Consider the following 115,343-nt stretch of genomic DNA (forward strand, 5'->3'; position numbering starts at 1 on the left):
TCACCAAACACCTGATGCGGGCCGTGGACGAGATCACCGGCGGGCGTACGTCACAGGCCAACATGGCGGTGCTCATCAGCACCGCCGAGGTAGGTGGGGTGCTCGCGGCGGCCCACGCCCGCCACCGCCTATCCCCCTGAGAGCAACCCCTCCTACGGCCCTTCACTCCACCCGAGAGAAACAGACCAACCGCCCCCACAGGCGATCAAACGTGCACACAGTCACCCACGCCTCCCAGCCCCTCGCCTTGAAAGCCCCCTCCCCCAAACCTCACCCCATCATCAAGCAAACTCATCAACCACTGGCCTGCAGACATCAACGCCTGATCCAGACACCCCAGCACTCCAGCACCTCAACGCCCCAGCAGCCCGATACCCCAGCGCACCACAACTACGCCCTCGACACCCTGGCGCTTTCGATCCGCCCACCCGCTCCGCGATCGCCCAACTATCGCCCCCGTGAGACCACGGCCAATCCCTCATCCCGCTCTACCACCGCAAGGTCCCCCGACTGGTCGGTCCGGTAAACGGTGGCACCGAGGCGACGTAGCAGGCCGAGAGTGCTCGGGGCTGGATGACCGTAGTCGTTGTCGGCGCCTGCACTGATCAGCGCAGCGCGTAAACCAAGGGACGACAGGAACTCCGGAGACTGCCTGTTCGACCCGTGATGTGGGGTCTTGAGGATGTCGGCCCTGATGTCCATCCGATGCAGGAGCTGCTCCTGTGCCTCGGTTTCCAGGTCTCCGCCGAGCAACGCCGACCCGGACCGCCAGCGTACGTGGAGGACGACGCTGGAGTTGTTGATGGCACTGCCTTCGCCATAGCCATACGTCTCGCCCAGCGCGGGATCGGGAGCGAGGATGGTGAGCTCTGAGGGCCCGAACCGCCACCGAGTGCCCGGAACGGCGATCCATTCCGGAATCCGATGATGCGCCAGCGTCGCCGAGACGCGTTCACCGGCTCGGGCGCCGGTTCCCCGCGGGCTGAGCGGCCCGAGTGATCCAACCGAGCCAACCGAATTGGCAGAGCCAGAAGCGCTGGCCGAGCCAAGCGGCCCAACCGAACCAAGCGGGCTGACGACTGCGGCTCCGACGCGCCGGTTCCTGAGGACTCCTGGCAGGCCGTCCACGTGATCGGCATGCGGGTGAGTGAGGACGAGCAAAGGCACCTCTCTGACCCCCACCCGACGCAGGCACCGATCCATGGTGACCGGATCCGGCCCGGCATCCACCACGACGCCTCTCCCCGGTCCCGACGCGATGATGAGGCCATCCCCCTGCCCTACGTCGCACATCACCATCAGCCATCCCTTGGGCGGCCACGGGCCTGCGATGGGCCGGATCACGAGCACCGCGACCAAGGCGGCACCGGCCGCCGTCAACGCCATCGCCCGCCAGGCACGGCGCCGCAGGATCGGGATCGCGATGGCCACCGCCAGCGCCAGCAGCCCCACCCCCGGAAGCCCACCAGGCCACGGCAACGTGGCAAAGGGCACGTTCACCGCCCACCGGGCGACCGTGATGATCCACCCGACCGCGTAGCCCGCCGGGACAACCAGCAACCGAGCGCCATCCGGCCAGACGGGCGCCACGAGGGCGGCCCCGAACCCGAGCAGGGTCGCGGGCGCCACCGCTGGAGCCACGAGCAGGTTGGCGAGCACCGCGACCGGCGTCAACTGCCCCGCCATCAACACGAGCACAGGCGTCACGGCCACCTGCGCCGCCGCCGGCACAGCCACCGCCTCAGCCGCCCATCGCGGCAACCGCCACCACACCTTGAGGGCACCGCCACGGGGCGCTTCTCCACTCGAACCGCTGGACCTCGAGCAGCCCTCTCCTCCCCAAGACTCCCCTGAGGCTTCGCCGGCTCCATCGCCCAAGGCGACCTGGGTGTACCGGGCAGGCTGGATGCTCCGGGTACCGTTCGTTTGCTGGGGGTCGTGGTGGCTCCGAGCATCATCGGCGTTTCCGGAGCCGTCGGCGTCCTGGGCGGTCTGGGTGTTCTGATCTTTCTCGGCATTCTGGGTTGACAGGTGGTCGCGCCAGCGTGGGGCCAGGATGAGGATTCCGGCGGTGGCGGCGACCGAGAGGGCGAAGCCGTAGGAGCGGGCCAGTTCGGGGGCGAACAGCACCAGGAACAGGACCGTGGTCGACAACGCCGCGAGCCCGTCGCGTGCTCGGCCGGTGCCCAGTGCAATGGCGGCAGCCAGGCCCATGAGGAGGGCACGGAGGACGCTTGGGGAGGGGCGGGCGACTACGGCGAAGGCCAGCATTGCCAGGGCTGCGAAGATCGCCCTGACGGGGAGCGAAAGGCCGATCAGGCGGGACAGCGCGAGGGCCGCACCTGCGACGATCGCCAGATTCGCCCCGCTTACCGCATGCAGGTGGTTGAGGCCGGACTCCTTGAGGTCGGAGGCTACCTGAGGGTCCATGCGCGAGATGTCGCCGACCACCAGGCCGGGAAGCAGGCCACGTTGATCCGGAGGGAGAGTGTCGGCGGCGGCTCGGAGGCCGGACCTGAGGGCACCCGCCGCCGTCTGAAGCCCGGACGGTTGGCTCAGGACTCTAGGTGGGCCACGCACCAGGAGTATGGCCGCGACAAGGTCGCCAGGGGTCGGCTCTACAAGGCGGCCGGTGACTTCGAGACGCTGGCTGGGCAGAAAGTCCTTCCAGGCGTTTCCGGCGGCGAAGACGGTGACGGGGACGTCGACGGTCTGCCTCGTCACGGCGGTCCGGATGCTCTTGAGGGTGGCCGCTATGACGTAGCTGTCCTGGTTGAAGTGCCCACCTCTGTTGGCTCTCCGTTTGGGGTCGTCTGTCAGGGCTATCTGGGCGGTGATGACGGTGTTGTGGGCGGCCAGTTCGGGCACGGGACCCGTCGTGAGTGCGTGCACTCGGAAGGCCACTGATGCCGACGATGCCGCGGCGCAGATGAGTGTGGCGACGGCGATGTTGCGCCAGGCCGGCGATTCAGGGCGCAAGCCAACGCGCCAGGACGAAGACCTGGGCCAGAGGCGGAACCACCAGGCCGGCGGCGCGGGTCGTGAGAGGGCGGGAGAGCCTGTAGGCCCGGGGCGCAGGCCCACATATTGGGTCGGGGACCTGAGCCGCGAGGTGGAGGGCCAGGCCGGCGGCTCAGGTCGCGAGCGGGCGCACCACGCCACGGTTGAGGCGCCAAGGGCGGCGCAGATCGCGACTGCCATGCCCGTGAGCGCAGAACAACCCAGCAGCGCCAGTGCACTGGCCCAGGCGGCAACCGCAGGGAGGATCAGGGGCCAAGCGTGATCGCGCTTGTCGGCGTCGGGGTTGAGTCCGCCGGCAGGGCCAGGATCCGGCCCGTCGCGGTCAGAGCCCACCCTGTTCGCACCGCTGCCTCCGCCGTCACGAGCAACGTCCAGCCCGCCCGGGACAGACCCAGACCCAGCACCGCCACTGCCCCGCGGCTCCAGGGCGACATCCAGCTCGCCACGGACAGGGCCCATCCCGTCCGCACCACCGCCCCGCCCAACGCGAGCACCGTCCAGGCTCTCGGGGACGGACCTGGGCCTGCCCGTGCTGCGCTTCAACGCTTCAGAGGCAATGTCCAGACCGTCCGTGCCAGGGAGCATGCGGGTGTGGTCGGCCTTGGTAGCTCGCGTGCGGTCCGAGTCGGTAGTCCGGGGGCGGCCCGCTTTTTCAGCATGCGGATGGCGCATGTCAGACCCGGACCTTCGGCTTGATCTCGTCGTACTTTCGTGGGCCTATGCCGTTAACTTCACGTAGCTGTTCCACTGTGGTGAAGCCGCCGTGGCTGGTCCGGAACTCGGCTATTCGGGCCGCCAGGACCTCTCCGACGCCTGGGAGTTGTTCGAGCTGGTCGGTGGTGGCGGCGTTCAGGTCAAGGATGGCGGTGGCGGGGTCCAGGGCGGGGGTGCCTGGGGCGGCGGCTTGGCCCGTGGTGGCTCCTACGACGATCTGTTCGCCGTCGATCAGGCGTCTGGCGAGGTTGAGCGGGCCGATGGAGGCGCCTCGGGACACTCCTCCGGCAGCCGTCACCGCGTCCGTAACTCGGGAGCCTGAAGGGAGCAGGTAGACGCCGGGGTCACGGATCTTGCCGGCGACGTGGACGGTCACCTTGGTGGCAGTGGCGGAGGAGGAGGGAGACGGGAGCGCGGACGAGATCGGTGTTGGGGGTAGCAAGGGATCTGGGGAAGGTTGGGCTTGCCAGGCGAGGAAGGCCGCGACGGCAACCGCGAGGGCGGCGATGGCGAGCAGCACGCGAAGTCCCGGCTTGCCCGGGTCGAGCGTGGAGCCCAGCCTCGGCGCCTGGGAGGCGAGCGCTTTGCGGAATGCCTGGAAGGAGGACGGGAGAGGGACAGGGCTGATCGTTCGTGGACGAGGGGGTGGCAGTGCGTCGGGGCTATCGAGGGTGGCATCCCAGGGGTTGCCCAGGTCTGGGGCATTCCAGATGCCCGTGGGGTCCTTCGAGTCCGGGGCATTCGGGAGGTCCCTGGGGCTGCCCGGGTTCAGGACATTCCAGATGCCGCTCGGGTCCGCCGAGTCCGGGAGGTTTCGAAGGTCCCTGAGGTCGCTCTGGTCCCGGACATTCCGGAGGGCCGTGAGGTCGCCCGGGTCTGGGATGTGCCAATCGTCGGCTTCGCGAAGCTGGGGGCGATCACGGGAATGGCGGGCGCTGGACGTGGACGGCTCGTCTCGGCGGGTGCTCGGCCTGGCATGCCGGGCGAAGGGTCGGCGGGCAGGCGCGGTGATCGACCGTAGCCGGGACTCGGCTATCGTCCGCTCTGCCGTTGGATCGGGGCTTCGCACGCCCGCGAATGTAGGCGTTCTGCGGTAACGCCAGGAGACCGAGCCGTGTTCTGGGGATAAGGCCAGTTCTGGGGTGACGCGACTGTGGATAACGGCGCCTGGAGCGGAGTTGGCGTCTGGAGCGGAACACCCCGTCCGGGCGGGCCAGGAAAGGGCGAGCGGGCTGGGGAAGGGCCAGGTGATGTCCCGCACAGCGGCGTGATTCCTCACCCGCGCAGCTCTGTTCGCCCAGTTGGGCAACGCACAACGAGATCGTTGATCCACCACTCGGAGGGACCCCCCATGAGCGCTGCATGGACGTGTGTCGAAGTCCGGGGCGACGGTTTTGTGAGTGGTTCCGGGGACCCGTGGCCTGTCCTTCGGTGGCCGGCCTGGATGATCGCCGATCGGCGGCCGCCCAAGGCTCCGGATCTGCCTGATCAACAGGCCCGGTGACTCCCGTCAGCGGGCGAGTTGGTGGAGCCAGTCGCGGAGTAGGGCGGTTTCGGTCGGGCGGAGTGGGAGGGTGGCGCCGTCCAAGGTGGTGAGGGCGGCATCGAGGGCGAGGGCCCGGGAGGCAAGGCTGGGGTCCGTGGCCGGGGGCGGGTCGGTGGTCAGGGAGTCGATGAGGGCATCGCGCATTCTCGTGAAGGTCTCCGGGTCGCGGTCCTCGGTGGGGGCGCCGATCAGCGACAGGGTGACGCCGGTGACGGCGGCCAGCAGGAGGCGGGCGGCCAGGGCGGGCGGGACCCGGAGGCGGCCGGCGGCGGCGGCACGTCCGAGGAACTTCAGCAGGAGGTCATTGGCCTCGTCGGCGGCGGGTGGGCGGCGGCCGGGACGGTCGGTGCCGTACATCAGCAGGTAGAAGGCGGGGTGGCGCAGGCCGAAGTCGACGTGGATGTCCCAGCCGCGGCGCATGTCATCGACGGGGTCGTCGGTACGCGCCAACGTGTGCTTCTCGGCCAGGTAGGTGTCGAAGGCGTGGACGGCCAGGGCCGCGAGGAGGCCGTCCTTGTCGCCGAAGAACTGGTAGAGGGAGGCGGCGCGGATGCCGGCCGCCGCGGCGACCGAGCGGGTGGAGACCGCCTGGGCGCCCTCCCGTTCCAGGAGGTCGGCCGCCACCTCGATGATCTGCCGCCGGATACGGGTCTTCGCGTCATCCACGGTTGCGATGCTACGGCATTTGGCGTATCACTGACACAGGCAGTGCTACGCAGTTTAGCGTGGCAGTGATACATCGAGGGAGAAGCCAGTGAATCGGCTCGGATATGGAGCCATGCAACTCGCCGGGCCGAACGTGTGGGGGCCGCCGGGCGACCCTGAGTCGGCGCGGCGGGTGCTGCGCCTGGCGGTCGGGCTGGGAGTCACGTTCTTCGACACCGCGAACGCGTACGGGCCGCGTACGGTCAACCAGCTGATCGGGGAGGCGCTGCGGCCGTTCCCCGAGGGAGTGATCGTCGGCAACAAGGTCGGCGCCGGGCGCGGCCCGGACGGGTCGTGGATCATCACCGACCACCCGGACACCGTCCGCCGCCAGGTCCACGAATCGCTGACCGACCTGGGTACGGAAGTGAGCGAGCTGACCTACCTGAGACTCGGTGGCGACAGTCCGGTACCGCGAAGCGACGTGCCGCTGGAGGACTCGCTGGGCGTGCTCGTCGAGCTGCGCGACCAGGGGCTCATCCGCCACATCGGCCTGTCCGGCGCGTCGCCGGAGATGCTGGCCCGCGCGCGGAGGATGACGCCGATCGCCGCCGTACAAAACCGCTTCAACCTGCTCGACCGCAGCGGCGTGCAGGTCCTCGCCGACTGCGAGGAGCAAGGCATCATGTTCGTCCCCTACTACCCGCTGGCCTCCGGGCGGCTGACCAGCTACGACGAGCTGACAGGCCCCGCAAGGCGCCTCGGCGCGACGCCCGCCCAGGTTGCGCTGGCCTGGCTGCTGCGCCGTTCGCCCGCGATGGTCGTCATCCCCGGCACGACGAACCCCGATCACCTGCGCGCCAACATCGCCGCGGCCGAGGTCGCCGAGAGCCTGACCGACGCCGAGATGGCCCGCCTGACCGGCCTCGCGGACGAGTCGAAGGCCGTCATCGACCAGCCGCACCAGTCCACGCTCGACGCGCTCAGGTCCGCGGCGGACAGCCACCGTTGAAGCTGCTTGGTCGCGGCGGAGGCCACCGTTGAAACCGCTTGAACGCCGCAGAAAGCCACCGCTGGGCAACCGCTTGGCCCCGTCGGCCATCTCGCCCTGCGGTGGCCGGCACCTGCCGTCTGGCGCCCCCACCGGCGGCTGCGCCCCGATGCCGGGCCGATGGCAAGGGGCGGAACTGGTCCGAGAGTTGCCGGTGATCGGCGCGGGAGGCTAAAGGTCGGGTGAGGTGACCGTCAGGCCGAGCATTCCGGGGCCCACGTGTACGCCGATCACCGCCCCGACCTCCACCACCCGTACCTCCGCCGGCCCGGGAATCCGTTTCGGCAGCCGTTCCGCCAGGGCTTCGGCCCGTTCCCGTGCCCCCAGGTGCTGTACCGCCACCGCCACCGCGCGCTCACCCGCTGTTTCCACCGCCACGTCTTCCAGCCGGGCGATGGCCCGCGACGCTGTACGGACCTTCTCCAAAAGCAGGATGCGGCCGTCCGCGATGTGGAGCAGGGGTTTGATCATCAGGGCGGAGCCGACGAGGGAGGCGGCGGTGCCGATGCGACCGCTACGGCGCAGGAAGTCCAGGGTGTCGACGTAGAAGTACGTGCGCGTGGTCTCTATGCGGCGGCGGGCCGCCGAGGCGACGGTCTCCGGGGAGGCTCCCTCGGCGGCGGCTCGGGCGGCGGCCAGGACCGGGTAGCCGAGGCCCATCGCGATCGAACGGCTGTCGATCACCTCCACCGGCACCGGCGCGTCACGGGCCGCCGCCATGGCGGACTCCACGGTGCCCGACATTTCACGCGACAGGTGGATCGAGACGATTCCGGTGGCCCCAGCGGCGGCCAAGGACGCGTAGCAGGCGGCGAAACGGGCCGGGGCGGGCCGGGAAGTGGTGGCGCCGACCAACTCGCCGGAGAACCAATCCTCGCCACCCGGCCTCCCAACGCCCCCGGCCAACGACTCGCCGCCACTCGGTGCGGCGAGGTCGGCCGGCCGGTCGTCACCCGAGCCAGGGACCGCCGGGCCGGCCACATCCATGTGCCGGGCGTCGCCGGCCACCACCTGCGCCGGCACCACCGTGATCCCAACCCCCGCAGGCAGGCAGGCGGTGGAGTCCGTGACGACCGCGACCCGGTGCCGCATCACCCGAGATCAACTACTGGACGGGGGTCCCGCCCCGCCACACCCGCCGCGGCTTGAGGCCGAAGGACCAGGCGAAGGCGCCCTCATGGTCGGCGTCCCACTGCACGATGTCCGCCAGCCGCCCAGGGGCTAACACGCCGCGGTCCGGGGCGCCGAGGACGGTGGCGCCCCCCAGGGTGGCCGCGCGGAGTGCGTCGTTGACGCTCATCCCGAACGCGGACACCGCCATGGCGATCACCAGGGACATCGAGGTGATGCCGCAGTAGCCGGGGTTGTGGTCGCTGCCGAGCGCGATCTGCACGCCGTGCTTGATCATCTGGCGGACCGGCGGGAGGTGACCTCGCTGGAGCGCCGTGGCGGGGCAGACGACGGCGGGCACGCCGTAGCGGGACATGATGGCGATGTCCTCGTCCGACATGTGGTGCAGCCCGTCGGCGGAGGCGCAGCCGAGCTCGGCGGCCAGTTGCACGGCGCCGCGGCGGCTGTACTGGCCGGCGTGGATGCGCGGCAGCAGGCCGACGTTGCGGCCCGAGGCGAGCACCCAGCGGGACTCCTCGGTGGTGAAGTGGCCCTCGTCGCAGTAGACGTCGACGCTGTCGGCGCCCGCCGCGGCCGCGTCGGCGCACCAGGCGCCCACCGCCTCGACGTATTCGCGCTGCCGCCCGAAGTATTCCGGCGGCACCACGTGCGCCGCGAGGAACGTCACGTGCACCCGCGGCATCATCGGCTCCTTCTCCAGCTCGCGCAGGAGCCGCACGTCGGCGAGCTCGCCGTCGCGGGTGAGGTGGTAGCCGGTCTTGGCCTCGACCGTGGTGGTGCCGCTGAGCAGCCAGCCGCGCAGCCGCTCGCGCACGCCGTTGCAGAGGGTCCACGGGTCGGTGCCGCGGGTCACGGTGACGGTCGAGCCCACGCCGCCGCCCGCCGCGGTGATCGAGGCGGAGGTGGAGCCGCCGGTGCGGATGGCCAGCTCGGCGTAGCGGTTGCCGGCGTAGACGGGGTGCGTGTGGGCGTCGATGAGGCCGGGCGTGACCAGCGCGCCGCCGAGGTTTTCGACATGGTCGACGTCGACGATGTCGTCGACGACTCCGGGCACGCTCTGCGGCAGGTCGGGCGCCCGCCCGACCCACGCGATGCGGTCGTTGTGCACGAGGATGGCGGCGTTGCTGAGGACCTCGTTGCCGGTCCAGAGGCGGCCGATGTTGGTCAGCAGTCGAACGGTCACCGCATCACCGCCCCGCACGGCCCCGCCGACAGGCCCCGAGGCAGGCATAGCGCACAGCGCACGGCCTGGGCCGCGCCCATTGAGTCCGCTCCGGGTCCGGACGACATGGGGGGTCTCCTGCTCTCATCCGCATCAAGCTGTGCGGTGACCGTATCGCCGGGAGGCATGATCCGGCGATTTCAGTTCAGTTACGTTATTTCACAGCTGGGCTTGCTGTACAGGGTTATTCGGAAGAAAGACCACTGTTCCCACCGGTCACCCAGCTTTACCTCGTCCCCATGGCCCCCGCTGACGACTTCGGCACATGCAGTCATCATCCGAAACCCAGAACCCAAACCCAAAAGCAGGCCAACGATTGGTCTGGACAATCCTAGCAACCCCTGGGTTCGGCGACCACTGCCGCTTTTGGGCAGCTCTGCGCTATTTGCGGCGAGAGCTGCCCAAGCACCTGCGGGCGATCCGCTAGGAGACGCGCTCGACCGGCTTGCCCACCCTCTCCAGCTCCTGGAACAGGCTGGGCAGCACGCGGGCGTGCAGGATCGTGCCGTCCTCGACGTGGTCCACGGAGAGCACCTCGCCCTCCTTGTGGGCACGCGAGATCAGGTCCCCCCGACCGTACGGCACCAGCAACTGGACCTCGTGGTCCAGCCGCGGCAGCTCCCGCTCGATGAGCGCCATGAGCTCGGGGATGCCCTTGCCGGTCCGCGCCGAGACCACCACGCTGTGCCGCTCACGCCGGATGATCCGGTCGATCACCTCCTGGTCGGCGGTGTCGGCCTTGTTGATCACGACGATCTCGCGGATGTCGGAGGCGCCCTCGATGTCGGCCAGCACCTCGCGTACCGCCGCGAGCTGCCCCTCGGGGTCGGGGTGCGAGCCGTCGACCACGTGCAGGATCAGGTCCGCCTCGGCGACCTCCTCCAGCGTGGAGCGGAACGCCTCGACGAGCTGGTGCGGCAGGTGCCGGACGAACCCGACGGTGTCGGCGATCGTGAACAGCCGGCCCTCCGGTGTCCGCGCCCGGCGTACGGTCGGGTCGAGGGTGGCGAACAGCGCGTCCTCCACCAGCACGCCCGCGCCGGTGACGCGGTTGAGCAGCGAGGACTTGCCGGCGTTGGTGTAGCCGGCGATGGCCACGGCCGGGACTTCGCGGCGCTGGCGCTGGTAGCGCATGGTCTCGCGCGAGGTGGACATGCCGCCGATCTGGCGGCGCAGCTTGGACATGCGCTCGCGGATCCGCCGCCGGTCCAGCTCGATCTTGGTCTCACCGGGGCCGCGACCGCCGATGCCGACGCCGCCGGCGGCGCGACCGCCGACCTGCCTGGACAGGTTGCCACCCCAGCCGCGCAGGCGGGGCAGCAGGTAGGAGAGCTGGGCCAGCTCGACCTGCGCCTTACCCTCGCGGCTCTTGGCGTGCTGGGCGAAGATGTCGAGGATCAGCGCGGTGCGGTCGATGACCTTGACCTTGACCGTCTCTTCCAGCTGGCGGAGCTGACCGGGAGTCAGCTCGCCGTCGCAGATCACGGTGTCGGCGCCGCTGGACTCGACCACGTCGCGCAGCTCCAGCGCCTTGCCGGAGCCGATGTAGGTCGCCGGGTCAGGTTTCTGGCGGCGCTGGATGAGGCCGTCGAGCACCTGCGATCCGGCCGTCTCGGCCAGGAGCTTGAGCTCCAGAAGGGAGTTTTCCGCGTCACCGGCGGTGCCGGAGGTCCAGACGCCGACGAGAACGACCCGCTCGAGCCGCAGCTGCCGGTATTCGACCTCGGAGACGTCTTGGAGTTCGGTGGACAGGCCCGCCACGCGGCGCAGCGCCTGCCGGTCCTCGAGGTCCATGTCGCCGGTCTCGAACTCGTCGGGCGCGGTGTATTCGTGCATTCGTGTCATCTCTATGAGGGAACGTCCGGACACCCCGGTGTCTTCCCATGATGGTGGCACGACATCCCTGGCGTAATCACGTGGTTATCCGGCCGACACGGTGACGTCGCCGGAACCGGTGCTCATCGAGATCTTGTGCGGCGAGGAGGCGTCGGTCTTGACGGAGACGTTCGCGTCGCCGGCGCCGGTTTCGCTCTTCACGTCATAGGCCCCGTCGGGAACGCTGAGCGTCAGGTCCCCGGAGCCGGCCTTCAGCTCGGCGCTGTCGGGCGCGGCGGCGTAGCTCAGCTCGATGTCCCCCGACCCCGTCTCGGCGACCACCTTCTTGTTCGCCATCCCAGAGGCGTCGAGGTCTCCGGAGCCGAGGCGGGCGGAGAGCTCCCCGGTCAGGCCCCTCAACGTGAGGTCGCCGGACCCGGCGTCGAGGTCGACGCGCAGCCCCTTGGGGATCTCGATCTTGTAGTCGACGCTGCAGTTCCCCCAGTTCGCCGGGCAGTCGTAGGTGAGCATCAGTCTGCCTCCCTCGACCTTGTGCTCGGTCTCGGGCTTCGCGTCGCCGCGCCAGCGCAGGGTCTCGACCACCTGTACGGCCGATCCCCCCGTCTCGGTGACCACGGCGTTGCCGGAGCCGTTCTTGAGCTGCAGCGTGGTGACCTTGTCGGTCACCTCGTACGAAACGGTGTCCTGGTCCGACGGGCCGCCGACGGCCGCGAGCCCGCATCCGGACAAAAGCAGTGCGGAGGCCAGCAGTCCGCCCGCGATGGCGATCGATTTCATGCCCACATCCTTTCTCGGCATGGCCGCCGCCACATCGGGGATGCCCCGGAACGTGGGCCGGGGTCAACCCCAGCTTTGACCCGGGAAGCGCCCAGAGAGTACGTTCACTTCCACAATCCAGAAATTGTTTTCCATAAGATGGAAAATGATATGAGGGAGAGGTCCCATGGAGATCACCGGCCCGATGCTCGACCGGTTCGACGAGATCCTCACGCCGGAGGCGCTCGCGTTCGTGGCGGCTCTCCAGCGGGAGTTCGGCGCCCGGCGGCTGGAGCTGCTGGAGGCCCGCCAGGCTCGGCAGGCGGAGCTGTCGGCGGGCGGCATGCTCGACTTCCTCCCGGAGACCCAGAAGATCAGGGAGTCCGACTGGCAGGTCGCTCCCCCGGCGCCCGGTCTGGAGGACCGCCGCGTCGAGATCACCGGCCCCGTCGACAAGAAGATGACCATCAACGCGCTCAACTCGGGCGCCAAGGTGTGGCTGGCCGACTTCGAGGACGCCAACTCGCCGCTCTGGGAAAACTGCGTGAGCGGCCACCTCAACCTGCGTGACGCCCTCGACCGGACGATCGACTTCGAGACCGGCGGCAAGACCTACGCCCTTCGGCCCGATGCCGAGCTGGCCACGGTCGTGGTGCGGCCGCGCGGCTGGCACCTGGACGAGAAGCACGCCACGGTGGACGGGCGGCCGGTGTCGGGCTCGCTGTTCGACTTCGGCCTCTACTTCTTCCACTGCGCCCAGCGGCAGCTCGACAAGGGCAAGGGCCCCTACTTCTACCTGCCCAAGATCGAGTCGCACCAGGAGGCGCGGCTCTGGAACGACGTGTTCACCAAGGCGCAGGAGCTGCTCGGCCTCCCGCACGGCACCATCAGGGCGACGGTGCTCATCGAGACGTACCCGGCGGCGTTCGAGATGGAGGAGATCCTCTACGAGCTGCGCGACCACTCGGCGGGGCTCAACGCGGGCCGCTGGGACTACCTGTTCAGCGTCATCAAGAAGTTCCGCACCAGGGGCCGCGAGTTCCTGCTGCCCGAGCGGAACACGGTCACGATGACGGCCCCGTTCATGCGCGCGTATACTGAGTTGCTGGTGCGCACGTGTCACAAGCGCGGCGCGCACGCCATCGGTGGGATGGCGGCGTTCATTCCCTCGCGGCGCGACCCCGAGGTGAACGCCGTGGCGCTGGAGAAGGTGCGGGCGGACAAGACGCGCGAGTCGGGCGACGGATTCGACGGGTCGTGGGTGGCGCACCCCGATCTGGTGCCGATCTGCCGCGAGGTGTTCGACGGCGTGCTGGGCTCGCGGCCCAACCAGCTCGACCGGCTGCGCGAGGACGTCGTCGTGACCGCGGCCGAGCTGCTGGCGGTGTCCGAGACGCCCGGCGAGATCACCGAGGCGGGGCTGCGCGGCAACGTGGACGTGGGGCTGCGCTACCTGGCCTCCTGGATGGGCGGGCAGGGAGCGGCGGCGATCCACAACCTCATGGAGGACGCCGCCACCGCCGAGATCTCGCGCTCACAGGTCTGGCAGTGGATCCACAACGACATCACCCTCGCCGACACCGGCGCGCAGGTGACGAAGGAGCTGGTGGAACAGATCATCATGGAAGAGCTGGACAAGATCGCCGCCGAGCCGGGCTACGACGAGAGCCTGTACGCCCAGGCGACGGCCCTGTTCAAGGAGGTCGCCCTGGACGACGACTTCGCGGAGTTCCTGACTCTTCCGGCCTATGCTCGAATGCCGTAGGACAAGTACGTAAAGGGGGATCGGTGCTGGAAACGCTGACGGCCGCGCTGCGCTCGCTGCTGCCCCAAGGCTCGGTGATCACCGATCCGGTACGCCTGCGCACGTACGAGTGCGACGGCCTCACCTACCACCGGGCGACCCCCGGCGTGGTCGTGCTGCCGGACACGGCCGAGCAGGTCGCCCGCGTGGTGCGCGTGTGCAACGACTTCGGCGTGCCCTTCGTCGCCCGGGGGTCGGGCACGGGCCTGTCGGGCGGGGCGCTGCCCCGCGAGGACGGCGTGCTCATCGTGACCTCCAGGATGCGCCGGATCCTGGAGATCGACCTGGACAACCGCAGGGCCGTCGTCGAGCCCGGTGTGACGAACCTGGCGATCACCGAGGCCGTGCGCGACCGCGGCTACTACTACGCTCCCGACCCCTCCAGCCAGCAGGTCTGCTCGATCGGCGGCAACGTCGCGGAAAACTCCGGCGGCGCCCACTGCCTCAAATACGGCTTCACCGTCAACCACGTCGAAGCCTGCGAGATCGTCACCCCCGACGGTGACCTGGTCACGCTCGACCGCATGGATCCCGGCTACGACCTGCTGGGCGCGTTCATCGGCTCGGAGGGCACGCTGGGCATCGCCACCAAGATCACGGTGCGGCTCAGCCGCGCGCCCGAGTCCGTGACCACCGTGCTGGCCGCGTTCGGGAACATCGAGCAGGGCGGCGAGGCCGTCTCGGCGATCATCGGGGCGGGCATCGTGCCGGCCGCGATCGAGATGATGGACGCGCTGGCCATCGAGGCGGCCGAGGCCGCGGTGGCCTGCTCCTACCCCGCGGGCGCAGGCGCGGTGCTCATCGTGGAGCTGGACGGGCCCGACGCGGAGGTGCGGCGGCAGTTCGAGCGGCTCCAGGAGATCTGCTCGGCGGCCTTCGAGCTGCGAGTGGCGGCCGACGCGGCCGAACGGGCGGCGATCTGGAAGGGGCGCAAGTCGGCGTTCGCGGCCGTCGGGCGCATCAGCCCGGCCTACATCGTGCAGGACGGCGTGGTGCCGCGCACGGCGCTGCCCGGTGTGCTGGCCGCCATCGACCGGCTCTCCCACGAGCACCAGATCAAGGTCGCCAACGTTTTCCACGCCGGTGACGGCAACCTGCATCCGCTCGTGCTGTTCGACGACGGGGAGCCGGGGGCGGGCGAGCGGGCCGAGGTGGTGTCCGGGGCGATCCTGGACCTGTGCATCGAGCACGGCGGCTCGATCACGGGTGAGCACGGGGTCGGGGTGGACAAGTCTCGATACATGCCGAGGATGTTCAGCGAGGACGATCTGGAGACCATGCAGCTCGTCCGGTGCGCGTTCGACCCACGGGGGCTGTCCAACCCGGGCAAGGTGTTCCCCACGCCGCGGCTGTGCGGCGAGGTGCCGGGCGTGCGCAAGGGCGTGCATCCGCTGGTGGAGTCGGGGAAGGCGGAGCAGTTCTGATGGGCGGTGCTGATGCTTGACGACAGCGACGTGCTTGGCGACATCGGCGTGACGGTCAGGCAGGCGGGCGCGGAGGACGCCGTCAGCGGCGTGCGCCCGCGCTGGGTCGCCCTGCCCGAGTCCGTCGAGGAGGTCGCGGCGCTGCTGCGGGCCTGCGCCGAGCGGGACCTGGCCGTGGTGCCCGCGGGCGGCGGCACGAAGCTGCACTGGGGCCGCCCGCCCGAGCGCTGCGACGTGCTGCTCGACATGTGCTGCATGAACGAGATCCTGGAGCACGCGGCGGGCGACCTCGTGGTGCGCACGCAGGCCGGGGTGACCATGGAGGCGCTGGCCGCCGCCCTCGCCGAACAGGGCCAGGAGCTGGCACTGGACCCGCCGTTCGCGGAGCACACGACGGTCGGCGGCACGCTCGCCACCGCGACGGCGGGGCCGCGCGCCTTCCGGTACGGCACCGCGCGCGACCTGCTCATCGGCATCACCGTGGTGCTGCCGGACGGCACGATCGCGAAGTCGGGCGGCAAGGTCGTCAAAAACGTGGCGGGCTACGACCTCGGCAAGCTCTTCACCGGCTCGCAGGGCACGCTGGGCGTGATCGCGGAGGCGACGTTCCGGCTGCATCCGCTGCCCGCCGACCGGCGCTGGGTCACGGCGGAGCTCGACCGCGCCGAGGTGGCGCCGGTCGCCGCGGCGTTGGCCGCCTCGCAGGCCGAGCCGAGCGCGGTCGAGGTGGACTGGCCGGATCCGGCCGGGCCGATCAGCCTGGCCGTGCTGGTGGAGGGCACGGAGGCCGAGGCGCGCGCGCTGGCCGTACGCGAGCTGGTCGGGAAGGGCTCGGTGACCGGCGAGCGGCCGTCGTGGTGGGGGCTGATCCAGCGGGACGAGGTGCTGGTCGAGGTGCGGTTCCCGACCACGGCCACGCGGGCTGTGCTGGACGCGGCGGCCGAGACCGGCTTCGCGCTGCGCGGCTCGCCGGTGACCGGGCGGGTGCTGCTGGAGCCCTGGCGGCCGGTCGGGGAGAGCGAGCTGGCCGCGGCGGTGTCCGGGTTGCGGGCGACCGTGGAGTCGGCCGGGGGGCGGGTGAACGTGCTCGCCGCCCCGTACGCGGGGGTCGAACGGTGGGGGCAGGTGAGCGGGCTGCCGTTGATGCGGCGGGTCAAGGAACGCTTCGACCCCGGGCGCGTGATGTCCCCCGGACGGTTCTTGGGAGGCATCTGACGTGGATCCGAAGATCGACCCGAAGCTGATCAACGACTGTGTGCACTGCGGGTTCTGCCTGCCGACATGCCCGACTTATGCGTTGTGGGGCGAGGAAATGGACTCGCCGCGCGGGCGGATCCACCTGATGAAGCAGCACGTCGAGGGCACTCCCATCACACCGGAGATGGCCGGACATTTCGATGCCTGCCTGGGTTGCATGGCGTGTGTCACGGCTTGTCCGTCCGGGGTGCAGTACAACCTGCTGATCGAGCAGACCAGGGCGGCCGTGGAGCGCGAGCACGAACGCGAGCCGCGCGAGCGGGCCGTACGCGAGGTCGTGTTCAGCCTGTTCCCCTACCCGCGCCGGCTGCGGCTGCTGCGGCCGGCGATGTGGCTGGCCGGGCGGATGGCGCCGTTCCTCGGCCGGGTGCACCCGAGCCTGGGCGCCATGGCCGCGCTCGCGCCCCGGGTGGAGCAGCGCCAGCGCCTGCCTCGCCTGGTCCGGGCCAGGGGCGAGCGCCGGGCCGTGGTCGGGATGCTCACGGGGTGCGTGCAGGGGGAGTTCTTCCCGCAGGTCAACGCGGCCACCGCGCGGGTGCTGGCGATGGAGGGGTGCGACGTCGTGATCCCGCCCGGCCAGGGGTGCTGCGGGGCGCTCAGCGTGCACTCCGGGCGCCAGGACCAGGCCAGGCGGCTGGCGAGCCGGACGATCAGGGTCTTCGAGCGGGCCGGGGTGGACACCGTCGTGGTGAACGCGGCCGGCTGCGGCTCGTCCATGAAGGAATACGGCGAGCTGCTCGGCAGCCGGCCGTCCTTCAGGGTCATGGACCTGTCCGAATACCTGGCCGAGCTGGGTCCCGTGGCCAAGCGGCATCCGCTGCCGCTCACCGTCGCCTACCACGACGCCTGCCACCTGGCGCACGCCCAGGGGATCCGGGCCCAGCCGCGCGAGCTGCTGAACGGCATCCCGGAGCTGGAGCTGCGCGAGATCCCCGAGTCGGCGATCTGCTGCGGCTCGGCGGGCACGTACAACCTGCTGCAGCCCCAGGCCGCCGGCGACCTCGGCGACCGCAAGGCCGAGGCGGTCGCCACGACCGGCGCCGAGCTGCTCGTCTCCGCCAACCCCGGGTGCACCATGCAGATCGCCTCCGCCATGCGCCGCGCCGGGGCGGAGATCAGGGTGGCGCACACGGCCGAGGTGCTCGACGCCTCCCTGCGCGGGGTGACCCTTTGAGGCAGGGCCGGTGAGCGTCCAGTCGGTCGAACGGGCGCTCGACGTGCTGGAGGCGCTGGCCGAGCACGGGGGGTCGGCGAGCCTGTCGGAGATCGCCGCGCGCACCGGGCTGCCGTACGGGACCATCCACCGGCTGCTGCAGACCCTGCTCTCGCGCGGCTACGTGCGCCAGGAGTCCGACCGCCGCTACGCCCTGGGCGGCGGGCTCGTCCGCCTGGGCGGCATCGCCGAGGGCATGGTCGGCGTGTGGGCGCAGCCGTATCTGGCCAAGATGGTGGAGCTGTCGGGCGAGACCGCCAACCTGGCCGTGCTCGAAGGCGACTTCGTCGTCTACGTGGCGCAGGTGCCCTCGCCGCGCAGGCTGCGGATGTTCGCCGAGGTCGGGCGGCGGGTGCTGCCGCACAGCACGGCCGTGGGCAAGGTGCTGCTGGCCGGGCGGCCGGGCCGGGAGGCGGTCGCGACGTTCGAGCGTACGGGCATGCCGCGGCGCACCCCGAACACGATCACCGACGTGACCGCCATGCTCGCCGAGCTCGACCTGACCAGGGCCCGGGGTTACGCCATGGACCTGGGCGAGGAGGAGCTCGGCGTGCACTGCCTGGCCGTGCCCGTGTGGGACGGAGATCGGGCGGTGGCCGCCATGTCGATCTCGGGACCCGCCGAGCGCATCGAGGCGCTGAACCGCGAGGACCTGGCGGAGGGCATGCGGAAGATCGCCTTCGACTTCGGCAACGAGCTCAGCCCCGCGACCGGCGGAGGGTGAAGCGGCCGCAGGCGACTCGGAAGGCGGCACCGGCAAGTATCGTGTTGCGCTATGAGCAACACGACGTCGGTCCAGTCGGTCGATAGGGCGATCACGATCCTGGAGATCCTCGCCCGCGACGGCGCCACCCGCGTGACCGATCTCGCGGTGGAGCTCGACGTGCACAAGTCCACGGCGTTCCGGCTGCTGGCGGCGCTGGAGCAGGGCGGGCTGGTGGAGCAGAGCAGCGAGCGGGGGCGCTATCGGCTCGGGTTCGGTGTCGTACGGCTGGCGGGCGCCGCCACGGCCCAGCTCGACCTGTCACGGGAGAGCCGGCCGGTGTGCCTGCGCCTGGCGGAGACGGTCGGCGAGACCGTCAACATCGCGGTGCCGCAGGACGGCGACGCGGTCAACGTCAGCCAGGTACGCGGCCCCGCGGCCATCAGCGGGCACAACTGGGTCGGCCAGCGCACCCCCTCGCACGCCACGTCCAGCGGCAAGGTGCTGCTGGCCTTCGGCGCCCTGCGGCTGCCCGCCGAGCTGGAGCGTTACACGCCGCACACGGTCACCTCGGTGGCCGGGCTGGCCCTGGAGGAGATCAGGGAGCGCGGCTGGGCCACCACCGTGGAGGAGCTGGAGGTGGGCCTGAACGCGGTGGCGGCGCCGATCAGGGGCAGCGACGGCGCGGTGGTGGCCGCGGTGAGCGCCTCGGGGCCGTCTTACCGGCTGACGCCGCGGCGGCTGCCGGAGGTGGCGGAGCTGCTGGTGGCGGCCGGCCGGGAGATAAGCCAGCGGATCGGATATTACGGTTAGGGGCATGTGCCGAAGCATCAAGACACTGCGTCCCCCGTACACCGAGAGCGTGACCGAGGAGGACGTGCGGGCCGCCGCGTTGCAGTTCGTACGGAAGATCTCCGGGTTCCGCGCGCCCGCCGCGCACAACGCGGAGGCGTTCGACCGGGCCGTCGAGGCGATCACGCGTGCCTCGGAGGATTTGCTGGGGGCATTGGAAGTTCGCGGATCTCGTTGACAGGGCCGCCCGCCGGGAGAAGTGTCCCTGGTAGACAACTCGGTGACCCCCCAGGGAGCTCTCATGATCAGCGGGCTGTACCAGGGACAGGACGGCGACTCGCGGCTGTCGCTCCGGATCGACGTCGACGGGACCAGACCCACTCAACGGGTCAGTGGCGACGTGTTCACCGTGGCGGGCGCGACGACCTCCTACGTCGGCTCGTTCGTGGTGAACGCCCCTGTAAGGGTGCCGGCCGAGGGTGACGGCGTGCGAATCCAGGGGCGGGGAGCGTTCACGTTCGGCACGACAGAGCCGAACGTGGCCATCGTGATCGCCGACCGGTCTGGGACGGCCGTGGTCGCGGGGCGTACCTATCAGGTGTCCTTCGCCTCTCCCCACTTCCGCAGCGTGCTGCTGGAGCAGGACTCCGTGGTGGGAACCGTGCCGTTCGTGTCGTACCAGACCGGTACGCTGCCGGGGCCGAGCGGCTCGCCGGTGCGGGAGCTGAGCGTGAGCGCGGCCTACGCGGAGGCCGGCATCGAGCTGACCCTCGCGGAGCCGGGGGTGATCCCGGTGCAGGGCTCCGGCGCGGACCTGGCGTGGGACGACGCCGAGCTGCACCACGCGATGACGCAGCACTTCAACGCGTTCGGCGACGCACCGGCCTGGCGGGTGTGGCTGCTGGTGGCCAGCAAGCACGTGGGCGCCTTCCGGGGCATCATGTTCGACTACAACGACCGGCACCAGCGGCAGGGGGCCGCGGTCTTCTACGACGCGATCAGGGGCACCACGCCGCAGGCCCAGCGGGCGCAGTTGCGGACCTACGTGCACGAGCTCGGCCATGCCTTCAACCTGCTGCACTCCTGGCAGAAGAACCTCGGCACGCCGCCCCAGCCCCTCGGCCCCGCCGGCGGCTTCGGCGACCTGTCCTGGATGAACTACGTGCAGAACTACGTGCCCGGCGGCGAACCCGGCTACTGGGCGGCCTTCCCCTTCCAGTTCACCGACGCGGAGCTGGCGCACCTGCGCCACGGCTTCTACCGCGACGTGGCCATGGGCGCGAACGCGTTCGGCACCGGGGCCGCCGAGATCGACCCGTTCGAGCGGCCGGTCGAGGACAACTCGGGGCTGCGGCTGGAGGTGCGCGCCAAGGACTCGTTCGAGCTGGGCGAGCCGGTGGTGGTCGAGTTCAAGCTGTCCTACGAGGGCGAGCCCCGCAGCACGCACGGGCACCTGCACCCCGACACGGAGTTCACGCAGGTGTCGATCACGCAGCCGGGCGGCAGGACCGTGCTCTACCGGCCGATGATGCGGCACTGCGTGGACACCTCACCGGAGATCCGGCTGGACCAGGGCAACCCGGCGATGTACCGCAGCGCGTACATCGGGCACGGCCGCGACGGCCACTACTTCCAGCAGCCAGGCGAATACCACGTACGCGCCCAGTACATCGCCGCCGACGGCTCCCGCATCGTCTCCCCCGCCTGCCTGGTCCGGGTGCGCCTCCCGGTCAGCCGCGACGACCACCGGGTGGCCGAGCTGATGCTGGGCGAGGAACAGGGCAAGCTGTTCTCTCTGCTGGGCTCCGACTCGCCGACACTGCGCTCGGGCAACGTGGCACTGGACGAGGTCATCGACCGGTACGGCGACCACCCGCTGTCCGTCTACGCCCGGCTGGTCAAGGGGTTGAACGCCGAGCGGGAGTTCAAGGCGGTGACGGCCGGCAAGCGGCTGCAGGTCCGGCAGCCCGATCCCAAGCAGGGCATCGAGCATCTCACGCGGGTCACCCAGCAGCCCGGCGTCGACAACATCACCCTGAACCTGGTGATGCGCCGCCTGGCCAGGGCCGAGGCGCGGCAGGGGGATCTGGAGCGGGCGAACGCGGTCATGGACCAGATGGTCGCCACGTTCCAGGCCAAGGGCGTGAACCCGATCGTCCTTGGCCAGATCCGGCGCCAGGCCGACCTGACGAAGGCGGCACTCAGCGCCGAGGCCTGACGGGCTGCGAGGGTAGGCCGGATCTGCAGTGATCTTCACCTGCTGAGGGGCGTTCCGGGGAAAGGCCCAGACAGCCTGCCGTACTGACGGCTGTCACAGTGGTCTCATCCAGAGCGACCTCGGCAAACGGATTGGACCCGCTGGAGATCACCACCCATTCCAGAGTGCCTTCGTCATCGTCTCGCGTCAGGGCGACCCAGCCAATGCCGCCGTGGGCGCATGACTCTCCTGCCAAAGCGCGGCCTCCGGCGTAGGTGCGCGAGGCGAGCACACAATCGACATCCACCCAGTCGACGGCCGTCCATGCGGTGGCTCGTAGGCGCTCGACCCACTCCCACCGCTCAGCTCCCAGATCGTTGCGCCGACCCGGCGAGGAGAGGCACCTGAGGTCCATCACTGACAGAGACCCATCGGCGAATAGGGTGAAGTCTCCGGCAGGCGCCTCCCAGGCACGCCAGCGGCGATGTACCTCGTACGCGGCGGCTGTCATGTCGGACGTGTCCACGCCAGCATCGTGACATAGGGCAGCAACCACACAAGGCCGGACGGAACAACCGAACATTCGGAAAACTCGCCTAGCAGTTCGGCGCCGGCCTTGTCGTCACAGAAACCCCGCAGCAGAGGCCCGACCGTGGTGTTCAGATAGTCCACCCCGGCCGACCGGGCCGCCCGGGTGCCGTAGAGGTAGTCGACCTGCCTGAGTCCCCGAACAGGTTGCCTTCGCCACCAAGCCTCAACTCCTGCGGGTGCCCAAGAGCGGATGGCAGCGCCTGACGTGCGAAGCGCGCGCCAAGGGCGCTACATCACCCTGGCCATGCTCGCCCTGGCCTTCCTCGCCGTCACCTGCGCCGCCCTGGCCCCTGAACCCGCGAGCCGGCCACCACCGACCAGCTCATCATGGCCTCCGCCAACAAGATCCGCCGCCTTTTGCCCTGCTGACCCGACCACTCATCAAAGAAGACCACATCCTGCTCTGTCACGCTGGCGACGACGCCGCCAAACCTGCGCCCGACAAAGCCACTACCAGCGACAACGCCTCAAAGATCGATAAGTGCGGTTGGAGTATTGGTCCCACCGCGAAGGGATCGCGAGAGCCACGGGTTCCGCGTGAGCCGGTCACCGCGGCGGGGAACATGGTCACTCCCTCCAGATCGCACCAATGAACAAATACTTCCATGTAGTTAACAAATGATGCATTAACACGGAAGTTGATGCATGGTCAAAATGTTGTGGACTGAGCGTTAATGACTTTGTCCAAGCAGTTCTGGCAATCTGAATCCACAACGGCCAAGGGCATATTTTTGACAGAGTAGCACGTTAGAGGCCGTTGAGAGACACGCACGTCATGAACGCTCAAGAAAGGAATCTCCCTCATGGGTCGTATCATGCGCAGGGCCGGGCTCGTCGTCCTCACCGTCGCCACCGCCACTACAGCCTTCTCCACCGCCGCTCAAGCAACGCCTAAGAATGGCGTCTGCGAGACGGGCGAATTCTGCGTATACGAGAACTACAACCGCACCGGGGGAATCGTCGACTGGACGGGCCCCGATACCAACTACAACGATAACTCCTGGATCGGCACCACCGATGGGATCGACAACGAGACAAGCTCTGCCTGGAATAGAGAGCCCTGCCAGGTCCAGCTTTGGCAGAACGTCGGTGGCTCCGGAGCTGTCGCCCGCATCTCGGCCGGCCGCATCGTTGACAATGTGAGGGACGACACCGATCTGGGTGACAATATGGCGAGCGCGCACACGATGAGCTGCTGAACCATCCCTCTGGCCCGGGACCTCCCTAGGTCCCGGGCACCGTCTCTTTCAGCCCGGCATCGCGGGGCATCCCGGACCCCTTCATCCGCATTCTTCTGGTGAACGGTGATGAGAAACCAAACCAAAGCTGTGATGCTGGTTATTGCGTCGATCATCGCGCTGAGCGGCATCGGATACTACGCAATTCTGGACCGCCACGAGCCGAGTGTTGGCGAGCGTGCCGCTGCCGTTGATTTGAGCCTGCCTTTCGACGCCTACGAACTCACCGGCGAGGCTGATTCTCGCTACAACCGGGCGTTTGATCTACTCGCCCGCGCGTGCATGAAGAACGCCGGATTCGATTGGTACGTGCCGCCGCAGCCAAATTCTGGATTCGATCCCAAGCGGCGCCGCTACGGAGTAATCGATCCAGACATCGCAGAACACATCGGTTACCATCTCCCGGTCAGCGCTCAATCACAGCTAACTCTACGCAAGCGAAACGAGATTCTCAGGAATCCACGTGCGGCTGATAGATATTTCGGATCCAATAAGGCCGGGAACCCGGGAGGTTCCGACAAGTCCGCAGATGATGGTTGTGCTGCATCGGCTTACGATCGCCTCGAACGCTCGGTCGGCAAGGTCGACGAGGCATTACTTATCCGTCTCAATAGAGCGTCCCTTAACGCCGCAAAAAATCAACCCAGCGCGCAAGCCGTGAACAAGTCATGGCAGACATGCATGCGCTCTCGCGGACTTTCCTATGCTTCTCCCGATGACGCCATCGCCGACAAGGAGTGGAAGCTGAACACCCCGACGGCATCGGTGAAGGAGCGCGAGGTGGCCACCGCGGACGTCATATGCAAGTACCAAGTCGAGATGGTGGACGTGTTACGGCGCGCCGAGGTGATGATTCAACAGAAAAACATCGCCGAGAACAGCAAAGAGCTGGAGCTTTTGAGGCAGGCCGCACAGGCCCGCGAGAAGAACGTAGCAGCGGTTCTGGAGGCGCTGGAACGCTAGAGCTCTTGCCCCGACCATGACTCATACTATGAGCAGATCCAGGTTCGTCATCGCAAGCGTTATCGCCGCCCGCTTCGTCGAGGCAGCAGAACTGCATAGCGGCACCATAGCGCTAAGGCCGCCCCAGAGGGACGGCCTTAGAATGTGATGTTCGGAGCCAAGCCCCTAGGCACCTGGAGAAAATTTCTGCCCACAGTTAAACACAGCTATCGAGTGGCGGCAAAGGTGATGAGGCTTTGCTTACTTTGGCGCACTTAATACGACTCCCACACCCTATGCGCCGCCTGCTCAGATTCGCCCTTGCTCAGATAGGCCTTGGCGGCAGGATGGTCAAGCTGCGCGGTCCGGCGGCGGGAGGCCCTGGCGGCGTCACGAGCCGCCTGGATGCCGTCAGCAGGCGTCCAGGATGGTCTCCATGGCGTCTTTTTCCGCCGAGGTGACCCAGACCTCGTACTTCGCCTTCACGTCGATCTGGCGGGCGATGTAGGAGCAGCGGTACACCTTGCTGGGCGGGAGCCAGGTGGCGGCGTCGCTGTCGCTCTTCTGGCCGTTCAGCGGCCCGTCCACGGCCAGCAGGTTGAGCGGGTCGTTGGCGAACTCCTTGCGCTTGGCGTCCGACCACCGCTGCGCGCCCTTCTGCCAGGCGTCCGACAGCGGGACCAGGTGGTCGATCTGGACGTCCGAGCTGGTGTCCTGGCCGCGCTCGAAGTCGATCGTCTTGCCGCTGTACGGGTCGTGGAGGGTGCCGCTCAGGACGATGCAGTCGTGGGTGCCCGGCTTGAACTTCTCGTCCTCCATGTCCCGCTTGAGGATGTCGTTGCGGGTGTCACAGCCGTTGTGGTCCACGTCGGACCAAGCGGGGCCGAACTCGTCGCGGTCGTAGCCGGTCTTCGGGGCGCGGCCCTTGACGACCAGGTCGGCCAGTTTCTTCCGGGCGTCGGAGATGGAGGCCGAGTCGGGCTTCTGAGGCCCCTGCCGTGCTTCCAGGCCGGTGGTACCGCAGCCGGTCAGTAGCACCGACGTGGCGGCCAGACCGGCCATCATCGTTCGAACTCGCACCCGTCCCCCAGACCCGCTTCAAAACTTTGCCAAGTCTAGGTAATCAAATGCCCAAATTGCGCCCTACAACCCCACCAGGGCGTCGATCAGCCACTCTGCCAGGTATTTCGTGAAAGATGATCTTACGTAGATGCGGTAGGTGGCGGGTGCTCTGCGCTCCAGCAGCACCGAGGTCTGGGCCAGCAGCGTTTGGGCGTGGCCGGGGAACGCGTCCGGGTGCAGGTCCAGCGGGCAGCCGGTGATCAGGACGTCATCAGCGCGCAGGCCCGAGAGCTCCAGGATCGTACGCTGGTCGGACACGTCCACCCAGCCGGGGCCTGGTGGGAAATTTCCGGATATGAACCACCAGGACGGGCTGAGCCGGAGACCGACACCCGGGTCCGTCCCATGGACCTCCCACATCGGCTCGAACGGCACTTCCCGCAGCCGGACGGCCTCGGTGCTCGCGGCCTCGAAGCGGGCGGCGAAGGCGGCGGCGGGACTCTCCGCGCGGCGTTCCCCCCGGTTGGGGGTGCGGGATGCGGCGGCGGTGACCAGCATGTATCGCTCACTGGGGGCGCCCGCCGGCGCGTCGCCGGCGCGTCGCTCGGTGGGGGCGCCCGCCGGCGGGTCGCCGTCGCGGCGGGCGTTGTCGGGGTCGTAGAAGACGGGCTCGACGACGGTGACCCTGTGCGCCGCTCCCCCGGACACCGCCACGAGACGGTCGCCGACGTTGGCGTTCCTGGCCAGGGCCAGGCTGAACGCGCGGCCCAGCGCGGCGCTGTGATAGCTGGAGGTCACGTGGCCGAGCATCGGCACCGCCCCGTCCACGGGCAGGAGGGCGGCCCCCGCCTCGCCGCTATGGGGACCGGGTGGCGCGATGAGCTGGGCGCCCTCCTCCACGAGGGTCGCCGGGGCGTCGGGGAGCAGGCCGATCAGGCGTTTGCGGTCCGTCCTGGCCGTGTCCGGACGGGAATGGGAGCGTTTGCCGACGAAATCGGGCTTACGCCGGGAGACGATCCAGGACATCCCGAGGTCCTGCGGGGTGACGGTCCCGTCGGTCTCCTGACCGACGATCGCGAAGCCCTTCTCGGCCCGCAGCACGTGCATGGTCTCCGTCCCGTACGGCACCGCGCCGAGCTCCAGGACCGTCTCCCACAACCCCCTGCCGTACCGCCACGGGACGTTGACCTCGTAGGCGAGCTCGCCCGAGAAGCTGATCCTGAAAACCCGCCCCGCCACCCCGAGCACAGGTGTGCTCGCGTAGCGCATGAACGCCAGCTCCAGCGCGTCCGGGGCGATCACCGCGATGATCTCCCTGGCGCGCGGGCCGACCACGGCGACCGTCGCCCAGTGGTCGGTGACCGACGTGCAGGACACGTCCAGGTCCGGCCATTCCGTCTGGTGCCACTCCTCCAGCCAGTCGAGCACGGCGGCGGCGTTGCCGGTGGTCGTGGTCATCAGGAAGTGGTCCTCGGCGAGCCTGGTGGTCGTGCCGTCGTCGAACACCATCCCGTCCGCCCCGCACATCAGCCCGTAGCGGCAGGCCCCGACGGGCAGGGTGGAGTACATGTTCGTGTAGATCCGGTCCAGGAACGCGCCCGCGCCGGCGCCCCGGAGGTCGATCTTGCCGAGGGTCGAGGCGTCCATGGCGGCGACGGCGGTACGGGCCGCGCGGCACTCGCGCAGCACCGCGGCCCGCATCGACTCCCCGTCCTGCGGAAAATACCACGGGCGTTTCCACTGGCCGACGTCCTCGAACACCGCTCCCCTGGCGATGTGGGCGTCGTGCATGGCGGTGGTCCTGACGGGGTCGGACAGCTCACCACGGTCCCGGCCCGCCAGGGTCGCGAACGACACCGGTACGTACGGCGGCCGGAACGTCGTGGTGCCGACCTGTCCGGGCCCGGCCCCGAGGAGGGCCGACATGACGCCGGCCACCGCCGCCCCCGAGATCTTGCCCTGGTCGGCGCCGGTGCCCGCGGTCGTGTACCGCTTGATGTGCTCGACCGACCGCATGCCGGTCCCGGCGGCCCGGACCAGGTCGGCCACGGTCACATCCCGCTGCAGATCCACGAACGCCGGCTCCGCTTCCGCCCCGGCACCGGCCGGCTCCGCCGGAACGTCCGCCCCGGCACCGGCCGGCGGGCCGGGGGTGAGGTCGCCGGCGACCCACAGGGCGGCCGGGGGCCGCGGGGGCCGCTCGTCGCACTCCGGCACCCGCAGGGACGCGGCCGCCCGCCCCACGTCCAAGACCGCCCGCCCCGCGTCCAAGACCGCCCGCCCCGTGTCAGGGGCTGCCTGCCCTGTGTCCGCGGTGCCGCCCGCCCTCCCCGACCGGCCGTCGAGGGCCGCCTTGGCTGCGGCGGTTCCGGCGGTGTGGCCGTCCGCGATGGCCTCGCGGGTGCCGTACAGCCCCCTGCACGCCCCGGCCGAGCGCTCGGCCTGGGCCGACGTGCCCGGCACGAACGCCTGCCGCCCCACGTCGAACCGCACCCGCCCCTGCGACTGGCTGAACAGGTGCACGGCCGGGTTCCAGCCGCCCGCCACCGCCAGCAGGTCGGCCTCGAAACGGCGGTCCCCGACCCGGACGCCGGTCAGCACGCCCGCCGCGTCACCCGTCGTGCCCGTCACCACCGCCCCGGCCAGCACCTCGACGGGAGCCGCGAGCCCCGCCGGGCGCGGGTCCACGACGGCGGCCACCTCCACCCCGGCGGCCAGGAGGTCGAGCGCCGCCGTGTACCCGGAGTCCGCGCACGCGAACACCACCGCCCGCCGCCCCGGCCGCACCCCGTACCGGTTCACGTAGGTACGGGCGGCCGAGGCCAGCATCACGCCGGGCCGGTCGTTGCCCGGGAAGGCGAGCGAGCGCTCGTGTGCCCCCGTCGCCAGGACCACCCGCCGCGCCCTGATGTGCCACAGCCGCTCGCCCCGGGCCCGCCGCTCCACGGCCACCACGTAGTTGTGGTCGTAGTAGCCGACGGCCGTGGTCCTGGTGAGGACCCGGGCGGGGAGCGCCAGCCCGGCCACCCATTCCAGGGCGGGAACGCCGTCCAGGAGGACGCGGCTGTTCAGCAGATCTCCCCCGAGCGACGGCTGGTCGTCCACGAGGATCACCCGCGCCCCCGACCGCCCGGCCGCCACGGTGGCGGCCAGGCCCGCCGGACCGCCGCCGACCACCAGCACGTCACAATGCAGGTAGCCCTTGTCGCAGCGCCGATCGTCCACGGCCTCCGGGTCCACCCGTCCCTTCCCGCGCAGGCTCCACGCCTCCAGCCCGTCGTACAGCTCCACGACGGTGGCCGCCACCATCGGATCCGCGCCCACCCGGACCAGCGCGTTCGGCTCCTCCGGCCCGGCGGTGAAGACGCCGCGCGGGCGGCCGAGCTCAACGCTGCGGCCGACCACGCGTACCCCGTTGCGCAGCAGCGCGGCGGCCAGCGTGTCGCCCGGCTCGCCCCGCATCGGGCGGCCGTCGAAGGTGAACCTCATGTGGTGTTCCTGATCTCGTGGGTGACCGTGTGCCGCTCGACGTCGAACCAGCTCCGGCAGCCGTGCACGTGGAACCAGCGCTCGCGGAACCAGCCCTTGGGGTTGTCGCGCAGGAACACGTACTCGGCCCATTGCGCGTCGGACGTCCGCCCGGCGGGATAGGCGACCCCGGCCTGGCCGCCGTAGTGGAACTCGGTCTCGTCCCTGGGGCCGCAGTGCGGGCAGTCGATCAGCAGCATCAGTGCGCCACCGCCGCCGCGCCGTGCTCGTCGATGAGCGCCCCGGTGGTGAACCTCTCCAGCCCGAACGGCTCCGCCAGCGGATGCGGCCGCTCGTGGGCGAGAGTATGGGCGTACACCCAGCCGGAGCCGGGGGTGGCCTTGAAGCCGCCGGTGCCCCAGCCCGCGTTCAGGTACAGGCCCTCCACGGGGGTGGGGCCGATGACGGGCGAGGCGTCCGGGGACACGTCCACGACGCCCGCCCAGGTGCGCAGCACCCGCACCCGGCTGAAGATCGGGAACAGCTCCAGCGCCGCCGCCATCTGCGCCTCGATCACGTGCACCCCGCCGCGCTGCCCGTAGGAGTTGTACGCGTCGATCCCCGCCCCCATGACCAGCTCCCCCTTGTGGGCCTGGCTGACGTACACGTGAACGGCGTTCGACATGACCACGCAGTCGAGCACCGGCTCCAGCAGCTCCGACACCAGCGCCTGGAGCGGATGCGACTGCAGCGGCAGCCGCAGCCCGGCCTGGGCCGCCAGCACCGACGTGTGCCCGGCCGCCGCGAGCGCGACCTTCCCGGCCGCGATCCGCCCGCGCGAGGTCTGTACGGCCACCACCCGATTTTTCGTGATCTCGAACCCGGTGACCTCACACCCCTGGACCAGGTCCACCCCGTACGCGTCCGCCTTGCGCGCCAGCGCCCACGCCACGTGATCGTGCTTGGCGATCCCGCCCCGCCGCTGCAGGGTCGCCCCCATGACCGGATACCGCGCGCGCCCGGACACGTTGATGACCGGGCAGAACTTCTTCACCTCGTCCGCGTCCAGCCACTCGGCGTCCACCCCGTTGAGCCGGTTGGCGTTCACCCGGCGCCGCCCCTCGCGCACGTCACCCAGGTTGTGCGCCAGGTTGAGCACCCCGCGCTGGCTGAACTTCAGGTCGTAGTCCAGCTCCGCGCTCAGCCCCTCCCACAGCTTCAGCGAGTGCTCGTAGATCGCGGCGCTCTCGTCCCACAGGTAGTTGGAGCGGATGATGGTGGTGTTGCGGGCCATGTTCCCGCCGGCCAGCCAGCCGCGCTCCAGCACGGCGACATTGGTCAGGCCGTGGTTCCTGGCCAGGTAGTAGGCGGTGGCCAGGCCGTGGCCGCCGCCGCCCACGATCACGACGTCGTATGACGGTTTCGGGTCGGGGTTGCGCCAGAGGAAGTCGGGGTGGGTCAACGTCGGATCTTCTCCATCCCGGGGTCGAACAGCGGCTCGGCGGCCACTTCCGCGGGGACGCGGCGGCCGAAGTAGGAAATGTCAACATGCGTCCCTGGGGTGGCGAGCTCGATCGGCAACCAGGCGTACGCGATGGGCCGCTGGACGGTGTGCCCGTAGGCCGCGCTGGTGACGTACCCGACCGTGCGCCCGCCGTGCCGTACCGGCTCCTTGCCCATGACCACCTCGGTGCTGAGCAGCGGCACCAGCTTGCGGGTGATCTCCGTGGACAGGGCGTCGCGGCCGATGAAGTCCTTGTCCTGCCGGACGGCGAAGCCCAGCCCGGCCTCGTACGGGTTGTGCTCGGCCGTCATGTCCACCCCCCACAGCCGGTATCCCTTCTCCAGCCGCAGGCTGTTGAACGCCGCCCGCCCGCCCGCGACCGCCAGCCCGGGGGCCCAGAGCGTGTCCCACAGCTTGAGCCCCATGTCGGCACTGGTGTAGAGCTCCCAGCCCAGCTCGCCCACGTACGAGACCCGCAGCGCGAGCACCGGTACGTGCCCGACATATCCGGTACGGCAGTTGAAGTAGCGGAAGTTCTCGTCCGACAGGTCCATGTCCGTGAGGCCCTGCACCAACTCCCGGGCCAGCGGCCCCCACACGCCCACGCAGCAGGTGCCCGGCGTGAGGTCGCGCACCCGCACGCCGACCGGCGCCTGCCGGGCCAGCCAGTCGAGGTCGAGGTTGCCGTTCGCGCCGACCTGGAAGGTGTCCTCCGTGACCCGCGCCACCGTCAGGTCGGAGCGGATGCCACCCCCGAGGTCCAGCAGCAGCGTGTACGTGACCGAGCCGGGCTTCTTGTCCACGTTGTTCGTGGTCATGCGCTCCAGGAACCCCGCCGCGCCCGGCCCGCTGACCTCGATGCGCTTGAGCGGGGTCATGTCGTAGAGCGCGACCCGCTCCCTGGTGGCGTGGGACTCGGCGGCGGCGATCGGCGACCAGTAGCGCGCGGCCCATTCGTCGCGCTGCGCCGCCCCCAGGAAGGGCTCGACGGCCATGCCCTGCGCCTCTTCCGGAAGGTCCGCGTATTCCGCCCGGCGGCGCCGTACGAGGTCCTCCAGCAGCGCCGTGTTCGCCTCGAACCAGTGCGGCCGCTCCCACCCCGCCGCCTCCAGGAAGAACCCGCCCAGCTCCCGCTGCCGCACGTGGAACGGGCTCGTCCGCAGCGGCCGCGGCGCCTCCATCGGCTGCAGCGGATGGATCACGTCGTAGACCTCGACGAAGTTCTGCCTGCCGCGCTCCTCGACGAACGCCGGCGACAACTGCGCCTGCTCGAACCGGTTGAGCTCGCACTCATGCAGGTCGGACCCGGAGCGCCCGTCCACCAGCACCTCCGCCAGCGCCCGCGCCACCCCGGCCGAGTGCGTCACCCAGACGGCCTCGGCCACCCAGAACCCGTCGAGGTGCGGCGCCTCGCCGATCAGCGGGAACCCGTCAGAAGTGAAGGAGAAGATCCCGTTGATGCCGTCCTCGTACTTGGACTCGGCCAGCGCGGGCAGCAACTCGACCGCGTCCCGCCAGGCGGGGTCGAAGTCCTCCTCGGTGAACGCCTGCACCGACGGCATCGTGGTGCCCTTGGGGGCGATCTCGTCCTGGGCCACCGGCATCGGGCGGTGGGCGTACGAGCCGACGCCGATGCGGTCGCCGTGCTGGCGGAAGTACAGGTCGCGCTCCTGGTGCCGGAGGATCGGGCCCACCGGCTGGGCGGGCACGGGGCCCGATCTGGCGTACTGGTGGGCCAGCGGCAGCAGCGGCACGGTCAGCCCGGCCATCTTCCCGATCGACGGCCCCCAGAAGCCCGCCGCGCACACCACCACGTCCGCCGGGATCGTCCGGTATTCGCCCGCGGTCACGACCGAGACCCCGGTGACCCGCCCGCCCTTCTGCTCGATGCCCACGACCGTGTGACCGGGCAGGAACCTGGCCCCGCGCCCGGTGGCCCGCGCCGCCTGCGCCTCGCCGCACGCGACGGCCGCCGCCAGCCCGTCACCGGGCACGTGGTAGCCACCGAGCAGCTTGTCCCGGTCGAGCAGCGGCCACAGCTCGGCGCACCTGCCGGGGTCGATCAGGTGCCCCTCCACCCCCCACGACTCGGCCCAGCCGCACCGGCGGTGCAGGTCGGTCCAGCGCTCCGGGGTGGTGGCCACCTCCAGCCCGCCGACCTGGCGGAAGCATCCCTCACCGAGGGCGGCGTACTTGCGCACGGTGTAGGCGGCGAACTCGGTCATCGTCTTGGACGGGTTCGTCTGGAAGACCAGGCCGGGCGCGTGCGAGCTCGATCCTCCGGTGGTGAACAGGGGCCCCTGGTCGACGACCGTGACATCGGTCCACCCCCGCTCGGTCAGCTCGTCGGCGAGAGCGCATCCCACGATGCCCGCTCCCACGACCACCAGACGGGGCCGGCTCATGACGCCTCCGATTGTTCCGTAATACGCAACACGTGGCTGACTACGCAACGAACATAGAACCCAGCGATCCCCCGAACAAGAGCCCCGCGCTGGCCGCGGTGGACCTCCGGACGCGGTCCGCCCTACGCTGATTCGGGATCATCGCATGTCAGAGAGAGGCGAGATGGCGCAGCGGCGCTTACTTGAGGGGCTCGGCGTCACCATTGCCGAGGAGAGCGCCTACCGGGCACTGCTCCGGCACGGCCCGGCCACGCTGAGCAGTCTCGCCGCCGAGACCGGCGCGTCCGTCACGGCCATCCGCCGCATGCTGCCCCGGCTGGAGGACCTCGGGCTGATCTCCCGGGTCGCGGGCCGGCCGCTGCGGCTGGTCGCCACTCCCCCGAACGTCGCCATCGACATCCTCGTCGCCCGCCGCCAGGAGGAGATCGCCCACAGCAGGGCGGCCGCCGCGCTGCTGGCCACCGAGGTCGCCGAGCGCAACGGGCCGCACCCGGAGGAGGTGCTGGAGGTGGTGACCGGGCGCGACGCCGTGGCCCGCCGCTACCTCCAGCTCGAACGCAACGCCACCGAGGAGATGCTGGTGCTGGTCCATCCGCCGTACGCGGTGGACATCAGCGACGACCGGGAGAATCGGCAGCGCGCGGCCCGCCAGGGAGCGCCCACCCGGGGGATCTACAGCCCGCAGGCGTTCGAGCAGCCGGGCATGCTGGCCCACACCCGCCGCGCCATCGCCGACGGCGAGCGGGCCAGGCTCGGCCAGGTGCCGGTCAAGCTGGCCATCGCCGACGCGCGCACCGCCATCCTGCCCCTGGTCTCCGACACGGACCGGGCCGTGGAGAGCGCCCTCATGGTGCACCCATCGGCGCTGCTGGACGCCCTGGTGGGGTTGTTCGAGACGCTGTGGCGGGCCGCCGTGCCGTTCCGCCTGACCGCGGACGACAACCTGGAGCCCGAAGTGTGGCCGCAGACCCCGGACACGGAGGTGCTGGCCCTGCTGGCGGCCGGGATGAAGGACGACGCCATCGCCAGGCAGCTCGGGCTGAGCCCGCGTACGGTGCAGCGCCGCGTGCAGGTGCTGTCGGAGCGCCTGGGCGCCAGGACCCGCTTCCACGCCGGTTTCCTCGCCGCCCGCCACGACCTCCTGGTCCCGCCGGAGCAGCCGCAGTGACTCCGCCGTGGCGACCCCGCCGCTTACGTGATCAGCATCCCGCCGTCCACCGGCAGCGTCACCCCGGTGATGTACGAGGACGCGTCGCTCGCCAGGAACACCGCGGCCGCCACCAGCTCCGCCGGGTCACCCGCCCGCCCCATGACCACCCGTGACTCGATGGTCCGCTCAAGGTAGCCGGGTTTGTACTGCTCGGTCATCTCCGAGGCGAAGAACCCCGGCACGAGGCAGTTGACCCTGATGCCACGCCGCCCGGTCCACTGCTGCGCCAGATCCCGGGTGAGCCCGGCCACGGCCGCCTTGGACGCGCTGTAGGCGGCCTGCGGCAGCCCGGCGGTGGTGACGCCGAGCACGCTGCCGATGTTCACGATCGACGCGCCGGGCCCCATGACCCGCGCGCAGGCCTGCGCCATCCAGTAGGTGCCGTGCAGGTTGACGTCCACGACCTGCCGGAACTCCGCGGGGGTCTCGCGCACGGCGGGCACGGCGGTGCCGACCCCGGCGTTGTTGACCAGCACGTCGACCCGGCCCATGGCCTGCATGGCCGCGGCCACCAGCGCGTCGCAGTCCTCCGGCCGCGACACGTCGGTCCGCACGGCCAGGCACCGGCGGCCGGTCTCCTCGACCAGCCGTCGCGTCTCCCCCAGCCGCTCCTCCCGCCGGGCGCCGATCACGACATCGGCGCCCGCCTCGGCGAGCCCTCGGGCCAGGGCAACCCCCAGCCCCGAGGACGCCCCGGTGACGATGGCCACCTTCCCGCCGAGGCCGAAGCGAGAGAGCACGTCAGAGCCCGCCTTCCCGGCCGCGGCCGAAACGCGAAAGCACGTCAGAGGCCGTATTCCTTGACGATCCGCTCGTGCCGCTCGACCTCGACGTCGATCTCGCGGGCCAGGTCGAGCCAGGCCAGCGGGTGCACCCACCGCTCGGTGGCGTCGTCGAGCAGCGCGTCGACCTCGGAGGCCGACACGTCCGGCGGCACCGCGACCCACCCGAACACGCCCGGCAGCGACTCGCCGCTGGTCGGGTGGGTGACCGCGTAGTTTTCGTCGCTGTAGACCCACATCGGCCAGCCGCGCTCGGCCATGACCTCGGTGAACTCCGCCCAGTCCTCCTCACTCGGCGCGGCGCCGTCGAAGAAGTAGCTGGTGTAGCCGCCGGGCCGCAGGATGCGCACCGCGGCGAAGGGCGGCACGAAGTTCTGTTGCTCCTTGGGGTCGTCCGGCACCGGCTCCAGCAACTGCGGGTCGAACACGACCAGGTCACCGGCGTTGTAGTCCATGCCGCGTGGCTGCGGCAGGGCCAGCCGGGCGGTGGCGGGGCCGGTGCGGATGGACAGCACCTGGCGCTGGCCGCCGTCGGGCGCGGGCAGGATGACCCGGATGAGGCCCATCTCCTCCTCGATCGGCCCCTCCGTGGACTTGATCGGCATGCCGATCTTGGCAGTGCCCTTGCGCACGGTGTCCCAGTCCTCCGCCGAGGTGGCCATGACGACCATCCGCCAGACGTCCTCGTCCTCGAGCTCGTCGAGCACCTCCACCAGCACCTCGGCGGCCCTGGCATTCTGGTCGAGCTGCTGGGCGGCGGCGGCCAGCAGGCGACGGGCGTCGACCCCGGCACCGGCCGCGATGGCGTGCTCGGCCGTCTCGACGGTCTCCTGATAGCGCTCGCGCGCGCTGTGCAGCCTGGCCAGCGTGACGTACTGGGCGGCGTGCGGGAGCATCCCGGCCATCTGCTCCAGCCGCTCGTCCTGACGCGCCTCGATGAGCAGCGTCGTCAGGTAGGCCACGTCGTCGGCCTCGGCCGTGTCGATCTCGCCGCTGTCGACCAGCATCTTCCAGTAGATGTCGGCGCCGGTGGACGGGTAGCCGAGGAAGCCGAGCGTGGTGGTGTGGCGGCGGGTGGCCTCGACGTTCTCGCCGGACAGCGGCGCCAGCCAACCGACCCACTTCTCCGGATCGGCGTTGAAGCCGTCGGCGGCGTCGAAGAGGCCGACCCGCTCCGGCACCGGCCCGGGCGCCTCCGGCTCGGTGGTGGTGTCGGCGGCGGCCCGCAGCGCGGTGATGCGCTCGGTCACCCCGTCCGGCTCGCGCAGCTCGCCGGCGCCGGACTCGGCCACGTCGGCCAGCAGCCTGGCCTGCCACACACCCTGCCGGGCGAGGGCCAGGTCGCCCGCGATCAGCGCGAGCTCGACCCGCGAGCGGTAGCCGCCCATCATGCCGAAATAGTCGATCCACTGGCGCAGCACGCGGCCGAGCTGCCAGGTGTTGGTGATCTGGGTGGATCCGGCCAGCTTGGCGACCGCCCGCGACCACTCGACGAACACGCGGGGGTGCTCGCCGACCACGTCGAGGTCGGGCAGCGCGTCCACCGCCTCGGCGGTGCGGCCGAGCGTGGCCAGGATGAGTGCGCGCCGCACGCCGTCGCGGTGCTCCTTGGCCACCGGGTCGTCGGCCTGGAACTCGGCCGCGGCCTGCAGCGCCGCCAGCGCGTCGTCGGCGCGCTCCACGTCGAGCAGCGCGCGGGCGCGCTCGGCGCCGAGCTCCCAGCTCGCCTCGCGGCCGGCCGCGCGCACCCGCTCGATGGCGGAGTCGGCGTAGCTCACGGCCTCGCCGGGCTTGCCGGCGTCGATGAGCGCGCCGACATATTGCGTCACCAGCCCGGTGTAGGCCGACCGCTCCGGGCCCACGTCCTCGATGGCCGCACTCAGCACCTCCAGGCGCTCGGCGGCGTGGCCGGGGCCGTCGGCGTTGGCCAACGCGATGGCCAGCGCCTCGACGGCGGCCGGGGCGGCCGGGCAGTCACGGACGTCTTCGCGCTGGGCGAACGCGAGAAGCTGCCGCGCGTCGTCGATCGCCACCGCGCCCTGCGCCCGGTCACCGATGCGGCCGATCAGATGCCAGTAACGGGCGTAGAACTCCAGCCAGGGCAGCTCAAGGGTCTCGGCCTGCTGCGCGATGGCCGGGGCCATGACGTCGAGCTGCGGATATCGGCCCTCATAGGCCTGTGCGGGGAGGTCTCCCAGCGCCATGGCGAGGCCAACGTTGCCCGCCTCGGAAAGCTGCTGCTGGGTGTCGCCGACCCAGGCCCAGATGTCCACGTCCATGGGCAGTCAGTCTGCCAGGTCAACGGGCATGTCCAAAACGCAGAAGCTCGATCAGGTCGTCCGATTCGTCCTCGTCCAGGACCGAAAACACCGTTGCCATCAGGTCGTCGGTGGTCTCCTCCACCGCCGCCCTGCGTGCGACGACGTGCGGCCCGGGCGTGGCGTACGGCTCCGGCCAGTTGAAGAACCGGGCGATCCGCTCCCCGGCCACCGCGCCGAACGGGGTGGCGTCGTGGCCGGCCGCGAGCGTCGCCTCCAGGGGGTCCAGGCCCGCCGCGACCACGGCGTTGGCGTGCAGGCCGCCGCGCAGCTCGCGTACGACGTGCATGAGCTGGACGGCGCGGGCCGGCGGGTCGTCGGCCAGCGGCACGGCCCGCCACCCGGCGAACAGCGGCACGCCCGCCGGGGAGGCCCGCTCGACCACCCGCAGGAGCAGCTCGGCGATCCTGGTGCAGCCGTCGTGGTCACCCAGCTTGCGCCTGCCCCAGGCGCGGCAGACCTCCGCGTAGAGCTCGACGGCCCGCTCCACGGGCAGCTTGCGGCCGCCGTTCCAGCTCTCCTCGACGTGTTCGCGCGGGAAGAATACGACGACCGAATTGACCACGTCGGCGTCGCACTCGCCGAGCACGCCGCAGCGGCCGCGGAAGTAGAACTCGCGAGCGCCGAGCCCGTGTTCGTCGCAGACGGCCTTGGCCTCCCTCGACATCATGAACCCGCCGCCGTACTGGCCGATGGGCGCCCTCACAGAGGCCGCGGTCGTTCGCGGGTCCGCCATGTCCACCCCTCAGTTCGTGAAGTGGACCCAGCATCCCTCAGGCGAGCTTCATTCGGCAAGCAACAGTTCGCCCCTGGCCACGATGACCGCCGGGCCGGAGAGGTAGCTCGTCTCCTCATCGAGCAGGACGGTCACGGTGCCGCCGGGCACCTCGATCGTCCAGGTGCCGGTGGTGTCGCCCGACAGTGCGGCGGCGGCGACGGCCGTGGCCACCGTGCCGGTGCCGCACGAGCGGGTCTCGCCGACGCCGCGCTCGTAGACGCGCATGACCGCGCGGCTGACGCCGACCGGGTTGAACAGCTCGATGTTGACGCCGCACGGGAACACGGCGGGGTCGAAGCCCGGCTGGTAGGACAGGTCGAGCTGGACGACCGGGTCGCCGATGGCGCAGGCCAGGTGCGGGTTGCCCATGTCGACGTGGAGCCCGGTGTATTCCTGGCCGCCGACGGTGGCCGTGCTCTCGCCGTGCGTGACGGGCTTGCCCATGTCGACGGTGATGTCGCCGTTCGGCTCGACGTGCATCCTGCGCAGGCCACCCCTGGTGGCCACCGCGAAGTCGGTCGGGTCGACCAGCCCGGCGTCGATCAGGTAGCGGGCGAACACGCGCGAGCCGTTACCGCACATCTCCGCGACGCTGCCGTCGGCGTTGCGGTAGTCCATGAACCACTCGGCCGCCTGCGCCTGCTCGGCGACCTCGGGGCACTGCTTCGTACGCACCACTCTGAGCACGCCGTCGGCCCCCAGACCGGCCCGCCGGTCGCATATCTTGGCGACCAGCGCGGCGGAGACGTCCACCTCCCCCTCCGGGTCGGGAAGGATGACGAAATCGTTCTCGGTGCCGTGCCCCTTGAGAAAGCGCATTCTGAAAGTTTATTCGCACACCCGTGCCGAGATTCGCGCCAGGGACCGCTCGAGAAGATCGGGAGCGTCGTACGGGAGCCAGCACACCCGCGGGTCCCGCCGGAACCACGACTCCTGCCGTCGGGCGAACCGCCTGGTGGCCCTGACGGTCTCCTCGATCGCCTGCTCCTCGCTCCACTCCCCCTCCAGGAAGCGGATGACCTGGGCGTATCCGAGGGCGCGGCTCGCCGTACGGCCCTCGGCCAGGCCCTGCCCGAGCAGCCCCCGCACCTCCTCCACCAGGCCCGCCCGCCACATGCGCTCGACCCTGAGCGCGATCCGCTCGTCCAGCACGGGCCTCGGCACCTCGATGCCGATCTGCACGCTGGGGTGGACGGTGTCGTAGGAGGGCATGGTGGCCGAGAACGGGCGCCCGGAGTGCTCGATCACCTCCAGGGCGCGCACGATGCGGCGGCCGTTGCTCGGCAGGATCGCCGCCGCGGCCGGCGGATCGAGCACCTTGAGCCGCTCGTAGAGGGGGGCGGCGCCGCGTTCGGCCAGCTCGGACTCCAGCCTGGTCCTGATCTCCGGGTCGGTGCCGGGAAACTCCAGGTCGTCGATGGCGGCCCGCACGTAGAGGCCGCTGCCGCCGACCAGCACGGGCGTCTCGACGGTCGCGAAGACCGCCCTGGCCAGCCGCTGGTATTCGGCCACGCTGGCCGTGACCGTGACGTCCCACACGTCCAGCAGGTGGTGCGGGACTCCGCGCCGCTCGGCGAGGGTGAGCTTGGCGGTGCCGATGTCCATCCCCCGGTAGAGCTGCATGGAGTCGGCGTTGACGCATTCGCCGCCCAGCCGGAGCGCGATGTCCACGGCGAGGTCGGACTTTCCCGCCGCGGTGGGGCCGACAATGGCGATCACCTGGGCGATATCTGGGGAAATGGCTGACTGCTGACGCACGGCGACCAGTCTGCTAGAGATCGAGCAGTGTCGGCTGCAGGTAGCCCTCGTGGGTCAGCAGCCGGCGCTTGGTCTCCACGCCCTCGCCGCCGCTGAAGCCGCCCAGGCCGTTGCCGGCGACCACGCGGTGGCAGGGCACGACGATGGGGATCGGGTTGGAGCCCATGATCGAGCCGATCCCGCGGGCGGGCACGCCGGTGCCGCTGAGCCGGGACAGCTCGCCGTAGGTGACGGCGGTGCCGTACGGGACGCGGTGCAGGGCCTGGAGCACGCGCAGCCGGGTGCCGGACATGAGCCGCCAGTCGATGGGCGTCTCGAAGGTACGCAGATCGCCCGCGAAATAAGCATTCAGCTCGGCGACCGCCAAGGCCGTACGATCCGCATCATGAACCTCAGCCAGGCCCAGGCTGCCGGCCAGCGGCGGCCGGGACCCCCAGCCCGACGCGACGAGTCCGACCTCGGTCATGGCCAGCACGAACGGGCCCACCGGCGTCGGCACCTCGGCGAAGGCGACTGTGGTCATCATGTCCTCTCGTGAACTCGTGGTGCTGGGCACCTCCAGCGCCGTCCCTACCCGACACCGTAACCACAACGGCTACCTGTTGCGCTGGGACGGTCAAGGCTTCCTCTTCGACCCGGGCGAGGGCACGCAGCGGCAGATGACGCACGTCGGGCTGAGCGCGAACGACGTGCACTGGCTGTGCGTCACCCACTTCCACGGCGACCACTGCCTGGGCGTGCCGGGCGTCGTCCAGCGGATCGCCCGCGACCGCGTCAGGCATCCGGTGCGCGCGGTCTTCCCGGGCTCCGGCCAGGTCTACTGGCGCCGGCTCCGGCACGCCGCCGTGTTCGCCGACACCTCCGTCATCTCCGAGCACCCCGTCACGGGCGAGCTGGCCGGCGTCGGCCCGCTGACCGCGCGCCGCCTGTCCCACCCCGTCGAGTCCTACGGCTACCGCCTCCAGGAGCCGGGCGGCCGCCGCATGCTGCCCGACCGGCTGGCCGCGCACGGCATCCGCGGGCCGGAGATCGGCGAGCTGCAGCGCACCGGGGCCGTACGCGGGGTCACGCTGGATGAGTGCAGCGTCCCCAAACCTGGACAGAGCGTGGCGTTCATCATGGACACCCGACTCTGCGACGCCGTCTTCGAGCTGGCCTCGGGGGTGGACCTGCTGGTGATCGAGACCACGTTCCTGTCGCCGGAGAGCGCGCTGGCCAAGGAATACGGGCACCTGACGGCTTACGAGGCGGGGGTGGTGGCGGCGGACGCGGGGGTGCGCAGGCTGGTGCTCACGCACTTCTCCGAGCGGTACGGCTTCGCCGACGAGGCGTCCTTCACCGCGGAGGTGCGGCGCAGCTTCGACGGGGAGGTGGTGACGGCCCGCGACCTGATGCGGATCCCCGTGCCCCGGCGTCAGGTCCACAGCCCGGCGAAATAGCCGACGCCGTGGGGGGCCTGCCGCATGAGGAGGCGGCCCCGGAGCGCGCTCGTGCCCGCCGCGCCCGCCAGCGCCTGCAGCGCGTCGAAGGCCACCGCCTGGAACCCGTCCGGGACATGGTCCTCCAGCAGGACTCGGCCGACGGTGAGCGACAGCGGGAGGACGGGCTCGCCGTGGCCGGTGGTCACGTCCAGCCCTCAGGGGCGCAGGGTGCCGGCCGCGCGGGCGTCGTACGTGCCGGATGTCTCGGCGCCGCCCACCACCAGCAGCGCGTCGGGACTCGCCGCGACGAGCGCGGCGACGGCGGCGCGGCAGGCTGCGCGGAGTCCGGGCAGCCCCTGCACGACCAGCGGGGTCGGCGGGCAGACGGCGGCGGATACAAGCACGAGCGCAAGCGTACGTGGCACTCGGGCGACCGGCGTCAGTAGGGATTGAGCCCTTCGCGTACCTTCGCGAACAGCCCCTGGGCGTAGTGGTGCGCCGCCTGGTGCAGCCCGCCGCCGAAGCTGATCCTGGCCACCCCCAGCTCGCCCAGCCGGTCGAGTGCCGGGACGCCCGGCCTGAACAGCACGTTCACCGGTCCCCTGAGCTCGCTGACCAGCGCCCGGATCTCGTCCTCGGCACCCAGCCCGATCGGGTAGACGCAGTCGGCCCCCGCCGCCAGATACCGCCGCCCGCGTTCCACGGCCGCCTCGCGCGAGCCCTGGCCCCGGAGGTAGGTGTCGACGCGCGCGTTGATCACGAGCTCCTGACCGGCGGCCGCCCGGACCTCGGCCAGGAAGTCCGCCTGCGCTCCGGGATCCACCAGCTCGCCCGTGTCCGGCCGGGAATCCTCCAGGTTGCATCCCACGGCTCCGGCCGCGAGCAGGCGCTCGACCAGCTCAGCGGGCTTGAGCTGATAGCCGCGCTCGACGTCGGCGGTGACGGGCAGGTCCACGGCCCGGACGATCCGGGCGATGGCCGCCATCATCTCGGCGACGGGCGTGCCCTCGCCGTCCGCGTACCCCAGCACGCGCGCCACGGCGGCGCTGCCGGTGGCGATCGCGGGGAACCCGGCCTCCCGCACGGCGCGCGCGGAGGCGGCGTCCCAGACGTTGGGGAGGACCAAGGGGGTTCCGGGGACGTGCAGCGCTCGCAGGAGGGCCGCGTTGTCAGTCGTCATGCCATCACCCTACGAAGGAAGCGAGCCTCACCCCAGGTCCAATACCGCCCATAACCGACAAGCCACTTCGTCCCCCGGCCCGGCGGCGGTCCCCCGCGACGTGCCGGTGGCGGGGGGTTCAGCAGCCGGCGGCGGCGCACTGGCCGGCGACCTGGCCTGCTGGGCCGTTCGCCGGGTTGTCGGCCGCCGGTGCCTGCGGCTGCTTGGTGGGAGACGTCGTCGTGGGCTTCTTCCCGCCCCCGCCGGTCTGGGGTGTGCCACCGGAGGAGTCGGTCCCCCTCGAACCGGTGTCCGCGGCGGGGTCGCCCCCGCTGCCCAAGTCGGTGTTGACGTCGCCCATGCTGCCGTCGTCGGGCCCGCCGACGGGCAGCCCGCCGTCGTCAGGGGCGTCGGTGGCCGCGTCGCCCATGTTGGCCTGGTCGTCCTGGGGCGCGGCCTCGTCACCGGCGACGCTCTCGGAGGGCGCGGGCCGGCTACCGCCCTGTCGCGCGTCGCCGAAGGGGTTGGCGGCCAGCATGTAGCCGGCACCGCCCGCCACGAGCAGGGCGACGAGCGCCGAGACCACGATGAGGAGGGTCTTCTTCGTCTTCCTCGGCGGCTGTGGCGGTGGCGGGGTGTTCGCGTAGGGGGGCGGCGGGGTGTTCGAGTACGCGTTCCTCGATGCCAGGTTGACATCCCCTGGCCCCAACAGGATTTCCTGACGATCCGTCTCGATCGGATCACGCATGGTGGTACAGCTCCCTGCGGTTGTATCGGGGAAAGCTCACCGGCTTCCGCGGGTGATAGACCACACTAGCCGCAACGACGGAATGCTCGCACAACAATCACAAAGGAATCACGACTTGTCCCCCCAAAGATCCATTTGGCCAGGTCGCCGCGCCCACCTGGCACCCGTGGCCGGAGTCACGGGGGTGCTCGTCACCGCGACCCTGGGAATTTTCCTGGCATTCACTAACGCGCCGGAAGCATCACAGCAAAGCACTCCGGAAAACGATCGGAAAACGCCGATTTCCTCAAGATCGATTTTCCCTTCGCCCGTAACGCCGACCCCATCGGCCCAGGAACCGGCCGGGTCGCTCCGGCTTCCGGCCGCCCACGGGACCGAGACGGCGACGGACCTGCTGCCCCTGCCCTGGATCCACGCGGTCCCACCCCTGGGCACGGTCCCCTCGCTGGACCCACTGGCCCCGCTGGAAGCCGTCCCCGTGGTGGACGGCCTGCCCTCGGCGAGCGCCGTACCCCCGCCGGCCGCGAGCCCCCTGCCGCCGACGCTCCTCACCCCGCCCGCATCCGCCAGAGGCCCGCGCATGGAACGCTCCGAACCACCACGGCCGACCGGCTCGCCGGCGCCTCAGGCACCGCCGCAGGCGCCTCCCCAGGACGATCCCGCCCCGCGGCCCGATCCGGCCACGACCACGCCGAGGTCTCCGAGCCGCATCGGTCCCGACCCCTGCGCCACGTTCAACGACTTCCGCACAAAGCCGTGCTACAGCCTCCTGGAGCGGCTCACCCGCTGACCGCCGCCCCTCCCCCGGGGCCGGACCGGTCGCGGCGAAGCCTCGGAGAGCCTCAGGAAGCCGAGCAGGCCCCCGAGGGTGCGGCGGGGGCCGGGGCTGGACGGCCGATGCCCGGCATGCCCAGCAGCACCCCGGAGCCCGTCGCGGGGCTCGACTGGCGGGCCTCCCAGGCGTCGCCCGCCCGCGTGCGCCTGGTTTCCCGCACCGGGCCGTCCGCCACCAGGTGGTGCGGGGCGGCGTACGTCACCTCCACCGTCACCATGTCCCCCGGCCGCGGCGTCTCGGCGCCGACCGTGAAGTGCACCAGGCGGTTGTCGGGGGCGCGGCCGGACAGGCGGTGCGTCGCCTCGTCCTTGCGACCCTCGCCCTCGGCCACCAGGACCTCCAGCGTGCGGCCCACCTGCTGCTTGTTCTCAGCCCAGGAGATCTCCTCCTGCAGGGCCACCAGGCGCTCGTAACGCTCCTGCACGACCTCCTTGGGCACCTGGTCGGGCATGGTGGCCGCCGGGGTGCCGGGGCGGATGGAGTACTGGAAGGTGAAGGCGTTGGCGAAGCGGCTCTGCCGGACCACGTCGAGCGTGGCCTGGAAGTCCTCCTCGGTCTCACCGGGGAAGCCGACGATGATGTCGGTCGAGATGGCCGCGTCCGGCATGGCAGCGCGCACCCGCTCGATGATGCCCAGGTAGCGCTCGGCGCGGTAGGAGCGGCGCATCGCGCGCAGCAGCCGCGACGAGCCCGACTGCAGCGGCATGTGGAGCTGGTGCATGACGTTGGGCGTCTCGGCCATGGCGGCGATCACGTCGTCGGTGAACGCGGCCGGATGCGGCGAGGTGAACCGGACCCGCTCCAGGCCGTCGATCGTGCCGCACGAGCGCAGCAGCTTGCCGAAGGCCAGCCGGTCGCCGAACTCGACGCCGTAGGTGTTGACATTCTGGCCGAGCAGGGTCACTTCCAGAACGCCCCGGTCCACCAGGGTCCGGACTTCGTTGAGGACGTCGCCCGGCCGCCGGTCCTTCTCCTTGCCGCGCAGGGACGGCACGATGCAGAACGTGCAGGTGTTGTTGCAGCCGACCGAGATCGCCACCCAGGCGGCGTAGGCGGACTCGCGCTTGGTGGGCAGCGTCGAGGGGAAGACCTCCAGCGACTCCTTCAACTCGACCTGTGCCTCGCCCGCGACGCGGGCCCGCTCCAGCAACACCGGCAGCGAGCCGATGTTGTGGGTGCCGAAGACCACGTCCACCCACGGGGCCTTGCGGACGATCTCGCCCTGGTCCTTCTGCGCCAGGCAGCCGCCGACCGCGATCTGCATGCGCGGGTTGCTCACCTTGGCGGGCCTGAGGTGGCCGAGATTGCCGTAGAGGCGGTTGTCGGCGTTTTCCCGTACCGCGCACGTGTTGAACACGACCACGTCGGCGGTCTCGCCGTCGGTCGCGGGCACGTAGCCGGCATCCTCCAGCAGGCCCGAAAGCCGCTCGGAGTCATGAACGTTCATCTGGCACCCATATGTGCGCACTTCGTATGTGCGGGCGCCCTCCTGGGTCACAGTCATGGCAGGTTCAAGGGTAGTCGCACTCGGCCTTGGCAAGACCCGTACCGATCTAAAAGGCCAGCTTGATGGCCGGATGTGATCGGATCGGTACCACCCAGTTAGTGACCAGCGCTCCAACGCCCTCTACCGTTTTGGTCCATGACGGAGAACGGCGGCGTCACTCCACTCGTTCGGCTGGAGAACGTCAACAAGCACTTCGGGGCCCTGCACGTCCTGAAGAACATCAACTTGACCGTCTCTCGTGGCGAGGTCCTGGTCGTCATCGGCCCTTCGGGGGGCGGGAAGTCCACGCTCTGCCGTGCCATCAACCGCTTGGAGACGATCGACGGCGGGAAGATCATATTTGACGGCCGGGTGCTGCCCGAGGAGGGGAAGGCGCTGGCCAAGCTCCGTTCCGAAGTGGGGATGGTCTTCCAGTCCTTCAACCTGTTCGCCCACAAGACCATCCGGGAGAACGTCACGCTCGGCCCCGTCAAGGTCCGCGGCATCTCCAGGGTGGGGGCGGGCAAGCGGGCCATGGAGTTGCTGGAGCGCGTGGGCATCGCCGCGCAGGCGGACAAGTATCCGGCGCAGCTCTCCGGCGGTCAGCAGCAGCGCGTCGCGATCGCCAGGGCGCTGGCCATGGACCCGAAGATGATTCTTTTCGACGAGCCGACCTCGGCACTGGACCCCGAGATGGTGCAGGAGGTGCTCGATGTCATGATCGGCCTCGCTCGTGACGGCATGACGATGGTGGTCGTCACGCACGAGATGGGCTTCGCCCGCAGGGCCGCCAATCGGGTGGTGTTCATGGCGGACGGGCAGATCGTGGAGGAGAACACCCCCGACGAGTTCTTCACCAACGCGCAGACCGACCGGGCGCGTGACTTCCTTTCGAAGATCCTCACGCACTGATAAATGAGGCAGGTACACATGCACATGCGTCGAACGGGAGCTGTGCTCTCGATAGCGGCTATGGCCGCCGGCCTGACCGCCTGTGGTGGCGGGGAGCAGACTTTCGCCACCGTGGCCGACAAGATCGCGGGCGGTGGCACGGTCGTGGTGGGCACCAAGTGGGACCAGCCGGGCTTGGGCTTGAAGATGGGCAACGAACCCGAGGGGTTCGACGTCGATGTGGCCAAAGCCGTGCTCAAGGAAGTCAACGGCGGCAAGGACGTGCAGATCCAGTGGAAGGAGTCGGCCTCGTCCAACCGCGAGCCGTTCCTCCAGAACGGCACGGTCGACATCATCTTCGCCTCCTACTCCATCACCGAGGAGCGCAAGGGCAAGGTCAGCTTCGGCGGCCCGTACGTCGTCGCCCACCAGGACGTGATGGTCCGCGCGGCCGACACCTCGATCAACACCCCGCAGGACCTCAAGGGCAAGAAGATCTGCAAGGCCGCGGGCTCCAACTCCTACAAGCGGATCACCGACCCGCCGCCGGACGGCGAGCTCGACCTCGACGCCACGACCGTCGACGCGGCCAACTACTCCGAGTGCGTGCAGAAGCTGACCGGCAGCAACCTCGACGCCGTGACCACCGACGACCTGATCCTGGCGGGCTTCGCCAAGCAGGCCGCCGGCGGCTTCAAGGTGCTGGGCCAGGGCTTCACGGACGAGAAGTACGGCATCGGCCTGAAGAAGGGCGACACCAAGACCTGCGAGGCCGTCAACACCGCGGTGAAGAAGCTGTGGGACAACGGCACCATGAAGCAGCTGCTGGACAAGTGGTTCGGCGGCATTCAGGGCCTGAAGCTGTCCACGACCGCCCCTCCGGCCGAGGGCTGCAGCTGATCACGCCAGAGGCGGCGGCCGGCGGCTCGGCCGCCGCCGTCCTATGCGGTGGAGCACGATGGAAGATCTGATCAGATACGCGCCCGACCTCGCAGCGGGGTTTCTGGAGAACATCAAGCTCTCCATTGTGGCCGGTATCGTCTCGTTGATTCTCGGCACCGTTCTGGTGGCGATGAGGGTTTCCCCCACACCGGTCCTGCGCGCGGCCGGCACGGTTTATGTCAACGTGGTGCGCAACACCCCGCTGACCCTGGTGCTGGCCTTCTCCGCGCTGGGCCTCAGCGACCAGCTCGGGCTGGTCTTCTCCGATGTGCCCAGGACCAACTCGTTCTGGATCGTCGGGCTGGGCCTGGCGGTCTACACGGCGGCCTTCGTCTGCGAGGCGCTGCGGGCCGGCATCAACACGGTGCCGCTGGGCCAGGCGGAGGCGGCCAGGGCGATCGGGCTGACGTTCATGCAGTCGCTGCGGATGATCATTCTGCCCCAGGCGTTCCGCGCGGTCATCGCGCCGCTCGGCAGCGTGATGATCGCCATGATCAAGAACAGCACCGTCGCGGTGGCGGGCGGGTTCGCGGCCGACGCCGCGGCCAACATGAAGGAGTCGTTCGACCAGGTCGGCGCCTCGATCCCGATCTTCCTCGGCATCGTGGTGGCCTTCATGGCCGTGACCCTGCCCATCGGCTACCTCACCGGCTGGCTGGCCCGGCGTCTGGCGGTGGCCCGATGAGCACCACGGTTCTCTTCGACTCCCCCGGGCCGCGCGCCAGGGTACGCAACGGCGTGCTCACGGTGGTCAGCCTCATCGTGGTGGCCGCCGTCCTGTACGGCATCTGGTCCGGCTTCGACGCCAAGGGCCAGTGGGAAGCCAAGATCTGGCAGCCGTTCCTGCAGTGGGAGACCTGGGACTTCTACATCATCCCCGGCCTGCTCGGCACGCTCCAGGCCGCAGCGGTGGCCGCGGTGCTTGCCCTGGCCTTCGGCGCGGTCTTCGGCCTGGCCCGGCTCTCCGACCATGCCTGGATCCGGGTCCCGGCCGGCGTGGTGGTCGAGGTCTTCAGGTCCATCCCGCTGCTGCTGCTGATCTTCTTCATCTTCTACCTCGCGCCTACCGTGGCGGGGCCCGGCGACTACACGTTCATGGCGGTCGTGGTCGGCCTGATGCTGTACAACGGCTCGGTGCTGGCCGAGGTCGTCAGGGCGGGCGTGCACGCGGTGCCCAAGGGCCAGTCCGAGGCCGCTTACGCCGTGGGCATGCGCAAGAACCAGGTGATGCGGCTGGTGTTGCTGCCGCAGGCCGTCACCGCGATGATGCCGGCCATCGTCAGCCAGCTCGTGGTGCTGCTGAAGGACACCGCGCTCGGCTACATCATCGCCTACGTCGACCTGCTCAACACCGGGTTCAAGATCCTGCCGGCCCGCTTCTTCGGCTCGCTGATCCCGGCGGCGATCGTCATCGGCATCATCTACGTGGCGCTCAACATGGCACTCAGCTACCTGGCCACCTGGCTGGAGAGGCGCAGCCGGCGCAGCCGCAAGACGGCCACCGCCGGGCCGGTCATCCCACCCGACCCGGTCGGCGACGGCGTGCCCGGTGGCGACGGCGCCGCCCCGGGGACAGCGGCCGAACAGGGGTGAGCGGGGGCGGCGGGCATCCTGCCCGCCGCCCGTAATCTCTCCAAACCTTCAAAGAAATTCCATATCTCCCTTGCAGTTGCCCCCAACCCTCTCCGCACGCGTTACCCCTAGTGGTTAGGAGGAATCGGGGTGACCATGCGTGGGGCGATGCTCGCGGCGGCGGCCATCGCGGTGGGTGCGAGCGCCTGCGGCAGCGGTGTGGGGCCGTATCCGGCCGTGGGCGGAGGTCCGTACCCGACCGCGCTGAGCAAGATCAGGAGCGCCGGCCGGGTCGTCGTCGGCACCAAGTGGGACCAGCCGAGCGTGGGGTGGAAGACCGGCACCGGCGAGCCCCAGGGCTTCGACGTGGACGTCACCCGCTATCTCGTCGGCAAGCTCGCCGGCGGCTCCCCCGTACGGATCACCTGGCGCGAGTCCCCCTCCTCCACCCGCGAGGCCCTGCTGCAGAACGGCACCGTGGACTTGATCGTCGCCTCGTACTCCATCACCAGCTCCCGCCGGCCCAAGGTGACCTTCGCCGGTCCGTACGTGGCCATGCAGCAGGACACGATGGTCCGCGCCGACGACCCTGACATCAACTCGGTGGCCGACCTCCGCGGCAAGCGGATCTGCCTGGCGGAGGGCTCGAACTCCTACCGGCGGCTCGTCGATCCGCCCCCGGACGGCGACCTGGGCATCCGGGCCGTGCTGATCCCGGCCCGCGACTACTCCGACTGCGTGCGCAAACTCGCCGACGACAAGCTCGACGCCGTGACCACCGAGAACCTGGGGCTGGCCGGATACCTCCAGCAGTACCCCGGCAAGTTCAGGCTGCTGAACGACCCGATCAGCAACGAGAGGTGGGGGATCGGGCTCAAGAAGGGCGACCTGGCCACCTGTGAAGCCGTCAACAAGGCCGTCGCGGACATGTGGCGGGACGGAACCGCCACCAAGATGCTGGACAAATGGTTCGGCGAGTCGGAGATCAGGCTCCCCTCGTCCATGCCGCGCCCCGCGGGATGCCCCTGATCTGGGGTGACTGTCCCGCACGCTCGCCAATCTTCCGGCAGGATGCGGGTATGCCTTTCTGGCCCTCCCCCATTTCGACCAGAGACGTGGCCGCCTCCGGCCTGCGCCCTGGCTGGCCCACGCTCCAGGGCGGCCGGGTCTGGTGGACCGAGGAGCGTCCCGACGAGGGCGGGCGCACCACGATCGTGTCCCGCACCGCCGACGGGACCACCCGTGAGCTGCTGCGGGCCCCGTGGAGCGCGCGTACGCGGGTCCACGAGTACGGTGGCATGCCCTATGCCGTGACCCCCGCGGGCGAGGTCGTCTTCGCCAACCTCAAGGACCAGCGGCTGTACATGCTCGGGGAAAACGGCGATCCGAAACCACTCACGCCCGAGGGTGACCGCTACGCGGATCTGCTGGTGCGCGACGGCCAGGTGTGGTGCGTACGCGAGCGGCACGCCGAGGGAGGCAAGGTCACCCGGGCCATCGTCAGCGTCCCGCTGGACGGCGGCGAGATCCGCGAATGGGCCACGGGCTGCGACTTCTACGCCTCCCCGGCTGTCTCGCCCGATGGGCGGCACCTGGCCTATGTCTGCTGGGACCACCCCCGCATGCCCTGGGACGGCACCGAACTCCGGATCGCCCGGCTGACCGTGGGTGACGACGGCCCAGCACGGACGGCGCGGAACAACCCCAAGGAGGCCATACCGACGGCGGGAGACGGCACTGCGGAGCCCGTGCCTGCCGTGGGAAGCGACACCGCGAAGCCCGTACCGACGGTGGAAAGCGACACCGCGAAGCCCATGCCGACGGTGGGAAGCGGCACCGCGGAGCCCATGCCGACCGTGCGAGAGGGTGGCGCGGGGGTCGCCGGGTCGGCGCCGTCGTGGAAGGTGCAGGGTGGTCCGGCGGAGTCCGTGCTGGCGCCGTCGTGGAAGGACGACTCCCATCTCTACCTGATCTCCGACCGCTCCGGCTGGTGGAACCTCTACGAGATCGGCCTCCACGGTGACGGCCTGCGGGCGCTCTACCCGGCCGAGGAGGAGTTCGTGCTGCCGCCGTGGCGGCTGGGCGGGCGACCGTACACCGTGCTCGGGGACGGCCGGCTCGCGGTCCTGCACGGGCGCGGCGACCTGCGGCTGGCCGTGCTGGACCCGGACTCGGGCACGCTCGCCGACCTCGACACGCCCTACGCGGGCTGGGACACCGCGCTGGCCGCCGAGGGCACGTCCGTGGTCGGGATCGGGTACGCCGCCACGATCCCGCAGTCCGTCGTCACCGTGGAGGCGGCGGCCGGCGGGCACCGATCGCTGCGGCAGGCCCTCGTCCGGCTGCCCGAGCCGAGCTACCTGCCCGTTCCGCGGGCGGTGCGGGTGCCGGGGCGCGAGGAGGTCCACGCCTTCCTCTACCCGCCGTACCCCCCGGCGGCCGAGCAGGCGCCACCTTACGTGATCTTCGTACACGGAGGGCCGACCGCGCACGCCGGGACCGCGCTCGACCTGGAGAAGGCGTTCCTGACCTCGCGCGGGATCGGCGTGCTCGACGTCAACTACGGCGGCTCCACGGGCTACGGCAGGGCCTACCGCGAGCGGCTGAAGGGACGGTGGGGGCTGGTGGACGTGGCCGACACCGTCGCCGCCGCCGAATGGCTGGGCACGGCGGGGCTGGCCGATCCCGCGCGGATCGCGATACGCGGGGCCAGCGCGGGCGGCTGGACCGTGATGGCCGCCTGCTGCCGGTCCCGGGTGTTCGCGGGCGGGGTGTCGTACTTCGGGGTCAGCGCGCTCGGCCCGCTGGTCGCCCACACCCACGATTTCGAGTCCCGATACGTGGAGTGGCTGGTGGGGCCGGAGGATCCGCAGGTGTACGCCACGAGGGAGCCGCTCGCCCTGGTGGCCGGGGTGTCGTGTCCCATGTTGCTGCTGCAGGGGCTGGAGGACCCGGTAGTGCCGCCCGAGCAGTCCACGGCGTTCGCCGACGCGCTGCTGGAACGCGGGGTCTCGTGCACCTACCTGGCCTTCGAGGGCGAGTCCCACGGCTTCCGCCGCACCGAGACCCGAGTCGCCGCCCTGGCCGCCGAACTAGCCTTCTACCAGCGCCTCTTCACCTGACCAACCCCGCACTCCCAAGCCGAGCCGCCACCCCGCAACCCGAAGCGGCGGCGGCGCTATCGGGCGAACTCGGTGGCACGCGACTCCCGTACCACGGTGATGCGGATCTGCCCGGGGTAGGTCAGCTCCTCCTCCACCTGCTTGGCCACATCGCGTGCGATCACCTGCGCCTGGATGTCGTCAACGCCATCCGGCTTGACCATGACGCGGATCTCCCGGCCCGCCTGCATGGCGAACACCTTCTCCACGCCCTCGTACGACTGCGCGATCTCCTCCAGCCGCTCCAGCCGCTTGACGTACGCCTCCAGGGACTCCCGCCGAGCGCCCGGCCGGCTACCGCTGATCGCGTCGGCCGCCTGGGTGAGAACCGCCTCGACCGTGCGTACCTCGACCTCGTTGTGGTGCGCCTCGATGGCGTGCACCACGTCCTCCTGCTCGCCGTACCTGCGGGCGATCTCCGCCCCGATCAGCGCGTGACTGCCCTCGACCTCGTGAGTCAGCGCCTTGCCGATGTCGTGGAGCAGGGCGCAACGCTTCATCAGCGGCTGGTTCATCTTCAGCTCGGCGGCCATGATCCCGGCGATGTGGGCGGACTCGATGAGGTGCTTGAGCACGTTCTGGCCGTAGGAGGTGCGGTAGCGCAGTTGCCCGAGCAGCAGCGTCAGCTCGGGGTGCATGTCGGTGATCCCCAGCTCGACCAGGGCGTCCTCACCGGCCCGCGCGCACAGGTCCTGCACCTCCTGACGGCTGCGGTCGTGCGCCTCCTCGATGCGCTGCGGATGGATGCGGCCGTCCAGCACCAGTTTCTCCAGCGTCAGCCGCGCCGTCTCCCGCCGTACCGGGTCGAAGCAGGACAGCAGCACCGCCTCGGGAGTGTCGTCGATGATCAGGTTGACCCCGGTCGTGGACTCGAAGGCCCGGATGTTGCGCCCCTCTCGCCCGATGATCCGGCCCTTCATCTCGTCGCCGGGCAGGTGCAGCACGCTGACGACCGACTCCGCCGTCTGCTCCGCCGCCAGCCGCTGGACCGCCAGCGTCACGATCTTGGAGGCTCGCTTCTCGCCCTCCTTGCGGGCGTCGCTCTCGATCTCCCTGACGATCAGTGCGGCCTCGCGCTTGGCCTGGTTCTCGATCTCCTTGACCAGCTCGCCCTTGGCCTGGTCGCCGGTCAGCCCGGACACCCGCTCCAGGATGGCCCGCCGCTCGTCCTCGAGCTGGAGCAACTCCTCACGTCGATCGGCCAGCTCGATCTCGGTCTCGGCGAGCTTCCGGTCCCGCTCGGACTGCCGCCTGGCCTCCTCGTCCAGCCGCTGCTCCCGCTCGGCCAGCCGGGCCTCCCGGCGTTCGAGGTCGGAGCGCAGTGCCTTGAGCTCGGACTTCAGGATCCGGCTCTCCTCCTCGACCTCGCGCCTCATCTGCGCGGCGCTCTGGGCGCCGGCCTCCGACCTGCGCAGGATCTCCTCGGCGTCGAGCTCCGCCTTGTCACGGATCGCCCGCGCCTCGGCCCGCGCCTGCTCAAGCTCCTCGTGTACGGCCTGCGCCTGCTCAGGGCTGGGCTCGGCCACGCGTGGGGTGGTATCACCTGAAGTGCGCCGTATGACGACGAGTAGCGCGACGATCATTCCGAACGCGAGCACGAGCACCGCCACCATCAGCACCACGACAAGCGGCCCCATGTGTGCCCCGCCCTCCTCGCGTCGTCAACATCTCATAACGCGGCCTCGAACAGGAGGGGTCACAAGCGCGCCACGTACGGCCCGGTCAGCGTCATTCCCACGATCGGCATGACGCCAAGACTGACCGGGCGTCGACTGCGAAAGCCGACACCTCGCCCGCCTCGATCAACCGAGCTCGATCGTCCGTCGTTCACCGGTATGGCAATCCGCGCTGCGCGGAGTAACTCCTCACTGCCGTCGAGGTTATGCGTCGAACAAGTCACGAGCAAGCAAACGAGTCATCAAGCGTGTCTTACGCACTCGCATCTCCATATTCAGGCCCCTCATCCCCCTTACGACCCGAATTACCCGCCTCACCGGCGATTCCGATCCCCACCCCGCTCCCCCCGGATCAAGCCCAACCAGGTAACACGAAGCCCTGACCACAATCCGGCAATCCCCAGGCCCCGAAAGACCCACCCGATTGCACCACCCCAAGAACGCCCCACTCCGAACCAGCCCCCACAACGCACCCCACAGGGAGACGAAGGAGACACCGCCCCAACTCTCCCGACAGCCGCCGCAACGCATCTCGACAGGTCGGCACCCACAACGCCCTCCAGCAGGAGCGGTTGCCTACGGAAACTCCTCCTCCAGCTCGATGCCCTCCTCTTCGAGGGCCTCCCTGATGACGCGGAAAGCCAGCCCGGACGAGTAGCCCTTGCGTGCGAGCATGCCCGCCAGCCGCCGAGTACGGGTTTGCGGGTCAAGCGACCGGGTCGAAGCCAGCTTGCGATCCACCAGCCGCCGGGCCGTTTCCGCCTCCTGGTCGGCGTCCAGACGCTCCACCGCTTCATTCACCGTGTCGGTGTCCACACCGCGATGACGCAGCTCGGCCGCCAGGGCGCGCTTGGCCAGACCACGGCCGTGATGCCGAGAATCGACCCAGGCCTCCGCGAACGCCTCGTCGTTGATCAGCCCGAGCTCCGAGAAACGGCTGAGCACTGCGTCCGCGGCTTCGTCCGGCACATCCCGCTTGCGCAGGGCCTCGGCAAGCTGGGCTCGCGTCTTGGGGGCCATGGTGAGAAGGCGGAGACAGATGGCTCGCGCCACCGACTCCGGATCAGCCTCGGGCCCGCCACCAGCAGAACTATCCGCATCAGGCCCCTCAGGCAGCCACCCCCGCCCCCGCGCGCCCTTCCCCGGCCGCCCTCGCCCCGGCCGTCCCGCCTGCCCAGACTGACCCCACCGCCCTGAGCGTCGCGACCGCCCGGTCCGCCCAGACTCCTCAGACGGCTCAAACCACGGCGGCTGTTCCGAAGCATCAGCCTGACCCAGCGGCTCCGACCACGCCGGCTGCCCCGGCGGTTCCGACTGGCCCGGCGACTCCGACCACGCGGAGCGCCTTGACCTATCTGACTGACCCGGCGGTTCCGACTGGCCCAGCGGTTCCGGCCACGCCGAGTAGCCCGGCCGATCCGACTGGCCCGGCCGCTCATGCTGGTCCGGTGGCTTCGACCACGCCGACCGGCTCGGCGGCTCTGACTGGTCCGACTGCTCGGGCCGCCCCGATCGTGCTGACTGTCCAAATCGTTCAGGCTGGCCCGATCGCTCTGACGATCCGGACCATGCCCAGCGCCCTGGCTGTTCGGGCTGCTCTGATCGATGCGGTCCGCCCGATCGTTCGGAACGTCTCGATCGGCCTGACCGCTTGTCGGACTGGCCAGATTTACGTCCGCTGCCCGTTCGTTGCCTGTCGCCGTCCGCCTCTTCTGCCGAGAACCAACTGCTCCCGGCCAACACCTCGGAATGCCACCCCTCTCCCCCGTAGCCCCCGTTCGGTCGGGTTGCCGGGGTCTCGTCGGTGGCTGAGGTTACGTCGTCTCGCCCGGTCTGCCCTATGTCCTGGGAGCCGGCGGCGGTCGTGTCAGGTTGTCCTTGGGGATGTCCTTGATCGGCTGGTGGGGTGTCGGAGGCGCGGAGGCGGGTGCGTTGTTCGCGCCACTCCTCAACCGATGGCCAACCGTCCGCAGCCGAACGGGCCAGGTCACGCCCGCGCGACGAGGTGGCGGGTGGGCTGCCGGCAACGTCCCTTGGCGAGGCAGCCGACGGGCTGGCTTCGCGGCCTCCCGGGGAGGTGGTGGGCGGGGTCGTGTTGTGATCTCCCGGTGGGGTGGTGGATGGGGTGGGGTCGGCGGGCCAGGCGCCCCGGGAGTGGGGGTGGGGCGCCTGTGGCCGGTCCGCGTCAGCCATGGGGTGACCGATCAGACGTCACCCGGCTTCGGCGTGGACTTCGAGGCGCGGCCGGTGGGGGCTGCGGCCGGAGCCGGGGCCGGAGGGGCTTCGGAGGGAGCGTCGAGGCGCGGGCCCACGCCCAGCTTGTCCTTGATCTTCTTCTCGATCTCGTTGGCCATGTCGGGGTGGTTGCGCAGGAAGTTGCGGGCGTTTTCCTTGCCCTGGCCGAGCTGGTCGCCCTCGTACGTGTACCAAGCGCCGGACTTGCGGACGAAGCCGTGCTCCACGCCCATGTCGATGAGGCCGCCCTCGCGGGAGATGCCCACCCCGTAGAGGATGTCGAAGTCGGCGACCCGGAACGGCGGGGCCATCTTGTTCTTGACGACCTTGATCCTGGTGCGGTTGCCGACCGCCTCCGTGCCGTCCTTGAGCGTCTCGATGCGGCGGATGTCCATACGGACCGAGGCGTAGAACTTGAGCGCCTTACCACCGGTCGTGGTCTCGGGGCTGCCGAACATGACGCCGATCTTCTCGCGGAGCTGGTTGATGAAGATGGCGGTGGTGCCGGTGCTGCTGAGGGCTCCGGCGATCTTGCGCAGGGCCTGGGACATGAGGCGAGCCTGGAGACCGACGTGGCTGTCGCCCATCTCGCCCTCGATCTCGGCCTTGGGCACGAGCGCGGCCACCGAGTCGATGACGATGATGTCGACGGCGCCGGACCTGATCAGCATGTCGGCGATCTCGAGCGCCTGCTCGCCCGTGTCGGGCTGGGAGACCAGCAGGGCGTCGGTGTCCACCCCCAGCTTCTTGGCGTATTCGGGGTCGAGCGCGTGCTCGGCGTCCACGAAGGCCGCGATGCCGCCGGCCCGCTGGGCGTTGGCCACCGCGTGCAGGGCGATCGTGGTCTTACCCGAGGACTCCGGGCCGTAGATCTCGACGATGCGGCCGCGCGGCAGCCCGCCGATGCCGAGGGCCACGTCAAGGGAGATCGACCCGGTGGGGATCACCTCGATGGGGGCTCGGGCGTCGTCGCCCAGTCTCATGACGGAGCCCTTGCCGAACTGCCGCTCGATCTGAGCGAGCGCGGTCTCGAGGGCCTTCTCGCGGTCGTTGATTGCCATGGGAGCTCCCCCTGGAGGGTTGTGGTCCGATCAGTCGAGTGAAAGCTACGGCCTGCCACTGACATTTTCAGCAACAGTCGAGGAAGACGTGGCCTGGCGAACTCCATCCTAGCCGAACGGCTGTTCGATCACAGGAGGAACACGCAGCAACCCACGTCCCGTCCGGAACTGCCGTCCGGGCCGTCGGAGGCCGGCAGTCGGCCGGTGGTGCCGGCCTCAGGAGTAGAAGCCGCGGCCGTATTCGTCCCGGCTCAGCTTGAAGTCGCCTGGACGGTCTCCGCGGAGTTCCTCGTACCGCTGCGCGAAGACATCGAGTGCCTGGTGAAGCGTGCAGCCGAGCGTTTCGCGGATTGTCCCGAGCGCGGAGATGATCCGTTGCGCCAGGATGTCGCGATCTACGCTCTCGGGCAGCTGCTCCATGAGGCGTGAGCCTATCCGGCGCGGGTGAGCAACCTTCAGTGGCGAACGGTCAAGGTCCGCTGTCACAGAACAGAATGGTCCCGCATCCGGGCAGCGGCCCTCCAAACGCTGGGTCCGTGCCAACACCCAGCGCACCGGATCCACCACACACGTTCGCCTGCCCCTCGTGCGCTCTGAACATGGATCGCGACGTCAACGCCGTGCGCGACCTTGCCGCGCTGGTGGAGCGGCAGGTCGCCGGGAGTGGCTCGGAGACGTGAAACGGACGTGGAGCCGACCGTGAGACCCCGCTGGGCGGGGCTGGTGGCGGTGAAGCGTCAACCCCGCTCCGGGATGCCGGGCAAGACGAAACCTTCGTCCGGTGATGGGCGAATCACTCAGAACAGTCGAACCTCGGTGAACGGTTGGCGCCTGCGTGTTGTCGCGCGCGATGAGCTGGGGAGACTCTCTGGAAGGGCCAGGCTTGGAGGCGGCGACGTGGCTAGCGGCTACACCGGGGAACGGCGCGCCCATCTGGAGGCACTCGCCGAGTTGCTGCCCGCTCAGGGCCTGGTGAGCCGCATGGTCGGCGGTGACGATCCGGTGTTGTGGGTGTGGCATCCCCGCACCGGCCGCCAGACGATCATCTTCGCCACGCCGACGCACAACGGGTGGCTCTTCCTGTGGTCGCCGGGCGGCCAGGGCAGGGCGGACGACCTGGAGCACGCGGCCGCCGCACTGCGGCAGACCCTCGACATGGCACAGGCCTAGCCCAGGCCGGGCGAGACGGCCCTCACCGCATCGAGACAGCGCTCACTGCACGACCACTGCGTGACCGCCGCATGATCGCCGCATGACGTGGGCTCACGGCAAGGTCACGCGGGGTTCGACGTAGGTCAGGTGAGGACTCTCGATCGGGTTAGGGGTTCGGCGCAGATCAGGTGAGCGCCCCCGATCGGGTAGGGGTTCGGCGCAGGTCAGATGAGGGCCCTCGAATGGGTGGGGCTGTACGAGGCGGCTCTCGGCATGGAGGGGAGGGCCGGTTGGGGATGGATGTCGCGGGTCTATCGCAGCTTGGGTGAGACGTCCTCGACCTGGCAGACGGCTCGCCAGACGGTCTTGGCGCTCTCCCCGTCGGCCAGCGCCTGCACGACCGTCCGCCCATCCAGCGGGGCGATCACATAGTCGCGGGCCCACGACTCGGCGTACGTCTCGCCGAAATGGGCGTTCATCCGTCTCCAGAACTCCGTCAGGCGCATGAACTCAAGTATGGAATCACCGCAGGTGTGGGTAAGACATCCCCATGCCAAAGACCCACAAGTCTTCACCCCCGAAAACAGCCAGAACGAAGGCCAACAGGGCCAAGCGCCGCCGGTTACTGCATGAGCTGCGGCTCTCCGTACAGCAGGAGAAGGCGGAGCGGGCGGAACGGCACGCGACGATCAGGCAGGCGCCCCGTACGGGCAAACCGCGGACGCGGCGGGCGTCGCGGCGTTAGGTGGCGTTGAGCAGCGTCACAGCACCCGCGAGCCGTACATCTCACCGAGATGGTCGGCGAGCAGCTCCAGCCGGGCGCCGTCGGGGTCCCTGAAGTAGATGGAGGCGCCGCTTTCTATTTGGTGCGGCACGCCGGCCATCTCCAGCTTCCCGCGCAACCGCTCCCAGGTGGCGGGATCCACGGAGATCGCCACATGGTGCAGCCCGCCCAGCACTTCCTGGTATGGCCCCATATCGAGCCCCGGGAAGTCGAAGAACGCCAGCAGGTTTCCGTTGCCGATGTCGAAGAAGAAGTGATTCGAGCCCTTGTAGTCGCGGTTCTCGATGATCTCCGTCAGCGGAAACTCCAGAAGCTCCTGGTAGAACCTGATGGTACGCTCCACGTTCGAGGAGAGCAGGGCCATGTGATGCAGGCCCCGCGCGCTGCTGGACGGACGGTGCTGTAACACGTAACGCTGCTTGAGGTCGGCTCGGCGAACCTCGATGGCCGCATAGTCAATGGTCACGGTCGCTGTATGTCCGCCCAGGCCCCGGCTCAATCGCCCGCCACCGGGCCAATGCGCTTTCTGTCGGTGCCGCGAGGCAATATGTGCTGGTGAGCTCGCTAGACCACTTCACCCAGGTGACCAGGCAATGGTTCTCCGGAGCCTTCCAAGCGCCCACGGCCGCCCAGGAGGGGGCGTGGGAGTCGATCGCGCGCGGCGACAACACCCTGGTGGTCGCGCCCACCGGGTCGGGCAAGACGCTGGCGGCGTTCCTGTGGTCGCTCGACCGGCTGGCGGCGGAGTCCGCCGGAGATGGTGGGCGACCCCCTGAAGACGGGCGGCGGCCTGCCGGGAGGCGGTCCGCTCGCGGGGAGCCCGCCGGGGACGAGCGCAAGGGGACGCGGGTGCTCTACGTGTCGCCGCTCAAGGCCCTGGCGGTCGACGTCGAGCGTAACCTGCGGGCGCCGCTGGCCGGGCTCAAGCAGACGGCGCGCCGGCTCGGGCAGCCGGTGCCGGAGATCTCGGTGGCGATCCGGTCCGGTGACACGCCGGCCGAGGACCGCAGGCGGTTCGCGGCCAAACCGTCCGACATTTTGATCACCACGCCCGAGTCGCTGTTCCTGCTGCTCACCAGCCAGGCACGGGAGGCGCTGCGGAGCGTGGAGACGGTGATCGTGGACGAGGTGCACGCGGTCGCGGCCACCAAGCGCGGCGCTCACCTGGCGCTCAGCCTGGAGCGGCTCGACGCGCTGCTCGACCGGCCCGCCCAGCGGATCGGGTTGTCGGCGACCGTGCGTCCGGTGAGCGAGGTGGCGGCGTTCCTGGGCGGGCTCCGACCGGCCACCGTGGTGCAACCGCCGTCGGACAAGCAGATCGAGGTCGAGGTCGTCGTGCCCGTGGAGGACATGGCGGAGCTGGACGGCAGGCGGCCGGGGGAAGACGGTGAGGAGACCGCGAGCCGGTCGATCTGGCCGCATGTCGAGGACCGGCTGTTCGACCTGATCGGGCAGCACAGCTCGACGATCGTCTTCGCCAACTCGCGGCGGCTGGCCGAGCGGCTGTGCACCCGGCTCAACGAGCTGGCCTACGGCCGGGAGCTGAGTCAAGAGGCCGTCGATCCGTCCATCTGGGAGACGCCCCAGGAGGGGGCGGGTCCGCCCGGGCGGATGCCCGCCGAGATGATGGCCCAGGCCGGCGTCGCCAAGGGCGTCGTCACCGAGATCGTGCGAGCCCACCACGGCTCGGTCTCCAAGGAGGAGCGGGCGCAGATCGAGGAGGCGCTCAAATCGGGTCGCCTGCCCGCCGTGGTCGCCACCTCCAGCCTGGAGCTGGGCATCGACATGGGCGCGGTCGACCTGGTCGCGTGCGTGGAGGCGCCGCCGAGCGTGGCCAGCGGGCTGCAGCGCATCGGCCGGGCCGGCCACCAGGTCGGGGCGGTGTCCAAGGGTGTGATCTTCCCGAAATACCGCGGTGACCTGGTGCAGACGACCGTGGTGGCCGAGCGCATGAAGAGCGGGCAGATCGAGGAGTTGCGCTACCCGCGTAACCCGCTCGACGTGCTGGCCCAGCAGATCGTGGCGATGACCGCGCTGGAGGAGTGGACGGTCGACGAGTTGGAGGCGGTGATCAAGCGCGCCGCCCCCTACGCCACGCTGCCGCGGAGCGCGCTGGAGGCCACGCTCGACATGCTGGCCGGCCGCTATCCGAGCGAGGAGTTCGCCGAGCTGCGCCCGCGCATCGTATGGGACCGGGTGACGGGCACCCTCCAGGGGCGCCCGGGCGCGCAGCGGCTGGCGGTGACCAACGGCGGCACCATCCCCGACCGCGGCCTGTTCGGCGTGTTCCTGGTGGGCGAGCGGGCCTCCAGGGTGGGCGAGCTGGATGAGGAGATGGTCTACGAGTCGCGCGTGGGCGACGTGTTCGTGCTGGGCGCGACGTCCTGGCGGATCGAGGACATCACCGCCGACCGGGTGCTGGTGTCCCCCGCGCCCGGCCAGCCGGGCAAGCTGCCGTTCTGGCACGGCGACGCGCCAGGCCGCCCCGCCGAGCTGGGCCGGGCGATCGGGCGGTTCCTGCGCGAGCAGGCCAAGCAGGGCTCGACGGAGCGGATGCGGGAGGCGGGGCTGGACGAGTTCGCCGCCGGCAACCTGCTGGCCTACCTCGACGAGCAACGCCAGGCCACCGGCTACGTCCCCGACGACCGCACCCTCCTCATCGAACGTTTCCACGACGAGCTCGGCGACTGGCGCGTCGTCATCCACTCCCCGTACGGCGCGCGGGTGCACGCCCCCTGGGCGCTGGCGATCAACCGCCGGCTGCGCGAGCGCTACGGCATCGACGTGCAGGCCGTGCACTCCGACGACGGCATCGTGTTGCGCATCCCCGACACGCTGGCCGAGCCGCCGACCGACGTGGCCGCGTTCGACGCCGAGGAGATCGAACAGATCGTCACCGAGGAGCTGGGCGGGTCGGCCATGTTCGCCTCTCGGTTCAGGGAGTGCGCGGGGCGGGCGCTGCTGCTGCCACGCCGCACGCCGGGCCGGCGCAGCCCGCTGTGGCAGCAGCGGCAGCGGGCCGCCCACCTGCTGGGGGTGGCCTCACAATACGCCTCGTTCCCGATCGTGCTGGAGACGATGCGCGAGTGCCTGCAGGACGTGTTCGACGTGCCGGGGCTGGTGCGGCTCATGCGGGACATCGCCGCGCGCCGGGTGCGGCTGGTCGAGGTGGAGACGTCGCAGGCCTCGCCGTTCGCGGCCTCCCTGCTGTTCCACTACATCGGCGCGTTCATGTACGAAGGCGACGCGCCCCTGGCCGAACGCCGCGCGCAGGCGCTGGCCCTGGACACCCGGCTGCTGGCCGAGCTGCTCGGCCAGGCCGACCTGCGCGAGCTGCTCGACCCCGACGTGATCGCAGACAGCGAACGCGAGCTGGCCCGGCTCGACCGGCCGCTGCGCGATCTGGAGGACCTCGCCGACCTCCTGCGCTCGCACGGACCGCTGCCGGCGCTCGACGTGAGCGTTCGCGGCGGCGACCCGGCCTGGCTGGAGCAGCTCGAACGCGCCCGGCGGGCGATCCGCGTTCGCATCGCGGGCGAGGAGCAGTGGACCGCGATCGAGGACGCGGCGCGGATGCGTGACGCGCTGGGGGTGCCGCTGCCGGTCGGGGTGCCGCACGCGTTCCTGGAGCCGGTGCCGGACCCGCTGGCCGACCTGGTGGCGCGGCACGCGCGTACGCGCGGTCCCTTCCACGCCGGCACGGCCGCCGCCAGATACGGTCTCGGCGTGGCCGTCGTGACGGACGCGTTGCGGCGGCTGGCGGGGGCCGGGCGGGTCGTGAGCGGGGAGTTCCGGCCCGGGGGCCGGGGTGAGGAGTGGTGTGACGCCGGGGTGCTGCGGATGCTGCGCCGCCGGTCGCTGGCCCGGTTGCGGAAGGAGGTCGAGCCGGTCGCACCGGAGACGCTGGCGCTGTTCCTGCCCGCCTGGCACGGCATCACCAGCATGGGCCAGGGCTCAGGAGGCTCCGGTGGTGGCGGTCTTGGTTCGGCAAGCTCCGGTGGGACGGGCCCTGGGGCGGTCGGTTCCGGTGGGGCGGGGCGGGCCATGGACGCGCTCGTTCATTCCATCGAGCTGCTTCAAGGGGCCGCCGTGCCCGCGTCGGCGCTGGAGACGCTGGTGCTGCCGTCGCGGGTGCCCGGTTACCATCCGGCGCTGCTGGACGAGCTGACCTCGTCGGGCGAGGTCATGTGGGTGGGGCAGGGGTCGTTGCCGGGAGGCGACGGGTGGGTGTCGCTCTACTTCGCCGACACCGCGCCGCTGCTGCTGCCCGAGCCGGGCGAGATCACGATGACGCCCGTGCACGAGCGGGTGCTGGAGCTGCTCGGCGGGGGCGGCGCGCTGTTCTTCCGGGGCATCTCCGACCAGCTCGGGTCGCTGGACGACGCGGCGCTGGTGGCGGCGTTGTGGGATCTGGTGTGGTCTGGGCGGGTTTCGGGTGACACGCTCGCGCCGCTGCGGGCGACGCTCGGCACCGGGCGTCCCGCGCACCGGCCCGCCACGACGCGGCGCCGGCGGGCGGTGCTGCCGAGCCGGAGCGGGCCGCCCACCGTGGCCGGGCGATGGTGGTTGCTGCCTCCGCCCGCGGCCGATCCGACCCAGCGGGCTCACGCGCAGGCCGAGGTCCTGCTCGAACGGCACGGGGTCGTGACCCGGGGGGCGGTGACCTCGGAGCGGTTGCCCGGCGGGTTCACGCCCGTCTACCAGGTGCTGCGGGCCTACGAGGAGAGTGGGCGCTGCCGCCGGGGCTACTTCGTCGAGGGCCTCGGGGGCGCGCAGTTCGCGCTGCCGGGGGCGGTCGACCGGATGCGTGCCATGGCCCCCAGCATCGCCCCGACGGGCAGCGGCGACACCTCGGGAGAGGCGTCGGGTGAGGGCTTCGGGCTGGTCCAGGAGGGTGTGCCCGGGCGACGTGGCGGGCTCGGGCAGGCCGCTGGGGCGGGATCCGGGACCTTCGGCCGGGTCGGTGACCGTGGCGGGCGGCGGGCCGTGGTGCTGGCGGCGGCGGATCCGGCCAACCCGTACGGCGCCGCGCTGCCCTGGCCGCAGCATCCCGGCGACGTCGGGCACAAGCCTGGCAGGAAGGCCGGATCGCTGGTCGTGCTCGTCGATGGTCATCTGGTGCTCTACGTCGAACGCGGTGGTAAGACGCTGCTGTCGTTCGCCGACGACGAGCGGTTGCAGCCTGCCGTGGACGCGCTGGCCCTGGCCGTACGTGACGGGGCGCTCGGAAAGCTGACCGTGGAGCGGGCCGACGGGGCGTCGATCATCGAGTCGCCACTGGCGGCGGCCCTGGAGGCGGCCGGATTCCACCCGACACCCCGCGGCCTGCGCCTGCGCGCCTGATGCCCCGGCCGCCCCACGGCCCTCGGGCCGCTCGCGGTGCTGCCGACGGTGGCGTTCACCGTGCCGGCCGGCGGGTCCCTGGCCGCCGGCGATGTGCACGGGGGGCCTGACGCTACGCGCGGGCGAGGCAGCGGGAGAAGAAACAGCCTGTATACGATTAGTCCGATATGACGGATCTTACGCTGGGCGCGACCCACCGGACCTTACGCGACGAGGTCACCAGGGAGTTGCGGCGCCGCATCCTGTCCGGCGAGCTCGTTCAGGGGACCCGGCTGGTCGAGGACCGGCTGGCCACCGCCCTCGGCGTGTCGCGTAACCCCGTACGCGAGTCCATCAGGGTGCTGGCCGCCGAGGGGTTCGTCCAGGTCGTCCCCCGGCTCGGCGCCACGGTCGCCACCCTGTCCATCGAGGAGGGCGAGGAGCTCTTCGACGTACGCATGGCGATCGAGGGCCTCGCCGCCCGGCTGGCGGCCCGCAAGCGCTCCCCCGAGTCCGCCCTGCGGCTGCGGCAGCTCCTGGACCAGGCCAGGGAGGCGGTGGACAGCGGCCGCCTGGAGGAGGTGGCCGAGTTCAACACCGCCTTCCACCTGGCCGTGGGCGAGGCGGCCGGCAACTCCTACCTCAGCCTGATGATGCAGCCGATGCTGCAGCGCGCCCAGTGGATCTTCAGCCAGACGGCCGCCGCTCGCGGCGCGCACTCCTGGACCGAGCACCTGAGCCTGTGCGAGGCCATCGTCGCAGGTGACGAGGATGAGGCCCAGGCCAGGGCGGTCGCACACGTGGCCGCGGCCAGGCGGTCCTTCCTGGCCGCGGTGGGGCGTACAGTGAAACACCCGAACGATTAGAAAACGCTCAGATAACAACACAGTGCCATGAAACACCAGTGAAATGTCAGGTCTTGTATACAGTCTCCTAAACCATTCATCGGAGGCCCCATGAGACCGTCCCCCAGGCTCGTCGCGGCGCTCGCCGCTCTCCCCCTTGCCTTGGCGGCTTGCGGCGGAGGCGGGACGAGCAGCACCCCGGCCGCCCCTCCCTCCATAGCCGACGCCTCGGCCGACAACCGGCCGGTCAAGGCGGGCGGCACGCTCAACGTCGCCCTCAACGCCGACCCCGACGCGCTCGACCCGAGCAGCGCGACCACGCTGGTGGGCCGCGAGGTGTTCGCGAGCATGTGCGAGAAGCTCTACGACATCGACTCCAAAGCCGCGCTCATCCCGCAGCTCGCCTCGGCCCTGCCCGAGGTGTCCGGCGACGGCAAGGAGGTGACGATCAAGCTGCGCGAGGGCGTGAAGTTCAACGACGGCACGCCGTTCGACGCCGAGGCGGTCAAGAAGTCGCTGGACCGGCACCGCACGTGGGAGAAGTCCGCGCGCCAGGCCGACCTGGCCGCGGTGTCCAAGGTCACCGTGGTCGACCCCGCGACGGTGAAGCTCACGCTGACGCAGGCGTTCACGCCGCTGACCGCCCAGCTCGCCGACCGCGCCGGAATGATCATGTCGCCCAAGGCGCTGGACTCCGAGGGTGACAACTTCGGCGCCAACCCGGTGTGTGTCGGGCCGTTCAAGTTCGTCAGCCGCACGTCCGGCAGCGAGATCGTGCTCGACAAGGCCCCGGACTACTACGACGCGGCCAAGGTCAAGCTGGACAAGCTGGTATACAAGATCATCGTCGACCCCAACGTACGCGCGGCGAACCTGAAGTCCGGCGACGTGCAGGTGGCCGACCAGCTCGCCACGACCACGGTCAAGGGCGTGCAGTCCGACCCCAACCTGTCCGTCGTGTCCGGCGGCGGCCTGGGCTACTACGGCCTGACGATCAACACCGGCAACGCCAACGGCTCCACCGAGGAGCCCGGCAAGGTCGACACGCCGCTGGCCAAGAGCCCCGAGCTGCGCCAGGCGTTCGAGCTGGCCCTCGACCTCGACGCGATCAACAAGGCCGTATACAACGGCCTCTACGAGCCGGACTGCTGGCCGGTGCCGATGAACAGCCCCTTCCGTGCCGCGGACCTGCAGTGCCCCAAGCGGGACGTGGCCAAGGCCAAGCAGCTCGTGCAGGCCTCCGGCGTGCCGACGCCGATCCCGGTGACGCTCACCAGCCCCAACGACGCCACCAACATCCGCCTGGCGCAGGTCATCCAGCAGATGACCAAGGAGGCGGGCTTCGACGTCAAGGTGCAGACCATGGAGTTCGTCAGCGCGCTTGAGCAGGGCAAAGCCGGCAAGTTCGACACGCTGCTGAACGGCTGGTCGGGCCGGGTCGACCAGGACGGCAACCTGACCAACATGATCACCAGCAAGGGCAGCAACAACTACAGTGGCATGTCCGACCCCGGCATCGACGACCCGATCAAGCAGGCCGCCGCCGAGAGCGACCAGGCCAAGCGGACCGAGCTCTACGCCAGTGCGATGAAGAAGGCCGCCGAGGTGAAGGGCGTCATCTACCTGTACCACAACAAGTACTACCTGGGCATGCAGAAGAACGTGGCCGGCGTCCAGTACTTCGAGGATGGCCTGCCGCGCTTCGTCACCGCCGGATTCGCGGCATAATGCTCTGGTTCATCCTTCGACGCTGCGGCTCCGCAGTGATCGTGTTGTTCCTGGGCAGCATCCTGATCTTTCTCGGGATCAGGGCGCTGCCCGGCGACCCGGCCGTGGTCATGGCGGGTCAGGAGGCCTCGCCCGCCGTGGTCGAGGCCATCAGGCACGAGTTCGGCCTGGACAAGCCGCTGCCCGCCCAGTATCTCGACTACGTCACCCAGACCCTCACCGGCAACTTCGGCCGTTCGACGCAGGACCAGCTCCCGGTGATCGACATCATCGCCCAGCGCCTGCCCGTGACGCTGGAGCTGTCGGCCCTGGCCATGCTGATCGCGATCGTCATCGGCGTGGGCGCGGGCATCGTGGCGGCCATCCGGCGCGGCAGGTTCGCCGACTACGTGGCCACCGGCTTCGGCCTGGCCGGGCTGTCGGTGCCGCACTTCTGGCTGGGCCTGCTGGGCATCCTGCTGTTCGCGGTCACCTGGCGGGTCCTGCCCGCCTCCGGGTACGTCCCCTTCACCGAGGACCCCGGCCAGAACCTGCAGCGCATGATCCTGCCCGCCCTCGTGCTCGGCGCCGGCTTCGCGGCCATCCTGATGCGGCAGACCCGCTCGGCCATGCTGGGTGCGCTGTCGGCCGACTATGTCAGGACCGCCAGGTCCAAGGGCCTGTCCGAGGTCAAGGTCGTGGGCGCGCACGCGCTGCGCAACAGCCTGACGACCGTGATCACGGTGCTCGGCCTGCAGCTCGGCGCACTGATCAGCGGCGCCGTGGTGACGGAGCAGATCTTCGTCATCCCGGGGTTCGGCAAGCTGACCGTGGACGCCGTGCTGACCAGGAACTATCCCGTCATCCAGGCCGTGGTGCTGGTCACGGTCGTCGGCTACGTGGTGGTCAACCTGCTGGTCGACATCGCGTACGCGCTGCTCAACCCCCGGATCCGGCTCTCGGGAGCCCGCCATGACTGAGACCCTCGCCGTTCCCGTGCCCATGTCCGCCCGGCGCGGCCGGATGTGGCGGCGCTTCCGGCGGCGGCCGATGCCGATGGCCGGGCTGGTGCTGGTGGTCGCGTTCCTGCTGCTGGCGCTGATCGGCCCGCTGGTGACCGGCGACCCCGCCCAGCAGGACTACCTGGCCACGCTCGCGCCCCCGTCGGGCGCCCACCCGATGGGCACCGACGATCTGGGCCGGGACGCGTTCGCCAGGATCGCGCACGGCGCCCAGGTCTCCCTCCAGGCCGGCGTGCTCTCCATGCTGCTGGCGATGGTCGTGGGCATCCCGATCGGCCTGGTCGCCGGGTTCTACCGGCGCTGGCTGGACCCGATCGTGATGCGCCTGGTGGACGTGACGCTGGCGTTCCCGTTCCTGGTGTTCGCGGTGGGCCTGGCGGCCATCATCGGCCCCTCGCTCAAGGGCGTGGTGATCGCGCTGGGCTTCTCCCAGCTCCCCGCCATCATCCGGATCACCCGCGGCGAGGTGCTGGCGATCAGGGAGATGGACTACGTGGCCGCGGCCGTCGCCGACGGCGCGGGCGACGGCCACATCATCTTCCGGTACGTGCTCCCGAACTGCGCCAGCCCTCTCATCGTGCAGGCCACGGTGGCGATCCCGACGGCCATCATCGGCGAGTCCACGCTGTCGTTCCTGGGCCTGGGCGTGCAGCCGCCGACACCGTCGTGGGGCGTGATGCTGACGACCGCGCAGCAGTACCTCGGCGACGCGCCCTGGCTGGCCATCTGGCCCGGACTGATGATCGCCCTGGCCACGCTCGGCTTCAACCTGCTCGGCGACGGGCTGCGCGACGTTCTCGACCCGAGGAGCGGCCGATGAGCCTGCTGGAGATCAGCGACCTGACCGTCGACTTCGACACCGAGGACGGTCTGGTGCAGGCGGTCAGGGACATCTCGCTCACCCTGGACGAGGGCGAGATCCTGGCGCTGTGCGGCGAGTCGGGCTGCGGCAAGTCGGTCACCGCGATGTCGGTGCCCCGGCTGCTGCCGCCCGGCACGACCCGCCTGTCGGGGTCGGTGAAGCTGGACGGCCGGGAGCTGACCACGCTGCCCGAGCCGGCGATGCGGCAGGTACGCGGCAAGGACGTGTCCGTCGTCTTCCAGGAGCCGATGACCTCGCTCAACCCGTCGTTCACCGTCGGCTACCAGATCGCCGAGGTGCTGCGCCGGCACGAGCGCCTGTCGCGCCAGGCGGCCGGCAGGCGCGCCGTCGAACTGCTGGAGCTGGTCGGCATCCCGGCGCCACAGCGCCGCATGAAGGAATATCCGCACCAGCTCTCCGGCGGCATGCGGCAGCGCGTGATGATCGCCATCGCCGTGGCCTGCTCGCCCCGGGTGCTGATCGCCGACGAGCCCACCACGGCGCTCGACGTGACGATCCAGGCGGGCGTGCTGGACGTGTTCCGCGACCTGCGTGACCGGCTCGGCACGGCGATCATCCTGATCACGCACGACCTGGGCGTGGTGGCCGACATCGCCGACCGGGCCGTGGTCATGTACGCGGGCCGCGCCGTCGAGCAGGCCCCGGTGACCGAGTTGTTCGCGCGCCCGCGGCACCCGTACACACTGGGTCTGATGAACGCCCTGCCCTCCGCCGCCGTGAACGGCCGGCTGGCCGAGATCCCCGGCATGGTGCCCTCGCCGCTGTCGGACCCGGACGAGTGCGCCTTCCAGGCCCGCTGCCCGCGCGCCCAGGCGGACTGCCGCCTGTCCAGGCCCCCGCTCGAACGGCACGCGCCGGAGCACCTCGCCGCCTGCTTCCACCCCGGAGGGAAGTCGTGATCCTGCGCATCGACAACCTGGTCAAGCACTACGGCCCGGTACGCGCCGTGGACGGCCTGTCGCTGGAGATCGGCCAGGGCGAGGTGCTCGGCCTGGTGGGCGAGTCCGGCAGCGGCAAGTCCACGGTCGGCAAGTGCGTGCTGCGGCTGACCGAGCCCACGTCCGGCGGCATCGAGCTGGACGGGCGCGACATCACCCACCTGTCGCGCCGGGCCATGCGCCCGCTGCGCCGCGACGTCCACATGGTGTTCCAGGACCCCTACTCCTCGCTCAACCCGCGCTTCACGATCGGGCAGATCGTCGGCGAGCCGCTGCTGCGGCACAAGGTGGCCGACCGGCGCACGGTCTCCGAGCGCGTGTCGGCGATGCTGGAGAAGGTCGGGCTGCGCCAGGAGATGCGCTCGCGCTTCCCGCACGAGCTGTCCGGCGGGCAGCGGCAGCGGGTGGGGCTGGCCAGGGCCCTGATCCTGGAGCCCCGGCTGGTCGTGGCCGACGAGCCCGTCTCGGCGCTCGACGTGTCGGTGCAGGCCTCGGTGCTCAACCTGATCACCGACCTGCAGCGGGACATGGGGTTCTCGTGCCTGTTCATCACGCATGACCTGTCGGTCGTGGAGTTCCTGGCCGACCGGGTCGCCGTCATGTACCTGGGCAAGATCGTCGAGTCGGGGCCGACGGCCGAGATCTTCGCCGAGCCGCGGCATCCGTACACGCAGGCCCTGCTGTCGGCGGCGCCGGTGGCCGATCCCGTTCAGCAGCGGGAGCGGCGCAGGATCGTGCTCGGCGGTGACGTGCCAAGCCCGATCGACCCGCCCGCCGGGTGCCGCTTCCACACGCGGTGCCCGCTGGCGTACGACGCCTGCCGGACCGAAGAGCCGCCCCTGCACGACCCACGTGGCGGCGGCCATCCGGCCGCGTGCCACCTGGTAACGGCGGACCGCGTCCCCGACGCGGCCGCGAACCGGTAAAGGAGAGATTTTGTTCACCACCAGGCCCGAGCTGTCGGGCGACTTCGGCATGGTCGCCAGCACACACTGGCTGGCCTCGGCCACCGGCATGAGCGTGCTGGAACGCGGCGGCAACGCCTTCGACGCGGCGGTGGCGGCCGGATTCGTGCTGCAGGTCGCCGAGCCGCATCTGAACGGCCCCGGCGGCGAGGTGCCGATCCTGCTCTGGAGCGAGGCCGAGCAGAAGGTTTCCGTCGTGTGCGGTCAGGGCGTGGCCCCGGCCGCGGCCACCATCGAACGGTTCACCGACGAGCTGGGCCTCGACATCGTGCCCGGCACCGGCCTGCTGGCGGCGACCGTGCCGGGCGCGTTCGGCGGCTGGATGCTCATGCTGGAGCGCTGGGGCACGTGGAAGCTGGCCGACGTGCTGGCGCCCGTGATCCACTACGCCGAGCACGGCGTGCCGGCGCTGGAGCGGGTCTCGGCCACGATCGAGTCCGTCGAAGGGCTGTTCAAGGAGGACTGGCCCACGTCGGCGGCGACCTGGCTGCCGGGCGGCCGCGTGCCCGAGCCCGGCTCGAAGCTCGCCAATCCGGTGCTGGCCGCCACCTACCGCCGGCTGGTCGCCGAGGCCGAGGCCGCGTCGAGCACCCGCGAGGGGCAACTCGCCGCCGCCAGGAAGGCCTGGTACGAGGGCTTCGTCGCCGAGGCCATCGCCGAGTTCAGCGCGAAGACGGCCTGGCGCGACAGCTCCGGCGAGGTGCACGGCGGCCTGCTCACCGGCGACGATCTGGCCGGCTGGTCGGCCACGGTCGAGGAGCCGGTGACCTTCGACTACCACGGGCACACCGTGGCCAAGACCGGGCCCTGGGGCCAGGGGCCCACGTTCCTGCAGCAGCTCGCGCTGCTGGCGGGCTACGACCTGGAGGCGATGGGCCACCTCAGCGCCGACTACATCCACACCGTGACCGAGGCCGCCAAGCTCGCCTTCGCCGACCGCGAAGCCTGGTACGGCGACACCGACGTCCCCATGTCCGACCTGCTCGACCCGGCCTACAACGCCGAGCGGCGGCGGCTGATCGGCGCGGAGGCCAGCTTCGAGCTGCGCCCCGGCGCCCCCGGCGGCCGCACGCCCCGGCTGCCCGACTTCCCCGAGCCCGGCACGGCCAGCGACGCCCCGGGCATCTCGGGCGGGCGCCGTGCCCCGCAGGGCGTCGGCGAGCCCACAGTGGGCAGGAACACGGGGGGCACGAACGCGGGGGGCAGGAACACCGGCGAGCAGGTGGTCTCCCCCGACGGGCGGGTGAAGGGCGACACCTGCCACCTCGACGTGGTGGACCGGCACGGCAACATGGTCTCCGCCACCCCCAGCGGCGGCTGGCTGCAGAGCTCGCCCACCGTCCCCGAGCTGGGCTTCTGCCTGGGCACCCGGGGGCAGATGTTCTGGCTGCAGGAGGGCGTGGCCGGCGCCCTGCGTCCGGGCACCCGCCCGCGTACCACGCTGTCGCCGTCGTTCGCGCTCAGGGACGGCAAGCCGTGGCTGGCGTTCGGCACCCCGGGCGGCGACCAGCAGGACCAGTGGAGCCCCAACTTCTTCCTGGCCGTCGTGCACGGCAAGCTGAACCTCCAGGAAGCCATCGACGCTCCCATGTTCCACACCGAGCACTTCCCCAGTTCGTTCTTCCCGCGCGGCTCCCGTCCCGGTGTCCTGCACGTCGAGGACCGGGTGGACCCGGGCGTGCTGGCCGAGCTGCGCCGGCGCGGCCACGAGGTCGAGGTCCAGGGCTCCTGGACGCTCGGCAGGCTCAGCGCGGTGGCCCGTGACGGCGCCTTCCTCAAGGCCGCCGCCAACCCGCGCGGCGCACAGGGGTACGCGGTCGGACGATGACCCTCGCCGACCTCTTCTTCCTGGTAGGGGCCGGTCTGCTGGCCGGGGTGGTCAACGCCCTGGCCGGCGGCGGCACGCTCATTTCCTTCCCCGCCCTGGTGGCGCTCGGATATCCCAGCCTGACCGCGTCCGTGACGAACGCGGTCGCGCTGTGGCCCGGCTACCTGGGTGGCGTGCTCGGCTACCGGGCCGAGCTGCGCGGCCAGCGGCGCCGCGCGACGGTGTTGTCCCTCACGGCCGTGCTCGGGGCCGCCGTGGGGAGCGCGGTACTGCTGGTCACACCCAGCAGGTTGTTCGAGTCGCTGGTGCCGTGGCTGGTGGCCTTCGCCAGCCTGGCGTTGCTGGCCCAGCCGTGGCTGCGCCGCCGATTCGGCGGTGAGGCCGACAAGCCGACCAGCAAGCTGGTCTACGCCGGGGTGTTCCTCGGCGGGTGCTACGGCGCCTACTTCAACGGCGGCATGGGCGTGCTGCTGCTGACCGTGCTCGGCATGTTCCTGCACGACAACCTGCACCGCGTCAACGCCGTACGGGCCATGCTGTCGCTGGTCATCAGCTCGGTGTCGGTCGTCGCCTTCTCCCTGTTCGGTCCCGTGCAGTGGCAGGCGGTGGCGGTCGTCGCGCCGGCCAGCCTGGCGGGTGGCTTCCTCGGCACCCGCCTGGCCCGGCTGATGCCCCCGGCGGTGCTGCGTGGCGTCGTCGTCACGTTCGGCCTGGGGGTGGCCGCCGCGCTGGCACTGCACTAGCCCTGACCAGGATCGCACCAGGGCCGCGCGATCCACCCGGCCGCGCGTCCGGGGACGGGGCGGGATCCTGGCCGTCGGGGTCAGGATCCCGCCCCGTCCATACGGATCAGGGCAGGGGAGGCGTCACTACCACCGGCCGAGGAGGTATGACACGATTTCGCCCTCTGTACCGTGATGCAGCTGATAGCCTCACCCGCGGGCGCGGCAGCATTGATCGTTCGTCTGGACACGCCCGCCCAAGCTGTTTCGGCCAAGCCTTGTGCGGCCCCGCGCCGTGGCTCGGACGGCACCCTGCGGTGCCGTCGGTGGTGGGTCAGGCCAGGGCCTGTTCGTCGGTGTGGATCTTCTGAAGGGACGTGGCTATATGCAGCGACTGGCTGTGGCATCCGCCTCTGGCGAGGCCGCCGCGCCCCAGGTTCCCCACGGCCCGAGGCGTTGATGGCGCGACCGGCCTCCGGTCGCCGCGGGATGATGCCGCTGGCGAGACTGATCGGGCGCCTCGGCGGCCTCACGGCCGTTCTCGTCGGTCTCACGCTGTGCGCCATCGTTCAGCAGGAAGTCACCGGCCGGCCGATGGCCCAGTCGGCGACGCAGCGGAGTGCGGCGGCCGTCCAGTCCCATCCGGCCGCGCGGGTCTCCGGGCCGCCCGGCACCACACCGCTCATAGATCAGGTCCAGGCCACCGTCACCGATCAGTGGGCCGAGCTGGTGCACAGTGCCTTCGGGGTCGAGAAGGTGCCCCAGCCGGACGTGCATCTGATCTGGGTCGACCAGGCCGGTGGCTGGGCGTTCGGGACGTGTGCTGTGCCGCCGCCTCCCGACGTGGACGCCATGCCGCAGGTGTCGCTGTTCGTCGCCCGGCGGACCGACGAGACGTGGCGGATCGGGCTCGCGGGTACCGAGGACTTCGGCCGGCTCCTGCGGGACGCACCCGAGGCCGTGATCCCGGCGGAGCAGCGACCGCTGCTGGAGCAGTACGGCACGGCAAAGAGCGGGAACCCCCCCAAGGGACTGGTGCTCCCCTGGCACGCGGGCCAGTCGTGGACGGTGCAGTCCCTGGCCAACACATCCGGGTTGCGTTTCGCGGGAGGCGACGGCCGGGTCCTCGCGTCGGGCCCGGGCCGGGTCTACCGGCTCTGCGCGCACTCACCGGGCCGGGGCATGCTCCTGCTGATCCACCCCAACGGGACGGCCACCGAGTACTACCAGGTGACCGACCTCACCCGGGTGAAAGACGGCGCGTCCGTCAGGCGGGGCGAATACCTGGGGCAGGTCAGCACCGACCGCCCCTGCGGCGGCCCATCGGCCCAGGGCCCGGCGGCAGCAAGCTTCACCCTACTCAGCGGGGATGGCGCCGTCTCGCTCGACGGCGTCGAGATCGGCGGCTGGACCCTGCATACCGACGGGGGCAGCTTCTACGCCGACCGGTCGGGGATGCGCGTCGAGTCCGGCAATCCGCTGCTCAACTTCGGGACGGACCCCGGCCGTTCCTCGGCCCCGCGCCCTCCGGCCGCGCCCGCACCGCGATCCTCCTGACCAAGCCGCCCAGGAAGACTCACATGAAGCATCGAGAGCTGAGCAGGCAGGTCGCCCGCGCCGGCCCCCGCCGGTGGAAGGTCCTGCGGGCCGTACTGCTCTGCGTCATCCTGGCCGCGGTCCTGGCCGGCGGTGCCACCGACCGGGGCTCCGCCGTAGTGATCCTCTCGAGGGACTTCCTGGAGTTCTACTCCGGTGTCTTCGCGCTGGTGGGGCTCTCGGCGGTGGTCGTGGCCGGGCTGGCGGCCTCCGGCCGGTTCACCCCCGTACGACTGCGCATCCTGGCCCAGTCGGGGCACCGGGCCCTCGCTGTGATGTCGATGAGCTTCCTGGTCGTGCACGTGCTGCTGAAGGTGTTAGAGCAGCACGCGACGATGCTCGACGTCATCGTGCCCTTCATGGGCGGCCAGGAACGCGCTCGCTGGATCGGCCTCGGCACGATCGCCGCCGAAATGATGGTCCTGGTCCACGTCGGCGGGGTGGCCCGCAGCAGGTTCATCGGCAGGGGGCGTCCCTGGGCCTGGAGGGTGCTGCACCTCATCGCCTACCTCTGCTGGCCGGTCGCGATCGTGCACGGCCTCAACGCCGGCCGCGCGCCCAAGGACTGGGTGACGCTCAGCTACGTCGCCTGCCTCGCGCTGGTCGCCGTCGCGGCGCTCATCAGGTTCGTGTTGTGGCTGCGCGGGCGCGGCAAGGTCCGCCGGCAGGCAGGTCGGGTCACAGCCCGCACCACCCGGCACGTGTCGGGCATCGGAGCCCACGGCATCCCTGACGAGGAGTTCTGGGCAGAGCTGAAGCACGAGGCGCAGTTATGGACGGGGAGCCACAGGTGAGCGATGTCCTCGAGGTAGTCACCATGGGGCCGGGCCGGCTCTTCCACGGCATGGCCGACCTGCCGCGCCTCGACCTGGCCGCCCACAGCCGATATCACCCGCCGTTACCCCGGCTCTCGCTGCGCGAGCTGGTCGCGCTGGCGGAGGAAGTCGACCTTCGCGGCCGGGGAGGCGCGGCCTTTCCCTTCGCCCGCAAGCTCAAAGCGGTCACCGAGTCGGCTGTCCGCGGGGACACCCAGCCGGTGGTTCTGGTCAACGCGACCGAGGGCGAGCCGGCCAGCGCCAAGGACAAGGCGCTCCTCATGCGGGTGCCGCACCTGGTGCTCGGCGGGGCTGTGCTCACCGCCCGCGCGCTGGACGCCCGGGAGATCGTCATCGGCGTGACCGACGGCGGGGAGGCCGAGCGCTCGCTGCTGAGCGCGGTCGAGGAAGCGGGCAGCGTCGCCGCCGTGAGAGTCGTCCACCTGCCGGAGCGGTTCATCACCGGAGAGGGCGGGGCCCTGGTCCGCGGGGTCAACGGGGAGACGCCGATCCCGCCCGGTCGGAAGGTCAGGGCTGCGCAGAGCGGGGTCGACGGCCTGCCGACCCTGCTGTCCAACGCGGAGACGTTCGCCCAGCTTGCCATGCTGGCCGAGCTCGGAGCCTCGAGTTACCGAGCCGTCGGGACCTCTGCCGAACCCGGCACGGTCCTGCTCACCGTGACGGGGCCCGGCCGCCGGCGCACGGTCGTGGAGACCCCGGCCGGCACCCCGCTTTCGGCGGTGCTCCAGCGCTGCGGGGTGGGCGCGGGCCAGGGCGTGATGGTCGGGGGGTACCACGGGGCGTGGCTCGCCCCTGAACGGGTCGCCGCGGTCGCCGTTTCCCGGCAGTCCATGTCCGACGCGGGCGCCGCGCTCGGCGCCGGGATCATCGTTCCTTTGGAGGAGGGGACGTGCCCGCTGGGAGAGGTGGCTCGGGTAGCCGACTACCTGGCGAGCGAGTCCGCGGGGCAGTGCGGGCCCTGTCACATGGGGCTGCCCGCCATCGCCCGATCCTTCTCCTCCCTGGCCGCGGGCCACGCCGGCGCCGAGGCGCTGGCCGCGATCAGGCAGGGCAGCGGGATCGTCCGTGGCAGGGGAGCCTGCCATCATCCCGATGGAACCACCAGGTTCCTGCTCTCGGCACTCGACGTCTTCAGCGACGACGTCGCCGTCCACGCCGCGAAGGGTGGCTGCGGCCGGCCTGTACGGGGGCTCCTGCCGGTGCCGGACGAGGAGTCCCAGGGCTCCGGGGTGCGACTGACCGTGGACTGGTCCCGGTGCGCCGGCCACGGCCTGTGCGGCCATCTCGTACCCGAGGTCGTACAACTCGACATGTTCGGATATCCGGTGGTCAGCGAGAGAGAATTGCCCGCGCGGCTCCTGGGAGACGCGCTGCGAGCCGCCGACATGTGCCCGGCACTCGCCATCGGGCTCAGCAGGTCGCCCGCTGCCGCGGCGCCGGTCGGCTCCGCACGGCGGGCTCATCGCTCCTGAGCATCGCCGTCGAGTCTCTCTTCACACTCAGACGTGACCGGTCCGGGCAACAGCGCCCCTCAGGGGGTACCGTCGTCGGCCCCCCTGGCGGACCGGTCAGGTCAGTTGTTACCAGCCCCGCGAGCGCGGTCGGCGACTCGCGGTCGAGCAGATCGGCAGTGCAGGGGCAGTCAGGCCACGGTCGCCTCGATGAGGTCGTCGACCACTTCGGCCAGGTCGTTGCCCCGGGCGTGGACCCGGCGCTGGCGCATGGCCCCTGAGCCCCTGTCCAGCAGCCGGTCCAGACCCTCCTCGATGAAGGTCAGGTCGCCCGCCTCCGCGAGCGCGGGGCGTACGTGCTCCAGGAGGCGGCGCGCCATCATCGGGGCGGGCACGAGCGTGCCGTGCCGCACGTCCATGCTGTCGCCCAGCAGCCCATCGCGGGCGGCGCGCCAGTAGGCGGCGCGCAGCACCTCCGTCGGAACCGGCAGGCCCCGGTCACCGCGCCTGACGGCGGCCAGGGCCGTCACGACGAGCGCGCGGATGAGCCCGATCAGGGTGAGGCTGTCGCTCACGTCGAGCGGCACGTCTGCCACCCTGACCTCCACCGTGGGCAGCCGGGACGACGGGCGGGCGTCCCAGTAGACGGTCTTGGCGTCCATCAGGGCGCCGGACTCGGCCAGCGCGCGCAGCGCCATCTCGTAGTCGCCGAACGACGGGAAGTAGGGTGGCGCGCCGGAGACCGGCCAGCGGCCCCAGCTGATCACCCGCCAGGACGCGTATCCGGTGTCGCGCCCCACGAAGAACGGCGAGTTGGCGGCCAGCGCGATCAGCGTGGGCAGCCAGGGCCGCAGGTGGTTGCCGACGTAGACGGCGTGCTCCTCGTCGGGCACGTCCACGTGCACGTGCAGGGCGCAGATGCTGATCTCGTCCTGTAACGCGCGGTAGAGCACCCGGCCCTGTAAGTAGCGGATGTCGTCGGTGAGCGGCGGTGACGTGACGTTGCCCAGTACGGGGATGCCGCTGGCGACGACGGCCAGCCCGCACGACCGGGCCGCGGCCGCGACCTCCTTCCTGGCCAGGCGCAGTTGCGAGCCCAGCTCACTGAGATCGGCGGAGGGCGGCGTGCGGGCCTCCACCTGGAATCTGGTGATTTCTTGCACCACGTCCAGCACATCCGTCGCCGCGGCCAGAACCTCGGCGGCGCGGGGGACGACATGGCGGGTGCGGGGATCGACTACGAGGTATTCCTCTTCGATCCCGATCAACGGAATCATGCGCACACCTCGCTGGGGGAGTCCACGAGCCTCCGTAGGAGGTTTGTGCCCGTACCACGCCCGCCGGAAAACCCTCCAGACAGTGGGTTGTCAACCGGTGAACTCCACCGGCCCGTAGTGGGCGTGCGGGGAGCGGGTGGACATGGCCCAGTAGCGGTCGCCGTAGGACCAGTGCCACCACTCGGTCGGGTAGTTGACCAGGCCGGCGGGCTCCAGGACGGCGGCGAGCAGGTCGCGGTGCTCGCGGGCCGCGGCCGGGATGCCGGGGGCGGCCGTGTAGCAGGCGCCGCCGCTCTCCTCCGGGTTGTCGTTGACCTGGGTGCCCATGTCGTATTCGGTGCCGTCGGGGGCGCACAGGGTCAGGTCCACGGCCGCGCCGGCGGTGTGCGGGGCGACCTCGACCGGGGACACGTACTGACTTGCCGCGATATATGACTCGTCGGGCGACATTTCGGGGAAAGTGGTGCGGAGTTCCGCCCGATACTCGTCGAAGATGCGGCGTTGCACGGCGATCGGGCGGTAGCCCTCGACGATCAGCAGGTGGTAGCCCGCGGGCAGCCGGCGCTCCGCGGCCAGTAACCGGTCGAGCAGTCCCGAGCGCAGGTGCGCGTACGCGCCCGCGTCGTCGGCCAGGCGCTTGTCCACACGCAAACTCCCGCGTACGTCGGCCAGTGGCTCGCCGGATTCGATCACGGGGATGGAGGTCACACGGGAGTCGGAGATGAGCACGACATCGTCGGGGGTCTGCCACATGGGCAGTGATTCTCACACAGTGTCGGAGAAGACCTCCTCCCGGGCCTGTTCCAGGGCCGCCACCAGGGCGCCGCGCAGAACCGGGTTGCCCGCGACCCTGGTGGTGACCACGGCGGGCCGGCTCGGGCACACGCGGGCCACCGCCTCCTCCACCTTGGCGGCCAGCCGGTCCCCACCGGCCCGGCCGACCTCGCCGCTCAGCACGATGAGCCCCGGGTCGAGCACGACGGTCACCGCCGCCGCGCCCACGGCCAGCCGGGCCGCGACCGCGTCCAGATAGTCCTCGTGGCCGCCGCGCACCAGGTCGGGCACCGTCTTGCCGGACACGCCGTGCTCCTCGGCCAGGCCGCGCAGCGCGTCGTGGCCGACCAGACGCTGGAACGAGCCCGACTGCGGCTCCGAGACGTCGGTGGGCAGCGGCTCGCCCGGGACCGGCAGCCAGCCGATCTCGCCCGCTCCCCCGGTGATGCCCCGGTGCAGCCGGCCGCCCAGCATGACGCCCATGCCCTGGCCGACGCCCGCCCAGATGACCACGAAGTCCTCGTGGCCGACGGCGGCGCCGTGCCGGTGCTCGGCGAGCGCGACCAGGTTGACGTCGTTCTCGATGGTCACGCGGGTGTCGAGGGTGTCGCGCAGGCCCGCCAGCACACCGACGTGCCAGGCCGGCAGGTCGTAGGACCAGCGCACGTCGCCGCCGGCCGGATCGACCACGCCCCGGGTGCCGATCACGAACGCGCGCAGCCGCGACAGGCTGACGTCGGCCGCCTCGCAGGCCCGGCGCAGCGCCGCGGGCACCGCCTTGACCAGATCGGCGGCGTCCGAGGGGTTGAGGGTGATCTCGACGACGACTCGCCCTGTGATGTCCGCCACACCGACCCGGAGGCTGTCGGGCAGGACTTCAAGCCCGGCGACGTACGCGCTGGAGGGGACCACGGCGTAGAGGGCGGCGTGCGGCCCCCTGCCTCCCGCGCGCTCCCCCGCGACCTCCACGAGCCCCCGCTCCTCCAGCCGGGACAGAAGCTGGCCTGCGGTTACCTTGGACAGGCCGGTTCGCTCGCCGAGCTCGGCGCGGGTGAGCGGGCCGTCGCCGAGAAGCAGTTCGAGTGCCGCACGATCGTTCAGCCGACGCAGCAACCGGGGTGTTCCCGGGTCTCGGCTCATGCACGCGCCCCTCTCGTCACGATCGGCTAACAAGCGTTTTTTTTAAGAAAGTTTCTTGTTAGTTTAGCAGCATCGTTCGGCATTGACGATCAGCCTGGTGCGGACCGTAAGCCAGCACCCGGGAAGGGAGAACCCTGTGAGGATCGCGAAGATCACAGCCGCCACGGTAGCCACGGCCGCGCTGGCCCTGGGCCTGGCCGCCTGTGGGTCCGGTGGAGAGACCACGTCCTCACCGAGCGCGGCGGCGCCGGCCTCCGGCCCCAAGTACGCCGGCAAGACCCTCACCTTCTGGCGCCTCGGTGACAGCAACCCGGCGGCGCAGAAGTACACCGACGAATTGGTCGCCGAGTTCGAGAAGCAGACCGGTGCCAAGGTGAACGTCGAATGGGTGCCGTGGCCGCAGGTCAACGACAAGTTCACGGCGGCCGCCGCCGGCGGCGTCGGACCGGATGTCACCGAGATCGGCAACGACCAGGTGCCGCTCTGGCAGAGCCAGGAGGCCCTGGAGCCGATCAGCGACATCGTGGCCTCCGGAGACCAGGCCCAGATCCCCAAGAACCTGCTGGGTCTGGAGACCATCGACGGCGAGACGTACGCCGTGCCGTGGGGCGGAGGCAGCCGCGCGGTGCTCTACCGCGCCGACTGGTTCAAGGAGCTCAAGATAGAGGTGCCCAAGACCTGGGACGACCTCGTGGCCGCCGCCAAGAAGATCCAGGCCGAGAAGGGCTCCGACGTCGACGGCTTCGCCTTCAACGGCGGGTCCGACGCCAACCACCTGCTCGGCGCGCTCGCCTGGACCGCCGGCGGCGACTACGCCGTCAAGGAGGGCGACAAGTGGGTCGGCAAGCTGACCGACCCCGCCTTCAAGGAAGGCTTCGCGCAGTACACCGCCCTGGTCACCGACGGCCTGTCCAGCAAGTCGCGGCTCAACCAGAACACCACCGAGATCCGCACCCGCTTCTCCAACGACAAGGTCGGCATGTACCTCACCGCGTCGTGGGACGTGGCGACCATCGAGGAGGAGAGCAAGGGCAAGATCAAGGGCGACAAGATGGCCTTCTTCCCGCTCCCGTCCAAGTCCGGTGGCGAGGCCCAGTCCTTCCTCGGCGGCAACGACATCGCCGTCTGGGGCACCGCGAAGGAGATGGAGGCCGCCAAGGAATTCGTGAAGCTGGCCTCGGGCAAGCAGTGGAGCGTCAAGTACGCCACCGACGGCGGCTTCCTCCCGGTCTACCCCGACGCCCTCGCGGCGCTGTCCAGCGACCCCGTGCAGGCGCCGTTCGCCGCCGCCTTCGCAAAGGCCAAGGCCTTCCCCGCCGACCCGCAGTGGACCGAGGCCAACGAGACCAAGGCGGTGCTGCAGAACGCGGCCCGCAAGGTCATCGAGGGCAAGTCCAGCGCTGACGAGGCGCTCGCGGCCGCCAACACCGAACTCCAAGACATTCTCAACGCCTCCTGAGTCCTATGACGAACACGTCAACGCTCTCCCGGGGTGGCGGCCGCTCCGCCACCCCGGGCCGGCGCCGCGCACGCCCGCCGCGCAAGGCGAGCGGGCTCCCCACCTGGTCGATCCCCTACGTCCTGCTGATCCCCGGCCTGCTGGTCATCGCGGCCCTGCTGCTGTATCCGCTGGTCCAGATGGTGATCATCGCCTTCCAGCGGGTGGGCCTCGTCCAGATCTCCGGCCGGCGGCCCGCCACCTGGGTCGGCCTCGACAACTTCACCAACATCCTCGAGAACGACATCTTCTGGTCCTCGCTCCGCAACACGGTGCTCTTCGCCGTGATCGCGGTGCCGCTCACGCTCATCCTCGGCACCGCCGTCGGTGTCCTGCTGCACAAGCTCGGCAGGAAGATGTCGCTGTTCGTCATCGTCGGCATCATGTTCGCCTGGGCAGTGCCGCCGGTGGCGCAGGGCGTGATCTGGCGCTGGCTCTTCGACGCCGAGGCTGGCGCCATCAACTGGGTGCTCAACCTGCTGCCCGACTGGCTCTCCAGCGCCCTGTTCGGCCGGGCCGACTGGACCGGCGAGCCCTGGCTCAACGACGCCTGGTCCATCTACCTGGTGCTGATCATCTGCGTGGTCTGGGCGGGCTTCCCGTTCGTGGCGGTCTCGGTGCTCGCCGGGCTCAAGGGCGTCCCCGCCGAGCTGTACGAGGCCGCCAGGGTGGACGGCTCCAGCCCGTGGCGCACGTTCACGAAGATCACATTCCCGCTGCTCAAGCCGGTGTTCGCGGTGCTGACCGTACTGTCGATCATCTGGGACTTCAAGGTCTTCTCCCAGCTCTACGTGCTGGCCGGCACGAACAACCGGGAGGCCTACAACCTGTCGATGTACGCGGTGACCGAGGCCTTCAAGGCCCCGCCGAAGATGGGCCCGGGTGCCGCCATCGCGGTGGTGCTGACCGTGATCCTGCTCATCGTCACCGCCGCCTACATCCGGCAGATGTTCAAGCAGGAGGAGGTGTGATGAACCCGCTGACCCGCAAACGCCTGGGCAAGATCTCCCTCAACACGGCCGGCCTGCTGGTCTTCCTGGTGGCCACCTTCCCCGTCTACTGGATGGTCTCCACCGCCTTCAAGACCAACGACCAGATCTTCACCACGGACTTCATCCCGTTCCCCACGAGCTTCACCTTCGAGCACGTCCAGCGGGTGCTCACCGACGGCGTGGCCGGTCACTCGATCTGGCTCTACATGCGCAACAGCGCCATCGTCGCGGTCGGCACGGTGCTCATCGGCGCCGTCTTCGCGCTGCTGTCCGCCACGGCCGTGTCCCGCTTCCGGTTCAAGGGCCGCACGCCCTTCCTGGCGCTGCTGCTCGTCGTGCAGATGATCCCCTCCGAGGCGCTGGTCATCCCGCTGTTCCTGAGCGTCAAGCGACTGGGCCTGTACGACCAGCTCCTCGGCCTGATCGTCACGCAGGTCGCGCTGACGTTGCCGTTCGGCATCTGGATGCTGCGAACGTTCGTCGCCGCGGTGCCCAAGTCGCTGGAGGAGGCCGCCTGGATCGATGGGGCGAGCCGGTTCACCACCTTCTGGAAGGTGCTCTTCCCGCTGGTGGCCCCTGGGCTGGTCGCGACCAGCATCTTCTCGTTCATCACGGCGTGGAACGAGCTGATCATGTCGCTGTACCTGATCAGTGACCCGACCAAATACACCATGCCGGTCGCGCTGCAGTACTTCTTCGGGCAGAAGGGCACCGACTGGGGCGCCATCATGGCCAGCTCCACGATGATGACCATCCCGGTCGTCATCTTCTTCCTGATCGTCCAACGCCGCATGGTCTCCGGCCTGGTCGCCGGGGCCGTGAAGGGCTGACATCCACAGGGTCGCGCACCGGCACGCGAGTGCCGTGCCCGACCATGCACAGAATTGGTGAGGAGCCATGAGTCAGAGTGATCGGGGGCTGCGCCGTCTTGCGGCCGGCACGCTGCTCGTCGCCTTCCAGGGCACCACGGCGCCCGACTGGGTGCTGCGGGAGCTGGAGAACGGCCTGGGGGGCGTCACGCTCTTCGGTTTCAACGTCGCCGACCGCGGCCAGGTTCGGGAGCTGACCACCGCGTTGCGGGGGGCCGGCGAGCCCGTCATCTCGCTCGACGAGGAGGGCGGGGACGTGACGCGGCTGGCGTACCACGTCGGGAGCCCGTACCCGGGGAACGCGGCGCTGGGCGCGGTGGACGACGTCGAGCTGACCCGCCGGGTCTATGGCGCGATCGCCGCCGAACTGGCCGCGTGCGGTGTGAACCTGGACATGGCGCCGAGCGCCGACGTGAACACCGAGGCCGACAATCCGGTCATCGGCACGCGGTCGTTCGGGACCGACCCGGAGCTGGTCGCCCGGCACACCGTGGCGGCCGTCCAGGGCCTGCAGGCGGCGCACGTGGCCGCCTGCGTCAAGCACTTCCCCGGCCACGGCGCCACCCGGGTGGACTCCCACCTGGCCATCCCGGTCGTGGACGTCGGCATGGACGTGCTGCGAGCCCGGGAGCTGGCACCGTTCCGCGCGGCGATCGAGGCCGGGGCCAGGTCGCTGATGACCGCGCACGTCGCGGTGCCGGTGCTGACGGGCGACACGCCCGCCACGCTGTCGCCCGCCGCACTGACCGGGCTCCTCAGGGGCGAGCTCGGCTATCGCGGCGTGGTCGTCACCGACGCCATGGACATGCACGCGATCACCCAGGGCGTCGGCCTGGCCGGCGGCGCCGTGCTGACCCTGGCGGCCGGGGCCGACCTGCTCTGCCTGGGCCCGCAGCCGACCCACGACGACGTACGGCACATCATCGCGGAGATCGTCACCGCGGTCGGCGAGGGCCGGCTGGACCCGGCGCGGCTGGAGGAGTCCGCGGCACGGGTGGCGGCGCTGCGGGACTGGTTCGGCGCGCCGCGGGAGCCCGCGGCCGAGCCGAACGGCGTCGGCCTGCACGCCGCGCGGCGCGCCGTGCGGCTGACCGGCGCGACGGAGCCGCTGGTCGAACCGCTGGTGATCGAGGTGGACACGCCGCCGACGATCGCCGTGGGCGACGTGCCGTGGGGGGTGGGCCCGTGGCTGCCGGACGCGGAGATCGTCCGGGTCGAGCCCGCCGCCGCCGACGTCCCCGGCCTGCTGGCCAGGGCCGCGAGCCGGTCACTGGTGGTCGTGGTCAAGGACGCGCACCGCCATCCGGCGAGCCAGGCCATGGTCTCCGCCCTGCTGGCGGCGCGCCCCGACACCACCGTGATCGAGATGGGGCTGCCGGTCTGGCGACCCGCCAGCGCCGCCTACATCGCCACGTACGGGGCCGCCCGGGCCAACGCCCAGGCCGCCGTGGAGCTGCTCACGGCCTGACACCGTCCGGGAGGGGTGGGCTACGGCGCGAGCAGTTCCTCGCGCGCCTGGTCCACGGCGGCCAGTACGGCGCCGCGCAGCACCGGGTTCTTGTCGGTCACCGTCGTGGTGACCACCTGGGGCCGCACCGGGCAGATCCGGGCCACGGCCTCCTCCACCCGGGAGGTGAGCGCGGCGCCGCCGGCGTGCCCCACCTCCCCCGCCAGCACCACCAGGCCGGGATCGAGGATCACGCACACGGCGGCCACCCCCAGGGCGAGCCGGTGGGCGATCTCGTCCAGCAACGGCTCGCCCGCGGCACCCGCGGCCATCGCGACCTTGACGCACTCGCCGGCGCTGCCGGCCGCGAAGCCGAAGGTCTGGGCCAGCTCGGCCACCGCCTCGGCGCTGACCAGCGACTGCAGGCCGCCCGCCAGCGAGGGCAGCCGCCCCGGCATCGTACGGATGTCCTCGGGCAGCGGCACGCCGGGCACCGGCAGATAGCCGATCTCGCCCGCGCTGCCCGAACGCCCCCGGTGCAGCTTGCCGCCGAGCATGACGGCCATCCCCAGGCCGCGGCTGGACCACAGCAGCACGAAGTCGTCGAGCCCGCGGGCGGCCCCGTCGGCGCGCTCGGCGATGGCGGCGAGGTTGACGTCGTTTTCGATCGTGACCCCGCGCCGCAGGTCGCCTGCCAGGGCCTCGTGGATGCCCTCGTGCCAGCCGGGCAGGTCGAAGGAGAAGCGCACGTCGCCGCTGCGCGGATCCACCACCCCCGGGGTGCCGATGACCACGCCGCGCAGCCTGGCGAGGCTGACCTTGGCGCTGCGGCAGGCCTTGACGATCGCCCCGTGCACCATCGGGACCGGGTCGTCGTGGCCGCCGGGATCGACGGTGACCTCGGCGATCGTGCGGCCGTGGATGTCTGCCACGGCGGTGGAGATCAGCTCGGGGCCGACCTCCAGCCCGGCCACGTAGGCGCTGGAGGGGATCACCGAGTAGAGGGCGGCGTTGGGGCCGCGCCCGCCGGCCTGCGTGCCGACCACCTCGACCAGGCCGCGCTCCTCCAGCCTGGCCAGCGTCTGCGAGGCGGTGACCTTGGACAGCCCGGTCAGATCGCCGATCTGACCGCGGGTCATGGGACCGGTTGCCAGCAGTAGCTCCAGCGCGGCCCGGTCGTTGATCTCCCTGAGCAATCTGGGCACACCAGGGCGTCGCTCCACGCTGAATCCCGCCGTCATGTCGAACCGCTTATCGGAAAGGTTGTTGGAAGTTTAGCGCTCGTGACCTGGTCCGGTGGGCGGCGCCGCGGCGCGCCGGAATGGGACCCTCATGTCCGTTCTGACGACCTTGCGGCTAACCAGTGTTGACCAGGAGGGATAATCGTGAACATGCGCCTCTCCGCTCGCGTCGACTACGCCCTCCGCGCCGCCGCCGAACTCGCCGCCGCCGGTGCCGGCCCGACCACGGTGGGTGAGCTGGCCAAGGAACAGGACATGCCGCCCAAATACCTGGAAAACATCCTGTTGCAGATGCGCCGAGCCGGGCTGGTCCGCGGGCAGCGGGGCCCTGAGGGCGGATACGTGCTGGCCAGGCCCGCCGCCGACATCTCGCTGGCCGACGTGATCAGGGCCGTGGACGGGCCGCTCGCCAACGTGCGGGGCGAGCGCCCCGAGCACGTCGGCTACCGGGGGCCCGCCGAGTCGTTGCAGCAGGTGTGGATCGCGCTGCGGGCGACGGAGCGCTCCATCCTGGAGGAGGTCACCCTTGATCAGGTGGCCACGGGGGCGCTGCCCGACCGCGTCCGCCAGCTCGCCGCCGACCCCGCCGCCTGGGACTGACCGCTCCGCGTGGAGACGGCGCGCGACGACCGGGTCAGCGTCGCGTGAACCAGAGCCGGACCTGGTCGATCTCAGCCCTGGGCCCGGTGGCCAGGGTGCGCACGGCCCGGCCGTCCAGGCCCATCATGACGACGTCGATGTCGCGGCCGTCGGGGACGGTGGTGAGGAAGTGGCGCTCATCCAGCCAGCCCCGGAAGGCGCTGCCGGCCGGCAGCCGGGTCATGCCCTTCCTGTCGCCGCTCTGCTCATCCCAGAAGCACACATCTCCCGCTTTGCCCGGACATTTCGTGGCAAAGACTGTTCCGATCTCCGTTCGTGCCACGCCACCCGGCGCCGGCTCCCCCAGGCCCCGGAACGTACGCAGCGGCCGGCCGTCCAGGTCCACCACCCGCACCGCCCCGTCGTGCGTCCCGTGCACCAGGCTCGCCCCATCGGACCCCCAGGCGTACGTGGCCGACCCCGCCCCCGCCACCTTGACCGTCCTGGCGGTGCCGGCGGCCGGGTCCACCACGGTGAAGCCCACAGCGCGGGACGGCCCGCCCGGCTCCATGACCGTGGCCACCAGCCGCCGCCCGTCGGCCGACCAGGCCGGCTCCCACAAGGTGGCGGGCTTGTCCACGGTGCGCACCTCGTGGTCCCGCCCGGTTGCCCGCTCGCGGATCCGGATGGTCTCGAAGCCCACCCGCCGCACCCGGGTCCCCGACAGGGAGGCCACGTAACCGCCGCCCGGCGAGACGATGGGCTCCTCCAGGTTGCCGAAGAAGGCGAAGGTCCCGCGCGCCGGATCCCGTACGTAGGACGGGAACGAGCCGCCCTTGCGCTGGTCGTGGTAGGAGGAGACCCAGACCGGGTCGGCGGGGTTCTCGTGCAGCGTGATCCCGGTGTCGGGCAGCTTCAGCTCCGACGTCGAGGTGAGCGGTATCGGGCCCTGACGCGGGGCGGGCGGCGGCGTGGGCACGGCCGTGGGAACGGGCGGCGTGGGAGCGGGCCGCAGCAGCAGCACGGCGGCCGCCACGGCCACGGCGACCCCCGCCGCCCCGGCCACGAGCGCCCACCTCCGCCGGAGCCCTGCCGCCCCGGACCCGACCCCTCCAGACCGGACCGCCCCAGATCCGGCCGCTCCGGATCCGGCCGCGGGCGGCGCGGCGGACTGCTGTCCCTCGGCCAGCAGCCGATGCTCGCCGGTGCCCCGCAGCTCCCCCTCCCGCAGGCGGTGCCCGAGCAGTGTCAGCAGCGCCCGCGTCGCGGTGGGCCGCTCCTGCGGGTCCTTGGCCAGGCAGCGGACGGCCAGCTCGCGCAGCTCGCCGTCGAGCCCGCCGAGCTCCGGCTCGGCGTACATGATCCGGGCGACCAGCGCGGGCAGGTCGCCCGTCCCGAACGGCGGGCTCCCGCTCGCCGCGGCCACCATCGTCGCGGCCCAGGCGAACATGTCGGCCCTCGGCCCGGCCTGCTGCCCGCCGAACTGCTCAGGAGCCATGTACGGCGGCGTGCCCACCAGATGGTCCCCGCCCGGCTCCGCCTCCTCCAGCGCTCGCGAGATCCCGAAGTCGATCACCCGCGGCCCGTCCCGGCTGATCAGCACGTTGCCGGGCTTGAAGTCCCGGTGCACGACCCCCGCCTGGTGGATGGCGGCCAGCGCGGTCAGCGTCCCGATCGCCAGCCGGCGCAGCTCCGCCCCGTGCAACGCCCCCCGCTCCTCGATCACCTGCGCCAGGGAGGGCCCGTCGACGAACTCGCTCACCACGTACGGCATCCCGCCGGTCTCCCCGCTGGCCAGCACCTGAGCCGTGCAGAACGCCTTGACCCGCCGCGCGTATCCGACCTCCTGCCGGAAGTGCTCCCGCGCGTCGGGGTCGTCCAGACCGGCGCCCAGCATCTTGATCGCGACCCGCCGGCCGTCGGCGGCCTCGCCGAGGTAGACCACCCCCTGCCCGCCCTCACCCAGCCGCCCGACGACGCGGTGGCCGTCGACCTCGGCGGGGTCGGTCGCGATCAGCGGTTTCATGAGCTGGGCACGCGGGCGAACTGCAGCAGGGTGGCTTTCGTCGTCGCGAAGTCGGCCAGCACCCGCTGGGTGACGCCGAAGAAGTCGATGACGTTGACCGACTGGGTGCCCTTCTTCTTGCCCGGATCCTGCACGATCAGATGCTGCTCGTTGAACCAGCCGAGGAAGCGGCCGTCTGGATGTCCCAGGGGTACCGTGGCCCGCCGGGCGCCGGTCTTGACGTCCCAGACGCAGAACTCCTTGCCGCTCGGGCAGAGGGTGGCGAACAACTTGCCGCTCGGGGAGAACCAGTCGCTGCCGCGCGGCAGGCCCACCCAGTGCATCGTCTTGGTGACCTGTCCGGACATGTCGAAGAACTCGGCCCCGCCCCGCTTGCCGTCCCAGTAGCCCCGGGTGATCGTGCCGTCCGGGGCGAAGACGTAGTTCAGCGAGGCGTCGTCGAGATATTCGGCCTCGACGTACACGGCCTTCCTGGCGTTGACGTCGACGACCACGAAACCCACCAGCCGCTGCGGCTTCCCGTCGTCGAAGACCGACAGGAGCAGCCTGCCGCCGTCCCTGGACCAGACCGGGATCATCGTCTGCAGGGGTCTCTTGACCGTGCTGACGACGAAGGACTCGCCGGTGGACAGCCGGGTGAACTTGACCTGGTCCGTCTCCGAGCCCTGGAACTTGATCATGGGGTTGAGCGCCACCCAGTCGCCGCCGGGCGCGACGGCGGGCTGCTCGGTCGTGCTCACGGCCTTGAACGCGCCGTTCCGGTCCCTGGCGTAGGTCGTGAACGCGCCGGAGGACTCCAGGTAGGACGCCACGCGTATCGGATCGTTGGGGTGCTCGTGCAGGGTGATGCCGACGGAGGGCAACTCGACGTCACTGGCCGCCTTCTTCTCCACCTTCGCCAGTGGCGCCTCCGTGTGCACCGACGTGATCGTGGGGGTGGCGGGCGGGGTGGTCGTCGCGGCCACGACCCTGGCGGGCTCGCGGGTGCCGGTGAGGGCGTACACGCCGCCGCCGGACACGAGCGCCCCCACGACGAACGCGGCCACCAGCGCGAGCAGGCCACCGCGGCGGCGCTGGGACGGGGCCGTCTCCTGGAGCTCGTCGCGCGGGACCTGGCCGGTCAGCAGCGAGGTCTGCCCCACCAGCCGCAGCAGCACCTCACTGGCGGTGGGCCGGGCGGCCGGGTCCTTGGCCAGGCAGGCCGTGATCAGCCCGTGCAGCTCACCCAGCTCGGGCAGGTCCGGCTCGCCGTCCTTGATGCGGTCGAGCGTCGCGGCCAGCGAGCCGCCGTCGAAGGGCGAGGACCCGCCCGCCGCGAACGCCATGGTGGCCGCCCACGAGAACACGTCGGCGGGCGGCTCGGGGTCGGCGCCACGTAACCGTTCGGGCGCGGTGTAGGCCGGGACGGCGACCTCGCGGGTGGACAGGGACGACTCGGCCAGCGCCCGCTCCAGACCGGCGCCGACGACCCGGGGCCCGTCGGGGCCGAGCAGCACGTTGCCGGGCCGGATGTCACCGTGGACCAGCCCCGCCTGGTGGATGGCGACCAGCGCGGTGATCGTGCCCGCCGCCAGCCGGTAGAGGGCCACCCCGTCCAGAGCGCCGCCGGTCTCCGCCAGCGAGGGGCCGTCGACGTATTCGCTGACGACGTAGGCGCGCCCGTCGAGCACGCCGGTCGCCAGAAGCTGCGCGGTGCTGACGGCCGAGACGCCCCGCAGGGGCTCGATCGCGCGCAGGAACGGGTCGGGCCGCACGTCCGGCGGCAGCAGCCGGACGACCACGTCCTCCCCGGACGGCGAGCGGCCCGTATAGACACCGGGAGCCAGACGCCCGGTCAGCCGGTAGACGGCGATCTCGGCGGGATCGTCCCCGCTTAAAGCCGTGATCTCTGGCATACCCGCTCAGCCTCCCGGCCCCAGGTCCGCTCTTCGATCATCATTATGGGCGACGACGCGGTATTCGCGGCACCTTCTTAGACTGGAAGCGTGCCCGAAGGAGACGCCGTCCACCGCACGGCAGCCCGGCTGCGCGGCGCGCTGGATGGGCGCGTCCTCACCAGATCCGACTTCCGCGTCCCCAGGCACGCCACGGCGGACCTCAGCGGGCGTGCCGTCATCACCACGCTCTCGCGCGGCAAGCACCTGCTCACCCGCGTCGAGGGCGGCCTGACCGTGCACACTCACCTGCGGATGGAGGGCACCTGGCAGATCATGCCCGCGGGCCGGCGCACCGGACCGGGTGACCGGGTCAGGCTCGTCCTGGCGAACGCGCAGTGGCAGGCGGTGGGGGTGAGGCTGGGCATGGTCGATCTCGTCAGGACGGCGGACGAGGCTCGCCTCGTCGGCCACCTGGGACCGGATCTGCTCGGCCCGGGCTGGGACCCGGACGAGGCCGTGCGAAGGTTGCGAGCGGTGCCCGACAGGACCATCGGGGAAGCGCTGCTCGATCAGCGCAACCTGGCGGGGATAGGCACGATCTATCGCGCCGAGACCCTGTTCCTGCGCGGGATCTGGCCGTGGAAGAAGGTCGGGGAGATCGAGGATCTCAACGGGCTCGTGTCATTGGCCCAGCGGCTCCTGGAGGCCAACAAGGGTCATGCGGGCACGGTGACCACAGGTGATCGCCGCCCGGCGAAGCAGACCTGGGTCTATGGCAGGGCGGGGAGGCCCTGTCGCCGTTGCGGCACCCGCATCAGCCGCGGGGAGCTGGGGGCACAACCACAGGAACGGCTGATCCTGTGGTGTGATGGCTGCCAACCGCCTTAGGCAGCCACCATGTCCTTGACTTCGGGGAACACGGAATCTGAAATCGACCCGGGGACCGTCTCCGAAAGAGCCAGACGCTCGTGCTCCGGCACGTCGGCAAGCACGGGGGCAGCCTGAAGCTCAGCCAGTGCGAACTGGTCGGACACCTCACGCAACACCTGTGAGAGCGGCACTCCGAGCGCGCCGCAAATGGACGCGAGCAGCTCGGACGAGGCCTCCTTCTGGCCCCGCTCCACCTCCGACAGGTAACCAAGGGAAACCCGCGCGAGGGTGGACACCTCACGTAGCGTACGTCCCTGCCGCACTCGCAACCGCCTCAGCACGTCACCGAGCAGCTGACGCAGCAGAATCATCTGTCGCTCCCTCCCCGGCGCGGATGATTTCACCACGCCCCGCGCGATCGGATCGTGCCGCACATTGGTCTTCTTAGCTTCGTACATACTCCTCGCCGTCATCACTGGGCGTCGCCGCCTTGAAACCACCGCTCGTGCCTCGTCGCGCGACTCTTCAGGCCCGCCTGCCGGGCGATCGGTGCTTGCAGTTGGCTCACGGACCTCACTCACAGCTCCACCGTACCCGTATCGACCGACACCGCGTCAGACCGTGCAACGCATGTTCGCTCGGGACGTAACACGGTAATCACCCGGAATGTTCCCCTATGTTCGCCTTCAGCACACGTGACAGTAGATCGACTGCCTCGTCCACCGTCTCTACCCTGATACGCTCACGCGACCCCCCAAGGCTCAATTCGCGGGCCCAGACCCGCCCCTCCGGCCCGCAGACGGCGGTGTAGACCAGGCCGACAGGCTTGCCGTCCTGCGGCTCCGGACCGGCCACCCCGGTCACCGCCAGGCCGTAGGTCGCCCCGCACAGCCTGGCCACGCCGGCGGCCATGGCCGCGGCCACCTCGGGATGCACGGCCCCCTCACGCCGTAGCAGCTCCCCCGGCACCCCCAGCAGCTCCCGCTTGAGATCGGTGGCGTAGGAGATCACCCCGCCCCGGAACGCCTTGGACGACCCGGAGACCGCCGTGATCGCCGCCCCGATCATCCCTCCGGTAAGCGACTCGGCCACCGCCACCGTCGCCGACCGGTCCACCAGCATCGCCAGCACCTCGGCCATGTCCGCCATCGATCACTCCCCGCGTGCCTGCCTGGCCACCTTGCGTAGCTTCACCGCCCGGATGACGTAGTCGAAGCCGGTGCCCACGGTGATCAGCACCGCCGCCCCCATCACCACCCACCGGACGGGATCGGGCACCCAGGGCAGCAGGTAGAGCACGATCGCGGCGATCTGCAGCACGGTCTTGACCTTGCCGCCGTAGCTGGCCGGAATGACCGCGTGCCGCAGCAGCACGAACCTGAGGGCCGTGATGCCCAGCTCCCTGCCGAGGATCACGATCGTGACCCACCACGGCAGCTCGTCCAGGATCGACAGGCACACCAGGGCCGCTCCGGTGAGCGCCTTGTCCGCGATCGGGTCGGCGATCTTGCCGAAGTCGGTGATGAGGCCGTAGCGCCTGGCCAGCTCGCCGTCGAGGTGATCGGTGATCGAGGCCACCGCGAACACCGCCAGCGCGGCCACCCGCCATCCCATGCCCGGCAGGAAGAGGCAGACCACGAAGAAGGGGACGAGCGCCAACCGCAGGACCGTGAGGACGTTGGCGATGTTCCACGGGCTCACCACCCGGCGCTCGTCCCGCTTCATGGACCGGCCTTGATGCGCGCGATCAGGTCGACCCCTTCGGAGTCGACCACCAGCGCGCGCACGACCTGCCCCCTGACCAGGCCGATGCCCTGCACCGTGACGGAGCCGTCGACCTCGGGACCCTGGTGGGCGGCCCTGCCCTCATAGCCGCCGTCGCCCAGGTCATCGTCGATCAGCACGTCCACCTCGGTGCCTATCCGCTCCTCCGCGCGCTGCGCCGTCAGCTCCTCCGCCAACTCGGTGAGCACGCGCACACGCTCGTCCACGATCTCCTGGTCCAGCTTGCCCGGCAACTCGGCGGCCTCGGTGCCGTCCTCGTCGGAGTAGCCGAACACGCCGACCACGTCGAGCCTGGCCTGCTCCAGGAACCCGACCAGCTCACCGAACTCCTCCTCGGTCTCGCCGGGGAAGCCCACGATGAAGTTGGAGCGCACGCCCGCCTCCGGCGCCCGCTCGCGCACGCTCTCGAGCAGCCCCAGGAACCGCTCAGGATCGCCGAAGCGGCGCATCCTGCGCAGCACCGTGCCGCTCGCGTGCTGGAACGACAGGTCGAAGTAGGGAGCCACGCCCTCGGTGTCGGTGATCGCCTCGATCAGCCCGGGACGCAGCTCGGCCGGCTGCAGATAGCTGACCCGCACCCTGGAGACGCCCTCGACGGCCGCCAGCCGCGGCAGCAGCTTCTCCAGCGCCCGCAGGTCGCCCAGATCCTTGCCGTAGGAGGTGGAGTTTTCACTGACCAGGACGAGCTCGCGGACGCCCCGGTGGGCCAGCCAGTCCGCCTCGGCCAGCAGCTCCCCGGGGTCGCGCGAGACGTAGGCGCCACGGAAGGCCGGGATGGCGCAGAAGGTGCAGCGCCGGTCACAGCCGGAGGCCAGCTTGAGCGAGGCCACGGGGCTCTCGTCGAGCCGTTTGCGCAGCACCCGCGGCCCGCTGGCGGGCGCCACGCCCGCCGGCAGGTCTCCGTGGCCGGGGATGCTCGCCTTGGGCGCGCTGGCACGATCCACCGGCGTGATGGGCAGCAGCTTGCGGCGGTCGCGTGGCGTGTGCGGCTTGAGCGGCCGGCCCTCGAGCACGTCGTCGAGGCGGCCGCCGATGTCGGTGTAGTCGTCGAAGGAGATGACCGCGCTGGCCTCCGGCAGAGCCTCGGCCAGCTCGTTGCCGTAGCGCTCGGCCATGCAGCCCGCGGCCACCACCTTCGCACCGGAGTCGGCGGCTGCCAGAAGCGTGTCGATGGAGTCCTTCTTGGCGGACTCGATGAAGCCACACGTGTTGACGACGACGACATCGGGGTCGTCGTCGCCCAGCTGCCAGCCGGCAGCCTCGAGTCGCGCGGCCAGCTCCTCGGAGTCGACCTCGTTGCGCGCGCAGCCCAAAGTGATCAGCGATGCGGTTCGGCGGGATGACATGGTGAACACTACGGTATCGGGAGTTGGCCACCACCCGATGCACGGGCTACCCCGGTGACTACCGTGACTTGGGTTTGGGCGGCCCGAACGAGCGCTGCACCATCTCCCCGCGACCGCCGAGAGACTTCACTCCCTTGCCGTTGACCTGCACCGATACGGCCGAGGCATCGGCCAGCAGCACGTGCACCTGCTCCGCGGCCTGCCACGTCGAGGTCTTGCCCGCCTTGAGCGTCCCGGCGAAGAGCTTGCGCCCCTCGGCGTCACGCACGTTGACGTACGACGTCCGCTTCGCCCTGATCCGGAGGGTCACCATGCCCTTGTCCGCGGTCACGGCCGGCCGTGGCGCCTCGGTGATCGGTGTGTTCGGCGGCACGACGGGCCGGGCGGAGGCCACTCGCCCGTCGCCGGTCCGCGCCTGATCCCCGGCGTCCCCCAGCACCCGCATCATGCCGAAGACCACCACGATCGCCAGCGCCACCCCCAGCGCCATCGTCCAGTTGGTCCCCCGTCTCTGCGGCAGGTTGATGGTCCGGTCGGCCTGGAACACGGCCGCGGCCCTGACCGGCACCGGCGCCCCGCCGTGCTGCTGGTCGAAAAGGTGGACCATGGCCTCGGGATCGAGGCCCACGGTCTTGGCCACGGCCCTGACATGGCCCCTGGCGTAGAAAAGGCCACCGCATTGACCGTAGTCATCCTGCTCCATGCGATGGATGATCGTTTCGCGGACCCTGGTGGCAGCACTGACCTGCGGGACCGACAGTCCGGCGGACTGCCTGGCCCCTGCCAGCATGGATCCGATGCTCTGCTCCTGCACAGCGAACGCCTCCCCAGCACGACGTTGCGTAGTGGTTCATATTCAACCAGTAACCGCCGTGCGATCACGCATTGGGGTCATTCGCCACGCAGATCGGCCAGCAATCCCGGCAGATCGTCCGGTTTCACCAGCACTTCGCGCGCCTTGGAACCTTCGCTGGGGCCGACGACATTGCGGCTTTCGAGCAGGTCCATGAGCCGCCCGGCCTTGGCGAACCCGACCCGCAACTTGCGCTGGAGCATCGAGGTCGAGCCGAACTGGGTGGTCACGATCAGCTCCGCGGCCTGGATCAGCAGGTCGAGGTCGTCGCCGATGTCCTCGTCGATCTCCTTCTTGACCGGCGCGGCCGCCACGTCCTCGCGGTATTCGACCTGCATCTGCGACTTGCAGTGCGTGACGACCTCGGCGATCTCCTTCTCCGAGACGAACGCATTCTGGATCCGGATGGGCTTGCTCGCGCCCATCGGCAGGAACAGCGCGTCACCCTGGCCGACCAGCTTGTCGGCGCCCGGCTGGTCGAGGATGACCCGCGAGTCGGTGAGGGACGAGACGGCGAACGCCAGCCTGGAGGGCACATTGGCCTTGATCAGGCCGGTGACCACGTCCACGCTGGGCCGCTGGGTGGCGATCACCAGGTGGATGCCGGCGGCGCGGGCGAGCTGCGTGATGCGGACGATCGAGTCCTCGACGTCGCGCGGGGCCACCATCATCAGGTCGGCCAGCTCGTCCACGATCACCAGCAGGTACGGGTAGGGCTGGTAGACTCGCTCGCTGCCGGGCGGCGGCTGCAGCTTGCCCGCCCGTACGGCCTTGTTGAACTCGTCCAGGTGCCGGAACCCCGACGCCGCCAGGTCGTCGTAGCGCCGGTCCATCTCCCCCACGACCCATTCCAGGGCCTCGGCGGCCTTTTTCGGGTTTGTGATGATCGGGGTGATCAGGTGGGGGATGCCCTCATAGACGCTCAGCTCGACCCGCTTGGGGTCCACCAGCACCATCCGCACCTCGTCCGGCGTGGCCCGCATCAGGATGCTGGTGATCAGCCCGTTGACGCAGACCGACTTACCGGCGCCGGTGGCACCCGCGATGAGCAGGTGGGGCATCTTGGCGAGGTTCGCGACGATGGTGCGGCCCTCGACATCCTTGCCCAGGCCCACGATCATCGGGTGGTGGTCGGCCTGCGCCACCTGGGCGCGCAGCACGTCACCGAGCGCCACGAGGTCCTTGTCCGCGTTCGGGATCTCCACCCCGATCGCCGACTTGCCGGGGATGGGGGACAAGATCCGGACATCTGCGGATTTGACGGCGTACGCGATGTTCTTCGTGAGCGCCGTGACCTTCTCCACCTTGACCGCGGGACCCAGCTCGATCTCGTAACGGGTGACCGTCGGCCCCCGGGTGAACCCGATCACCTGCGCGTCGATGCTGAACTGCTCCAGCACGCTGGTCAGCGCGTTGACCACGGTGGTGTTGGCCTTGGTCTGTGGCTTGGGCGCCGTGCCCTGCTTGAGGTGCTGCAGGTCGGGCAGGCTGTACGGCCCCGCCTGCGGCGACAGCACGAGCTGCTCCACCTTGCGCGGCGCGGGCGTCGGCTCCGGCGGCTCAGGCTTGCGCTCGGCCTCCGGAGCGGGCGCCTCCTCCTCGTCCGTCAGCCCGGGGACGATCTCCGGCGAGTGGTCAGGACGCTTCTCCTTGTCGGAGAGCACCGGCGTGTCGTAGGGCTTGACCGAGTCGCCGCCCTCCTCGGTGGGCTTCTTGGCGGACCTGACCCTCTTCTTGCCCGGCTCGCGCGGCTCCGGCTCGGCGTGCCGCTCGAACAGCAGGTGCTTGAGCTCGGCCAGCCGCTCGGGAATGCGGTGCACCGGGGTGGCGGTGATCACCAGCACCCCGAACCCGGACAGGATGAGCAGCAGCGGGATCGTGACCCAGGACGGCAGGATGCTCATCGGCGGCGCCGACACGAGGAAACCGACCATCCCCCCGGCCTGCGACACCTTGTCCATGCCCTGGCCCTCGCCGGCCGGGTAGGGGGTGCCGTTGGCCACGTGGATGACGCCGAGCACGCCCACCAGCAGCGCGGCCCAGCCGATCACCATGCGCCCGGTGTCGGCGTTCTGGTCGGGGTGGCGCAGGTAGCGCCAGGCCAGCAGGCCCATCAGTAGCGGCAGCGCCCAGGCCAGCGAGCCGAACACGCCGCGCACGGCCGCGTTGACCACGCCGGCCACCGCGCCGTCGGAGTTGCGCCAGGTCATGGCCGCGACCACGATCGCACCGGCCAGCACCGTCAGCCCCACCCCGTCACGCCGGTGCGCGGGATCGAGCTCCCGGGCGTTCTTGCCCAGCGCGCGGGCCGTGCTGCCGATGCCGTTGGCGAGCAGCATCCACAGACCGACGATCAGCTTGCCGATCATCGTGAACACCCAGGTGATGGGATCCTGGTGGGTCATCGAGGGTTTGCGGCTGGAAGCGGTCCCCTTGGCCCGGGTGCGCCCCGCCGACGCGGTCCCGCGCTTGGCGGGGGTCGAACGAGTCGAGGCCGACCGCTTCGCCGGCCCCTTCGATGCGCTTTTCGGCGTACGGGTGGCCATGATGCCAAAGGTACGTCGGAGACACCGCTGAACGCGCGCAGACTCGCCGTGGTCGGCGGACATGGCCCCCTCAAAGGTGACGAGAGGTTCACCCGGCGTCCAGCTAAAGACCCTTTTTCACCTCATTGGTCATTCGTATACATGACCTATGCCTCTCCTGAACCTCAGGGACGTCGCGGCGGAGACCGCGTTGCGCCCCCTGGGCGTGGAGCACGAGGCGATCGTGCGCGACTACGCGCTGACCGCCAAGGCGCTGCCCGACGTGCTGACCATGCTCGGCCTGACGGTGGTGCCCGGCATGCCGCCCATGCTGCTGGAGGCGCCGGAGAGCGCGATGCGCACCTTCCTGGCGGCGCTGGGCGAGCAGGGCGGCGCCGAGCGGCTCCTGCTGGCCAACGGCCTCACCCGGGCCCACGCCGACCGCCTCCGCACCGCCCTCATCCCCTGAGCCCGCTCCCCTGAGTCCCGCGACCGCCCGGCCCCTGAGCCCGCCGGTCGGCCGGCAGCGGTTTACCGGCATGGGGGCTTTCCAACCGCGCGACCATGGCGGCCTTCTTCACAACTGGAGGTATCGACGGCACCAGTCTGCCACCCTGAGAGTAATCGAACTGCCACATCGAGTGATGTTCTAGGACGCAGAGTGGACACGACCCGGGTGTCGAGCACGGCCTTCGACGGCACGCCCCACGCGCCGGCGCACGCGCGCAAGTTCGTCCGCCAGGTGCTGGGCGAATGGCGCCTGAACCATCTGGCGGAAGACGCCGTCCTGCTGGCCAGCGAGCTCGTGACCAACGCCGTCGTGCACGCGGGCACCGGCGTCGAGCTGACCTGCCGGCTGGACACGGACGCCGACCCGGCCAAACTGGAGATCGAGGTCGACGATCACTATCCCACCAAGGTGATCCTGGCCGAGGAAGGCATGCCGACGGAGTCGATGCGCACCTCGGGGCGCGGGCTCGCGCTGGCCGGCCTGCTGGCCGACGCCTGGGGCGTCACCTACACCAAGACGGCCAAGCGCGTGTGGGTGCGCATGGAGCTGGCGGACGGTTGCGAGCCCCCGGAGGCACCGCCCCCGCCGGTCCCGGCCCCGCTCGCCGACCCGCTGCACGTCGGCGTCGTGGTCTGCGACCGGGACGGGCTGGTGCAGTCATGGAACTCCGAGGCGGAGCACCTGCTCGGCTGGCGGCCCGAGCAGGTCGTCGGCACGATGCTGGAGCGCATGGTGGCCTGGCGCGGCCACGGCCCGTACGCGCTGTCGTTCGCCGACACGCTCGGCCTGGGCCGCTGGCGGGGCGAGGCGCGGATGCGGCACGCCGACGGCAGGCTGGTCCCCGTCTACGTCTCCCACCTGCGCGCCCGGGGGCGCCTCGACGAGCGCCGGGTGATCTGGATGGTGGTGGGCAACGAGCACCGCTACGTGCTGACGCCGCCGCCCACGCCGATGCGCAAGGAGGCGGGCGGGCGCATCAAGGACCTGCTCGGTCAGGACATGCCCTTCGCCGAGTTGCTCGGCACGATCGCCCAGATGGTGCAGGTGTCCAGCGGCGGCGACGCCGCCTACGTGCTGCTGGCCGCCGACGGGGGCAGCCGGTTCGGCGTGGCGGCGGGCGCGGGCGCGACGGCGGGGCTGGTGGGGGTGCTGGCGACGGGCGTGTTCGGCCCCGACCTCACCACGCCGACGATGGTCGAGGACCTGCTCGCCCGGGACGTCGAGCTGGCCCAGCAGTTGCGCGCCCGGTCGCTGGTGTGCGCGCCGCTGCTCGTCACCGGCGAGGTGACCGGCTACCTCGTGGTGACGGCCGCGCAGCCCGGCCGCTTCGACGAGGAGCTCACCGTCAGCCTGCAGCACGTCGCCGACCAGGTGGCCGTGCCCGTGCAGCGCGAGCGGCTGGCCGAGCAGGAGCGGGCGCACCGCGGCCGGCTGTCGTTCCTGGCCGAGGCGGGCGAGCTGCTGGCGGGCGTGCACGACGAGGAGCTGATCTCGGCGCTGACCGCGCAGCTCGTGGTGCCCAAGATCGCGACCTGGGCGGCCGTCTACCTGACCGACCTGGCCGGGATGACCCGGCTGGCCCACGTCTGGCACTCCGAGGAGCAGCACAACGCCGCCCTGCGCAAGTCGCTGCCCACCATCCCGCACACGACGCTCAACGAGGTGAGCTGGCCGGTCGGCTCGGAGACCGTGCTGTCGTTCCCACTGGTCACGCAGGGCAGGTCACACGGCGCGCTGGTGATCGGCCGGGCCGAGCCGACGCTGCCGCTGGAGCTGGCCGACCTGCTGTCAGACCTGTGCCGGCTGGTGGCTCTCAACCTGCACACGGCCATGATGTACACCCGGCAGGCGACCACGTCGCGGGTGCTGCAACGCAGCCTGCTGCCGATGCGAGTGGCGCCCATGCCCGGCCTGGAGTCCGCGGTCGTCTACGAGCCCGCCGAGGAGGGCGCACACGTCGGCGGCGACTTCTACGACCTGTTCACGGTCGCCGACCACTGGTGCTTCGCGCTCGGCGACGTGTGCGGCAGCGGGCCCGAGGCGGCCGCCGTCACCGGGCTGGCCCGGCACGCCGTACGCCTGCTGGCCAAGGAGCGCTACACGGTGGCCGACATCTTCGACCGGCTCAACCAGGCGCTGCTGGAGGAGGACGAGGAGGGCAGGTTCCTGAGCCTGCTGTGCGGCGAGCTGACCCCGCTGCCGCAGGGCGGGGCGCTGTGCACGATCGCCTCGGCCGGCCATCCCCCGCCGCTGCTGCTGCGGACGAGCGGCCTGGTCGAGCCGGTGGCCAGCCCACAGTTGCTGCTGGGCGTGGACTCCGGCGCCAGGTTCTACGTCGAGACGTTCGAGCTGGCGCCGGAGGAGGTGCTGCTGTGCGTCACCGACGGCGTGACCGAGCGGCGCAGCGGCGGCCGGCTGCTCGACGACGGCGACGGCCTCTCGGCGCTGCTGTCCGCCTGCGTGGGGCTGAGCGCCCACGCGGTGGCCGAACGGGTGCGCCAGGCGGTCGAGTCGTTCGCCATCGAGCCGTCGCGGGACGACGTCGCCCTGCTGGTGATCAAGGCGTCGGCCGCCCTGCGCCCGGTCAGATGAAGCGGTAGCTCGTGGTCGAGGTGCGGTTCTCGCCCGGCCGGAGCACGGTGGTGGGGAACTGCGGCTGGTTGGGCGAGTCGGGGAAGTGCTGCGTCTCCAGGCACAACCCGGCGAACGGCCCGTACGGCGTGGCGGTCCCGTCCAGCATGCCGCCGGCGTAGAACTGCACGCCGGGCTCGGTGGTGGTGACCTCCATGGTGAGGTCGCCGGCCGTCACCCGGGCGGGCCCGTCGAGCACGAAGCAGTGGTCGTAGGCGCCGTCGTAGCGCTCCCCCACGGCGTGCGGCTCGGTGAAGTCGAACGGCGTGCCCTTGACCGGCGCGAGCTCCCCCGTGGGGATCTTCCCGGCGTCCACCGGCAGGTAGTGCGCGGCGTCCATCTGGACGACGTGCTCCAGCACGTCACCGCCGCCGGCGAGGTTGAAGTAGGAGTGGTTGGTCAGGTTGACCACGGTGGGCGCGTCGGTCTCGGCCGCGTAGTCGATGCGGAGAGCGTCCTCCACCAGCGTGTACGTGACCGAGACGGTCAGCTTGCCCGGGTAGCCCTGGTCGCCGTCGGGGCTGATCAGCGTGAGCGTCACCGACGAGCCCGAGCGCTCGGAGATCGACCACACCTTGCCGTCGAAGCCCTCGGTGCCGCCGTGCAGGCTGTTGGCGCCGTTGTTGACGGGCAGCCGGAACTCGACGCCGTCGAGGACGAAGCGGCCGCCGGCGATGCGGTTGCCGTACCTGCCGACCACGGCGCCGAAGTAGCGGCTGCGGGTCAGGTAGTCCTCCAGCGTGTCCAGCCCCAGCACGACGTTGACGCCCGACACCTCCAGCGAGCGCACGACGGCGCCGTACGTGAGGACCTCGGCGCGCAACCGCCCCGACGCCAACTCGACGCACTCGACCTGCTCCCCTGACGGCAGCGTTCCGAAGATCATTGCAGCGCTCATTTACCGGGCCCTTCCCGTGGATTCGCGGACGATGAGGGCGGTGTCGAGGGTCACTGTCGCGCCCTCGCCCCCCGACTGCAGCAGCAGGTCGACGGCCATCCTCCCGGCCGCCACGGCCGGCATGGCGACCGTCGTCAGCTTGGGCCGGTTGAGCCGTCCCGGCAGGATGTCGTCGAACCCGACCACACTTATCTGGTCTGGTACCCCTATCTCCATCGCCGACAGCCCTTCGATGAGGCCAAGGGCGACGAGATCGTTGTAGGCGAGCACAGCCGTGGCCCCGCAGGCCGCCACGTCGGCGGCCACGGCCAGGCCGCCTGCCTCCGTCGGCTGGTTGGGGCCGAAGAAGATCAGGTCGAGGCCGGGCGTCTCGGCGGCCACGCCCTGCATCTCGTTGCTGGTCCACGAGCCGATCGGCCCGGACACGAGCGCGATCCTGCGGTGGCCGAGCCCGGCCAGGTGGTCCAGCGCGAGCTTGGCGCCCTGGGCGACGTTCATGAGCACCGCGGGCATGCCCTTGATCCGCCGGTTGACCACGACGAACGGCACGTCCTCCGCCAGCCGCTCGATCATCCGGTTGGACAGCCGGGGGCTGCACAGCAGGACGCCGTCCACCTGCTTGGTGAGCGTCCTGATCAGCTCCTCCTCGACCCGCGGGTCCTCGTCGGTGTCGGCCACGAACACGTGGTAGTCGCGCCCCCTGGCCTGCGCCTGCGCGGCCTTGATGAGCGGCGGGAAGAACGGGTTGGCGATGTCCGCGACGATCAGGCCCATGTTGTACGTGCGTCCCGTCGTGAGCGCCCTGGCCGCCCGGTTCGGCCGGTAGCCGAGGTCGTCGGCCGCCGCCAGCACGCGGCTCCTGGTGGCCGGATTGACCAGGTGCGGTGCGGAGAAGCTACGGGACACCGTGGACACGTGCACGCCGCAGGCGCGCGCCACATCCTTGATCGTCGCCGCCATCGCCGTCCTCCCTTGCAAACGGTTGCCAGATCAAACCTTGACCTTCATGCCTTGAGCCGTCAAGGTTCTTGCAACCGGTTGCTATCGAGCTCCCCGCGCCGGCCCGCAACGAAACGCTGCCGCGGGCCGCAGCGCCCCTATCCACGTGAGTCTGGCACGCGGGCACGGGCCGGGGTGGGGTGTTACCAGTTCGCTGGTTACCAGGAGCCGCCCAGTTCCCTGAGGGTGAAGACGCCGCCCGCCCGGTGGTGCAGGGGCTCGGTCAGGTCGGGCTCGCCCTGCTCGGCGATGAGCGCGGCGGCCTGGGCCTCGGAGTCGTCCTGGGAGACGTACCCGATCGCGCGGGCCTCCTCCAGGGACCACCAGCGGCGGGCGTTGTCGGAGACGCCCCAGACCACGTGGTAGCCGGGCGCGACGAACGCGGCCTCGACCAGGCGGGTCAGGTCGTCCGGGGAGATCCAGGTGGCCAGCCCGCGCGTGTCCGCCGAGCCCTCGTTGCAGGTGCCGAGCCTGACCACGGTGACGTTCATGCCGAAACGGTCGTGGTAGAGACTGCCGAGCGCCTCCATGACGACCTTGCTCACGCCGTAATAGGTGTCGGGCCGCGGAAAGGCGTAGTCGGGCAGGTCGGAGCCCTCCTCGGGCCGGGTGTGGAAGCCGGCCGCGTGGTGGCTGCCCATGAGGACGACGTGCCCGACCCCGGCCTCGCGGGCCGCCTCCAGCAGCACCTGCGTACCGTTGATGTTGGCCTGCACGATGTCGGCCCAGGGGTGTTCTCTGCTCTGGCCGCCAAGGTGGAGGATCGCGTCCACGCCCTTCATCGCCTCGGCCATGGCGGCCGGGTCGGCCAGGTCGGCCGCCGCCCACTCCTCGCCCGGCCCCGGCTCGACCGGCTCAATGTCGGAAAGCCGCAGCGTACGACCCTCGCGGGCGAGCCGCGGGCGAAGCAGCCTGGCAACTTTTCCGGCGGCTCCTGTCATGAGAATGCGCATGCATCAACCTTGTACACGATTCTGACGGAAATTCACATACTTGAATATTGACCGCGCCGCTTGCGAGTAGTTACGTTCACAGGCACGTATTCAAGTGCACGACTCATGTCCACGTATGTGAACGGGAGGCGGTCTGATGTCACGTCGTATGCTGGGGGTCGCATTAACAGCGGCTCTGGCCGCAACGCTGACCGGCTGTGGCTCCGGAGGATCGGGCTCGTCAGACGACACCCTGGAGATCTGGATCCGGCAGCCGCCCGAATCGGCTTCCGCCAAGACGGCCAAGAAACTCGCTGACGCATTTACCAAGGCCGGCGGGGTGAAGACCAAAGTCGTCGCGCTGTTCGACGACTTCGAGACCAAGCTGAACCAGCAGGCTGCCCAGAAACAGCTTCCCGACATCGTCATCAATGACACCGCCCAGCTCGGCACCATGCAGACCCAGGGCTGGCTGCGCGAGGTGGACAAGGCGACCCTGGCCGGCGGTGACAAACTCGAGGAGCGGGCCTGGACGGCCGCCCAGGGCAGTGACGGCAAATACTACGGCGCCCCGTTCTCCGGCCAGGCGTTCGCGATGATCGTCCGCAAGGACTGGCGCGAGAAGCTCGGCATGGAGCCGCCCCAGACCTGGGAGGACCTGGCCAAGCTGGCCACCGCGTTCACCGAGCAGGACCCCGACGGGAACGGCGAGAAGGACACCAGCGGCTTCGTCGCCCCGGCCGGCACCAAGCGCGGCTACGCCTCCTGGTACGCCTCCTCGTTCATCTACGCCAACGGCTCCGACTTCCTCAAGGCCAACGGCCCCGGCAAGTACGTGCCCACCGCCAACGACCCCAAGTTCGTCGAGGCCGTGCGGTACCTGCAGGACCAGTTCTGCAAGACCAAGACCGTCAATCCGGGCGCGGTCAGCAACGACACCACGATCACGCACGAGGTGTTCGAGAAGGGCCAGGGCGGCATCTACGTCGTCGGCCCGTACGTGCTGGCCAGGTTCGTCAAGAGCATCGGCACCGACAAGATCGAGGTCCTGCCCGTGCCCAAGGGCCCGGCCGGCGGTCCCGGCACCCTCGGCGAGGGCGAGAACGTCTACATGATGGCCGGGTCCACGATGGAGGACGCGCAGAAGAAGTTCGCCGAGTTCGCCATCTCCCCCGACGGCCAGAAGATCGGCATGAACAAGGACGCCGACGGCGCCATCGTCCGCCTGCCGGTCAACACCACGGTCGACATGGCCGCCGAGCGGCAGGACCCACGCTGGAAGGTGTTCCAGGAGTCCTACGCGAACGCCGTCTACGCCCCGCCGGTGCCGAGCTGGACGCCGATCCGCCAGGACTCCGCCGACGCCATCAACGCCGTCTGGGCCGACTGCTCGGCGGACGTCAAGACGAAGATGGATGAGCTGCAGACCAAGCTCACCCAGGAACTGCAGAGCCAGAAAGCGTCATGACCTCCACCCTGACGCCGGCCCGCAGCCGACCGGCGTCCCCCGGCCACCGCCCCAGGTCGGCGCGGTGGCGGGGGGCGCTGATCGCCTGGCTGTTCCTGGCGCCGGCGCTGATCCTGTTCCTGTACTTCAAGTTCATCCCGATGTTCGTGGGCCTGTGGAAGAGCCTCTTCAAGGTCCAGACGTTCCTCGGCGACGAATGGGTCGGGCTGCAGAACTACCAGACCATCATCACGGACGACGAGTTCGCCGCCGCCATCACGCACAGCGCGGTGCTGGCGCTGGGCACCACGGTCGGCTCGCTGCTGCTGGGGCTGGGGTTCGCGCTGCTCATCGAGGGTCCCGCCCGATACCTGTGGTTCGTCAGGACCGCGGCCTTCCTGCCGGTCGTCACCACGATGGCCGCCGTGGCCGAGGTGTGGCGCATCATGTTCCACCCGGCGGACAGCGGGATGCTCAACGTCATCATCGGCTGGGTGGGCATCGACCCGCAGCCCTGGCTCGCCAGCGAGCACTCGTCGCTGTGGTCGATCATGCTGATGAGCATCTGGCGCGGGACGCCGTACGACATGATGATCTTCCTGGCCGGGCTGGTGGGTGTGGACCGCTCGCTCTACGAGGCGGCGGCGGTGGACGGCGCCTCCACCTGGCGCAGGCTGCGGCACATCACGCTGCCCGCCCTGCGGCCGGTGTTCTGGATCCTGTTCACGCTGGCCGCCATTCGCGGGCTGCGCGTGTTCGTCGAGGTCTACGTGCTGACGGACGGCGGGCCGAACGGCTCGTCCGAGGTGCTGATGACCTTGGTCTACAAGCTCGGGTTCCAGAAGAACGAGCTGGGGGTGGCCTCGGCGGGCGGGATCGTGCTGTTCCTGGCCACGCTGGCGCTCACGGTGATCGTGCAGACGTTGCGCAGGAGGCAGGCGGCATCATGAAGTTCGACAGCGCTCTGGGGCTGGAAGGGCATAGAGGGCCGCTGGCTGTCATCGGAAAAGTCCTGATTTATGGGCTTATGGTGGTTGTTTTCACTGGGCCACTGGTCGGGCTGCTGATCAGCGCGTTCAGCAAGACCCTCGACCCGACGTCCTTCTCCCTGTGGCCCGACGAGCTCACCCTGGAGAACTTCTTCCAGGCCAAGGACAAGAACGTCTACCTCTACCTGTTCAACTCGTTCGTGGTCGTGGGCTTCGGCCTGCTGCTGCAGATGCTGGTGAGCGTCTTCGCCGCCTACGCGCTGGCGCGCAAGAAGTTCCGTGGCATGGCGTTCGTGATGCTGATCATGCTCGCCACGATGATGCTGCCCGAGGAGATCATCGCGATCCCCCTCTCGCTCGTCCTGGCCGACATGCCGCTGCTGCACGTGAACCTCATCGGCACGTACGCGGGCATGATCCTGCCGGTCGGCGCCTGGGGCTTCTCCATCCTCGTCATGACCGAGTTCATGAAGGAGGTGCCGGTCGAGCTGGAGGAGGCCGCGCGCATCGACGGCGCGGGCGAGCTGCGCATCTTCGCCACGATCATCCTGCCCCTGTGCCGCCCGGCGCTCGGCGTGATCGGCGTGTTCGGCTTCACCATGATCTGGGACCAGTATCTGCTGCCCCTGATCGTGGCGCCGGAATCCGACATGTGGACGCTCCCTATCGCGCTGCGCTCGCTGCGGTCGGACGAGGAGGCCGGCATCGGCGTGCTGCTGGCGGCCTCGCTGCTGGCCCTGCTGCCGTCGATCATCGCCTTCCTGGCGTTCCAGCGGCAGTTCATGCGCGGTCTGACAAGCGGGGCGGTGAAGGGTTAAGTGTCCATGTATCTGGACGCTATCTCATATCCTGACACTTGGAAGCCGCCGCCGTCGAGATGGGATGAGTATGGAACCCCAGTTGGTCAAGTCCGCAGAGCGGACGGTACGCATCCTCGAAGCCCTCGCCCAATCCCACAACAGCCTGACCTTGTCGGAGCTGCAACAGCGCACCGGGTTCCCGCGCAGCAGCCTGCACGCTCTCATGCGGACATTGGTGGAGCTCAACTGGGTCGAGACCGACTCGGCCAGGTCGGCGTTCGGGATCGGGCCGCACGCGCTGCTGACCGGCACCGCTTACCTGGACAAGGATCCCGCGCTGCCGTTCGCCCAGGAGACGCTGGAGGACCTGCGGGCGGAGGTCGGGCAGACCGCGCACTTCGCCCGCAGGGACGGGGCGCACGTGCTCTACCTGGCGACCAGGGACTCGCGCGAGGTGGACCACGTGGTCCCCAGGGTGGGCCGACGGCTGCCCGCCCACGTCACGGCGCTCGGCCAGGTGCTGCTCGCCCAGCTCACGGACGACGAGGTCGTGGCGCTGCTGCCCGACCCGCTGACGGGGCTGACCGAGCACACCATCACCGACCTGACCAAGCTGACCGTGGAGCTCGACCAGGTCCGCACCAGAGGCTGGTCCTACGAGCGCGAGCAGGGCACACCAGGAGTGGCGTGCGTGGCCGTGGCGGTCGATTACCGCATCCCGGCCACGGACGCGATCAGCTGTTCGATGCCGGCGGCGCTCGCGCCCGCCGAGGTCGAGCGGATCACCGACGCGGTGATCAAACACACCCGCAAGCTGGCTGCCACTCTCCGCAGGGAGGGCATCCGCTAGAAAGGACTGTTGATGCGGCTAGATGGTGTTCTCTTCTTTCCGGTGACCCCCTTCGGGGCCGATGGCGCCCTCGCCGAACCCGTACTGGCCCGGCACGTCGCCCAGGGGGTCGCGGCCGGGGCGGGAGGAGTGTTCACCGCGTGTGGCACCGGTGAGTTCAGTGCCCTCGACCTGGAGGACTACACCAGGGTGGTCGCGACCTCGGTCGCCGCCACCGCGGGGCGCGTGCCCGTCTTCAGCGGCGCCGGGGGCCCGCTGCCCACCGCCAGGACCATCGCCCGCGCGGCGGCCGAGCAGGGCGCCGACGGGCTACTGCTGATGCCTCCCTACCTGGTCAGCGGCCCACCCACCGGCCTGGTCCGGTACGTACGCGAAGTCGCCGAGGCGGCCGGCCTGCCGGTCGTCATCTACCAGCGCGGCACCGCCCGCTTCACACCCGCGGCGGTCGCCGAGCTGGCCCAGGTGCCCAACGTGATCGGGTTCAAGGACGGGCTCGGGGACTTCGACCTGCTGCAGCGGATCATCCTGACCGTACGGCGGGCGACGGACAAGGAGTTCACCTTCTTCAACGGCCTGCCCACCGCCGAGCTGACCGTGCCCGCCTATCGGGGGCTCGGGGTGAGTCTGTACTCCAGCGCGGTGTTCGCGTTCGCGCCCGAGATCGCACTGGCCTTCTACAAGGCCGTGACGGGCGGGGACGAGGTTCTGGTGCGGCGGCTGCTGACCGATTTCTACCTGCCGCTGGTGGACCTGCGGGACCTCGTACCCGGGTACGCGGTGTCGCTGGTGAAGGCGGGGGTGCGGTTGAGAGGGCTGGATGTGGGAGGCGTACGGGCGCCGCTGGTGGACCCGACGCCCGAGCATGAGGCCCGGTTGAAGCAGATCATCGCCACCGGCCTGGAGATCACCGGCACCTAACCTCCCCACCCGAACCCGACCACCCCAGGACCACACCCCCACCTCAGACCCGACCCCAGGACCGCACCCCCCACCTCCCGGACCTGGGCCACCCCCTTGCCGACTCAGCCGCTGAGCACACCGGTCGGGACGCGGAGGCCGGCGTGGTCCTATGCGTGGAGACGCTGCCGCTTGGCGAAATGTCCCCGGCAATGCGAACAGCAGAACGCGAACGTCTCACCATCGCGTTCCAGCGTGACGGCGTCTTCGAGGGGCAGGACCGCACCGCAGACCGGGTCCAGAACCATACCCGGCGGCACCTCCGCCGGCGCGGGCTCCTTGGCCTTCTCGATCATCGCCAGAGCGTCCGTGGACCGCTGTACCCGCCCAAAGAGCCCGTAACTTCCCTCCGCGATCCCGATGACGTTGACAAGGGCATGAGGCTCGCGGAACAGCCGTTGCGGATCATCCTCCCCCGCCGCCAGTTCCTGGGTGATCCGCGAGATCAGGTGCTCGCTCATCTCCTTGCCCCAGGCACCGACATAGACGTTCACCAGGTAACGCGGCCCGGTCGCGGGCACCCCATCCGCGATCCAAACGTCCGGCTCACGAACCACCACGTGGGTCAGCGACTCGTACCAATCGAGAACCCCCGCGTCGACGCCCGCCTCCGTCCCGGCCCCGGACAGCAGTCGTCGGGCCGTCAGCCGCGTCGCCATTTCTCGGCGCTGCTCCTCGCTGAACACATCCTTGGGCACCAGAAGCTCGATGATCAGCATGTGCTTCGCCCTTTCCTCCCGCGGCGACGTACACGTCACCTGGCATCGGCGGAACCGCCTTGATGTTGAGGATCGTGGCTCACGGCGCAGGGCCACGTCGTCGGGCCGGAGGAGGACATTTCCCCTGCAACGTTGGGAGTAGAGGCACCCGACATAAGCTCCCAGGAGTAGAAGCATCCCGCCGAACAGCACAACGCCCGCCCAACCACGGGCCCACCCCTGTCACAGTGGGCAAGCCCGCCAAGAACACGACCGCTCCACACGGGGAGCACGAAAACACCGGCCGCAGAACAAGGCACACCGGACACCGCCTGCCCCGGGTCAAAGGACAAAGCCACCGAACACCCGCGTATCAACCCTCAGCGGGGCACGCCGGACCGAACGCCGACCTGCCCCGCCGACACCCACGAGGGCGCTACCGAGGAGAGCCGCCGCTCAGGCCTGCAAACGACCATCCACCCGCCGCGGAATCGACAGCGGGTTGGCGTCCTTCAGCTCCTCCGGCAGCAGCTCCTCCGGCCAGTCCTGGTACGCCGTCGGCGCCAGCCACCGACCGATGGCCGTGGCCCCGACCGACGTGGTGGTCGTGGTGGCAGCAGGCCACGGGCCCCCGTGCTGCATCGCCCAGCACACCGCGACCCCGGTGGGCCAGCCGTTCCAGATCAGCCGCCCGGCCTTCCTGCCCAGCACCTCGGCGACCTCTCCGGCCTCCCCCGGCTCGGTGCCGTGTACGGTGGCGGTCAGCGACCCCTCCAACCGCTCAAGCACGGGCCGCAGGTCAGAAACCTCCCGATAGGTCACCACGATCGACGCCGGACCGAAGCACTCCTCGGCGATACGCGGCAGCTTCTCCTCGAACGAGCCCAGATCCGTGGTGAACACCTTCGGCGTGACCGCCCAAGCACCCTGTCCGGGCTTGCCCTCGGCCAGCAGCCGCAGTTGCCCCAGCCGCTCGACGCCCCCGACATACCCATCCCGGATCCGCTCGGCCAGCATGGGCCCCCCGGTGGTCCCCTCGATGGCCTCCGCCAGTGCCTTCTCCAACTCCTCGCCCTCGGGCACGAACATGAGCCCAGGGTTCGTACAGAACTGCCCGACCCCGAGCGTCAGCGACCCGGCGAACCCCGCCGCCACCTCCTTGACCGGCGCCGAGGGCAGCACGACCACGGGATTGACGCTGCCGAGCTCGCCGAAGAACGGGATCGGCACCTCGCGCTCGTCGATCAGCTTCTGGATCGCCTTGCCCCCGGCCACGGACCCGGTGAACCCTGCCGCGACCACCCCGGGGTGCTGCACCAGGTCGATCCCGGCCTGCATACCCTGTACCAGCCCCAGCAGATCGGGGTACGGCAGCGCGTCGCGTACGATCTTCGCCACCCGCGCGGAGGTGTTCGGGTGCCCGGGGTGCGCCTTGACGACCACGGGGCACCCGGCGGCCAGCGCCGAAGCGGTGTCGCCACCGGCCACGGAGAAGGCGAACGGGAAGTTGCTGGCCGCGAACACGGCCACGACTCCCGGCAGCGCGTGCATCATCCGCCGTACGTCCGGCCGGGGCGGTGCGAGCGAGGCGTCGGCGTGATCGATGATGGCCTCCAGGTAACCGCCGTCCCTGATCACCTCGGCGAAGAGCCTGAACTGCCCGGCCGTGCGCCCCACCTCGCCGCGCAGCCGCACCTCGCCGAGTGCGGTCTCCTGGTCGGCGAGCCGCCACAGCTCGTCGACGTGGGCGGCGAGCGCGTCGGCGACGGCTTCGAGCGCGACCGCCCGCTCGGCCGCCGGGGTCGCCCGCCAGGCGGCACCGGCGGCCGCCGCGGCAGAAACGATCATGTCGACCCCGGCACTGTCAGTCTCGGGCAGGGCGTCACCCACGGTGGCGCCGGTCCTGGGGTCGTATCCGTAGATCATCGAATGGCCCTTCGGAGTCTTGACACTGCTTCGGCTTAATTCTTACAGTTGCGGCAACTTGTCCACAAATCTGGCTATTGTTCACATATATGGACGGGGTTTGAATGATCATCAGGCAGATCCACGTAACTCCTGTGGCTTTCCGGGATCCGCCCCTTCTCAACGCCGCCGGAGTCCACGAACCGTGGGCTCTTCGTACCATTGTCGAGGTCGTCACCGACGAGGGTCTGACCGGGTTGGGCGAGACGTACGGCGATCTGCAGCACCTGGGCAAGGTCCGGCAGTGCGCGCAGGCGTTGGTGGGCCTGGAGGTGCACGCGACGCACACGATGTACGCCCGGATCAGCGCGATCGTCGGCGATGCGGTGACCGACCTGCACGGCTTGACGGGCGTCGCCACCAAGGAGAAATCCATCGACCGGGTCTTCTCCCCCTTTGAGGTGGCCTGTCTGGACATTCGCGGCAAGGCGGCAGGAGTGCCGGTATCGGACCTGCTGGGCGGGCAGGTCAGGGACGCGGTGCCGTACAGCGCGTACCTCTTCTACAAGTGGGCGGGCCACCCGGACTCAGAGCCCGACCGCTTCGGCGCGGCCCTGGACGAAGCCGGCCTGGTTGCGCAGGCCGACCTCCTGATCAAGGAGTACGGCTTCAAGTCGATCAAGCTCAAGGGCGGCGTCTATCCTCCGGATCAGGAGGTCGCCGGGATCCGGGCCCTTCACGAGGCATTCCCGGACATACCGCTCCGCCTCGACCCGAACGCGGCCTGGACGGTGGAGACGTCGATCCGCGTGGGCCGGGAACTGGAAGGCACCCTCCAGTATCTGGAGGACCCCACACCCGGAATTCCCGGCATGGCGGAAGTGGCGGCCGCCGTCCCCATGCCCCTGGCCACGAACATGTGCGTGGTGACCTCCGAACACCTCCCGCCCGCCATCGCATCCCGCGCCATCGGCGTACTCCTCCTGGACCACCACTATTGGGGCGGTCTCGTACGGTCCTCGCACGTCGCCAGCCTGTGTGACACGTTCGGTCTCTCGTTGTCCATGCACTCCAACTCGCATCTCGGCATCAGCCTGGCCGCGATGACCCACCTGGCGGCCGCCACCCCGAACCTCACTTTCGCCTGCGACACCCACACTCCCTGGCAGGACGGCCAGGACGTGGTCGCACCCGGCGCGCTGCGTTTCGCGGACGGCGCCGTCCCCGTACCGACGGGTCCGGGCCTGGGCATCGAACTCGACCGTGACGCCCTGGCCCGCATGAACGAGCAATACGACAAGTGCGGAATCGTGGCGAGAGACGACACCACATACATGCAACGCTTCGAGCCCTCTTTCTCCGCTGGGAGACCCCGCTGGTGAACATCGCGTACGTCTACCCCTGGGACGTCGTCGGCGACCCGAAGGCCCCCGAGCGCCTGGCAGCCCTGGGCGTGGAAGCAGTGGCCCTGGCGGCCGGCTACCACTCGACCCGCGCCGCCACGCCCTACCACCCCTCGCACCGCGTCCTGGACGTCCCGTATCCGGCGTTCTACCTCCCCATCCGCCCGTCGTCCTGGTCCCGCCTGGTCCCGGCCGCCCCCACCTGGACCGCACCGGACGCCTACCTCCAGGCCCGGGACGCCCTGAAGGCCGTCGGCCTCCAGGTCCACGCCTGGACCGTCCTCACCCACAACTCCCACCTGGGCGCCGCAAATCCCGACCTCGTGGTACGAAACGCCTTCGGCGACCCGTACCCGTACGCCCTCTGCCCCGCCCACGAGGACGTCGTCGACTACTGTGAGCGCCTGGTCCGCGAGATCCTGGAGGTGGGCGAGCCGGACGGCCTCATTCTGGAAGCCTGCGGCCCTCTGGGCTTCGGCCACCAGAGCGTCCACGAGAAAACCTCCGGCGCCGACTGGACCCCGACCGACGCCGACCTCCTCTCCCTGTGCTTCTGCACGGCCTGCGCCGACCGCTATCCCCCAGAAACCCGCGCCCGAGTCCGCGCCGTCATAGACCGCACCCCATTCCCCACATCGACCCCCCAACCCCCCGCCCCCGACACGGTGGACCAGGCCCTCGGCCCCCTGTCCGACGAGGTCAAATCCATCCGGGTCAACCTGTCCACCTCCCTCCGCACCCGCCTGATCACCACGGCCCGGCGCATTGCCCCCGGCACCCCCATCACCCTCCACGCCAACCCCGACCCCTGGGCAGCCGGCGCCTTCGCCCCCCTCCCCGCCGGCGAACCGGAAGCAGACGTCCTGGTAGCCAACTGCTGGGGCGACCCCACCACGGACGCCACCCGCCTGGCCCGCCTCAAGGACCTCGCCACCCCCACCCAACGAGTAGGCGCCTACGTCCTGGCCCTCCCGCCCCGCCCAGCCGACCCAACCGTCGTGGCGGACCACCTGAGGACATACGCAAAGGCCGGCGCCACAGAATTCCACCTGTACCACGCAGGTCTAGCCTCCCCCCAACGCCTCACCGCCCTGACGGAGGCCCTCCGCCTACACCCCTGACACCCCAACCACGGAACCGGCGCGTGGCCACAAACAAGGCCCACCTGTAGCCACGCGCCGTACCCACCCGCGAAACAACCGCGCACCGGGAACGCCAACGCCGTCCACACACATCGACATCCAGCGGTACGGCAGACCCCAACGCCTGCCGTACCGTCGGAAGGCTCAGACCTCGAGCACCACTGGGATGATCATCGGTCGGCGGCGATAGGTGTCACTCACCCAGCGCCCCACCGTACGCCGCACCACCCTGCGGATCTCCTGCATGTCGACCACGCCGTCCGCGGCCTTCTCCGCAAGGGCCCGTTCGATCTGCGGGATGAACCCCTCAAACTGCATGGGGTCGATGCCGGAACCACGCGCGTGGATCTCGGGGCCCGCGGTCAGCTTGCCGGTGTTCGAGTCGACCACGACGACCACGGAGATGAATCCCTCGTCGCCGAGGATCCTGCGGTCCTTCAACGAGGTGTCGGTGATCTCCCCCACCGACGAGCCGTCGACGTACACGTATCCGGCGTGCACCGCACCGACGATCCTCGCCCGGCCGTCGACCAGGTCCACGACGACACCGTCCTCGGCGATCACAATGTGGTCGTCGGGGACACCCGTGAGCGTGGCCAGCTTGGCATGCGCACGCAGGTGCCGCCACTCACCATGCACGGGCATGAAGTTCGAGGGGCGGGTGAGGTTGAGCACGTAGAGGAGCTCGCCGGCGGCCGCGTGGCCGGAGACGTGCACCTTGGCGTTGCCCTTGTGCACGACCCGGGCGCCCCACCTGGTCAGTCCGTTGATCACCTTGTTGACCGCGGACTCGTTCCCCGGCACCAGCGACGAGGCCAGCAGCACGGTGTCGCCCTCGGCGATGCGGATCGGATGGTCACGGTTGGCCATCCTGGACAGCGCCGCCATCGGCTCGCCCTGGGAGCCGGTGCAGATCAGCACGACGTCCTCGGGCGGCCACTCCTCGATGTCGCGGGAGTCGACGATGAGCTCCGGCGGCACCTTGAGATATCCCAGGTCACGGGCCACGCCCATGTTGCGCACCATCGAGCGTCCGACCAGCGCCACCTTACGACCGTGCTTGGCGGCGGCGTCCATGACCTGCTGGATGCGGTGCACGTGCGAGGCGAAGCTGGCCACGATGACCCGCTGCTCGGAGGTGCGGATCACGTCGTCGATGACCGGCGCGATCTCCCGTTCGCTGGTGACGAACCCCGGCACTTCGGCGTTCGTCGAGTCGGACATCAGCAGGTCGACGCCCTCGCTGCCGAGCCTGGCGAAGCCGCCGAGGTCGGTGAGCCGGCCGTCGCTCGGCAACTGGTCCATACGGAAGTCGCCGGTATGGAGGACGATGCCGGCCGGAGTCCGGATGGCCACGGCCAGCGCGTCAGGGATCGAATGGTTGACCGCGAGAAACTCGCAGTCGAAAGGTCCAAATACGTGCCGTTCCCCCTCGACGACCTCGAGTTTGGTCGGCTGGATCCTGTGCTCGGTGAG

At 70.4% G+C, this 115,343-nt stretch carries 95 protein-coding genes (1 of these 95 running past the window's edge); 48 read left to right on the top strand and 47 right to left on the bottom strand.

Annotated features, from left to right (window positions below; all coding sequences use genetic code 11):
- Positions 1-447: 447 nt before the first annotated feature.
- The 3 genes from ABGB18_RS25870 to ABGB18_RS25880 form a co-directional block, all read right to left on the bottom strand.
- Complete coding sequence (locus tag ABGB18_RS25870) at positions 448-2,868, bottom strand: ComEC/Rec2 family competence protein (protein WP_347698180.1); 2,421 nt, start codon at positions 2,866-2,868, stop codon at positions 448-450.
- A gap of 826 nt (positions 2,869-3,694) precedes the next feature.
- Positions 3,695-4,111, bottom strand: a complete 417-nt coding sequence (locus ABGB18_RS25875) for a ComEA family DNA-binding protein (RefSeq protein ID WP_347698181.1) — start codon at positions 4,109-4,111, stop codon at positions 3,695-3,697.
- A 1,134-nt stretch (positions 4,112-5,245) separates the two neighbouring features.
- A complete protein-coding gene (locus ABGB18_RS25880; RefSeq protein ID WP_347698182.1) occupies positions 5,246-5,947 on the bottom strand; it encodes a TetR/AcrR family transcriptional regulator in 702 nt (233 codons plus the stop codon).
- An 88-nt stretch (positions 5,948-6,035) separates the two neighbouring features.
- Between ABGB18_RS25880 and ABGB18_RS25885 the strand changes: the two genes are divergently transcribed.
- On the top strand, positions 6,036-6,938 hold the full coding sequence (locus tag ABGB18_RS25885; RefSeq protein ID WP_347698183.1) for an aldo/keto reductase: 903 nt from the start codon (positions 6,036-6,038) through the stop codon (positions 6,936-6,938).
- A gap of 210 nt (positions 6,939-7,148) precedes the next feature.
- Here ABGB18_RS25885 and ABGB18_RS25890 read toward each other — a convergent pair whose 3' ends face one another.
- The 4 genes from ABGB18_RS25890 to ABGB18_RS25905 form a co-directional block, all read right to left on the bottom strand.
- A complete protein-coding gene (locus ABGB18_RS25890) occupies positions 7,149-8,069 on the bottom strand; it encodes a DegV family protein (RefSeq protein WP_347698184.1) in 921 nt (306 codons plus the stop codon).
- A gap of 13 nt (positions 8,070-8,082) precedes the next feature.
- Positions 8,083-9,291, bottom strand: a complete 1,209-nt coding sequence (gene hutI / locus ABGB18_RS25895; protein ID WP_080041975.1) for an imidazolonepropionase — start codon at positions 9,289-9,291, stop codon at positions 8,083-8,085.
- Between the two features lie 462 nt (positions 9,292-9,753).
- Positions 9,754-11,175: a GTPase HflX gene (hflX, locus tag ABGB18_RS25900; protein ID WP_347698185.1), complete on the bottom strand. Its 1,422-nt coding sequence runs from the start codon at positions 11,173-11,175 to the stop codon at positions 9,754-9,756.
- Positions 11,176-11,250: 75 nt separating this feature from the next.
- Positions 11,251-11,943 carry a DUF4097 family beta strand repeat-containing protein gene (locus ABGB18_RS25905; protein ID WP_347698186.1) on the bottom strand — a complete coding sequence of 231 codons (693 nt, stop codon included), beginning with the start codon at positions 11,941-11,943 and terminating at the stop codon, positions 11,251-11,253.
- Positions 11,944-12,109: 166 nt separating this feature from the next.
- Here ABGB18_RS25905 and aceB point away from each other — a divergent pair, with 166 nt between their 5' ends.
- The 10 genes from aceB (at position 12,110) to ABGB18_RS25955 (ending at position 24,104) form a co-directional block, all read left to right on the top strand.
- Positions 12,110-13,687: a malate synthase A gene (gene aceB / locus ABGB18_RS25910; protein ID WP_347698187.1), complete on the top strand. Its 1,578-nt coding sequence runs from the start codon at positions 12,110-12,112 to the stop codon at positions 13,685-13,687.
- Between the two features lie 26 nt (positions 13,688-13,713).
- The gene (locus ABGB18_RS25915; protein ID WP_347698387.1) at positions 13,714-15,150 is read left to right on the top strand and encodes an FAD-linked oxidase C-terminal domain-containing protein; all 1,437 of its coding nucleotides are present in this window, start codon (positions 13,714-13,716) and stop codon (positions 15,148-15,150) included.
- Positions 15,151-15,162: 12 nt separating this feature from the next.
- Complete coding sequence (locus ABGB18_RS25920) at positions 15,163-16,365, top strand: FAD-binding oxidoreductase (protein WP_347698188.1); 1,203 nt, start codon at positions 15,163-15,165, stop codon at positions 16,363-16,365.
- Between the two features lie 13 nt (positions 16,366-16,378).
- Positions 16,379-17,581: a heterodisulfide reductase-related iron-sulfur binding cluster gene (locus tag ABGB18_RS25925; protein WP_347698388.1), complete on the top strand. Its 1,203-nt coding sequence runs from the start codon at positions 16,379-16,381 to the stop codon at positions 17,579-17,581.
- Between the two features lie 10 nt (positions 17,582-17,591).
- Positions 17,592-18,344: an IclR family transcriptional regulator gene (locus tag ABGB18_RS25930; RefSeq protein ID WP_347698189.1), complete on the top strand. Its 753-nt coding sequence runs from the start codon at positions 17,592-17,594 to the stop codon at positions 18,342-18,344.
- Positions 18,345-18,395: 51 nt separating this feature from the next.
- On the top strand, positions 18,396-19,136 hold the full coding sequence (locus ABGB18_RS25935) for an IclR family transcriptional regulator (RefSeq protein ID WP_347698190.1): 741 nt from the start codon (positions 18,396-18,398) through the stop codon (positions 19,134-19,136).
- 4 nt (positions 19,137-19,140) lie between these two features.
- Positions 19,141-19,353, top strand: coding sequence for a DUF2277 domain-containing protein (locus ABGB18_RS25940; RefSeq protein WP_347698191.1), 213 nt, complete (start codon positions 19,141-19,143; stop codon positions 19,351-19,353).
- A 63-nt stretch (positions 19,354-19,416) separates the two neighbouring features.
- Positions 19,417-21,333, top strand: a complete 1,917-nt coding sequence (locus ABGB18_RS25945) for a hypothetical protein (protein ID WP_347698192.1) — start codon at positions 19,417-19,419, stop codon at positions 21,331-21,333.
- Positions 21,334-22,706: 1,373 nt separating this feature from the next.
- Positions 22,707-23,102: a peptidase inhibitor family I36 protein gene (locus tag ABGB18_RS25950; RefSeq protein ID WP_347698193.1), complete on the top strand. Its 396-nt coding sequence runs from the start codon at positions 22,707-22,709 to the stop codon at positions 23,100-23,102.
- A gap of 108 nt (positions 23,103-23,210) precedes the next feature.
- Entirely contained in the window at positions 23,211-24,104 is an 894-nt protein-coding gene (locus ABGB18_RS25955) for a hypothetical protein (protein ID WP_347698194.1), read from the top strand.
- A 390-nt stretch (positions 24,105-24,494) separates the two neighbouring features.
- Here the strand turns inward: ABGB18_RS25955 and ABGB18_RS25960 are convergent, their stop codons facing one another.
- The 5 genes from ABGB18_RS25960 to ABGB18_RS25980 form a co-directional block, all read right to left on the bottom strand.
- On the bottom strand, positions 24,495-25,163 hold the full coding sequence (locus ABGB18_RS25960) for an HNH endonuclease family protein (RefSeq protein ID WP_347698195.1): 669 nt from the start codon (positions 25,161-25,163) through the stop codon (positions 24,495-24,497).
- Between the two features lie 63 nt (positions 25,164-25,226).
- Complete coding sequence (locus ABGB18_RS25965; RefSeq protein WP_347698196.1) at positions 25,227-28,634, bottom strand: 2Fe-2S iron-sulfur cluster-binding protein; 3,408 nt, start codon at positions 28,632-28,634, stop codon at positions 25,227-25,229.
- Entirely contained in the window at positions 28,631-28,873 is a 243-nt protein-coding gene (locus tag ABGB18_RS25970; RefSeq protein ID WP_347698197.1) for a sarcosine oxidase subunit delta, read from the bottom strand. The genes ABGB18_RS25965 and ABGB18_RS25970 overlap by 4 nt, the downstream gene beginning before the upstream one ends.
- Positions 28,873-30,075 carry a sarcosine oxidase subunit beta family protein gene (locus ABGB18_RS25975; RefSeq protein WP_347698198.1) on the bottom strand — a complete coding sequence of 401 codons (1,203 nt, stop codon included), beginning with the start codon at positions 30,073-30,075 and terminating at the stop codon, positions 28,873-28,875. Before ABGB18_RS25975 ends, ABGB18_RS25970 begins: the two co-directional genes overlap by 1 nt.
- Positions 30,072-32,522, bottom strand: a complete 2,451-nt coding sequence (locus ABGB18_RS25980) for an FAD-dependent oxidoreductase (protein ID WP_347698199.1) — start codon at positions 32,520-32,522, stop codon at positions 30,072-30,074. The genes ABGB18_RS25975 and ABGB18_RS25980 overlap by 4 nt, the downstream gene beginning before the upstream one ends.
- Positions 32,523-32,667: 145 nt before the next feature.
- Here ABGB18_RS25980 and ABGB18_RS25985 point away from each other — a divergent pair, with 145 nt between their 5' ends.
- The gene (locus ABGB18_RS25985) at positions 32,668-33,690 is read left to right on the top strand and encodes a helix-turn-helix domain-containing protein (RefSeq protein ID WP_347698200.1); all 1,023 of its coding nucleotides are present in this window, start codon (positions 32,668-32,670) and stop codon (positions 33,688-33,690) included.
- A gap of 23 nt (positions 33,691-33,713) precedes the next feature.
- Here the strand turns inward: ABGB18_RS25985 and ABGB18_RS25990 are convergent, their stop codons facing one another.
- Genes ABGB18_RS25990 through ABGB18_RS26015 form a run of 6 tightly spaced genes read right to left on the bottom strand, consistent with a single transcriptional unit; the run spans position 33,714 to position 39,894 of the window.
- Positions 33,714-34,472 carry an SDR family oxidoreductase gene (locus ABGB18_RS25990; protein ID WP_347698201.1) on the bottom strand — a complete coding sequence of 253 codons (759 nt, stop codon included), beginning with the start codon at positions 34,470-34,472 and terminating at the stop codon, positions 33,714-33,716.
- A gap of 44 nt (positions 34,473-34,516) precedes the next feature.
- Positions 34,517-36,793 carry a tetratricopeptide repeat protein gene (locus ABGB18_RS25995; RefSeq protein ID WP_347698202.1) on the bottom strand — a complete coding sequence of 759 codons (2,277 nt, stop codon included), beginning with the start codon at positions 36,791-36,793 and terminating at the stop codon, positions 34,517-34,519.
- Between the two features lie 19 nt (positions 36,794-36,812).
- Positions 36,813-37,568 (bottom strand): hypothetical protein, encoded by a 756-nt coding sequence (locus tag ABGB18_RS26000; RefSeq protein ID WP_347698203.1) that lies wholly within the window; start codon positions 37,566-37,568, stop codon positions 36,813-36,815.
- A 48-nt stretch (positions 37,569-37,616) separates the two neighbouring features.
- Complete coding sequence (dapF, locus tag ABGB18_RS26005) at positions 37,617-38,429, bottom strand: diaminopimelate epimerase (protein ID WP_347698204.1); 813 nt, start codon at positions 38,427-38,429, stop codon at positions 37,617-37,619.
- A gap of 9 nt (positions 38,430-38,438) precedes the next feature.
- Positions 38,439-39,329 (bottom strand): tRNA (adenosine(37)-N6)-dimethylallyltransferase MiaA, encoded by an 891-nt coding sequence (gene miaA, locus ABGB18_RS26010; RefSeq protein WP_347698389.1) that lies wholly within the window; start codon positions 39,327-39,329, stop codon positions 38,439-38,441.
- A gap of 52 nt (positions 39,330-39,381) precedes the next feature.
- Positions 39,382-39,894, bottom strand: a complete 513-nt coding sequence (locus ABGB18_RS26015; RefSeq protein WP_347698205.1) for a methylated-DNA--[protein]-cysteine S-methyltransferase — start codon at positions 39,892-39,894, stop codon at positions 39,382-39,384.
- On the opposite strand from ABGB18_RS26015, the gene ABGB18_RS26020 reads away from it, so the two are divergent.
- Positions 39,893-40,807, top strand: coding sequence for a ribonuclease Z (locus ABGB18_RS26020; RefSeq protein ID WP_347698206.1), 915 nt, complete (start codon positions 39,893-39,895; stop codon positions 40,805-40,807). The genes ABGB18_RS26015 and ABGB18_RS26020 overlap by 2 nt on opposite strands.
- On the opposite strand, the gene ABGB18_RS26025 is transcribed toward ABGB18_RS26020, so the two are convergent.
- From ABGB18_RS26025 to miaB, 5 genes are all read right to left on the bottom strand, one after another.
- Complete coding sequence (locus tag ABGB18_RS26025; RefSeq protein ID WP_347698207.1) at positions 40,783-40,995, bottom strand: hypothetical protein; 213 nt, start codon at positions 40,993-40,995, stop codon at positions 40,783-40,785. The genes ABGB18_RS26020 and ABGB18_RS26025 overlap by 25 nt on opposite strands.
- A gap of 9 nt (positions 40,996-41,004) precedes the next feature.
- Entirely contained in the window at positions 41,005-41,193 is a 189-nt protein-coding gene (locus tag ABGB18_RS26030) for a hypothetical protein (RefSeq protein ID WP_347698208.1), read from the bottom strand.
- A 35-nt stretch (positions 41,194-41,228) separates the two neighbouring features.
- On the bottom strand, positions 41,229-41,969 hold the full coding sequence (locus tag ABGB18_RS26035) for an isocitrate lyase/phosphoenolpyruvate mutase family protein (RefSeq protein ID WP_347698209.1): 741 nt from the start codon (positions 41,967-41,969) through the stop codon (positions 41,229-41,231).
- A 118-nt stretch (positions 41,970-42,087) separates the two neighbouring features.
- Positions 42,088-42,696, bottom strand: a complete 609-nt coding sequence (locus tag ABGB18_RS26040) for a hypothetical protein (protein ID WP_347698210.1) — start codon at positions 42,694-42,696, stop codon at positions 42,088-42,090.
- A gap of 842 nt (positions 42,697-43,538) precedes the next feature.
- Positions 43,539-45,035: a tRNA (N6-isopentenyl adenosine(37)-C2)-methylthiotransferase MiaB gene (gene miaB / locus ABGB18_RS26045; protein WP_347698211.1), complete on the bottom strand. Its 1,497-nt coding sequence runs from the start codon at positions 45,033-45,035 to the stop codon at positions 43,539-43,541.
- A 138-nt stretch (positions 45,036-45,173) separates the two neighbouring features.
- On the opposite strand from miaB, the gene ABGB18_RS26050 reads away from it, so the two are divergent.
- From ABGB18_RS26050 to ABGB18_RS26075, 6 genes are all read left to right on the top strand, one after another.
- Positions 45,174-45,929: an amino acid ABC transporter ATP-binding protein gene (locus tag ABGB18_RS26050; RefSeq protein WP_347698212.1), complete on the top strand. Its 756-nt coding sequence runs from the start codon at positions 45,174-45,176 to the stop codon at positions 45,927-45,929.
- Positions 45,930-45,989: 60 nt separating this feature from the next.
- Positions 45,990-46,808, top strand: a complete 819-nt coding sequence (locus ABGB18_RS26055; RefSeq protein WP_347698213.1) for a glutamate ABC transporter substrate-binding protein — start codon at positions 45,990-45,992, stop codon at positions 46,806-46,808.
- A 58-nt stretch (positions 46,809-46,866) separates the two neighbouring features.
- On the top strand, positions 46,867-47,535 hold the full coding sequence (locus ABGB18_RS26060; protein WP_347698214.1) for an amino acid ABC transporter permease: 669 nt from the start codon (positions 46,867-46,869) through the stop codon (positions 47,533-47,535).
- Complete coding sequence (locus ABGB18_RS26065) at positions 47,532-48,443, top strand: amino acid ABC transporter permease (RefSeq protein ID WP_347698215.1); 912 nt, start codon at positions 47,532-47,534, stop codon at positions 48,441-48,443. Before ABGB18_RS26060 ends, ABGB18_RS26065 begins: the two co-directional genes overlap by 4 nt.
- Before the next feature lie 135 nt (positions 48,444-48,578).
- A complete protein-coding gene (locus ABGB18_RS26070) occupies positions 48,579-49,451 on the top strand; it encodes a glutamate ABC transporter substrate-binding protein (RefSeq protein WP_347698390.1) in 873 nt (290 codons plus the stop codon).
- Positions 49,452-49,501: 50 nt separating this feature from the next.
- Complete coding sequence (locus ABGB18_RS26075; protein ID WP_347698216.1) at positions 49,502-51,544, top strand: prolyl oligopeptidase family serine peptidase; 2,043 nt, start codon at positions 49,502-49,504, stop codon at positions 51,542-51,544.
- 56 nt (positions 51,545-51,600) lie between these two features.
- Here the strand turns inward: ABGB18_RS26075 and rny are convergent, their stop codons facing one another.
- From rny to ABGB18_RS26095, 4 genes are all read right to left on the bottom strand, one after another.
- A complete protein-coding gene (gene rny / locus ABGB18_RS26080; protein ID WP_347698217.1) occupies positions 51,601-53,220 on the bottom strand; it encodes a ribonuclease Y in 1,620 nt (539 codons plus the stop codon).
- Positions 53,221-53,835: 615 nt separating this feature from the next.
- Complete coding sequence (gene recX / locus ABGB18_RS26085) at positions 53,836-55,452, bottom strand: recombination regulator RecX (RefSeq protein ID WP_347698218.1); 1,617 nt, start codon at positions 55,450-55,452, stop codon at positions 53,836-53,838.
- A gap of 11 nt (positions 55,453-55,463) precedes the next feature.
- The gene (gene recA / locus ABGB18_RS26090) at positions 55,464-56,555 is read right to left on the bottom strand and encodes a recombinase RecA (protein WP_347698219.1); all 1,092 of its coding nucleotides are present in this window, start codon (positions 56,553-56,555) and stop codon (positions 55,464-55,466) included.
- A gap of 216 nt (positions 56,556-56,771) precedes the next feature.
- A complete protein-coding gene (locus tag ABGB18_RS26095) occupies positions 56,772-56,975 on the bottom strand; it encodes a hypothetical protein (RefSeq protein WP_347698220.1) in 204 nt (67 codons plus the stop codon).
- A gap of 116 nt (positions 56,976-57,091) precedes the next feature.
- Here ABGB18_RS26095 and ABGB18_RS26100 point away from each other — a divergent pair, with 116 nt between their 5' ends.
- Both ABGB18_RS26100 and ABGB18_RS26105 read left to right on the top strand, forming a co-directional pair.
- On the top strand, positions 57,092-57,235 hold the full coding sequence (locus tag ABGB18_RS26100; protein WP_347698221.1) for a hypothetical protein: 144 nt from the start codon (positions 57,092-57,094) through the stop codon (positions 57,233-57,235).
- Positions 57,236-57,452: 217 nt separating this feature from the next.
- Positions 57,453-57,725: a hypothetical protein gene (locus tag ABGB18_RS26105; RefSeq protein ID WP_347698222.1), complete on the top strand. Its 273-nt coding sequence runs from the start codon at positions 57,453-57,455 to the stop codon at positions 57,723-57,725.
- Between the two features lie 293 nt (positions 57,726-58,018).
- Here ABGB18_RS26105 and ABGB18_RS26110 read toward each other — a convergent pair whose 3' ends face one another.
- Positions 58,019-58,213 (bottom strand): DUF3046 domain-containing protein, encoded by a 195-nt coding sequence (locus tag ABGB18_RS26110; protein ID WP_347698223.1) that lies wholly within the window; start codon positions 58,211-58,213, stop codon positions 58,019-58,021.
- Positions 58,214-58,468: 255 nt separating this feature from the next.
- On the bottom strand, positions 58,469-58,957 hold the full coding sequence (locus tag ABGB18_RS26115; protein WP_347698224.1) for a VOC family protein: 489 nt from the start codon (positions 58,955-58,957) through the stop codon (positions 58,469-58,471).
- 89 nt (positions 58,958-59,046) lie between these two features.
- Between ABGB18_RS26115 and ABGB18_RS26120 the strand changes: the two genes are divergently transcribed.
- The 12 genes from ABGB18_RS26120 to ABGB18_RS26175 all read left to right on the top strand — a co-directional run bounded on the left by ABGB18_RS26120 (position 59,047) and on the right by ABGB18_RS26175 (position 76,627).
- Positions 59,047-63,834 carry an ATP-dependent helicase gene (locus ABGB18_RS26120; RefSeq protein ID WP_347698225.1) on the top strand — a complete coding sequence of 1,596 codons (4,788 nt, stop codon included), beginning with the start codon at positions 59,047-59,049 and terminating at the stop codon, positions 63,832-63,834.
- A gap of 167 nt (positions 63,835-64,001) precedes the next feature.
- A complete protein-coding gene (locus tag ABGB18_RS26125) occupies positions 64,002-64,679 on the top strand; it encodes a GntR family transcriptional regulator (protein WP_347698226.1) in 678 nt (225 codons plus the stop codon).
- A gap of 90 nt (positions 64,680-64,769) precedes the next feature.
- Complete coding sequence (locus ABGB18_RS26130) at positions 64,770-66,386, top strand: ABC transporter substrate-binding protein (protein ID WP_347698227.1); 1,617 nt, start codon at positions 64,770-64,772, stop codon at positions 66,384-66,386.
- Positions 66,386-67,345, top strand: coding sequence for an ABC transporter permease (locus ABGB18_RS26135; RefSeq protein ID WP_347698228.1), 960 nt, complete (start codon positions 66,386-66,388; stop codon positions 67,343-67,345). Before ABGB18_RS26130 ends, ABGB18_RS26135 begins: the two co-directional genes overlap by 1 nt.
- The gene (locus ABGB18_RS26140; RefSeq protein ID WP_347698229.1) at positions 67,338-68,207 is read left to right on the top strand and encodes an ABC transporter permease; all 870 of its coding nucleotides are present in this window, start codon (positions 67,338-67,340) and stop codon (positions 68,205-68,207) included. The genes ABGB18_RS26135 and ABGB18_RS26140 overlap by 8 nt, the downstream gene beginning before the upstream one ends.
- Positions 68,204-69,169 carry an ABC transporter ATP-binding protein gene (locus ABGB18_RS26145; protein ID WP_347698230.1) on the top strand — a complete coding sequence of 322 codons (966 nt, stop codon included), beginning with the start codon at positions 68,204-68,206 and terminating at the stop codon, positions 69,167-69,169. Before ABGB18_RS26140 ends, ABGB18_RS26145 begins: the two co-directional genes overlap by 4 nt.
- The gene (locus ABGB18_RS26150; protein WP_347698231.1) at positions 69,166-70,134 is read left to right on the top strand and encodes an oligopeptide/dipeptide ABC transporter ATP-binding protein; all 969 of its coding nucleotides are present in this window, start codon (positions 69,166-69,168) and stop codon (positions 70,132-70,134) included. Before ABGB18_RS26145 ends, ABGB18_RS26150 begins: the two co-directional genes overlap by 4 nt.
- A 10-nt stretch (positions 70,135-70,144) precedes the next feature.
- Positions 70,145-72,001: a gamma-glutamyltransferase family protein gene (locus tag ABGB18_RS26155; protein WP_347698232.1), complete on the top strand. Its 1,857-nt coding sequence runs from the start codon at positions 70,145-70,147 to the stop codon at positions 71,999-72,001.
- Positions 71,998-72,744 (top strand): sulfite exporter TauE/SafE family protein, encoded by a 747-nt coding sequence (locus ABGB18_RS26160; RefSeq protein ID WP_347698233.1) that lies wholly within the window; start codon positions 71,998-72,000, stop codon positions 72,742-72,744. Before ABGB18_RS26155 ends, ABGB18_RS26160 begins: the two co-directional genes overlap by 4 nt.
- A 438-nt stretch (positions 72,745-73,182) precedes the next feature.
- Positions 73,183-74,280: a hypothetical protein gene (locus tag ABGB18_RS26165; RefSeq protein ID WP_347698234.1), complete on the top strand. Its 1,098-nt coding sequence runs from the start codon at positions 73,183-73,185 to the stop codon at positions 74,278-74,280.
- A gap of 23 nt (positions 74,281-74,303) precedes the next feature.
- Positions 74,304-75,113, top strand: coding sequence for a hypothetical protein (locus ABGB18_RS26170; protein WP_347698235.1), 810 nt, complete (start codon positions 74,304-74,306; stop codon positions 75,111-75,113).
- A complete protein-coding gene (locus ABGB18_RS26175; protein ID WP_347698236.1) occupies positions 75,110-76,627 on the top strand; it encodes an NADH-ubiquinone oxidoreductase-F iron-sulfur binding region domain-containing protein in 1,518 nt (505 codons plus the stop codon). Before ABGB18_RS26170 ends, ABGB18_RS26175 begins: the two co-directional genes overlap by 4 nt.
- 170 nt (positions 76,628-76,797) lie before the next feature.
- On the opposite strand, the gene ABGB18_RS26180 is transcribed toward ABGB18_RS26175, so the two are convergent.
- From ABGB18_RS26180 to ABGB18_RS26190, 3 genes are all read right to left on the bottom strand, one after another.
- Positions 76,798-77,883, bottom strand: coding sequence for a glutamate--cysteine ligase (locus tag ABGB18_RS26180; RefSeq protein WP_347698237.1), 1,086 nt, complete (start codon positions 77,881-77,883; stop codon positions 76,798-76,800).
- A gap of 90 nt (positions 77,884-77,973) precedes the next feature.
- Positions 77,974-78,636 (bottom strand): M15 family metallopeptidase, encoded by a 663-nt coding sequence (locus ABGB18_RS26185; RefSeq protein WP_347698238.1) that lies wholly within the window; start codon positions 78,634-78,636, stop codon positions 77,974-77,976.
- Positions 78,637-78,648: 12 nt separating this feature from the next.
- Positions 78,649-79,797 (bottom strand): ROK family transcriptional regulator, encoded by a 1,149-nt coding sequence (locus ABGB18_RS26190; protein WP_347698239.1) that lies wholly within the window; start codon positions 79,795-79,797, stop codon positions 78,649-78,651.
- Between the two features lie 136 nt (positions 79,798-79,933).
- Between ABGB18_RS26190 and ABGB18_RS26195 the strand changes: the two genes are divergently transcribed.
- From ABGB18_RS26195 to ABGB18_RS26210, 4 genes are all read left to right on the top strand, one after another.
- On the top strand, positions 79,934-81,256 hold the full coding sequence (locus ABGB18_RS26195) for an extracellular solute-binding protein (RefSeq protein ID WP_347698240.1): 1,323 nt from the start codon (positions 79,934-79,936) through the stop codon (positions 81,254-81,256).
- Between the two features lie 5 nt (positions 81,257-81,261).
- Positions 81,262-82,266 (top strand): sugar ABC transporter permease, encoded by a 1,005-nt coding sequence (locus ABGB18_RS26200; protein ID WP_347698241.1) that lies wholly within the window; start codon positions 81,262-81,264, stop codon positions 82,264-82,266.
- A complete protein-coding gene (locus tag ABGB18_RS26205) occupies positions 82,266-83,117 on the top strand; it encodes a carbohydrate ABC transporter permease (RefSeq protein ID WP_347698242.1) in 852 nt (283 codons plus the stop codon). The genes ABGB18_RS26200 and ABGB18_RS26205 overlap by 1 nt, the downstream gene beginning before the upstream one ends.
- A 67-nt stretch (positions 83,118-83,184) precedes the next feature.
- Entirely contained in the window at positions 83,185-84,624 is a 1,440-nt protein-coding gene (locus tag ABGB18_RS26210) for a glycoside hydrolase family 3 N-terminal domain-containing protein (RefSeq protein ID WP_347698243.1), read from the top strand.
- Between the two features lie 20 nt (positions 84,625-84,644).
- On the opposite strand, the gene ABGB18_RS26215 is transcribed toward ABGB18_RS26210, so the two are convergent.
- Positions 84,645-85,826, bottom strand: coding sequence for an ROK family transcriptional regulator (locus tag ABGB18_RS26215; RefSeq protein WP_347698244.1), 1,182 nt, complete (start codon positions 85,824-85,826; stop codon positions 84,645-84,647).
- Between the two features lie 168 nt (positions 85,827-85,994).
- Here ABGB18_RS26215 and ABGB18_RS26220 point away from each other — a divergent pair, with 168 nt between their 5' ends.
- Positions 85,995-86,444: an Rrf2 family transcriptional regulator gene (locus ABGB18_RS26220; protein ID WP_347698245.1), complete on the top strand. Its 450-nt coding sequence runs from the start codon at positions 85,995-85,997 to the stop codon at positions 86,442-86,444.
- Between the two features lie 34 nt (positions 86,445-86,478).
- On the opposite strand, the gene ABGB18_RS26225 is transcribed toward ABGB18_RS26220, so the two are convergent.
- Complete coding sequence (locus tag ABGB18_RS26225) at positions 86,479-88,449, bottom strand: serine/threonine-protein kinase (protein ID WP_347698246.1); 1,971 nt, start codon at positions 88,447-88,449, stop codon at positions 86,479-86,481.
- Positions 88,446-90,344 carry a serine/threonine-protein kinase gene (locus ABGB18_RS26230; protein ID WP_347698247.1) on the bottom strand — a complete coding sequence of 633 codons (1,899 nt, stop codon included), beginning with the start codon at positions 90,342-90,344 and terminating at the stop codon, positions 88,446-88,448. Before ABGB18_RS26230 ends, ABGB18_RS26225 begins: the two co-directional genes overlap by 4 nt.
- 90 nt (positions 90,345-90,434) lie before the next feature.
- On the opposite strand from ABGB18_RS26230, the gene ABGB18_RS26235 reads away from it, so the two are divergent.
- A complete protein-coding gene (locus tag ABGB18_RS26235) occupies positions 90,435-91,214 on the top strand; it encodes a DNA-formamidopyrimidine glycosylase family protein (protein WP_347698248.1) in 780 nt (259 codons plus the stop codon).
- Here the strand turns inward: ABGB18_RS26235 and ABGB18_RS26240 are convergent.
- The 6 genes from ABGB18_RS26240 to ABGB18_RS26265 all read right to left on the bottom strand — a co-directional run bounded on the left by ABGB18_RS26240 (position 91,211) and on the right by ABGB18_RS26265 (position 97,726).
- Positions 91,211-91,567 (bottom strand): helix-turn-helix transcriptional regulator, encoded by a 357-nt coding sequence (locus tag ABGB18_RS26240; protein WP_347698391.1) that lies wholly within the window; start codon positions 91,565-91,567, stop codon positions 91,211-91,213. The two genes, ABGB18_RS26235 and ABGB18_RS26240, sit on opposite strands and share 4 nt — an antisense overlap.
- Positions 91,568-91,853: 286 nt before the next feature.
- Positions 91,854-92,345, bottom strand: coding sequence for a nicotinamide-nucleotide amidohydrolase family protein (locus tag ABGB18_RS26245; RefSeq protein ID WP_347698249.1), 492 nt, complete (start codon positions 92,343-92,345; stop codon positions 91,854-91,856).
- A gap of 3 nt (positions 92,346-92,348) precedes the next feature.
- Positions 92,349-92,921 (bottom strand): CDP-diacylglycerol--glycerol-3-phosphate 3-phosphatidyltransferase, encoded by a 573-nt coding sequence (gene pgsA / locus ABGB18_RS26250; RefSeq protein ID WP_347698250.1) that lies wholly within the window; start codon positions 92,919-92,921, stop codon positions 92,349-92,351.
- Positions 92,918-94,327 carry a 30S ribosomal protein S12 methylthiotransferase RimO gene (gene rimO / locus ABGB18_RS26255; protein ID WP_347698251.1) on the bottom strand — a complete coding sequence of 470 codons (1,410 nt, stop codon included), beginning with the start codon at positions 94,325-94,327 and terminating at the stop codon, positions 92,918-92,920. Before rimO ends, pgsA begins: the two co-directional genes overlap by 4 nt.
- A gap of 58 nt (positions 94,328-94,385) precedes the next feature.
- Positions 94,386-95,117, bottom strand: coding sequence for a RodZ domain-containing protein (locus ABGB18_RS26260; protein WP_347698392.1), 732 nt, complete (start codon positions 95,115-95,117; stop codon positions 94,386-94,388).
- 101 nt (positions 95,118-95,218) lie between these two features.
- Complete coding sequence (locus ABGB18_RS26265) at positions 95,219-97,726, bottom strand: DNA translocase FtsK 4TM domain-containing protein (RefSeq protein ID WP_347698252.1); 2,508 nt, start codon at positions 97,724-97,726, stop codon at positions 95,219-95,221.
- 148 nt (positions 97,727-97,874) lie between these two features.
- Between ABGB18_RS26265 and ABGB18_RS26270 the strand changes: the two genes are divergently transcribed.
- Complete coding sequence (locus ABGB18_RS26270) at positions 97,875-98,174, top strand: tyrosine-protein phosphatase (protein WP_347698253.1); 300 nt, start codon at positions 97,875-97,877, stop codon at positions 98,172-98,174.
- Positions 98,175-98,366: 192 nt separating this feature from the next.
- Entirely contained in the window at positions 98,367-100,808 is a 2,442-nt protein-coding gene (locus tag ABGB18_RS26275; RefSeq protein ID WP_347698254.1) for a SpoIIE family protein phosphatase, read from the top strand.
- Here ABGB18_RS26275 and ABGB18_RS26280 read toward each other — a convergent pair.
- The 3 genes from ABGB18_RS26280 to ABGB18_RS26290 form a co-directional block, all read right to left on the bottom strand.
- Positions 100,801-101,733: an aldose epimerase family protein gene (locus ABGB18_RS26280; protein ID WP_347698255.1), complete on the bottom strand. Its 933-nt coding sequence runs from the start codon at positions 101,731-101,733 to the stop codon at positions 100,801-100,803. The two genes, ABGB18_RS26275 and ABGB18_RS26280, sit on opposite strands and share 8 nt — an antisense overlap.
- Positions 101,734-101,745: 12 nt before the next feature.
- Positions 101,746-102,705: a LacI family DNA-binding transcriptional regulator gene (locus ABGB18_RS26285; RefSeq protein WP_347698256.1), complete on the bottom strand. Its 960-nt coding sequence runs from the start codon at positions 102,703-102,705 to the stop codon at positions 101,746-101,748.
- A 197-nt stretch (positions 102,706-102,902) separates the two neighbouring features.
- Positions 102,903-103,697, bottom strand: coding sequence for an NAD(P)-dependent oxidoreductase (locus tag ABGB18_RS26290; RefSeq protein ID WP_347698257.1), 795 nt, complete (start codon positions 103,695-103,697; stop codon positions 102,903-102,905).
- Between the two features lie 319 nt (positions 103,698-104,016).
- On the opposite strand from ABGB18_RS26290, the gene ABGB18_RS26295 reads away from it, so the two are divergent.
- The 5 genes from ABGB18_RS26295 to ABGB18_RS26315 all read left to right on the top strand — a co-directional run bounded on the left by ABGB18_RS26295 (position 104,017) and on the right by ABGB18_RS26315 (position 108,680).
- Positions 104,017-105,144: a sugar ABC transporter substrate-binding protein gene (locus ABGB18_RS26295; protein ID WP_347698258.1), complete on the top strand. Its 1,128-nt coding sequence runs from the start codon at positions 104,017-104,019 to the stop codon at positions 105,142-105,144.
- Positions 105,141-106,073 (top strand): sugar ABC transporter permease, encoded by a 933-nt coding sequence (locus ABGB18_RS26300; RefSeq protein WP_347698259.1) that lies wholly within the window; start codon positions 105,141-105,143, stop codon positions 106,071-106,073. The genes ABGB18_RS26295 and ABGB18_RS26300 overlap by 4 nt, the downstream gene beginning before the upstream one ends.
- 77 nt (positions 106,074-106,150) lie before the next feature.
- Positions 106,151-106,930, top strand: coding sequence for a carbohydrate ABC transporter permease (locus tag ABGB18_RS26305; protein ID WP_347698260.1), 780 nt, complete (start codon positions 106,151-106,153; stop codon positions 106,928-106,930).
- An 82-nt stretch (positions 106,931-107,012) separates the two neighbouring features.
- Positions 107,013-107,762, top strand: a complete 750-nt coding sequence (locus ABGB18_RS26310; protein WP_347698261.1) for an IclR family transcriptional regulator — start codon at positions 107,013-107,015, stop codon at positions 107,760-107,762.
- A gap of 12 nt (positions 107,763-107,774) precedes the next feature.
- Positions 107,775-108,680: a 5-dehydro-4-deoxyglucarate dehydratase gene (locus tag ABGB18_RS26315; protein ID WP_347698262.1), complete on the top strand. Its 906-nt coding sequence runs from the start codon at positions 107,775-107,777 to the stop codon at positions 108,678-108,680.
- Between the two features lie 149 nt (positions 108,681-108,829).
- On the opposite strand, the gene ABGB18_RS26320 is transcribed toward ABGB18_RS26315, so the two are convergent.
- Together ABGB18_RS26320 and ABGB18_RS26325 are read right to left on the bottom strand one after the other, a co-directional pair.
- A complete protein-coding gene (locus ABGB18_RS26320) occupies positions 108,830-109,438 on the bottom strand; it encodes a YHS domain protein (protein WP_347698263.1) in 609 nt (202 codons plus the stop codon).
- A 435-nt stretch (positions 109,439-109,873) separates the two neighbouring features.
- Positions 109,874-111,343: an aldehyde dehydrogenase (NADP(+)) gene (locus tag ABGB18_RS26325; protein ID WP_347698264.1), complete on the bottom strand. Its 1,470-nt coding sequence runs from the start codon at positions 111,341-111,343 to the stop codon at positions 109,874-109,876.
- A gap of 134 nt (positions 111,344-111,477) precedes the next feature.
- Here ABGB18_RS26325 and ABGB18_RS26330 point away from each other — a divergent pair, with 134 nt between their 5' ends.
- Both ABGB18_RS26330 and ABGB18_RS26335 read left to right on the top strand, forming a co-directional pair.
- The gene (locus tag ABGB18_RS26330; RefSeq protein ID WP_347698265.1) at positions 111,478-112,704 is read left to right on the top strand and encodes a glucarate dehydratase family protein; all 1,227 of its coding nucleotides are present in this window, start codon (positions 111,478-111,480) and stop codon (positions 112,702-112,704) included.
- On the top strand, positions 112,701-113,846 hold the full coding sequence (locus tag ABGB18_RS26335) for a hypothetical protein (RefSeq protein WP_347698266.1): 1,146 nt from the start codon (positions 112,701-112,703) through the stop codon (positions 113,844-113,846). The genes ABGB18_RS26330 and ABGB18_RS26335 overlap by 4 nt, the downstream gene beginning before the upstream one ends.
- 165 nt (positions 113,847-114,011) lie before the next feature.
- Here ABGB18_RS26335 and ABGB18_RS26340 read toward each other — a convergent pair whose 3' ends face one another.
- Positions 114,012-115,343, bottom strand: partial view of a ribonuclease J gene (locus ABGB18_RS26340; RefSeq protein ID WP_347698267.1) — the 3' portion only. Its footprint extends 354 nt past the window's final position; only the last 1,332 of its 1,686 coding nucleotides appear in the window; its start codon lies off the right edge, out of view; the stop codon is at positions 114,012-114,014.

The sequence above is a fragment of the Nonomuraea sp. B12E4 genome (genome assembly GCF_039871825.1).
Lineage (GTDB): Bacteria > Actinomycetota > Actinomycetes > Streptosporangiales > Streptosporangiaceae > Nonomuraea.

Bases quoted from the DNA above. Each gene is read 5' to 3' on its own strand.
- ABGB18_RS26075 (WP_347698216.1), top strand. From the start codon at position 49,502: ATGCCTTTCTGGCCCTCCCCCATTTCGACCAGAGACGTGGCCGCCTCC.
- ABGB18_RS26280 (WP_347698255.1), bottom strand. From the start codon at position 101,733: ATGATCTTCGGAACGCTGCCGTCAGGGGAGCAGGTCGAGTGCGTCGAG.
- ABGB18_RS26225 (WP_347698246.1), bottom strand. From the start codon at position 88,449: ATGAAACCGCTGATCGCGACCGACCCCGCCGAGGTCGACGGCCACCGC.
- ABGB18_RS25985 (WP_347698200.1), top strand. From the start codon at position 32,668: ATGTCAGAGAGAGGCGAGATGGCGCAGCGGCGCTTACTTGAGGGGCTC.
- ABGB18_RS26050 (WP_347698212.1), top strand. From the start codon at position 45,174: ATGACGGAGAACGGCGGCGTCACTCCACTCGTTCGGCTGGAGAACGTC.
- ABGB18_RS25970 (WP_347698197.1), bottom strand. From the start codon at position 28,873: ATGCTGCTGATCGACTGCCCGCACTGCGGCCCCAGGGACGAGACCGAG.
- ABGB18_RS25955 (WP_347698194.1), top strand. From the start codon at position 23,211: ATGAGAAACCAAACCAAAGCTGTGATGCTGGTTATTGCGTCGATCATC.
- ABGB18_RS26245 (WP_347698249.1), bottom strand. From the start codon at position 92,345: ATGGCGGACATGGCCGAGGTGCTGGCGATGCTGGTGGACCGGTCGGCG.
- ABGB18_RS25980 (WP_347698199.1), bottom strand. From the start codon at position 32,522: ATGAGCCGGCCCCGTCTGGTGGTCGTGGGAGCGGGCATCGTGGGATGC.
- ABGB18_RS26000 (WP_347698203.1), bottom strand. From the start codon at position 37,568: ATGGCGGACCCGCGAACGACCGCGGCCTCTGTGAGGGCGCCCATCGGC.
- ABGB18_RS26180 (WP_347698237.1), bottom strand. From the start codon at position 77,883: ATGATTCCGTTGATCGGGATCGAAGAGGAATACCTCGTAGTCGATCCC.
- ABGB18_RS26220 (WP_347698245.1), top strand. From the start codon at position 85,995: ATGCGCCTCTCCGCTCGCGTCGACTACGCCCTCCGCGCCGCCGCCGAA.
- aceB (WP_347698187.1), top strand. From the start codon at position 12,110: ATGGAGATCACCGGCCCGATGCTCGACCGGTTCGACGAGATCCTCACG.
- ABGB18_RS26130 (WP_347698227.1), top strand. From the start codon at position 64,770: ATGAGACCGTCCCCCAGGCTCGTCGCGGCGCTCGCCGCTCTCCCCCTT.
- ABGB18_RS26160 (WP_347698233.1), top strand. From the start codon at position 71,998: ATGACCCTCGCCGACCTCTTCTTCCTGGTAGGGGCCGGTCTGCTGGCC.
- ABGB18_RS26040 (WP_347698210.1), bottom strand. From the start codon at position 42,696: ATGCGTGATCCGATCGAGACGGATCGTCAGGAAATCCTGTTGGGGCCA.
- ABGB18_RS26035 (WP_347698209.1), bottom strand. From the start codon at position 41,969: ATGACGACTGACAACGCGGCCCTCCTGCGAGCGCTGCACGTCCCCGGA.
- ABGB18_RS26200 (WP_347698241.1), top strand. From the start codon at position 81,262: ATGACGAACACGTCAACGCTCTCCCGGGGTGGCGGCCGCTCCGCCACC.
- ABGB18_RS26320 (WP_347698263.1), bottom strand. From the start codon at position 109,438: ATGCTGATCATCGAGCTTCTGGTGCCCAAGGATGTGTTCAGCGAGGAG.
- ABGB18_RS26285 (WP_347698256.1), bottom strand. From the start codon at position 102,705: ATGGCGGCGACGATCAAGGATGTGGCGCGCGCCTGCGGCGTGCACGTG.
- ABGB18_RS26305 (WP_347698260.1), top strand. From the start codon at position 106,151: ATGGTGGTTGTTTTCACTGGGCCACTGGTCGGGCTGCTGATCAGCGCG.
- ABGB18_RS26300 (WP_347698259.1), top strand. From the start codon at position 105,141: ATGACCTCCACCCTGACGCCGGCCCGCAGCCGACCGGCGTCCCCCGGC.
- rimO (WP_347698251.1), bottom strand. From the start codon at position 94,327: ATGTCATCCCGCCGAACCGCATCGCTGATCACTTTGGGCTGCGCGCGC.
- ABGB18_RS26020 (WP_347698206.1), top strand. From the start codon at position 39,893: ATGTCCTCTCGTGAACTCGTGGTGCTGGGCACCTCCAGCGCCGTCCCT.
- miaB (WP_347698211.1), bottom strand. From the start codon at position 45,035: ATGACTGTGACCCAGGAGGGCGCCCGCACATACGAAGTGCGCACATAT.
- ABGB18_RS26070 (WP_347698390.1), top strand. From the start codon at position 48,579: ATGCGTGGGGCGATGCTCGCGGCGGCGGCCATCGCGGTGGGTGCGAGC.
- ABGB18_RS26290 (WP_347698257.1), bottom strand. From the start codon at position 103,697: ATGCGCATTCTCATGACAGGAGCCGCCGGAAAAGTTGCCAGGCTGCTT.
- ABGB18_RS25890 (WP_347698184.1), bottom strand. From the start codon at position 8,069: ATGCGGCACCGGGTCGCGGTCGTCACGGACTCCACCGCCTGCCTGCCT.
- ABGB18_RS26065 (WP_347698215.1), top strand. From the start codon at position 47,532: ATGAGCACCACGGTTCTCTTCGACTCCCCCGGGCCGCGCGCCAGGGTA.
- ABGB18_RS25965 (WP_347698196.1), bottom strand. From the start codon at position 28,634: ATGAGGTTCACCTTCGACGGCCGCCCGATGCGGGGCGAGCCGGGCGAC.
- ABGB18_RS26185 (WP_347698238.1), bottom strand. From the start codon at position 78,636: ATGTGGCAGACCCCCGACGATGTCGTGCTCATCTCCGACTCCCGTGTG.
- ABGB18_RS26170 (WP_347698235.1), top strand. From the start codon at position 74,304: ATGAAGCATCGAGAGCTGAGCAGGCAGGTCGCCCGCGCCGGCCCCCGC.
- ABGB18_RS26015 (WP_347698205.1), bottom strand. From the start codon at position 39,894: ATGATGACCACAGTCGCCTTCGCCGAGGTGCCGACGCCGGTGGGCCCG.
- recA (WP_347698219.1), bottom strand. From the start codon at position 56,555: ATGGCAATCAACGACCGCGAGAAGGCCCTCGAGACCGCGCTCGCTCAG.
- ABGB18_RS26205 (WP_347698242.1), top strand. From the start codon at position 82,266: ATGAACCCGCTGACCCGCAAACGCCTGGGCAAGATCTCCCTCAACACG.
- dapF (WP_347698204.1), bottom strand. From the start codon at position 38,429: ATGCGCTTTCTCAAGGGGCACGGCACCGAGAACGATTTCGTCATCCTT.
- ABGB18_RS26095 (WP_347698220.1), bottom strand. From the start codon at position 56,975: ATGGAGCAGCTGCCCGAGAGCGTAGATCGCGACATCCTGGCGCAACGG.
- ABGB18_RS25995 (WP_347698202.1), bottom strand. From the start codon at position 36,793: ATGGACGTGGACATCTGGGCCTGGGTCGGCGACACCCAGCAGCAGCTT.
- ABGB18_RS25905 (WP_347698186.1), bottom strand. From the start codon at position 11,943: ATGAAATCGATCGCCATCGCGGGCGGACTGCTGGCCTCCGCACTGCTT.
- ABGB18_RS25945 (WP_347698192.1), top strand. From the start codon at position 19,417: ATGATCAGCGGGCTGTACCAGGGACAGGACGGCGACTCGCGGCTGTCG.
- ABGB18_RS25950 (WP_347698193.1), top strand. From the start codon at position 22,707: ATGGGTCGTATCATGCGCAGGGCCGGGCTCGTCGTCCTCACCGTCGCC.
- ABGB18_RS25920 (WP_347698188.1), top strand. From the start codon at position 15,163: ATGCTTGACGACAGCGACGTGCTTGGCGACATCGGCGTGACGGTCAGG.
- ABGB18_RS26140 (WP_347698229.1), top strand. From the start codon at position 67,338: ATGACTGAGACCCTCGCCGTTCCCGTGCCCATGTCCGCCCGGCGCGGC.
- ABGB18_RS26165 (WP_347698234.1), top strand. From the start codon at position 73,183: ATGGCGCGACCGGCCTCCGGTCGCCGCGGGATGATGCCGCTGGCGAGA.
- ABGB18_RS25935 (WP_347698190.1), top strand. From the start codon at position 18,396: ATGAGCAACACGACGTCGGTCCAGTCGGTCGATAGGGCGATCACGATC.
- ABGB18_RS26110 (WP_347698223.1), bottom strand. From the start codon at position 58,213: ATGCGCCTGACGGAGTTCTGGAGACGGATGAACGCCCATTTCGGCGAG.
- hflX (WP_347698185.1), bottom strand. From the start codon at position 11,175: ATGACACGAATGCACGAATACACCGCGCCCGACGAGTTCGAGACCGGC.
- ABGB18_RS26125 (WP_347698226.1), top strand. From the start codon at position 64,002: ATGACGGATCTTACGCTGGGCGCGACCCACCGGACCTTACGCGACGAG.
- ABGB18_RS26325 (WP_347698264.1), bottom strand. From the start codon at position 111,343: ATGATCTACGGATACGACCCCAGGACCGGCGCCACCGTGGGTGACGCC.
- recX (WP_347698218.1), bottom strand. From the start codon at position 55,452: ATGGCTGACGCGGACCGGCCACAGGCGCCCCACCCCCACTCCCGGGGC.
- ABGB18_RS26190 (WP_347698239.1), bottom strand. From the start codon at position 79,797: ATGAGCCGAGACCCGGGAACACCCCGGTTGCTGCGTCGGCTGAACGAT.
- ABGB18_RS26210 (WP_347698243.1), top strand. From the start codon at position 83,185: ATGAGTCAGAGTGATCGGGGGCTGCGCCGTCTTGCGGCCGGCACGCTG.
- rny (WP_347698217.1), bottom strand. From the start codon at position 53,220: ATGGGGCCGCTTGTCGTGGTGCTGATGGTGGCGGTGCTCGTGCTCGCG.
- ABGB18_RS26265 (WP_347698252.1), bottom strand. From the start codon at position 97,726: ATGGCCACCCGTACGCCGAAAAGCGCATCGAAGGGGCCGGCGAAGCGG.
- pgsA (WP_347698250.1), bottom strand. From the start codon at position 92,921: ATGAAGCGGGACGAGCGCCGGGTGGTGAGCCCGTGGAACATCGCCAAC.
- ABGB18_RS26315 (WP_347698262.1), top strand. From the start codon at position 107,775: ATGCGGCTAGATGGTGTTCTCTTCTTTCCGGTGACCCCCTTCGGGGCC.
- ABGB18_RS26260 (WP_347698392.1), bottom strand. From the start codon at position 95,117: ATGCTGGCAGGGGCCAGGCAGTCCGCCGGACTGTCGGTCCCGCAGGTC.
- ABGB18_RS26060 (WP_347698214.1), top strand. From the start codon at position 46,867: ATGGAAGATCTGATCAGATACGCGCCCGACCTCGCAGCGGGGTTTCTG.
- ABGB18_RS26270 (WP_347698253.1), top strand. From the start codon at position 97,875: ATGCCTCTCCTGAACCTCAGGGACGTCGCGGCGGAGACCGCGTTGCGC.
- ABGB18_RS26135 (WP_347698228.1), top strand. From the start codon at position 66,386: ATGCTCTGGTTCATCCTTCGACGCTGCGGCTCCGCAGTGATCGTGTTG.
- ABGB18_RS26230 (WP_347698247.1), bottom strand. From the start codon at position 90,344: ATGCCAGAGATCACGGCTTTAAGCGGGGACGATCCCGCCGAGATCGCC.
- ABGB18_RS26055 (WP_347698213.1), top strand. From the start codon at position 45,990: ATGGCCGCCGGCCTGACCGCCTGTGGTGGCGGGGAGCAGACTTTCGCC.
- ABGB18_RS26240 (WP_347698391.1), bottom strand. From the start codon at position 91,567: ATGATTCTGCTGCGTCAGCTGCTCGGTGACGTGCTGAGGCGGTTGCGA.
- ABGB18_RS25940 (WP_347698191.1), top strand. From the start codon at position 19,141: ATGTGCCGAAGCATCAAGACACTGCGTCCCCCGTACACCGAGAGCGTG.
- ABGB18_RS26145 (WP_347698230.1), top strand. From the start codon at position 68,204: ATGAGCCTGCTGGAGATCAGCGACCTGACCGTCGACTTCGACACCGAG.